Origin of the sequence: Oryzomicrobium sp. (assembly GCF_021287045.1) — a bacterium.
Classification (GTDB): Bacteria; Pseudomonadota; Gammaproteobacteria; order Burkholderiales; family Rhodocyclaceae; genus Oryzomicrobium.
In genome coordinates, this window is sequence record NZ_JAJTBG010000014.1 from 1 (window position 1) to 94,342 (window position 94,342).

Sequence of the window (94,342 nt, forward strand, 5' to 3'; positions counted from 1 at the left end):
TGGAGGCGATGCGCAGGGCGAAGCACTTCTTGCCGAGCAGGGCGTTGCCGCCGTAGCCGGAACCGTAGGACCAGATCTCCCGGGTTTCCGGGTAGTGCACGATGTACTTCACGTCCGGGTTGCAGGGCCAGCGGGAGTCCTTCTGGCCGGCTTCCAGGGGGGCGCCCACGGTATGGACGCAGGGCACGAACTCGCCGTCGCCGCCCAGCACGTCGAACACCGGCTTGCCCATGCGGGTCATGGTGCGCATGTTGACGACCACGTAGGGGGAATCGGTGATCTCGATGCCGATGTGGGCGATGGGGGAACCCAGGGGGCCCATGGAGAAAGGCACCACGTACATGGTGCGGCCCTTCATGCAGCCCTTGAACAGGCCGTTGAGGGTCTCGCGCATCTTGGCCGGGTCTTCCCAGTTGTTAGTGGGGCCGGCGTCTTCCTTCTTGGCGGAACAGATGTAGGTGCGGTCCTCGACCCGGGCCACGTCGGAGGGGTCGGAGAAGGCCAGGTAGGAATTCTTGCGCTTGGCCTCGTTGAGCTTGATCAGGGTGCCGGCCTCGACCATCTGGGCGCACAGGCGGTCGTACTCTTCCTGGGAACCGTCGGCCCAATAGATGGCCTCCGGCTGGGTCAGCTCAGCGATCTGGGCGACCCACTGCTTGAGCCGCTCGTGTTTCACGTAGGCGGGGGCGTTCAGTTGCACCATGGAAATGTCTCCTCGGAAAAGTGCCTGTGGCTATAAGGATGAAAAGAAGAAAGCCGGAAATGCTGGGGGGCAAAATTAATAATTATGGCCATTTCCCCGGGGCTCCGCAGCGATGCCGTTGCGCGGCAGGGCTGGTGCGGAATCGGGAGGGAAGGGCGGGGGTGGGCGTTTATGCCCGGGAGGCGGGGGGCTGCGTCAGGGGCGGCGCGGCCAGAGGTGCAGCAGAAGAGGGGGCGGAACGGCGAGGGGATCGTGCGGGCGGCGGGTATGCCACGGGTCGGTTTTCGGCCTGCTGCCGGAGTCCCGTTTTTTGCCCGGGGCGTCGCGGTGGTCTGTGGCGTGTGCGGCGTGCCCGGTGTGTGTGTCGCGGGGCAGGGGAGGCATGTGGCCGGCACGTTCCACTCCCTCGCTCCCGGCAGCGGGGCGTGGTGAAGCGGACAGTGGTTGCGAGACGACATGCTTTGGGCGAATCTGGACAGTGAGTCCGGCGCCGCTGGCGTGCTGCAGGCGGGTGCCGTCGTCACGGCCGCGCGGAGCGGGAAAGCTCGTAATTATGCCATTCCGGCCGTTTTACCGAAAGACGCCCCGAAAGACATCCGGTGAGGTGCCCTGCGTAGCGGGTGGCCGCGTGGGCGCTTGTTCTGCAATCGTATTGCTATAATCCGGAATGACAATTCATCAGGCGAAATAAAAAGACGGGCCCGGCTAGGGGGAAAACGCCTTTCCCGCCACGAAAGCCCGCCGTTTCGTTTCCACCACACCGCACCAGAGGAACTGGATCATGGATAAGGATCAACTGCGCGACGCCGCCCTGTATTACCACCGCAATCCCAAGCCCGGGAAGATTTCCGTCACGCCGACCAAGCAGCTGACCAACCAGTACGATCTTTCCATGGCCTACTCCCCGGGTGTAGCGGCCGCCTGCGAGGAAATCGTCGCCAACCCGGCCGAAGCGTCCACCGTCACTGCCCGGGCCAACCTGGTCGGGGTCATCACCAACGGCACCGCCGTGCTCGGCCTGGGCAACATCGGCCCCCTGGCCGCCAAACCGGTGATGGAAGGCAAGGGTGTGCTGTTCAAGAAGTTCGCCAACATCGATGTTTTCGACCTGGAAATCGCCCAGAACGACCCGGACCAACTGATCGAGACCATCGCCAGCCTGGAGCCCACCTTCGGCGGCATCAATCTGGAAGACATCAAGGCGCCCGAGTGCTTCTACATCGAGAAGAAGCTGCGCGAGCGGATGAAGATTCCCGTCTTCCACGACGATCAGCATGGCACCGCCATCGTGGTCGGCGCCGCCATCCTCAATGGCCTTACCTACTTGGGCAAGGACCTCAAGCAGATCAAGCTGGTCACCTCCGGCGCTGGCGCCGCCGCCCTGGCCTGCCTGGACCTGCTGGTGATGCTGGGCGTGCCGGTGGAGAACATCTGGGTCACCGACATCAAGGGCGTGGTCTATGAAGGCCGGGTCGAGGAGATGGACGAGATCAAGGCCCGCTACGCCAAGAAGACCGATGCCCGTACCCTGGGCGAGGTCATCGAAGGCGCCGACGTGTTCCTCGGCCTGTCCGCCGGCGGCGTGCTGAAGCAGGAGATGGTGGCCAAGATGGCCAAGAATCCCCTGATCCTGGCCCTGGCCAACCCGACTCCGGAAATCCTGCCGGACCTGGTGAAGGAAGTGCGGGACGACGCCATCATCGCCACCGGCCGTTCCGACTATCCGAACCAGGTCAACAACGTCCTGTGCTTCCCCTTCATCTTCCGCGGCGCCCTGGACGTGGGCGCCACCACCATCACCGAAGAGATGAAGCTGGCCGCCGTGCGAGCCATCGCCGAACTAGCCCGGGCCGAGCAGAGCGAAATCGTTGCCGCCGCCTACGGCGAAAAGGTCTCCGGCTTCGGTCCCGAGTACCTGATTCCCAAGCCCTTCGACCCCCGCCTGATCGTCAAGATCGCCCCGGCGGTGGCCCAGGCGGCTATGGATTCGGGCGTCGCCACCCGGCCGATCCGGGACTTCGACGCCTACGTGCAGAGCCTCAACGAGTTCGTCTGGCATTCCGGCCTGATCATGAAGCCGGTGTTCGCCACCGCCAAGCGCGAGCCCAAGCGCATCGCCTTCTCCGAGGGCGAGGACGAGCGCGTGCTGCGCGCCGTCCAGGTGATCCGCGAAGAGGGCATCGCCCAACCGCTCCTGATCGGCCGCCCGGCGGTGATCAACGCCCGTATCGAGGCCGCCGGCCTGCGCATCCGCGCCGGCGTCGATTTCGACATCCTCGATCCGGACAACAACCCCCGTTACGAAGACTTCTGGCGCGAGTACCACGGCCTGATGGAGCGCAAGGGCGTGTCGGTGGACTACGCCAAGCGCGAGGTGCGCCGCCGCCTGACCCTGGCCGGCTCCCTGGCGGTGCGCCTGGGCATGGCCGACGGCCTGATCTGCGGCACCTTCGGCAAGCCCGACCTGCACCGCTACTACGTCGAGAACATCATCGGCTACGCCCCGGGCGTGCAGCGCTACTCGACCATGAACCTGCTGATCCTGCCGAGCAGCACCGTGTTCATCGCCGACACCTATGTGAACTACGACCCCAGCGCCGAACAGCTCACCGACATGACCCTGCTGGCGGCAGAGGAAATCCGCCGCTTCGGCGTGGCGCCCAAGGTGGCCCTGCTGTCCCATTCCTCCTTCGGCACCGAGGATTCCCCCACCTCGCTGAAGATGCGCGAGACCCTGGGCCGGCTGCGCGAACGCGCCCCGGACCTGGAGGTGGAAGGCGAAATGCACGGCGACGCGGCCCTGGACGAGCAGATCCGCCAGCGGGTGTTCCCCAACTCCCGACTCAAGGGCTCGGCTAACCTGCTGGTGATGCCGACCCTGGACGCCGCCAACATCGCCTTCAACCTGCTCAAGGTGGCGGCCGGCGACAACCTCACGGTGGGTCCCATCATGCTCGGCACCGCCAAGCCGGTGCACATCCTGACCCCCACGGCCACGGTGCGGCGCATCGTCAACATGACCGCCCTGACGGTGGTGGATGCGGGCATGACACGCTGATACGGCGGGGAGACTGACTCAAGAAAGGGGATTAGGTTGATAGCCTATCCCCTTATTTTTCTTGATTTACCGGGTTCGGCTGATAAACTGGCGTAGAATCCTGCGCCAGCTTGTTGCCGTTGTGGCGTAGTGTTGGCGCCGTCGCACCGCACCCCGTTACAACGTACTTTTTCACCCCCGTTTTCACCCTGTTTCGACCCGGGATTGCTTCTAGTCCCGCCCCGGAGAGTACCGATGCCCGCCCCTTCTCTTCGTGCCTGGCTGTGCACCTCCCTGATGGTTTCAGTCGCCGCCCTGGCGACCCCTGCGGCTGTCCTGGCCGCGGCCGCAGATAAGGCCCCCACCCACGCCACCAAGAAAAAGGCCAAGCCGGCGGCCAAGAGCACTGCCGCCGCCAAGCCCAAGGCGGTCAAGGCCAGCGCCAAAGCCCCCGCCGCCAAGCCGGCGGTGCGCAAGCACGTGCATAAGGTTTCGATGGCCGACCCCAACGACTGGGTCGGCTCCACCCGCGCCCTGGGCCTCCAGTCCAGCGCCGCCCTGGTGCAGGACCTGACCACCGGCGAACTGGTATTCGAGAAGAACGCCGGCACGGTGGTGCCGATCGCCTCGATCACCAAGCTGATGACCGCCATGGTGGCCCTGGACGCCCAGCCCAACCTGAATGAAATCCTGACCATCAGCGAAGAGGATGTGGACACCCTCAAGGGCAGCCGTTCCCGCCTTCACGTCGGCACCCAGTTGAGCCGCGAGCAGGCCCTGCTGCTGGCCCTGATGTCCTCGGAAAACCGCGCCGCCCATTCCCTGTCGCGCCACTACCCGGGCGGCACCCCGGCCTTCGTTGCGGCCATGAACCGCAAGGCCCAGGCCCTGGGCATGACCCACACCCGCTTCGAAGATCCCACCGGCCTCACCGCCAACAACGTGTCCACCGCCCGGGATCTGGCCAAGATGGTGTCGGCGGCCCACCACTACCCCCTGATCCGCGAGTTCTCCACCACGCCGGGTTCCACCGTGGAACTGGGCGGGCGGCCCATGGCCTTCAACAACACCAACGCCCTGGTGAAGAGCGACAGCTGGGAAATCGGCCTGTCCAAGACCGGCTTCATCCAGGAAGCGGGCAAGTGCCTGGTGATGCAGGCCCACGTGGCCGGTCGCCCGGTGGCCATCGTGCTGCTCGATTCTTCCGGCAAGCTCACCCGCATCGGCGACGCCAACCGCATCAAGCGCTGGATGGAATCCAGCGCCGGCAAGGCGACCCGGGCCTGACCGGCCCAGGCTCCGGCCACTCCGTTCCAGCGAAGCCGCGGCCTTGTGCCGCGGCTTCGTCATTTCTAGACCAAGAAGGAGACATTCCCCCATGCAACGCCGCGATTTTCTCAAGAAGTCCAGCCTCGGCCTGGCCGCCGGGGCGGCCAGCGTTTCCGCCTCTGCGCCGGTTCTGGCCCAGAGCGCACCCACCATCAAGTGGCGCCTCGCCTCCAGCTACCCGAAGAGCCTGGACACCATCTACGGCGCCGGCGAAATGGTGGCCAACCGGGTGGCCCAGCTCACCGACGGCCGCTTCAAGATCCAGGTCTTCGCCGGCGGCGAGATCGTGCCGGCCTTGCAGGTGCTCGACGCCGTGCAGCAGGGCACCGTGGAGTGCGGCCACACCACCAGCTCCTTCTACGTGGGCAAGAACCGGGCGTTCGCCTTCGACACCGTGGTGCCCTTCGGCCTCACGCCGCGTCAGCAGATGGCCTGGATGTACTACGGCGGCGGGCTGCAACTGATGCGCGAGCTGTTCAAGGACTACGGCGTGGTGAACTTCCCCTGCGGCAACACCGGAGCCCAGATGGGCGGCTGGTTCCGTAAGGAGATTCACTCCCTGGCCGACCTCAAGGGCCTCAAGATGCGCATTCCCGGTCTGGGCGGCGAGGTCCTCTCCCGGCTGGGGGCGGTGCCCCAGAACATTCCGGCCGGCGACGTGTACGCCGCCCTGGAGAAGGGGGCCATCGACGCCACCGAGTGGGTCGGCCCCTACGACGACGAGAAGCTCGGCTTCTACAAGGTGGCCAAGTACTACTACGCCCCGGGCTGGTGGGAACCGTCCGCCCAGGTGACCTTGATCGTCAACGCCAAGGAATGGGAGAAGCTGCCCAAGACCTACCAGTACGCCCTGGACGTGGCCTGCGCCGAAGCCAACATGCACATGCTGGCCGAGTACGACGCCAAGAACCCCCTGGCCCTGGCCAAGCTGCTCAAGGCTGGCGTCCAGCTCAAGCGCTTTTCCACCGAGATCATGGTGGCCGCCCAGAAGGCCGCCTTCGACTTCTACAACGAAGAGGCGGCGCGTAATCCGGCCTTCAAGAAGATCTTCGTCGAGTGGGAAAAATTCCGCCGCAACGAGCAGGCCTGGTTCAGCCTCAACGACGCGGCCATCGAGCAGTTCATGTACAGCCACAACAAGTAGCCGCGCCAGGCCGCAAAAAACGACGGGCGCCCTGGGGCGCCCGTTTCGCATGGTGCTGGCGGCGGCTTACTTGCGCGGCTTGACGTAGCCCAGGGCGTGGGAGATGTCGTCGGCGGTGGTGCGCAGCAGGTCGATCCAGTCGGCGTTGTGGCGCTCGGTGGGGGCCGAGACGGACAGGCCGGCCACCAGGTGGCCTTCGTCGTCGCGCACCGGCACGGCCACGCACTTCAGGCCGACCTCGGCCTCCTCGTTGTCGAACGAGACGGCGTGGCGGCGGATCCAGTCCAGCTCCTTCTCCAGGGCGGGCAGGGAGGTGAGGGAGTGGGCGGTCTTGCCCGGCAGCCCGGTGCGCTTGGCGTAATCCTTGACCTTTTGCAGGCCGTCCTCGGCGAGGAACAGTTTGCCGGCGGAGGTGAGGTGCAGGGGCGCCCGGCCGCCGACCAGGTAAACCACCCGGATCAGGGAACGGCCGCTGGAAGTCCGCTCGATGTAGACGATTTCATCCTCGTGGCGGATGCCCAGGTTGATGCTCTCGCCGACCTGCTCGTGCAGGCTCTGCATGAAGGGCTGGGCCACTTCGCGCAGGTTGAGGCGCGATTTGACCAGGTTGCCCAGTTCGAGCAGGCGGATGCCCAGCCGGTAGGCGCCGGGATCGTGGCGCTCGACGAACCGGGAGCCGGTCATGGCGGCCAGGATGCGGTGGGCGGTGGACGGGTGCAGCCCGGTGGTCTGGGCCAGCTGCTTGAGGCTGACCGCGTCGGGAGAATCGGCCAGGGCGTCGAGGAGCGCCATCATGCGCTCGATCACCTGAATCGAATTCTTCCCTTCCTGCCTTTCGGCCATGGATGTTCTTTCCGTGAAATCTGCGGGGGGTCAAAAAAAGCGTTTGCAAGCACTGGTGCGGCTTTCCGAGGAGAGCGAAACAGTGCGCGCGGAACTATAATCGGTTTTTTGCCAAATCGGCGCGCGGCCTCCCGCTGGGGCAGGCTTGTGCGTCGCAATATTCTACCCCATGCGTGTTGCCCTCTTCGTCACCTGTCTGGTGGACCTGATGCGTCCCCGCATCGGCTTTGCCGCCCTGGACCTGCTCGAAGCCGCCGGCTGCGAGGTGACGGTTCCCGCCGCCCAGACCTGCTGCGGCCAGCCCGCCTTCAACTCCGGCGACCGCGCCCTGGCTACCCAGCTGGCGCAAAAGACCATCGCCGAGTTCGAAGGCTTCGACTACGTGGTCGCACCGTCCGGCTCCTGCGCCGACCAGGTCCGCAGCGAGTACCCGGGGTTGTTTGCCGAAGGCTCCGAGTGGCGCCGCCGCGCCGAGGCCCTGGCGCCGAAGGTGTTCGAGCTGACCGACTTCCTGGCCAACGTCCTCAAGGTCGAGGCCGTGCCCGGCCGCTTCGACGGCAGCGTCACCTATCACGACTCCTGCACCGGCCTGCGCAGCCTCAAGATCAAGTCCCAGCCCCGGGACCTGCTGGCCAAGGTGCCGGGCCTGACCCTCAGCGAAATGGAGGCCTGCGAGGAGTGCTGCGGCTTCGGCGGCACCTTCTCGATCAAGTACGGCGACGTCTCGGCGGCCATCGGCGAGCGCAAGTGCAACAACATCCGCGCCGCCGGCACCGACGCCGTGGTCGGCGGCGACCTGGGCTGCCTGCTGCACATCGAGGGCAAGCTGCGCCGCATGGGCGACGAGACCACCCGGGTGCTGCATGTGGCCGAAGTGCTGGCCGGCACCGGCAACGGCGGGGAGAACTGACCGTGGAAGTGCGCTCCATCGAATTCAAGCAGCGCGCCTCCGAGCGCGCCATCGACGGTTCCCTGCAAGGCAAGCTGAAGACCGCCAAGGGCCTCTTCGTCGGCGGCCGGGCCCGGGCCGTGGCCCGCTTCGACGCCGAGGGCGGCGACTTCGAGGCCCTGCGCGACGTCGGCCGCGGCATCCGCGACGAGGTGCTCGACAACCTGGACGTGTGGCTGGAAACCTTCGAGCGGAACGCCACCGCCCGCGGCGCCACCGTGCTGTGGGCCCGGGACGGCGCCGAGATCAGCCGCCTGGTGGTGGAGATCGCCCAGCGCCACGGGGTGAAGAAGGCCATCAAGTCCAAGTCCATGCTCTCGGAAGAAGCCGGGCTGAACGAGGCCCTGGAGGCCGTGGGCGTCGCCTCGATCGAGACCGACCTGGGCGAGTACATCATCCAGCTGGCCAAGGAGCCGCCCTCCCACATCATCGCCCCGGCCATCCACAAGAATAAGGAAGAGGTCGCCGACCTCTTCGAGCAGCACCACCACAAGCCGCGCAAGACCGAGATCGCCGAGATGACCCGGGAAGCCCGGGAGGTGCTGCGCAGCCACTTCGTCTCCGCCGACATGGGCATTACCGGCGGCAACTTCCTGGTGGCCGAAACCGGCTCGGTGGCCCTGGTGACCAACGAGGGCAACGGCCGCATGGTCACTACCATGCCCAAGGTGCACGTGGCGGTGGTGGGGGTGGAAAAGGTCATTCCCACCCTCAACGACCTGGCCGCCCTGCTGCGCCTGCTGCCCCGCTCGGCCACCGGCCAGACCATCTCCAACTACGTGTCGCTGCTCACCGGGGTCAAGTCCGAGGCCGACCGGGACGGGGCGGAGCACCTCTACTACATCCTGGTGGACAACGGCCGGGTCGGCCTGGTCGGCTCCGAATTCCAGGAGATGCTGCGCTGCATCCGCTGCGGCGCCTGCATGAACCACTGCCCGGTGTACCAGACCATCGGCGGCCACGCCTACGGCTGGGTCTACCCCGGTCCCATGGGCTCGGTGCTGACGCCCTTGTACACCGGCCTCGACAAGGCGCCGGACCTGCCCCACGCCGCCACCTTGTGCAACCAGTGCGGCGTGGTTTGCCCGGTGAAGATTCCCCTGCCCGAGCTGCTGCGCAAGCTGCGCGAAAAGCAGGTGCAGACCGGCGTCGGTACCGCCACGGCCAAGGCCGAGCGGCGCGCCCTCAAACTGTGGGGCTTCGCCGCGCGCAATCCGCGCCTGTACGCCTTCGGCGCCCGGATCGCCACCCGCTACCTGAAGTGGCTGGCCGGCGGCAAGGACCGCATCCAGGTGCTCACCATGGTGCCGGAATGGACCAAGGGCCGCGATTTCCCCGCCCCCGAGGGCAAGACCTTCCGCGAGCTGTACGCCCAGCGCGCTGCCCGCCGCCGCTGATACTCGCCACCGACACGATTCCGATCGACCGCCGCCGGCCCGGCCGGCGCCAACCACAGGCCTTTCGCATGAAGATTTCCTCCGACGCCCCCGCCCTGCCGCTCTGGATCGGCGGACGCGCCTTCCTTACCGTCACCCCCGGCTTCTACGACCTGGCCGACGCCAGCGGCCAGGTGCGCTACCGGGTGCCCCTGGGCGGCGCCGACGAGCTGGCCGAAGCGGCGGCCTCGTCCGCCCGGGCCCTGCCCGGCTGGGCAGCCACTGCGCCGGCGGAGCGGGGCGCCCGCCTCACGGCCCTGGCCGACCAGGTGGCCACCTACGCCGGACATCTGGCCAAGCTGATTGCCGAGGACACCGGTGCCGCTCCGGAGGCTGCCCAGGCCGAAGTGGCCGCCGCCGTCGCCGCCCTGCGCGCCGCGGCCGGCACCCTGGAAACCCAGGCGGAGAGCCAATCTCCAGAGGTGGTGGCCGTACTGGCAGATTCCACGCGGTGTTTCGAGGGGCTGGTGGCAAAGTCCGCGCCAGTATTGGCTTTCGGCGGGGTGGTGATTTTGAAGCCCAGTCCCCGGGGCCCCTCCGCGGCGGTGGCCCTGGCCGAGCTGTCCACCCGGGCCGGCCTGCCCGACGGGGCGGTGAACCTGGTCCACGGCGACGACGCCCTGGTGGCGGCCCTGGCCGCCTCCGGCGCGGTGGGCCGGGTGCTGTTCGCCGGGGAGGAGGCCCTGGCGGTCAAACTTCGGCAAATACTCGGCGACCGTTTGGTGGCAGGATGATTCCGTTGCCCCGGGCCGGCGCGGTGGCCTGGCCGCCCGCCCGATCCGGGGCACGATGCACATGCAGTAGTCCGTCCGTACCCGACTGTTCCCAACGCAAGGAGAAGAACATGCAGATCGATATCGGCATCACCGAGAAGGACCGCAAGAAAATCGCCGAGGGCCTTTCCAAGCTCCTCGCCGACACCTACACGCTCTACCTGAAGACCCACAACTTCCACTGGAACGTCACCGGCCCCATGTTCAACACCCTGCACCTGATGTTCGAGGCGCAGTACAACGAACTGGCTCTGGCCGTGGACCTGGTGGCCGAGCGCATCCGCTCTCTGGGCTTCCCCGCCCCGGGCACCTACTCCGAGTACGCCAAGCTGTCCTCCATCCCCGAGCCCAAGGGCGTGCCCAAGGCCGAGAAGATGATCGAGGAGCTGGTGGCCGGCCAGGAAGCCGTGGTGCGCACTGCCCGGGCGATCTTCCCGGTGGTCGACAAGGCCAGCGACGAAGCCACCGCCGACCTGCTCACCCAGCGCATCCAGCTCCACGAAAAGACCGCGTGGATGCTGCGCAGCCTGCTCGAAAAGTAATCCCGGGCTCGCCGCCATGCACCGCATCGCGTATCTCGAGCGGGAATCGATCCGGGCGGACGTGCGCCGCCCGGCGTTTCCCCACGACTGGGTGGAATATCCCCGCACCGTGCCCGCCGAGCTCGACGCCCGGCTGGCCGGCGTGACCATCGCCATCGTCAACAAGCTGCCGTTCACCGCCGAGTTGGTCGGCCGGCTGCCGGACCTGAAGATGATCGCCGTGGCCGCCACCGGCACCAACAACGTGGACCTGGCCGCCTGCCAGGCCCGCGGCATCGTCGTTTCCAACATCCGCGGCTACGCCCGCCAGACCGTGCCCGAGCACGCCCTGGCTCTGCTCATGGCCCTGTCGCGCAACTTGGTGGCCTACCGGGCCAGCGTGCAGGCCGGGCGCTGGCAGCGTTCCGACCAGTTCTGCTTCTTCGACCACCCGATCCGCGACCTGCACGGCCAGACCCTGGGCGTGATCGGCTCCGGCGACCTGGGCGACGGCTTCGCCCGCCTGGCCGAGGCCCTGGGCATGACCGTGCTCAAGGCCGAGCGCAAGGGCGCCGCCACGGTGCGTCCCGGCTACACCGCCTTCGACCGGGTGATCGCCGAGAGCGACGCCATCTCCCTGCACTGCCCCCTGACGCCGGACACCCGCCACCTGATCGGCGCGGCCGAACTGGCGGCGATGAAGCCCACGGCCCTGCTCATCAACACCGCCCGGGGCGGGTTGGTGGACGAGGCCGCCCTGGCCGCCGCCCTGCGCGCCGGCACCATCGGCGGCGCCGGTTTCGACGTCCTCAGCGAAGAGCCGCCCAAGGACGACAATCCGCTGCTGGCGCCGGACGTCCTGGCCCTGCCCAACTTCATCCTCACCCCCCACGTGGCCTGGGCCAGCGCCCCGGCCATGCAGGCCCTGGCCGATCAGCTGATCGACAACGTCGAGGCCTTCGCCCGGGGCGAGCCACGCAACCGGGTCGCCTGAGCCGAGGGGCCGCCCCGCTTGTTCCGCCTCCGTCACCGATTCTGCCGATTTTGCCTATTTCGCCTGCCGGGCCATTTCCTTTCCGCGATCCTGTCTTCATGAGCCTTACCGATCCCACCGCCCGCGCCGCTGCCCGGGACTCCATCCTTTCCCGCCTGCGCGACACCCTGGGTGCCGATTCCGCCGCCGTGGCCCGCCGCCGCGAGGCGGTCGATGCCCGCCTCGGCAAGGTGGTGGCGCCCACGGCGCCGCCCCTGGCCGATGACACGGCGGGTATGCTGGCCCGCTTCCGCAGCGAGGCCGAGCAGATGGCCTCCACCGTCGTCGAGGTGGACGGCTGGGGCGAGGTGCCGGCCGCCGTGGCAGCCTATCTGGCGGAGAAGGGGCTGGGCACGCGCGGGGTGATCGCCCCCGAACTGGCGGCCCTGCCGTGGAGTACCGCCGGCCTGGCGGTGGAGCCCCGGGAGGCCCGGGACGCCGACCTGCTCGGCATCACCGGCTGCTTCTGCGCCATCGCCGAGACCGGCACCCTGATGCTGCTTTCGGCCCCGGGCTCCCCGGCCACCGTCAGCCTGCTGCCGGAAACCCACGTGGCCCTGGTGCCCGCCTCGCGCCTGGTGCCGACCATGGAGGCCGCCTTTGCCCGCATGGGCGAGCAGGCCCCCGGCGGCCAGCCGCCCCGGGCCGTCAATTTCATTTCCGGCCCGTCCCGCACCGGCGACATCGAGCAGACCCTGGTGCTGGGCGCCCACGGCCCCTACCGGGTGCATCTGGTGCTGATCCGCGGCGCCTGATCCCGCTACCTGATCCCGACGCGGCATGCTTCGGCAGGCCGCCAACGAAAAGCCCCGGCGGGTGGTTGTCCGCCGGGGCTTTTCGTTTCCAGAGGCCGCGCGGCCAGGGTCAGATGATCGTGCCGTTGGCCGGCGCCGGGCAGGTGGTCTGGGCCGGCACCAGGTCCGGCGCCGATCCCGGGTTGAGCAGCATCAGGGCGATCGCCAGGGTGAGGGCCAGGGTGGCGCCGATGGTCAGGGCGGTGCGCAGGGTGAGGTACCAGGCGGGCAACCCCAGGCGGCGGGCCCAGATCAGGTCCACGATGAAGTGTACCCAGAACATCACCACCAGCAGGATCAGGTCGAAGCCGGCGGGCAGCACCAGGGCGACCCAGGCGCACAGGGCGGGCACCACGCTCCACACCAGCAGGCGGGTGCGGGCCTGGGGCTGGTCGGTGGCGGTCAGGGCGAAGGCCCAGTGCAGGGCACCGGCGAAGGTCAGCACCACGGCGCCGTAGCCCACCAGGGCGAACAGCAGGATGCCGCGGAACTGGTCGCCGAGCAGGGCCAGCCCCATCAGCATGGCGAAAAAGGGGAACAGCCCGCCGAATCCCAGCCAGCGCACCGCCGCGGGCATGGGCGCGGCGCTGGGGTAGGGGGCGTGACTGACGAAGGGGGCGGACATGGTCGACTCCACCGGGACGGTACCGGGATAGGGGAGAGCGGATAAAGGGGATGTGCGGTCGGAAATGGGCCGTGGCGTTGGCTTTCGGCTTGCGGCCTTTTCCGATTCTTTCTCCCATTCAGACTGGCCGCCGGAAGACAAGTTCGCCCCGGTTCCGGTTGATCGCCGTTTTTGATCTGGAGCAAATCCCGCATGTCTTTTTCCTGAAACGTCTATGACTTTCAGCTGACCGTGAGATTTGCCATGGTGGCAAATATTAAGGCGGTGCTAAGTTCCAAAACTCTCCTAAAAACAACCAGGTGTCGTCCGTGAATTCGCCGCTCCCCGTTCCCTTGCCCGAAGCGCTGAGCCCTGACGGTGTTCCGTCCGAAGTCGAGGTGCTGCAACAGTTTCGGCTGATCTTCCGCGCCGTGAAGCGCCATTTCCAGAGCGTCGAGGAAGCCTGTGGCGTGTCCGGCGCCCAGTTGTGGGCCCTGGCCCAGATTGCCGGCCAGCCCGGCATCAAGGTCGGCGAGCTGGCCAAGGCCCTGGCGGTGCACCAGACCACCGCCAGCAACCTGGTGGATCGCCTGAGCCGCGCCGGTTTCATCGAGCGGCGCCGTTCCACCCGGGACCAGCGGGTGGTGGAGCTGTACCCGTCCCACGCCGGCACCACCGCCCTGGGCAGGGCCCCCGAGCCGCTGCGCGGCGTGCTGCCCGATGCCCTGGCCGCGCTCACGCCGGCCAAGCGCCTGCAATTGTCCCTGCTGCTGTCCGAACTGACCGGCCTGATGCAGAGCCAGTCGGGCCAGGACCTCACCTCCGCCGTCACATTGGCCGGGAACGGCGACGACCTGTAAGGTCCTGCGCCCTGCATCCCGCCAGGCCGGCCGGTGCCATACCGGGCCGGCCTATTTTTTTGTCATCGTTTTTCACCCCGTCATGGGGGCGCGGCCGGGACTTTGTGTAAAAATCCCGTAAATAGAGGGAGCGCCTCCGTCCGCCGCGGCAGGGGACCGTTCCTCGGGCGCCATGCCCGTCCCGCCCCGTCCTTCCCCAGCGCTTCCCCATGACCATCGTGCCGACGACTCTCGAGATCATCGCCGCCGCCCTGTTCGCGATTGCGGTCATCCATACCTTCTCCACCAAGTTCTTCGAGCGGCTGGCCCACGCCCAGCCGCGCCATGCCGGCATCTGGCACCTGCTCGGCGAGGTGGAGGCGGTGTTCGGCTTCTGGGCCATGGTGCTGGTGGTGGTGCTGGCCTTCCACGAAGGCTGGCACGAGGCGGTGGCCTACCTGGACGGCCAGGACTTCACCGAGCCCCTGTTCGTCTTCGTCATCATGGTGATCGCCGCCAGCCGGCCGATCCTGCGCTTCGCCTCCTGGTGCGTGAAGGTCAACGCCAGCCTGCTGCCCATGCCGCGGCAGATGGCCTTCTATTTCGTGGTGCTGTCCCTGGTGCCGTTGCTCGGCTCCTTCATCACCGAACCGGCGGCCATGACCCTGGCGGCCTTCATGCTGCGTGACCGCTTCTACGCCCAAGGCATCTCCAACCGGCTCAAGTACGCCACCATCGGCGTGCTGTTCGTCAACGTTTCCATCGGCGGCACCCTCACGCCCTACGCTGCGCCGCCGGTGCTGATGGTGGCCTCCAAGTGGAACTGGGACCTGGCCCACATGTTCATTCACTTCGGCTGGAAGGCCTGGCTGGCGGTGGTGGTCAACGCCCTGGCGGCGACCCTGCTGTTCGCCGGCGAACTGCGCAAGGTGGCGGCGCCGGTCCAGAAGGACAGCGACGAGCCGATGCCCCTGGCGATGGTCGTCCTGCACCTCCTGTTCCTCGCCGGCGTGGTGCTGACCGCCCACCACCCCAAGGTGTTCATGGGCCTGTTCCTGTTCTTCCTCGGCATCGCCCAGGCCTACAAGCGCCACCACGACCGGCTGATCCTGCGCGAGGGCCTGATGGTGGCCTTCTTCCTGGCTGGCCTGGTGGCCCTGGGGGGCATGCAGAAGTGGTGGCTCCAGGAAGTGCTTGCCGGACTTTCGCCGGTGGCCCTGTACTACGGCTCCACCGCCCTGACCGCCATCACCGATAACGCCGCCCTGACTTACCTGGGCTCCCTGGTGGATGGGGTGAACGATGCCTACAAGTACGCCCTGGTGGCCGGCGCGGTCACTGGCGGCGGCCTGACCATCATCGCCAACGCGCCCAACCCGGCGGGGTTCTCGATCCTCAAGGGCCACTTCCACGACGAGTCGGTGCACCCCCTCGGCCTGTTCCTGGCCGCGCTGCCGCCGACCCTCGTCGCCATCGTCGCCTTCCAGCTGCTGTAAGGAACGGCGGTGGAAAGCCTGCGCGGCGCCCTGATCCTTCTATCGGTGGGGGTGCTGTTCGTTACCTTCACCCTGCGGCTGCGCTTGCCGCCCCTGCTCGCCTACCTGGCGGCCGGCATCCTGGTCGGCCCCCACGGCCTTGCCCTGATTCCGGAAAACCACCAGATCGACGTGCTGGCCGAGCTGGGGGTGGTGTTCCTGATGTTCTCGATCGGGCTGGAATTCAGCCTGGGCAAGCTCAAGGCCATGCACCGGCTGGTGTTCGGCCTGGGCGGCGGCCAGGTCATCCTGACCCTGGTTGGCACCGTGGCGGTGGCCCGCTTCTTCTACCACCAGGGCTGGCGCGAGGGCGTGGCCGTGGGGGCGGCGGTGGCCATGTCGTCCACCGCCATCGTCAGCAAGCTGCTGTCCGAGCGGCTGGAGCTGCACTCCGACGCCGGCCGCCAGACCATGGCGGTGCTGCTCTTCCAGGACCTGGCGGTGGTGCCCCTGCTGATCACCCTGCCGGCCCTGGCCACCAAGACTTCCGGCCTGATCGCCTCCCTCTCCCTGGCCATGCTCCAGGCCGGGCTGGTGCTGGTGGCGATGATCTTTCTCGGCCAGAAGCTGATGCACCGCTGGTTCGACGCCGTGGTGCGCCAGCGCTCTCCCGAGCTGTTCATGCTCAACGTGCTGTGGATCGTCGTCGGCCTGTCCTTTCTCACCGCCGCCGCCGGCCTGTCCCTGGCCCTGGGCGCCTTCGTCGGTGGCATGCTGATTTCGGAGACCATGTACCGGCACCAGGTGGAAGCCGACATCCGGCCCTTCCGCGACGTGCTGCTCGGCCTGTTCTTCATCACCCTGGGCATGCAGCTCGACCTGGCCTTCGTCGCCCAGTCCATCGGCAGTGTGGTGATCGCCCTGGCCCTGCTGATCCTCGGCAAGGGCGGGGTGGTGCTGCTGCTCTGCGCGACGATGCGCAACTCCACCGATACGGCGGTGCGCACCGCCATTCAGCTCGCCCAGGGCGGCGAGTTCGGCTTCGTGCTGCTCACCCTGGGCCTCGACCTGCACCTGGTGCCCGGCGACGTCTTCCAGGTGACCACGGCGGCCCTGTTGCTCTCCATGTTCCTCGCCCCCTTCCTGATCGCCCGGGCGGGCCGGCTGGGCAAGCGCCTGTCGGCCAAGGACTTCGCCCAGCGCGCCAAGATGGTCCAGGACGTGGCGGCCCGGGCCATGGACGTGGAGAACCACGTCATCGTCTGCGGCTTCGGCCGCAGCGGCCAGACCATCGCCCGCTTCCTTGAGGCCGAGGACATTCCCTTCATCGCCCTGGACGTGGACCCGGTGTGCATCGAGCAGGCCCAGAAGGCCGGCGAGCGGGTGGTGTTCGGCAACGCCGACCGGCTCGAAGTGCTGATGGCCGCCGGCCTGCAACGGGCCCGGGCGGTGGTGATCACCTACAACGACTTGTCCGCCACCGAGAAGGTCCTCTTCCACACCCGGGACGCCCGTCCCGACATGCCGGTGGTGGTGCGCTCCGCCGACGATTCCCACATCGACCACCTGAAGTCCCTGGGGGCCACCGAGGTGATCCCGGAAGTGCTCGAAGGCGGGTTGATGATGGCCGCCCAGACCCTGGCCGAGCTGGGGGTGCCGGTGGAGCGGGCGGTGGGCCAGGTGCGCGCCGCCCGGGCCGAGCGCTACGGCAAGCTGAAGAGCTACTACCGGGGCGAGAAGGACCGCATGAAGCGCTTGGCCGAGGAAAAGAGCGTGTTCGTGGTGGAGGCCGGCAGCGCTACCGTGGGCCGCGCCCTGGGCGAGGTGATGCCCGCCGGCAGCCCGGTGCGGGTCGAGCGGGTCAAGCGCGGCGAGGTGCGCATCGACAACCCGGCCGCCGACCTGGCCCTGGAAGGGGGCGACGTGCTGCTTCTGTCAGGCCCGCCAGAGGCCCTGCTGCGCCTGGAAAAGCAGTTGGCCGCCGGTTGATCGGTAGCTAGCCGCGTTGCGGCTCCGCAGCGGGGTGCAAGCCGGCGGGCGCGTATTCCCTTGCGTAGAATCCGGGGATTGCGCCGAACTTTTCCATCCGCCCTGCCATGCGTCTGACCTTGCACCAACTCCGCCTCTTCGCCGCCGTGGCCCAGGAGGGCAGCATCTCCCGGGCGGCGGAGCGGCTTTGCCTGACCCAGCCCACCCTGTCGGCCCAGCTGCGCCAGCTCACCGACCAGGTGGGGTTGCCCCTCTACGAGGTGATCGGGCGCCGCCTTCATCTCACCGAGGCCGGCGAGGTGCTGCTGGCCAGCGCCGACGAAGTGGCCGGCACCCTGGAGCGCCTGGAAGAAGAGATCGCCGCCCGGCGCGGTTTGACCCAGGGGCGCCTGAAACTGGCGGTGGTGAGTACCGCCGAGTACTTCATGCCACGCCTGCTGGGCGAATTCCGCCAGCGCCACCCCCGGGTGGAAGTGGCATTGGCGGTGCAGAACCGGGCGGCGTTGATCGAGCGCTTGAAGGACAACGCCGACGACCTGTACGTGATGAGTTCGCCCCCGGAGCAGCCGCCGGTGCGGCGCCAGCCTTTCCTGGCCAATCCCCTGGTGGCCCTGGCGCCCCGGGCCCACCCCTGGGTGGGGCGGCGCCTCACCCTGGCCGATCTGGCGGAAGAGGAATTCATCCAGCGCGAGGCCGGCTCCGGCACCCGGCTGGCGGTGGATTCGTTTCTCGCCGAGCGGGGCGTGCGCCTCGACGCCCGGCTCGAACTGGGTAGCAACGAGGCCATCAAGCAGGCGGTGGCCGGCCGCCTGGGGCTGGCCATCCTATCGCGTCACGCCCTGGGCCCCCGGCCGGACGAATCCGGGGTGGCGGTGCTGGACGTGGCGGAACTGCCCATCCCCAGCCGCTGGCACGTGGTCTACCCCGAGGGCAAGCAGCTCTCGCCCCTGGCCCGGGCCTTCCTGGACTTTCTCAACGAACGGGCGCCGGAACTGGCGCGCAGCGTGGAGGCGGCCTGAGTCACACGATGCTTAGGCTGCCGGGCGCAAACCCGGCGCAGGCGGCGTAGACGCAACAAGGGCGCGGGTCTCCCGGGAGGCCCGCGCCCTTTCTCGGCCCGGGTCGGTCAAGCCCGGAAGGCGCCCACCGTCTGGCGCAGGGAACCGGCCAGTTGCCCCAGGGCACTGGCCGAATCTTCGGCGCTCTTCACCATTGCGGCGTTTTCCTCGGCCATCTGGGCGATGGCCTCCACGTTGCGGGCGATCTCGCTGGCGGCGGTGCTCTGCTCGGCCAGGGCCGAGGAAATCTCGCCGATCACTGCCAGCACCCGGTCCGACCCGGCGCGGATCTGGCCGATGGCATCGCCGGCCTGACGGGCTTCCACCACCCCTTCCTCGACCTGGCTGACGCCCACCTCGATGCTGGCCACCGCGTCCCGGGTGCCGTCCTGGATGCGGGTCACGGTGTCGGCGATCTGGCTGGTGGATTGGCTGGTGCGCTCGGCCAGCTTGCGCACTTCGTCGGCCACCACGGCGAAGCCGCGGCCGGCCTCGCCGGCCCGGGCGGCTTCGATGGCGGCGTTCAGGGCCAGCAGGTTGGTCTGGTCGGCGATGTCGCGGATCACCGTCACCACCTGGGACACTTCCTGAGACTGCTCGCCGAGCTGCTGCACGATGGTCGCGGCGTTCTTCACCGTGTCGGCCACGCGCACGATGTCGCCCAAGGCGGCCTCGATCACCTGGCTGCCCTCGTCCGCCAGGCGGCGCGATTCCTCGGCCAGCTCCCGGGCCTCGCCGGCGTTGTCGGCCAGGGTGCGCACGCTCACGGTCATTTCCTCCACCGAGGCGGCGATGGCCGACGAGGCTTCGCTTTGCTTGGCGGCCCCGGTGGACACTTCGCCCGCCGCCAGGGTTACCTGGCCGGCGGCGCCGGTCACCGCGTCGGCATCGCCGTGGATGCGGCCCACCAGTTCGCGCAGCCGTTCCTGCATCACCTTCACCGACGCCAGCAGGCTGGAACGGTCGCCATTGCGCAGGGCCAGGGGCTGGGTCAGGTCGCCGTCGGCGATGCGTCCCACCACCTGGCGCACCTCGGCCGGCTCGGCGCCCAGGTTGGCGAGCAGTTGGCGGATGATCAGGGTGGCGACGGCGGCGGCCACCAGCGCCCCCAGGGCGCTGATGGCCACGAGCACGGCGATCTGGTGCCGGACGGCGGTTTCGGCGTCGCTGCCGAAGCGGGTGGCCTGGGCTTCCTCGTAGTTCACCAGGTCGCGGGTCTTGGCCACGTAGGCCTCCTGAAGGAAGCGGGTTTCCCTGAAGAGCAGGTCGTAGGCTTCCTCGCGCTTGCCGCTGCGGACCAGGCCGAGGTAGCGGCCCTCGGAATCCATATAGGGCTGGCGGGCGGCCTGGAGGGCTGCGAACAGGGTCCGTTCTTCGTCGCTGCCGATGGCCGCTTCCAGCCTGGCGATCTGGCCGGCGGTGGAATCCCGGTATTTCTCGACCTGGGCGATCTCGCTGTCGATTTCTTCTTTTTGCGTGAACACCAGGATCGAACGGGTGTGGCGGGCCCGCTGCAGCAGGTCGGTGATGATCTCGTTGGCGATCGCCGTTTTCACCTGGTACTCACCGACGATGGTGTGGATGTCGTTGGCCAGGGCGCGCATGTTGAGGATGGCGAAGGTGCTGGCGGCGGCCAGCAGCAAGATGATCAGGGAAAAACCGCCGATGAGGCGGGCTTTTACCGAGAGGTTCTGCATTGCGGTTTCCTTGTTGTTTATGGGATGGTGAATCCGTTGGTTCTATTTTTGTTTTTGTCAGGTATCTGACATTGATATTCTATTTTACTCATTTAATAGGTCATTTTTTCTATTTCTACTGATTTAACGATTGCTTTTCATTTGTCGAATTGCATTCATTGCGAATGGTTATTTCAGATGGGTAAACTAAATCTGTTGGCCGTGGCGTGTGCGGGTTTTTTCGCGGACGAAGGGGCGGGAACGCCAGGAGTGGAGGCGGTGCGGGGAATGGCGGTGGTCCGAATGACCTAAAACAGTGGAGAAATGTCTACGCTGATTGATAAACTGGGTTTTCCACCCAACGGAGTAGAACAATGAAAATCGCATTCATCGGTCTGGGCATCATGGGCCGCCCCATGGCACTCAATCTGCTCAAGGCCGGCCACGACGTCACCGTGTGGGCGCGCCGCGCCGAATCCATGGCGCCCCTCGCCGAGGCCGGCGCCAAGATCGCCGCCAGCGCGGCCGAGGCCGTGGGTGGCGCCGAGGTGGCCATCTCGATGGTGGCCGATGCCCCCGACGTGGAACAGGTGATGCTCGGCGAAAACGGCGTCGCCGCCGGGGCCGAGGCCGCCGGACGGCGCGACCTGGTGGCGGTGGACATGAGCACCATCGCCCCTTCCGCTGCCAAGGCCATCGGCGAGAAGCTGGCCGCCCGGGGCGTGGATTTCCTCGATGCGCCGGTGTCCGGCGGCGATGTGGGGGCCATTGCCGGCACCCTGTCGATCATGGTGGGCGGCTCCGAAGCCGGTTTTGCCAAGGCCAGGCCGGCCTTCGAGGCCATGGGCAAGACCGTGGTGCATGTGGGTGCGTCCGGCGCCGGGCAGATCACCAAAGCCTGCAACCAGATACTCACCGGCGTCCACGTCATGGCTACCGCCGAGGCCTTTTCCCTGGCCCGCCGTGCCGGCGTCGATCCCTACAAGGTGCGCGAGGCCCTGATGGGCGGCTCGGCCTACAGCCGGATTCTGGAAAACCACGGCAAGCGCATGCTCGACGGCAATTTCAAGCCCGGCTTCAAGGCCTGGATGCACCAGAAGGACCTGAACATTGTCATGAAGAGCGCCCACGAACTGGGTCTGTGCCTGCCAAGCACCGCCGCTACCGCCCAGATGTTCAACGCCCTGGTGGGGGCCGGTTACGGTGAGGACGATTCGGTGCGTGCCCTGACCCTGCTGGAGACGCTCTCCGGCAGCAACTAACGCCAAAGGAGGCGGGGCGGCCCCGGTCCGCCCCGGACGCCATGCCGAGTTCGGTGGGTGGTGAAGAGGACATCGCCGCACAAGAAACCCGCTCGCGCCGTCTGATCCACGGCACGGCCCTGTTGTTCCTGGCCGTGGTGATGGGCGCCCTGGCGGCCCAGATCCATTTCAACCGGCAGGAACAGGCTCACACCCTGGCGGCGGCCACGGCGGCCAAGGCCCGGGCTTATGAACAGGCCATGGCCCGCCAGGTGGAGCTGTTCGACGCCCAGTTGCAGATACTTCAGCACGAGTGGCAGGACGATCGGGCCGGCTTTCCCGCCAGCATCGCCCGGCTGCGCTACGGCAGCCTGCGCGGCTACGAGGTGAGCGTGGCGGTGGTGGACGCCCATGGCGTGGTGGCGTTCTACGACGCCCCCGGGTTTGCCGCCCGCTCCCGCCAGGCTCCCCTGAATGTCGAGGACCGGGACTACTTCCGCTTCTTCCAGCAGACCCCTGCCAACCTGCTCTACGTCGGCGGCGTCGCCCCCAGCCGCCTGACCGGGCGCATGGTGCTGCCCTTCGCCCGGCCCCTGCTCGACGGCCGGGGCACGCTGCTGGGCGTGATCTGCCTGATCGTCTATCCCGACTACCTGAACAAGCTGGGGGGCTTCGTGGATTTGGACCCGGCGGACCGGCTGGTGGTGCTCGACCGCTACGGGCGGGTGGCCAACGGCAACGCCGGCCAGCCGCCAGGACAGCTTCCGCCCGAGATCATGCGGCCGGCCGCCGGCCGCCCCACCGGCGCCGAGCTGCGGGGCGACGGCGTGTTGGCCTGGCGCACCCTGCGCGACTACCCCTTTACCATCCTGCTGCAAAACGACGGCCACGAACTGCGGCGCCACCAGGGTGCCCTGGAGCGCTCCTACGTCCTCATCGCCGGGCTGCCCCTGCTGGGCATGTTCGCCGGGGTGGGCTTCCTGCTGCGCGACGTGAGGCGCCGTTCCCGGATGCTGCGCGAGCTGGTGCGCAGCGAACTGATGGCCGCCAGCGTGGTGGACGCCATGGCCGAGGGAGTGATGCGCATCGACCCCGCGGGCGTCATCCGCGCCGCCAATGGGGCCGCCTGCCGCATCCTGGCCATGGACGAGGACCGCCTGGTGGGGCTGTCGGCCCTGAGCGAGGACTGGCAGGTGATCCACCCCGACGGCCGCGAGTGCCGCGTGGACGAGCTGCCCACCACCATCGCCCTGCGTACCGGCGCCCCCCAGGCCAACGCCACCCTGGGGTTCGTCCGGGCCGACGGCAGCCGGGTCTGGCTCAACCTGTCCACCCGGCTGCTGCCCCGGGAGGCGGGGGGCGGCGTGCTGGCCTCCTTCGCCGACGTCACCGCCCTCATGGACCGGGCCCTGGAGGCGCGCCTGGGCAGCGCCGTGGTCCAGTCCATGGCCCAGGCGGTGGTGGTCACCAACCAGGTCGGCACCATTGTGCGCATCAACCCGGCCTTCGAGGAGCTCTACGGCTACGGCGAGCGCGACGCCCTGGGGCGGCGCGCCGGCTTCTACCGCTCCGACCGTCACGACCGGGAGTTCTACCGCGCCATGTGGCGCGACCTGGCGGAGCGGGGCCACTGGCAGGGCGAGGTGTGGAACCGGCACCGGGACGGCCGGGCGCTGCTGGTGTGGGCCTCCATCGACGCGGTGCGCGACGAGAACGGCCAAGTGGCCCACTACGTGGCCCTTTACCAGGACATCACCGAGAAGAAGCACGCCGAAAACGAAATGTGGTTCGGCGCCAACCACGACGCCCTGACCCGGCTGCCCAACCGGCGCCTGTTCCAGGACCGCCTGGACAAGGCCCTGGCGGTGGCCGAGCGGAGCGCGGAAAAGGTGGGGCTGCTGTTCGTCGATCTGGACCGGTTCAAGCCAGTCAACGACACCTACGGCCACGCCGTGGGGGATGCCTTGCTGGTCCTGGTGGCACAGCGCCTCAACGCCCTGGTGCGCGGCTCGGATACGGTGGCGCGCCTGGCGGGGGATGAATTCGTCGTGCTGCTGGCCGGGGTGGCCGGGGCGGCGGACGTGCGCCGCGTCGCCGATGGGGTGGTGGCCGAGATTGCGCGTCCCTTCGACGTGAACGGCCTGCACCTGGAAATCTCCGCCAGCGTCGGGGTGGTCTTCTTCCCCGACCACGGCCGGGACGTGGATACCCTGCTGCACATCGCCGACCAGGCCATGTACCGGGCCAAGGCAGCGGGGCGCAACGGCTACGTCGTGGCCGACATCGCGCCGGCCTAGCCTAAGCCGCTCGGCCTCCGCCTAGGCCCGGAGGGGGGATGCAAGCTGGGTCTCCGGAAACGCAGGATGCGGCCTGCCTGCCTACCCCGTTCTCCCTTCACGCCTGCTTGCCGTAGTCGCCGAAGGCAGCCAGGGCCTCGGCCATCGCTTCCGCCCCGAGCAGCACCGGGCCGGCGGCCCCCAGGGCGGCGGCCAGCTGGCAGGCCCGGGCGTACTGCTCGCACAGCACTTCCAGTTCCAGCCCCAGGTCCAGGGCCTGGTCCAGGCTTTCCCCGATCACCGCCATGCCGTGGTTGGCCATCAGGCAACCGCGCCGGCCGGCCATGGCCGCCACCACCCCGTCGGACAGGGCCTGGGTGCCGAAGGTGGCGTAGGGCGCACAGCGCACCGTGTCGCCGCCGAAGCGGGCGATCATGTAATGGAAGGGCGGAATCTCCCGGCGCAGGCAGGCCAGAGCCACCGCCGCGGTGGAGTGGGCGTGCAGCACCGCGTGGGCTTCGGGCCGGGCGGCGTAGAGGTCCCGGTGCAGGCGCCATTCCGAACTGGGCTTGCGCCGGCCGCGCACCGTGCCGTCCAGGCCGACGAAGGGCAGGTCGTCCACCGTCAGCCCCTCGTAGGCCATGCCGGTGGGGGTGATGTAGAAGCCGGGCCGGGGGGCGCTGCCGAGGTCATCCCGCCAGGTGCCGCGCACCGACAGGTTGCCCGAGGTGCCCGGGGTGAGGCGCATCCCGACCAAACGCTGGATGGCGCAAAGCAAGGCGGGGCGCGGGTCTTGGTGGGGCATGGCTGGAAGTCCTTATCTGGCGCGGGGTTTCAGGGTGGCTGCCTGAAGATCCTTTGCTGGCGCGGGGTTCAGCGGGGCAGGGCGCCGGCCCGCTCCGGGTATAGGGCGGCCAGCCCGGCGCCGCTGGCCGGGCAGACGCCCCGCTCGGTGATCAGGGCCGTCACCAGGGCCGCCGGGGTGACGTCGAAGGCCGGGTTGGCCACCGGCCGTTCCGCCGGTAGCTGGCGCACCGTGGCCGGCCGGTCCGCATCGTCCCGGCCCGGCACCTGGCGCAGTTCGTCGCCGGCACGCTCTTCGATGGGGATGGCGCTGCCCGCCGGGCAGGCAAAGTCCAGGGTGGACACCGGGGCGGCGACGAAGAAGGGCACGCCGTGGGCCCGGGCGGCCAGGGCCTTGAGGTAGGTGCCGACCTTGTTGGCCACGTCGCCGTTGGCGGCGATGCGGTCGGCGCCGACGATCACCGCGTCCACCCGGCCCTGCATCATCAACAGGCCGGCGGCGTTGTCGGCGATCACCGTGTGGGGCACGTCCCGCTCGGCCAGTTCCCAGGCGGTGAGCAGGCCCTGGTTGCGCGGCCGGGTTTCCGACACCCAGACGTGCACCGGCACCCCGTCGGCGTGGAGCCGGTAGATGGGGGCCAGGGCGGTGCCGTGGTCCACCGTGGCCAGCCAGCCGGCGTTGCAGTGGGTCATGATGTTGAGGGGGCGGGGCGCTGCCGTGGCGGTAGCGGCGCTGCCGGCCTGGGCCAAGGTCCCCGTCCCTATTGGGTTTCCGGAGGAGGCGTCGATTCCGCTGATTTCAGCGAGCAGCCGGGCCGCGCCGTGGGTGCCGATGGCGGCGCACTGGGCGGCGTCCTCGTGGGCGATGGCCCAGGCTTCCACCCAGGCCGCCTCGGCCCGGGCGGCCGGGGGCAGGGGGCGCAGCAGGGCTTCCAGCCGGGCCAGGGCCCAGGCCAGGTTCACCGCCGTGGGCCGGGTGGCGGCGAGCAGGGCGGTGGAGGCAGCCAGGTTGGCGTCCGAGGCGTCCTCGGCCATCGCCAGGGCCAGGCCGAAGGCGGCCACGGCACCGATCAGGGGCGCCCCCCGGGTCTGCATGGCGGCGATGGCGTGGGCCGCATCGTCGCGGTGGGCCAGGGGAATCCACGCCTTGGCGAAGGGCAGGCGGGTCTGGTCGAGAATCTCCACGGCCCGGCCGGCGGGGGCGGGGCGTAGGGAGGAGAACGTGGCGGGGGCGGCGGTGGCGGGCATCGGTGGCGGGCTGCGAAAACTGGAAAACGGGGCGGGAAAGGGGCAGCGGGTGGCGCAATGAATCAGGGGGGGCGCCGGCGCGTCACGGCAGTGGCCGTGCCGGTGGCTCGGGGCTCGGGGAGGGCGGACAACTGCGCCAGGGCACGGGGACGGCTCGTGCCCCCGTTCCCACCGCAACGGGGAAATGGCGCTGGAATGGCGCCAGGCTCCACGGCGGGACTCCCGGGGGGCGATTGTGGCATAGTCCAAGCCTTCGTCCGTCCTGTGTCGCCGCCGACCACCGACCATGATCGCCACTCCGGTTTCCTTTACCTCCAAGCTGCCCCAGGTGGGCACCACCATCTTCACCGTCATGTCCAAGCTGGCCGCGGACGTGGGGGCCATCAACCTGTCCCAGGGCTTTCCCGACTTCCAGGCCGAGCCGGCCCTGTTCGAGGCGGTGGAGCGGGCCATGCGCGAGGGCCACAACCAGTACCCGCCCATGGCCGGCCTGCCGGCCTTGCGCCAGGCCATCGCCGCCAAGGTCCAGGCCCTCTATGGCCGGGCCTACGATCCGGACAGCGAGATCACCGTCACCGCCGGGGGCACCCAGTCCCTGTTCACCGCCATCGCCGCCTTCGTCAGACCAGGGGACGAGGTGATCGTCTTCGAGCCGGTGTACGACTCCTACGTGCCGGCCATCGAGACCGTGGGCGGCAAGGCCGTGGCCGTGCCCCTGACCTTTCCCGAGTTCAGCTACGACTGGGCGGCGGTGAAGCAGGCGATCACCGCCAAGACCCGCATGATCATCGTCAACTCGCCCCACAACCCCACCGGCTCGCTGATGGGCCCGGCGGACCTGGCCGAGCTGTCGGCCCTGGTGGATGGCAGCGACATCGTGGTGCTGTCCGACGAGGTCTACGAGCACATCACCTTCGACGGCGTGCGCCACGAGAGCCTGGCCCGCCACGACGCCCTGGCGGCGCGCACCCTGATCGTCTCCAGCTTCGGCAAGACCTACCACATCACCGGCTGGAAGATCGCCTACTGCTACGGCCCGGCGGCCCTCATGGCCGAGTTCCGCAAGGTGCACCAGTTCAACGTGTTCACCGTGCACGGCCCGTCCCAGTACGGCATCGCCGAATACATGCAGGAGCCGCGCCGCCACCTGGGGCTGGCCGATTTCTACGAGCAGAAGCGCGACTTCTTCCGCGCCCAGCTCGACGGCAGCCGCTTTGAGCTCTTGCCCTGCCGCGGCACCTACTTCCAGCTGGCCCGCTACGACAAGATCTCCGACCTGCCCGAAGCCCAGTTCGCCGAATGGCTGACCCGGGAGGCCGGGGTGGCGGCGATCCCGGTCTCGGCCTTCTACGCCAACGGCCGCAACGACGGCGTGGTGCGCTTCTGCTTCGCCAAGAAGGAAGAAACCCTGGCCGCGGCCGGGGAGCGGCTGCGCCGGTTGTAGGCGCCCGCCCGGTGGCCGGTGCCGCCGCCAAAGCAAAGAGGCCGCTGGTATTCCCAGCGGCCTCTTTGCTTTTCGCAGCTTCGATCAGCCGCCGCTCAGGCTGCGCGCCACCCAGAAGAGCAGGGCGCCGGCGACGATCAGCATGAACAGGTAGAAGCCCCAGGGCTGCTTCTTTTCGGCGTAGGGGTCGGACAGGCTGCGTTCCGCGCCCTCGGGCAGCTTGGCCAGCTGGGTGAGGGAGGTGCCGAAGGGGATGTTGATCTTGGCCCGGGCGTTCACCGCCCAGCCGTTGGCATCCAGGATCGGCCCCAGGGTGCGGGAGCGCAGCTTGAACCAGGCCAGCAGCACCGCCGGGCCGGAGATGAGCAGGACGATGCCGCCGACGGCCAGGGGCATTTGCCACCACTTGAGGCCGAGGAAGCCGGTGATCACCGTGGCGATGGCCGTGCCCACGGCGCCGATGGCCAGGCCGATGGCGGCGAAGATGCCGGCGAACTTGGCGGCGTCGAAGGCCGGGGGCGGCGGCGGAGCCGGCGGGGCGCCGCCTTCCAGGGTCTTGGTGGTGTTGGCCACGGCGGTGGCGGCCATCTGGTTGTCCCGGGCCTGGGCACGGGTGGCGGCAAATTTCTGGGCGGCGTCGCTGACCGCCTTGGCGGCCTTGCGGTAGGGCTGCCAGAAGGCCTGGCGCAGGCTGATCGGGTGGTCGAGGATCTTTACCACCACGGCGTCCCAGTCCCGGCCCTTGCGGTCGTAGAACACGCCGTTGCGGCCCACCATCAACTGGTCCGAATCCCCCGAGGTGAAGGCGGCGGCGATGGTCATCCTTTCGCCGTTGCGCACGCACTCGCAATAGACCAGGCATAGGCGCGACAGGGTGGCGGTGGCGGCGTGCTTGTCGGCGTTGTCCACCTTGACGCACAGGTCGCAGCTGCGTCCGTCGAGGAACAGGGTGCCGGCCTGGAACACGGCGCGCAGCTGTTTGCCGAGCTGGATGCCCACCCCGTTGCCATTGCCGTTGCCGTTGGCCACTTCGGCGGCCCGTTCGTTGCCGACGGCGGTGTAGAAGTCGCGGAAGGAGACGAAGTTGTGGGCCAGCTTGGCCAGGTCGCGCACGTAGCGCACCAGCCGGTCCACGTCGGCGAAGGCAGCGAATTCGGGGGCCAGGGCCGCGTCGGCGGCGATCAGCTCGGCCAGCTTGTCGCGCAGCCCGCTGTCGCGCAGCTCGGTGAGGCGTTCCCGGCCCAGGGCGGCCACCGGGGTGTCCACCGCCTGGGCGCGCCAGGCGCCGTAGGGGGCGAGCTTGTCCTGGAGGGACTGCCAGTCGCTGGCCGACAGGGCGGTGCGCTGGCCGAGCAGGGGCGCCACCACCTGGGCGGCGAAGGCGGCCAGGCGTTCCGCCCAGGCCGGGTTGAGGGCGGCGGCCAGGGGCAGGGCCGGCTCGGCGGCGCCGGGGGCGGCCACCTTGGCCAGGGGCAGGGCGGCGATGCTTTCGGCCTGGGCGGAAAGGACGGTGGCGGACAGCAGGCGGAAGTCGTCGCCGGAGGGGTTGAGGGCCGTGGCGGCGGCTTCGTCGTAGGCCGCCAGGCGGACCCGGGCGAACCAGTCGTCGATCTTGGCGCGCACCGCTTCCAGGGCGTCCCAGGCGGCCTCGGTGGCGTCCCCCAGGGGGCGCACCGCCGGATCGGCGTCGGCGGTGTGCTGCCAGGCCAGCCAGGCGTCGCTGTCGGCGACGAAACGTTCGAGCAGGTCGGCGGCGACGCCGGGCTCGCCGGACAGGTCCGGGGTGCTGCCGACGCTGCCGATCACTTCGGCGATGAGGGCCTTCAGGGCCTCGTCGTCGGTGGAGGCGGCGGTGACCACGCCGTCGCCGTTGAGGGGGGCGCCGGCCACCAGTTCGGCGTGGCCCTGGGTTTCCTCCAGGCCGATGTCCTCCTGGTCGGCCTTGCCCAGCACCGCCAGGATGCGCCGGGCGGCGGCGGCCAGGGGGGCGCCGGCCGCGTCGTCGCCGATGGCCGCCAGGGGCAACCGGGCGGCGCCCCGGGCGAGCAGTTCCCGGTGGGTGGCGGTGAGGCGCTCGCCGGCCCAGTGCAGGGCGGCGATCAACTCCGGCGCACGCACGTGGCCGTCGTGGTCGGTGTCGATCAGGGCCAGGGTCTTTTCGTCGAACTCCAGGCCCTTGACCGGGCATGAGAGGGCGACCCACAGCTTCTGGTCGAGCTGTTCCAGGTGCAGCAGGTCGGCGGCGGCGTCGAGGCGGACCTGATCGAAGCCGCCGGCGCGGAAGAACTTCCAGGTGTGGGCGTGGGGATGGGCGGGAGCGTTCATGGTTATTGTCGCGGTTTTAATGACGGTTCGATTAGGACGCACAGGGGCGGCAACGGTTCATTGCGCGGCGAAGACATGCTGCCACAGGGCGGTCACGGCGGCGATGTGGCTGGCCACCGAGTCCTTGGCGATGCGTGCCTTGGGGGCGTTGTTGAGGCGCTTGGCGTGTTGCAGGCGGCGGTATTCCCGGTAGGCGCGGCGCGCCCCTTCGGCCAGGTCGGCGGGGATCAGGCCCAGGTCGGCGGATATCTTCAGGAGGGCGATGTTGCCCAGGTTGCCGGTCAGCTCGGCATGGGCATGGGCGTAGCCGAGCACCAGGTACTGGACGATGAATTCCACGTCCACGATGCCGCCGGCGTCGTGCTTGATGTCGAACTCGGTATCTGTGCCGGTGGCCAGGTTGTCGCGCATCTTGTGGCGCATCGCCACCACCTCGTCGCGCAGGGCCTGGAGATCCCGGGGCTGGCGCAGCACTTCGACGCGGATGGCCTCGAAGGCTTCGCCCAGGGCCGGGTCGCCGGCGACGAAGCGGGCCCGGGTGAGGGCCTGGTGCTCCCACACCCAGGCGTGCTTGAGCTGGTAGTCGCGGAAGGCGGCGGTGGAGGTGACGATCAGGCCGGCGTCGCCGTTGGGGCGCAGGCGCAGGTCGGTCTCGAACAGGATGCCGGCCGGGGTGCGCGACGACAGCCAGGTGTTGATGCGCTGGGCGAGGCGGGCGTAGACCTCCTCGGCCTCCTGGGCCGGGTCGTCGTAGAGGAAGACGATGTCCAGGTCCGAGGCGTAGCCCAGTTCCTTGCCCCCCAGCTTGCCGTAGCCGATCACGGCGAAGGCCGGTTTGTCCCGGTGGCGCTGACGCAGGAAGCCCCAGCACAGTTCCAACACCGCCTGGACCAGGATGTCGGCCAGTTGCGAGAGGTTGTCGGAGAGCCGCTCCACCGTGAGCAGGCCGGCCAGATCCTGGGCGAGCAGGCGGAACACCTGGGCATGGTGGGCCTCGCGTAGCAGATCCATCTGCCGCTCGGCGTCGCCGGCGGTGTCGGCCAGATGGCGCGCCAGCTCGGCGCGGAAGGCGGTCCAGTCGGCCTGCCAATCCTCACGCACCTCGGTCAGGCGCGGGTCGAGCAGCACGTCGAGCAGGATCGGGTGGTGGTTCAGGTAGTCCGCCGCCCAGTGGGAGGCGCCGATCAGCTCGGCCACCTTCTGCCGCGCCAGGGGGTATTGCTGCAACAGGGCCAGGTAAGCGCCGCGCCGGCCGATGGTTTCGAGAAAGGCCAGGCAGCGGGCCAGGGTCTCGTCGGCCTCGGCGCCGGTCACCTGGCTGGCCGCCGCCGCCGCGTCGATCAGGCCCGGGGCCAGGGCGTCGAGACGTTCCCGGTTCTGGGTGGGCAGCTGCTGGTAGCGGCTGCCGGCGCGGAAGCGCTGGATCAGCGACAGGGTGTCGGCCGGGCGCCGGTAACCCAGGGCAGTGAGCTTGGCCGCCGCCACCTCGTCGTCCAGGCCGCCCTGCCACAGGGGCGCCGAGCCCTCGCACTCGGGGCGCTTGCCTTCCGGGTCGGCGAACACCGCCTCGAAGTGGCGCGAGACGCGCTGGCGGTGGTCGTCGAGCACGGCGAGGAAATCGTCCCAGCCGGCAAAGCCCATGGAGGCGGCGAGGCGGGCCCGATCCTGGCCGCCGCCGCTCTCGATGCCGGGCAGACGGTGGGTCTGGGCATCCTCGAACCATTGCAGGCGGTGCTCGACCCGGCGCAGGAAGTCGTAGGCCCGGGTCAGCTCGGCCACCGCGTCGGGGCTGAGGAAGTTGCGCTCGGCCAGGCGGGCGAGCACTTCCAGGGTCGGCTTGACCTGCAACTGGGAGTCGCGGCCGCCGCGGATGAGCTGGAACACCTGGGCGATGAACTCGATCTCGCGGATGCCGCCGGGGCCGAGCTTGACGTGATCGGCCATGTCCTTGCGCGCCACCTCGCGGCGGATCTGGGCGTGCAGGTCGCGCATGGCGTTGATGGCGCCGAAGTCCAGGTACTTGCGGAAGACGAAGGGGCGCACCACCTGGGCCAGGGCCTGGGCGTGGCAGGTCTGGCACAGGTCGTTCATCACCCGGCCCTTGATCCAGGCGTAGCGCTCCCACTCCCGCCCCTGGGTGATAAAGTAGTTTTCCAGGGAATCCAGTGAGCACACCAGGGGGCCGGAATCGCCGTTGGGGCGCAGGCGCATGTCCACGCGGAACACCCGGCCGTCGCCGGTGACATCGTCGATGGCGTTGATCAGCCGCTTGCCCAGGCGCGAGAAGAAGTCGTAGTTGTCGAGGCCCTTGTCGGTCTGGCCTTCCTCCGGATAGACGAAGATCAGGTCGATGTCCGACGAGACGTTGAGCTCCCTCCCCCCCAGCTTGCCCATGCCCACCACCGCCAGGGTGAGGGCCTGGCCGTCGGCGCCCCGGGGCTCGCCGTGCTGGGCGGCCAGGCCGGCGTGGAAGAAGGCCAGGGCGGCGTTTACCGTCACCTCGGCCAGGGAGGTCATGGTTTCCACCACCTCGGCCAGGGGCGCCAGGCCGGTCAGGTCGCGCACCGCCAGGTGGGCCATGGCGAAGGCGCGCAGGGCGCGCAGCTCGCGCTTGAGGGCGTCGTCGCCGTCCGCCGCCGCCAGTCGGGGCGCCAGCCATTCGGCCAGGGCGTCCCGGTCGAGGGGTGCCTGCCAGCGGGCGGCCACCGCCTCCTCCAGGCCCGGGCGGGCGCCCAGCAGCCGTTCCAGAAAGCGGCTGTGGGCGACGGCGGTGGCGCGGGCGCTTGCCCAGTCGGTGGGGAGGGGCAACGGAGACGCGGTGGGGAGCGAGGCGGAGACGGGGAGGGGAGTGGGGTTCATGTAAAATGAAGAACTGATCAGGGCGAGGCAGGATGCGGGGTGCGGGGCGCTCGGGGGAACCTTCTCCGGCCGCGACGGGCTGCCGCAGCCGGCGGGGCGGAGAGCGCCATAAGGCGCCCCTGGTCGTGCCGCCGGAGCAAAGCCGCATCCTAGGGCGTGCTCCCCGCAGATTCAAGGCTGTATTGCCGCTGGCCTTGCTGCTGCCTCCCGATCGTTCCGCATCTGCCCTTCATATTCGCCGCCACCGCCTAGCCCGCCCGCTTTTTCCACCGTGACCGATCCCCGCCCCGACACCGACGCTTCCGCGCCCTCGCCGCAGCCGGCCGCCCTGCGCCGCCTGGTCTACCGGCGCACCGCCAGGTTGCGCCGTCCGGCGATGCGCCGTGTGCTGGAGGCCCTGTACTGGGCGGCGATGGGGGCGATCCTGCTGTTCTCGGCGGTGGCCTTGTTCCTGCGCTACTACGCCCTGCCCCGGGTGGAGGAATTCCGCCCCCAGATCGAGCAGGCCCTGTCCGGCGCCCTCAAGCGCCCGGTCACCCTGGGCAAGATCGAAGCCCGCTGGGAGCGGCTGCGCCCCGGCGTGACCTTGTCCGACCTGACCCTGTCCGACGAATCCGGCCGGCCGGTGCTGACCCTGCCCCGGGTCGAGGCGGTGGTGGCCTGGCGTTCCCTGCCCCTGCTTTCCCTGCACCTGCACCGGCTGCTCATCGACGCGCCCGAGCTGCACATCCAGCGCGACCCCGACGGCAAGCTGCTGGTGGCGGGCATGCCCGTGTCCGCCGACAACGACGAGGGCGGCGCCAGCGACTGGGTACTGTCCCAGGATCTGATCGAAATCCGCCAGGCCCGCCTGGTCTGGGAGGACCGGCTGCGCAACGCCCCGGTCCTGGCCCTGGCCGGGGTGGATCTGCGCCTGCAAAACAGCCTGTCGGCCTTCGGACGCCACCGCTTCGGCCTGCGCGCCGATCCGCCGGCCGGGGTGGCGAGCCGCATCGAAGTGCGCGGCGACCTGTCCACCCGGGACCTGACCCGGCCGTCGACCTGGAAGGGCACCCTCTACGCCAACCTGGACGACACCGACCTGGCGGCCTGGAACTTGTGGCTCGACCTGCCCCTGGAACTGCACCGGGGCCGGGGCGGGGTGCGTTTGTGGCTGGACTTCGACCGGGGCACGGTGGCCTCCGCCGCCGCCGACCTGCGCCTGGCGGACGTGGACCTGCGGGTCAGTCCCCGGCTGCCGGCCCTGGACGTGGACGCCCTGGCCGGCCGGATCGGCTACCGGCGCTTGGGGGACGGCCTGCCTTTGCAGGAGGTGCGTGCCCGGGGCCTGACCCTGGCCGCCAGCGCGCCGGATGCCGGGGAGCGCGGCGAGAGCGGCAAGCATGACGCCGCCAAAAGCGCCGCCGGCCGGGTGGTGATCCCGCCCACCGACTTCACCCTGGCCTGGCGTATGGACGACCAGGACACCTATCTGGAAGCCTCGGCCAGCCGCCTGGAACTGGACGGCCTGGCCCGCCTGGCGCGGCGCCTGCCCCTGCCCGACCAGGCCCTGGCCCTGCTCGACGAGGCCCGCCCCCGGGGGCTGCTGCGCGAGGCCCAGGTGCGCCTCGACCGCAAGGGCCAGGCCCCCGCCGACTACAGCTACCGGGTGCGCTTCGAGCAGCTCGGCATGGCGCCCCTGGGGGCCGTGCCCGGCGCCAGCGGGCTGTCCGGCCTGATGGAAGGGCGCCAGGACAGCGGCCGCCTGACCCTGGATTCCCATGGCGCCCACCTGCTGCTGCCCCGGGTCTTCCCCGATCCGGATCTGGCCTTCGACCAGTTGAGCGCGGCCATCGGCTGGACCGTGGAGCGTCGGGCCGGGGCGCCGGCTCAGGTGGGCGTGACCCTGGAAAAAGTGGCCTTCGCCAACGCCGACGCCGCCGGCAGCGCCCGGGGCACCTACCGCTACACCGGCCAGGGCGGCGGCGTCATCGACCTGGGGGCCGAGTTGACCCGGGCCCGGGGCGACGCGGTGTGGCGCTACCTGCCCAACACGGTCGGCGAGGATGCCCGGGTCTGGCTGCGCCGCGCCATCACCGCCGGCCACGCCACCAACGGCCGGCTCGTGCTCAAGGGCGACCTGGACCGCTTCCCCTTCCGCGGCAACGCCGGCGGCCAGTTCCTGGTCACCGGCGACATCCACCAGGCCCGCCTGGAGTACGCCGACGGCTGGCCCGCCATCGACGGCATCGAAGGCAGCCTGCGTTTCGAGGGCGAGCGCATGACCATCCGCGCCAAGGACGGCCACATCCTGGCCGCTCGCCTGCCCCAGGTGGAAGCGACCATCCCCGACCTGGAGGCGCCGGAAGAGCTGCTCGTCATCAAGGGTCGGGCCGAGGGCCCCACCGCCGCCTTCCTCGACTTCGTCGAGCAGAGCCCGGTGGGCAACCGCATCGACCACTTCACCGAGGACATGCGCGCCCAGGGCAACGGCGGCCTGGACCTGGACATCCGCATGCCCCTGCGCAAGGTGACGGACACCACCGTCGCCGGTCAGTACGAATTCCGCGACAACCAGCTCGCCGTGGTGTCCGGCCTGCCGCCCCTGACCCGGGTCAACGGCAAGCTCGCCTTCACCGACCAGGGCATTTCCATCCGCGCCATCACCGGCCAGTTCATGGGCGGCCCGGTGACCGTGGAGGCCCGCTCCGAGGCGGAACGGGTGCGGGTCGGCTTCCGCGGCAGCGCCACCGTGGCCGAGGCGCGGCGGGCGTGGCAGGACGTGCTGCCGGGCCCCTTCTTCGACGCCCTGTCGGGCCAGGCCGCCTACCGGGGCGAGGTGCGGGTGAAAAAGCGCAGCGCCGAGGTGGTGGTGGACAGCGACTTGAAGGGCGTCGCTTCCAGTTTGCCGGCGCCCCTCAACAAATCCGCCGCCGATGTCCTGGCCTTGCACGTGGAGCGCTCCCGGATTCCCGGCACCACGCCCCTGGACCAGTTGAAGATCCAGGTCGGCCGCGTCGCCAGCGTCACCTTGCAGCAGCGCACCGGCCCCGACGCTCCCCTGGAGCGGGGCGTGGTGACCATCGGCGAAGGGGCGGCGGCGACCCTGCCGACCCGGGGGCTGGGGGTGTCGATCGCCGTGCCGCGCTTCGACGTGGCCGAGTGGAAGCGCCTCGCCGACGACGGCAAGGACGGCGGCGCCGGCGGTGCCTCGCTGCCCACGGTGGTCAACCTGCGCACGCCGGAACTGATCCTGTCCGGCCGACGCTTCCACGACGTCACCCTGCGTGCCCAGCCCCAGGCCGGCGGCGTTTCGGGCCGGGGCGACGGGCCGCCGGTCCTCGCCGCCCAGCTGTCGTCGAAGGAGGTGGACGGCCAGCTGTCCTGGGAAGGTCCCGGTGCCAATCTGCCCAACGGCCGTCTGGTGGGGCGCTTCAAGCAGATCACCCTGCCCGAGTCGGAAGTGAAGAGCGCCCTGTCCGGCGAGGGAGATGCCCTGACCCGCCTGCCGGCCCTGGATATTTCCGCCGAGAATTTCGTCTATGAAGGCCGGCGCCTCGGTCGCCTCGACCTGCGTGCCGCCAACGAGGCCCGCAGCGGTTCCGGGGCCGCCGCCGTAGCGCCGCCCTGGCGCATCGACCGGCTGGCCCTGTCTGGCGCCGACGGCCAGATCGCCGCCAGCGGCCGCTGGCGCCCGCCTGCCGGCGCCGACCGGGGCGAGACCCGCCTCGACGTGGCGGTGGAAGCCTCCGACATCGGCAAGTTCCTCGCCCGCCTCGGCCAGCCCGACGCGGTGCGGCGCGGCCAGGGCAAGCTGACCGGCCGCCTGTCCTGGGTCGGCAGCCCCGCTGACCTGGACGTGGCCAGCCTGTCCGGCCAGTTGCACGTGGAGGCGGAGAAGGGCCAGTTCGCCAAGATCGAGCCGGGGGCGGGCAAGCTCCTCGGCCTGCTGTCGCTGCAAGCCCTGCCGCGGCGCGTCACCCTGGATTTCCGCGACATCTTCTCTGAGGGCTTCGCCTTCGAGTCGATCAGCGGCGACGTGACCCTGGACCGGGGCCGGGCGCGCACCAGCGACCTGCTCATCGACGGCCCGGCGGCGCGCATCAAGCTGGGCGGCGAGGTGGATCTGGACAAGGAAACCCAGAATCTCAAGGTGACGGTGCAGCCGTCCCTGACCAACGCCGTGGCCCTGGGGGTGGCGGTGGTCAACCCGGTAATCGGCGCCGCCGCCTACCTGGCGCAGAAGGTGTTGCAGAATCCGATCGAAAAGGTGTTTTCCTTCGACTACCGGGTGACCGGAACCTGGGCCGATCCCAAGGTCGAAAAGGAAGGGCGCCGCCCCGCCGTCTTCCCCGCCCACGATGGCGAGGCGCCGGGCGCCGCCCCTTCCGCCGAAAGCAAGGACAGCAAGGACGCAAAATGACTTCCACCGCTTCTTCCCTCGCGCCGGTGCGCCTGGCCGCCGCGCAGATGGTGTCCGGCCCCCGGGTCGCCGACAACCTGAAAACCGCCGGCCGCCTGGTGGCCGAGGCCGTGGCCCAGGGCGCGACCCTGGTGGCCCTGCCCGAGTACTTCCCGATCATCGGGGCCTCAGACGCCGACAAGGTGGCGGCCCGGGAGAAGGACGCCGAGCAGGGCGGCGGCGGGCCAATCCAGGACTTTCTGGCCGAGACCGCGGCGCGCCACGGCATCTGGCTGATCGGCGGCTCGGTGCCCCTGGAGGCCTCCGCCCCGGACAAGATGCGCAACAGCAGCGTTGCCTACGGTCCGGACGGCAAGCGGGTGGCGCGCTACGACAAGATCCACCTGTTCGGCTTCCAGAAGGGTGCCGAGCGCTATGACGAGGCCGCCACCATCGAGGCCGGCGACACCCCGGTGGCCTTCGATACGCCCTTCGGCCGGGTCGCCCTGTCGATCTGCTACGACCTGCGCTTTCCCGAGCTGTACCGGCGCCTGGCCGGCGGCGTGGATGGCAACGACAAGCCGGTGGACCTGATCGTCATGCCGGCGGCCTTCACCGAGACCACCGGCCGCGCCCACTGGGAAATCCTGCTGCGCGCCCGGGCCATCGAAAATCAGTGCTACCTGCTGGCCGTGGGCCAGGGCGGCCGCCACGAAAGCGGCCGGGAGACCCACGGCAACAGCATGGTGGTGGGCCCCTGGGGCGACATCCTGGACCGCAAGCTGAAAGGCCCGGGGGTGGTGATCGCCGATTTCGACCCCACCTATCTGGCCGAGGTGCGCGCCAGCCTGCCCGCCCTCAAGCACCGGGTGCTGTGAGTCTTTTCCCGCCACGCGGCCGCCTGCCGGGTCGCGCCGTCACATACCGTTGCGCGCCGGCCGCGCCCCTGCGCTAAGCTGTTTCCGGGCCCGATGCAGGATTCTGTATCCGCGATCCCGCCCGAATCGAATCTGGAGTTTCCATGAGCAAGAAAGCCACCGCCACCCGCACCGCCGCTGCCAATCCCCTGGCGGTCGCCGACAGCCTGCTGCTGGCCCCCTTCGACCTGTCCGAATCCACCCTGGACAAGGTGTTCACCCAGCTTAACGCGCCGGGCGTGGACGACGCCGACCTGTACTTCCAGTACACCCGCTCCGAGTCCTGGGCCCTGGAAGAGGGCATCGTCAAATCCGGTAGCTTCAACATCGACCAGGGCGTCGGCGTGCGCGCCGTGTCCGGCGAAAAGACCGCCTTCGCCTACTCCGACGACATCGGCCTGGCGGCCCTCAGCGACGCCGCCGCCGCGGTGCGCTCGATCACCGCCGCCGGCCAGAACAAGCGGGTTGCCGCCGGTCAGCGCCGCCGCAATCTGGTGGACGGCCGCGCCCTGTACGCCGCCCAGGACCCCCTGGCCTCCCTGCCGGCGGAAGCCAAGGTCAAGCTGCTGGAGCGGCTCGAAGCCTTCGCCCGGGCCTGCGATCCCCGGGTCACCCAGGTGATGGCCTCCCTGGCCGGCGAATACGACGTGGTGCTGGTGATGCGCGCCGACGGCCGTCTGGCCGCCGACGTGCGTCCCCTGGTGCGGGTCGGCATCACCGTCATCGTCGAGGACAACGGCAAGCGCGAGCAGGGCCACGCCGGGGGCGGCGGTCGCTTCGACTACGGCTACTTCGACGAGGCCATGCTCGACCGCTACGCCCGGGAGGCGGTGCACCAGGCGGTCACCAACCTGGACGCCCGCCCGGCGCCCGCCGGCCCCATGACCGTGGTGCTCGGCCCGGGGTGGCCCGGCATCCTGCTGCACGAGGCGGTGGGCCACGGCCTGGAGGGCGACTTCAACCGTAAGGGCAGCTCGGCCTTTGCCGGCAAGCTGGGCCAGCGGGTGGCGTCCAAAGGCGTCACCGTGGTGGACGATGGCACCATCCCCGACCGGCGCGGCTCCCTCAACATCGACGACGAGGGCAACCCGACCCAGCGCACCGTGCTGATCGAGGACGGCATCCTCAAGGGCTACATGCAGGACAGCCTCAACGCGCGCCTGATGGGCGTCGCCCCCACCGGCAACGGCCGGCGCGAATCCTTCGCCCACCTGCCCCTGCCGCGCATGACCAACACCTACATGCTGGCCGGCGACAAGTCGCCGGAAGAGATCATCAAGTCGGTGAAGAAGGGCGTCTACGCGGTGAACTTCGGCGGCGGCCAGGTGGACATCACCAACGGCAAGTTCGTCTTCTCGATGAGCGAAGCCTACTGGGTCGAGAACGGCAAGATCATGTACCCGATCAAGGGCGCCACCCTGATCGGCAACGGCGCCGACGCGCTCACCCACGTCAAGATGGTGGGCAACGACATGGCCCTCGATTCCGGCGTCGGCACCTGCGGCAAGGAAGGCCAGAGCGTGCCCGTGGGCGTCGGCATGCCCACCGTGCGCATCGACGGCCTGACCGTGGGCGGCACCGCCTGAGCCATGGCCGATTCCACCCCGCTCAGCAAAACCCCGCGCCAGTCGGGGATCTCCAGAGGGTGTGCCGCGAAAGCCGCGCCCCTGCTGGTTCTTGGCGTGGTCCTGCTGGCGGGCTGCGCCAGTCCTGCCCCTTCGACCCCTGCCTTGCCCCGGGCCGGCACCGAGACGGTGATCGCCCCGGCCCCCCCGCCGGTGCCGCCCAAGCCGCCCATGACCTGGGACGAGGTCAAGCAGCGGGTCAAGGAAAAGAAGAGCGTGGACGAGATCGTCGGCGAGGCCCGGGTGCGCGGCGGCGACCTGGACTTGCCCCCGGCCAAGGTCCTCGAACTGACCCGGCAGGGCCTGCCCGTGGCCGTGCTGGAGGGCATCTACGCCCTGCGCCAGTCGGCCCGGGAGACGGACTGCGCCAGCCGCCTGCTGCAACGCGAGCAGGAGCTGGGCCGGGACGTCCAGCAGCGCGAGGCGCAGATTTTCCAGCAGGGCTACCAGCAAGGCACCCTGGTCTGCCGCGACCCCTTCTACGGCCCCCCCTTCCCGCGCTGGCCCTACCGGCGCTGGTAAGCCGGTCCGTCCGGCCGCTTGCGGAGCGAGCGTGGTGCCATGCCGCGCTTGTCTTCTCGCCTGGGCGTTGAGCTTTTCACGCCCCACCGCTTCCGTTTCGCCTTGATAAGCACGGCCTGGGGGGGGGCTGTGCCTGGCCCGATCGTCGGTACCGCAGGCTTTCCGGGCAATTCTGGGATGGCCGATACGAGCGATGCTCGTCGGCGGTGGAACAGCCTGTCAGTAAAAATTACTCTTTTTGCATAATGTTGCCGGTATATTGGCCCCACGAACCTGCCGACGGGATGGCAGCGTGCCCTCGTCCGGCTGGCTTACCCTGCAAAAGGAGTTGTCATGAGCGCTTTTGCCGACCGTCGTTCCAGTGATGCCGAGTCCCACACGGCTCGGAGACTCCAAGCCGCCGGCCAGGCCGGGGTAGCGCAGTTCGCCCCCTTTGTCCCGGAATCCCCTCAGAGTCTCGCCTTGCAAGCCAGGGCCGATGCCGGCGCCCAGGTCCGCCGCCTCGAACGGCTGGCCGTCGCGCAGCGCCAGGGGGCTGATGAGGATGAGACGCTGCAACCCAAGGCGCTCCCGGCGCAACGGGTGGGCGAAGGCGACGAGGAAGTGCCTCTCCAGAGGCGCTTCACGGCCGAGGGGGCAGTCGGGGGCGAAGTACGCAGTTCCAGCCCCTTGAGCGAGGCGGCCAGCCCCAACCGTACCGGCTTGCCCGACCCCCTCAAGGCCGGCATCGAGGCCCTTTCCGGAATCTCCATGGGCGGCGTGCGGGTGCATTACAACTCCGACAAGCCCGCCCAGCTCAGCGCCCTGGCCTTTGCCCAAGGTTCCGACATCCATGTGGCGCCGGGGCAGGAAAGGCATCTGCCCCACGAGGCGTGGCACGTGGTGCAGCAGGCCCAGGGGCGGGTGAAGCCCACGTTTCAGATGAAGAGCGCTCCGGTGAACGATGATCCGAGCCTGGAGCGGGAGGCGGACGCCATGGGCGACGCCGCAATGGGCGTCGGACAGAGAATGGCTCAAACGCTGGCAGGGGCCGGAACGCATGCCCTGGAGCGCTCGTCGGTCGCCGCCAGGAATTCATTGTGCAAGCCAGACCTTGCCTCGGCGGGGGGCGTCCAGCGCGTCGTCCAGCGGCTCATCATGCCGATACAGAATCTCCTCGTTCCCCTGGCGGGGAATACGCTGGCCAAGTTCAATGAAGTCATGGCGGCAATGAATATGCTGCCCTTGGGCCCCGCCGCAGGCATCGTCGTGCTGGTTCAGGTCGATGACCAGCATACGCCCAACCCGGCAGAGACCGATCTGAGCAACCAGCCGGGCGTGGACATCGAGGTGACGATCAGGAAGTGGTACCTGGACATCACCTCCGTCGGGGAAATCGTCGGCCTGGTCGCCCACGAACTGGGCGTCCACAACCTGGCCGACATGATGATTTCGAGAAGGGCCGGGCGGCGCGAGCGGCGGCGCAATGCCGCGGGCACCGGCTTCCAGGTGAACGTCAATGGCCGGGTCCATGGCGTGACCGGCTGGAATGCCCCCGTTGCCAACAACTGGGATGCCCAGGGCCGGCAGCGCGACCACGTCAATGTGGTGCGGGACCCCGGCGGCGTTGCGGGCAATGCCTCGGCGAGAACGCGGGCCTACGTGGACACCATGCTGAGCCTGGGGGACCAGATCAACGCCGTGCCTGCGGTCGGGCCCGCGGCGATTGCCGCGCGGCAACAGAAGCTGCGGGATCTGGTCCAGACTTTCCTCTTCGACTACGCCCGCATTCTGGTAACGAACGATGGGGGCGCCTGGGCGACGTTCAGGGATGCCGGCTTTATCGCCGACGTCATGAACTGGTACGAGAACGTGCTCGTCGCCCGCCATGCCGCAGCCCATCCATGGCTGCCGTTTCTGGCCGGGAATGCCACGGGCTGGGGCCTGCGCGGCTGGCTGCTGGGCAAGCTGGCCGCCTATTTCGCCAACCGGGCCGGGACCATGGTGCGCCGGGCGGCGAATTGGGTCGGGCGGTCCGTCGCTGGGGCCTGGCGCTGGGCCTTCGGCTGACCCCATCGCCGCTAGCCGCCTGGCCCGGCAACCGGGCTAGACAATCGCTCCAGGCAGCCGGGACAAGCTCAGGCTGCGCGATGCCGCAGCACCAGGCCGATGGCGAGCAGCGCCACGCCGGCCAGGGCGACCCAGGCGGGCTGGGCCTGGGCCGGGGATACGGCCGGGGCCTGGCCCGGGCCGCGCAGGATCAGCCGCCGGTTGGCCTGGACGACTTCCACGTGGCGCAGGAAATTCTGGCCGAGCAGGGCCATGGGCTGGCTGCCGGGCATGACGCCGACCGACAGGGGCAGGGGGCCGATGCCGCCGGCGGACACCTGCTGGCTCGCCACCATGCGGCCGGCCGCCGGCCCGGCGGCGGTCATGAAGGTGGCGCCGCGTCCGGGGCCGAGGTCCAGCTGGTCGGCCAGGGATTGGCTGACCGAGACGACGCTGGCGCCGCTGTCGATGAGAAAGCTGACCGGCCGGCCGTTGATCCGGCCGTCGATGTAGTGGTGCCCGTCCGGGGCGGCGGGAACGGTGATCTCGATCTGCCCGCCGGCCTGGCGCACGGCCGGGCTGCCCAGCCAGAGGAAGAAGGCGAAGAGCAGGGCGCCCAGGCCGAGGACGAAACACAGGGCCGCCAGGGTCGAGGTCCCGGGCGGCCTTCCTGCCCGTGCCCCAGTGTTTGGCGTGTGCGGCGTGTTGCGGGCCAGGGCGCCGCGCACCGTTTGCAGGCGCCGTTCCTTTTCCCCTTCGCTCAGGCGGAAGCGGTTTTGGCTAGCCTCTTGGAGGCGTTCCTGTCCCGATGCTTCCCTGTCGTCGCTCGCCATGGCCGGCCGTACCCCGCGTGATGGTGGGCGGCCATGCTGGCATGAAAGCCGGCCGAGGGGAACCGGTTGGGGCGATGCTCGCGGCATCAGAACAGGGAAAGTTGCGAATCTTCCCCATTCGCCCGGCGGCGCTTGGCGGCGGAACGGGGCGGCACAGCAGCCTGGGCAGGCTGGGGCGGCGGCATGAAGCGGCTGCAATCCAGGGGCGGCGGGCTGGTGAAGCCGAGCCGCCTGCGGGCGAGGCGGAAGCGCTGCCCCATCAGCTCGGCGTAATGGCCCAGGCCGCGTAGGCGGTGGCCGAAGCGCGGGTCGTTGCGCCGGCCGCCGCGCATGTCGTAGAGCACCGCCATCACCCGGGCGGCCTTGCCCGGGGCATGGCGCGCCAGCCAGTCCTCGAGCAGGGGCGCCACCTCATGGGGCAGGCGCAGCACGCCGTAGTGGGCCCAGGCGGCGCCGGCCTGGCGGGCCGCCTCCAGGCCCTTTTCCAGTTCGTGGTCGTTGAGCCCGGGGATCAGGGGGGCGAAGGACACCCCCACCGGTACGCCGGCTTCGGCCAGGGCGCGGATCGCCGCCAGGCGCCGCTGGGGCGAGGCGGCTCGGGGTTCGAGATGGCGCGCCAGTTCGGCCGATAGGCCGGTCAGGGAGACGGCGGCGGTCACCAGGTTTTCCGCCGCCAGGGCGGCGAGCAGGTCGATGTCCCGTTCGATCAGGGCGCTCTTGGTGATGAGGGACACCGGGTGGCGGCAGGCGAGCAGCACCTCCAGGATGCGTCGGGTCAGCCGGGTCTGGCGTTCCACCGGCTGGTAGGCGTCCGTATTGACCCCCAGGGCGATCGGCGCGCAGACGTAGCCGGGCCGGGCCAGCTCGGCGGCGAGCAGTTCCGGGGCGTCCGGCTTGTGGAAAATCTGGGTCTCGAAGTCGAGGCCCGGCGAAAGCCCCAGGTAGTTGTGGCTGGGCCGGGCGTAGCAGTAGATGCAGCCGTGCTCGCAGCCCCGGTAGGGATTGATGGAGCGGTCGAAGGGCAGGTCCGGCGACTCGTTGCGGGCAATCACGGTGCGGGCCGTGTCGATCAGCAGCTGGGTGCGCGGGTCGGGCAGCAGGGGCGCCTCGTCCGGCGCCTGCTCCCAGCCCACCCGATCGGCTTCCACCACCTCGTCCGGCCGGTCCCGCTGCCAGGCGTCGAAACGGCCGGCGACGTTGGCCGCGCTGCCCCGGCCCCGGGGGGCGGGGCGGGCCGGTGCCGCGGGGTCTTGGGCAGGCGGTGGCGGGGGACGGCGGTCGGGGCGATCCATGGAGGCAGTATAGAACCGGGCGGCCGGCGATGCCGGGGGGCTGCCCCGAGGCCGCCCGGCTCCGGTAGAATCGAACGTTTCCCCGCCGTTCGCGCCGCGTCGTTCTCGCTAAGAACGCGCTTTTTTCCGGGATCACCGCCATGTCGCTCCACTCCGCCGCCCTTGCCCACACCTCCGCCGGCAACGCGTCCAAGCCGGTCACCGACGATGTCCGCATCAAGGAGATCAAGGAACTGGTACCGCCGGCCCACGTGTTTCGCGAATACCCCCTGAGCAACCGGGCGGCCCAGATCACCTATCAGGCCCGCCAGGGCATCCACCGCATCCTGCACGGCGCCGACGACCGGCTGGTGGTGGTGGTCGGCCCCTGTTCGATCCACGACACCGACGCCGCCCTGGACTATGCCCGCCGCCTGGAACCCCAGGCCCGCCAGCACCAGGACGACCTCTTGGTGGTGATGCGCGTCTATTTCGAGAAGCCGCGCACCACCGTGGGCTGGAAGGGCCTGATCAACGATCCGCGCATGGACGGCAGCTTCCGCATCAACGAGGGCCTGCGCCTGGCGCGCAAGCTGCTGCTCGACGTCAATGAACTGGGCCTGCCCTGCGCCACCGAGTTCCTCGACACCATCACCCCGCAATACACCGCCGACCTGATCGCCTGGGGCGCCATCGGCGCCCGCACCACCGAATCCCAGGTGCACCGCGAGCTGGCCTCCGGCCTGTCGTGTCCGGTGGGCTTCAAGAACGGCACCGACGGCAACGTCAAGATCGCCGTGGACGCCATCCGCGCCGCCCAGAGCCCGCACCATTTCCTGTCGGTGACCAAGTCCGGCCACACCGCCATCGTCTCCACCCTGGGCAATGAGGACTGCCACGTCATCCTGCGTGGCGGCAAGGCGCCCAACTACGACGCCGCCAGCGTGGACGTGGCCTGCAAGGACATCGCCGCCGCCGGCATGGCCGCCCGGGTGATGGTCGATTTCTCCCACGGCAACAGCAGCAAGCAGTACAAGCGCCAGATGGACGTCAGCACCGACGTGGCCGCCCAGCTGGCCGGCGGCGAGGAGCGCATCATCGGCGTGATGGTCGAGTCGAACATCGTCGAGGGGCGCCAGGACCACGTGCCGGGCCAGGCCCTGACCTACGGCCAGAGCGTCACCGACGCCTGCGTCGGCTGGGACGACAGCGCCGCCATCCTGGAGCAGCTGGCCGCCGCCGTGCGCGCCCGCCGCCTGGTGGAGGCGAGCGCCTGATCTTGCCCCACGGGCTCCGCCGTCCGGCGTTTCGCCCGGCTGGCGGGGCGCAGTACCCCGTAGCACCCCGCATCGCGCTGTATCCCGCAGTTTTCCCGTTCCCCGGCCCGGCCGGGAGCGGCGAGCGCGGACCGGACCGGCCGGACCTGCACCGCAGGCCGCCCCGGTCCGGTTTCGTTTATCCGAATCCTGTCCGAACCCGTTTCTGTCTTCCTCGCCCGTGACCACTCCATTCCGTACCGCCAACCCCCTGGCATCTCCGGCCGTCTGGCTGGGGCTGGTCCTGCTCTACGTATTCCGTGGCTTTTTGTCGTGGAAACTGCCGATCACCGGCGACGAAGCCTATTTCTACTGGTGGGGCGTGCGCCCGGACTGGGGCTTCTACGACCACCCGCCCATGGTCGGCTGGTGGATCGCCCTGCTGCTCAAGATTTCCCACGCGGAGTGGGCCATCCGCCTGCCGGCCCTGCTGCTGCCCATCCCGGTGGCGGCCTGCGCCTGGACCCTGGCCAAGCCGGCGGGGGAGGAGCGGGCCGGCTACGCCGCCCTGTTCACCCTGCTGATGCCGGCCTCGGTGGTGAACGTGCTGATCACCACCGACATCCCCCTGATCTTCTGGTCGGTGCTGTCGGTCACCGCCTACGTCACCGGCCTGCGCCGCCAATGCCTGGCCAGCCATGCTGCCGCCGGCCTGTTCCTCGCCCTGGCCTTCCTCTCCAAATACTTCGCCGTGCTGCTCGGGGTGGCCTACGTGATCCACACCGTGGCGGTGCGCCGCGACGAGAAGCGCTGGGCCGGCCTGTTCCTGCTGGTGCTGTTCGCCCTGCCCGGGCCGATCCTCAACATCTGGTACAACCAGGGCCACGGCTGGGCCAACGTGATGTTCAACGCCTTCAACCGCCACGAGGGCAACAATTCGGGCATCAGCTGGCAGCACCCGGTGACCTATGCGGTGACCCTGCTCTACGTGCTCACCCCCTTCCTGGTGGCCTTCCTGTGGCGCGACACCCGGGCGGTGCTGGAGGCCGGGCGGCGCGACGCCGGGGTGCGCGCCCTGTACTGGCTGGCCCTGATTCCCTTCGTCCTGTTCGGCCTGATGTCGGTGGGCAAGACCATCGGCCTGCACTGGCTGCTGTCCTTCGCCCCCCTGCTCGCCGTGGCCGCCGCCTGCGGCCTGCCCGACGGGCGCCTGCCCCGGCTGTCGCGCTGGCTGGCCGGTTTTGCCCTGGTGCATATGGTGGTGCTGGGGGTGGTGGTGGAGGCGCCGATCAGCTGGTGGAAGTCCACCAAGTGGTACGACGGGGTGGTGCTGACGGTGAAGTCCCAGGAACTGCTGGCCGAGCTCAAGCCCTACGAGGCCGACTACGTCTTCGCCAGCGATGGCTATTCCAACGCCGTGACCCTGGGCTACGACGCCCAGCGCTACTTCATCGTCTTCGGCCCGGGCTCGTCCCACGCCCGCCACGACGACATTTACACCGACTTTCGCGAGCTGGACGGCAAGAACATCCTCACCGTGCGCAAGTCCGAGCCCAACCTGGACGACTACCGCCCCTATTTCCGCCGCGTCGAGCTCAAGCAGTTCGATCTGGACGGGGTGACCTTCTATCTGGTGCTCGGCCAGGGCTTCCGCTACGAGCCCTACCGGGACACGGTGCTGCGCCAGGTCAAGGACCGCTGGTACCGGGTGCCGGCCTATCTGCCGATGAGCGCCTGCTACTTCGCCGACAAGTACTTCCCCGGCGAAACCTGCCGCTGACCGGGCGCCGACCATGTTCCGCCCCTACCTGCAACTGCTGCGCCCCCTGCAATGGGTGAAGAACGGCTTCGTCTTCGTCGGCGTGCTGTTCTCCCACAGCTGGGGCCAGCCGGACCTGCTGCGCGCCGCCCTGCTGGCCTTCGCCGCCTTCTCCCTGGCGGCGTCCAGCATCTACGTGGGCAACGACTACATGGACCGGGAGCAGGACCGGCTTCACCCGCGCAAGCGCCGCCGCCCCCTGGCCGCCGGCACTGTGCAGCCGGGCGCCGCCCTGGCCCTGGGGCTGGCCTGCGCCGTCGCCGGCCTGGCCCTGGCCGCCAGCGTGTCGGGCCCCCTGTTCCTGGTCATCGCCGCCTACCTGGGGCTCAACCTGGGCTATTCCCTGGGCTGGAAGCACGTGCCGGTGCTGGACGTGTCGATCATCGCCGCCGGCTTCATGCTGCGCATCCTGGCCGGCACCAAGGGCATCGGCATCGTGCCGTCCTACTGGCTGCTGCTGTGCGGGCTGATGGTCACCCTGTTCCTCGGCTTCGCCAAGCGCCGGGCCGAGTTGAACGCCCTGGAGGACGAGGCCGGCAGCCACCGCAAGGTGCTCAACGACTACGACACGGTGCTGCTCGACCAGCTCATCGCCATCTGCGCCGCCGCTACCATCGTCAGTTACAGCCTGTACACCGTCAGCGCCGAGACCGTGGCCCTGCACGGCACCCGCTACCTGGTCTACACGGTGCCTTTCGTGGTGTACGGCATCTTCCGCTACCTGTTCCTGCTGCACCGGCGCGGCGGCGGCGGCGACCCGACCACCGAGATCCTCGACCCCCACCTGCTGGTCACCGGCGCCCTGTGGCTGGCGGCGGTGGTCTGGCTGCTGGCGTGAATACGATTCCGGGCTGGCTATGCCGTTCGTCAGGGGTGACTGGCGGGCGACATGTCGAAAGGATAAAATCATGCCCTTTATATCCGGCCCGGCTGCACTCCTGATGCGATGAACGCCGTTCCCCAGCCCCCACCCTCCCCCGACGAGGTCCCCCTGGCCATCGCGCCGGTGGCCGACCCATTGCAGTCCCTGACCGTGCTGCTGGTGGAGGATGATCCGGTGATCCGCGCTTCCCTGGCCCTGCCGCTGGCCAAGCGGGTCGGCGCGGTGATCGAGGCCGGCAACGGGGAAGAGGGGCTGGCCCGCTTCCGCGAGCATCGCCCCCACGTGGTCATCACCGACTTGGTGATGCCCGGCCTGGACGGCCTGGCCCTGACCCGGGCGATCAAGGCCGAAAGCCCGGCCACGCCGGTGGTGATCGCCACCGGCCATTCCGAGGCCGACGCCCTGATCGCGGCCATCGAGATCGGCGTGGACCGCTACGTGTTGAAGCCGGTGCAGGTCGACTGCCTGCTCGGTGTGCTCGGCCCCCTGGCCTATACCGCCGCCCTCGAATCCCGCCAGAAACTGGCCGCCCAGGTGTTCGCCGCCAGCAGCGAGGCGATTCTCATCGCCGATGCCGACCTGACCGTGGTGGACGCCAACGACGCCTTCACCCGCATCAGCGGCTACGAGCGCAGCGAAGTCCTGGGCCTGCACGTGCTCGACCTGGACGGTGCCATCGAGGGCGAAGCCTTTCTCGAAGCCCTGTGGCGCACCGTGCGCGACACCGGCCACTGGCGCGGCGAACTGTGGAGCCGGCGCAAGAGCGGCGAACTGTATCCGGAATGGCGCAGCGTGGACGTGGTGCGCGACGCCGACGGCCGCATCAGCAACTACGTGGTGGCCTGGACCGACATCTCCGAGCGCAAGGAGGCCGAGGCCCGCATCCAGTACCTGGCCCACTACGACGCCCTGACCGACCTGCCCAACCGGGTGCTTTTCTCCGACCGCTTCGAGCAGGCCCTGATCCACGCCCGCCGCGCCGGCGAGACCGTGGGCGTGCTGTTCACGGACCTGGACCGCTTCAAGCTGGTGAACGATTCCCTGGGCCACAAGGTCGGCGACCAGGTGCTCCAGGAAGCGTCGCGGCGCCTCCTGTCCTGCGTGCGCGCCGAGGACACCGTGTCCCGCCTCGGCGGCGACGAGTTCGTCATCCTCCTGCCCGCCCTGCGCACGCCTCAGGATGCCGGCCGGGTGGCGGAAAAGGTGGTGGCCGCCTTGGCCCGCCCGTTCCGCCACAAGGGCGACGACCTGTCCATTTCCGCCAGCGTGGGCATCGCCTGCTTCCCCAACGACGGCGAACTGGCCGACACCCTGCTCACCCACGCCGACCTGGCCATGTACCGGGCCAAGAGCGTGGGGCGCAACAACTTCCAGTTCTTCAGCCCCGAGCTGGAGTCCGGCGCCCTGTCGCGCCTGTCCCTGGAGCACGACATGCGCCAGGGCCTGGAGCGGGGCGAATTCGAACTGCTCTACCAGCCCCAGGTGGACAACCCCACCGGCCGCCTGCTCGGCGTCGAGGCCCTGATCCGCTGGCACCACCCGGAGCGGGGCCTGCTGCTGCCCCGGGACTTCATCCCCCTGGCGGAGGAAAGCGGCTTCATCGTGCCCCTGTCCCTGTGGGTGCTGGCCGAGGCCGCCCGGCAGGTGTCCGTCTGGAGCGGCGCCGGGCTGCCCCCGGTGCGGGTGTCGATCAACCTGTGCGCCGCCCAGCTCAAGCAGCCGGATTTTGCCGCCAACTTCGCCCGCATCCTGGCCGAGGCCGGCGTGTCCGGCGAATACTTCGAGCTGGAATTCACCGAGCAGGTGCTGATGCAGGACGGGGAACGCAACCTGCTGGTGCTCTCCGACCTGAAGAAGCTCGGCGTCGGCATCACCCTGGACGACTTCGGCGTCGGCTATTCCAACCTCAACGTGCTGCGCCGCCTGCCGGTGGACACCCTCAAGATCGACCGTTCCCTGGTCTCCGAGGTCACCGAGAACAAGGACGACGCGGTGATCGTGGACGCCATCATCTCCATGGCCCAGCGCATGGACCTGAAGGTGGTGGCCGAAGGGGTGGAAACCGCCGACCAGGCCGGTTTCTTCCGCGACCGGGCCTGCCAGGAAATCCAGGGCCACTTCTTCAGCAAGCCCCTGGCCGCCGCCGACCTGCCGGGCTACCTGAACAACCTGCCCGGCGTACTGGCCCAAGTCGCCGGCTGAACCTGCCCGGCGCCGGCGTGGTTCGTGCCGAGGCGCGCTAGGCCGTACCAATTGCAGCGGTACTGCCGACGTCGTCGGCTTTCTAGGCGCCCTGGCGGGCGCCTGCTGCTTTCTCCCCTTCTGTTCTTCCGTTCCCCTTACTGCGCCTGGTCCGCCGCGGCCTCCGGCGCCGTGCTGCCTTGCTGGCGCGGTGCGGCTGCTTGTTCGCGCCGTTCCATCTCGGCTAGGAAGTCCCGGGCGACCGGGTTGTTCCCGGCGTCGGCGGCCAGGGTCCGAAGCACCTGGGGCATCCATTTCGGGCGCAGCTCCTCCCGGGCTGTGGCGTAGTCCAGGGTGTCCATGCGGTTGCCGTCGCGGATCACGTAGCGCCTGCCGAAGAGGGGAAAGAAGCGCTCGCCGGTGCTGAAGATCTTGTGCTCCGGCTTGTCCGGGCAATTTTCCGTGGTGAGGATCAGGGCGTAGCCCACGGGCTTGTCCGGCGCCGGGGGCTGGACCACGCCGGTGATGGGCTGCACCTCTTCCCAGTCCCGGGCGAACTCGACCATCACCCCGTCGTAGAGGCAGTGGTCGGCCCACAGCGGCGCCTGCTGCTTCATTCGCACCGCGTAGACCCGCACGCCCTCCTGGAACGGGATGTCGCTGGTGGCATTGGCGACGATGGTCAGGCTCTGGGCGGCGACGGTGGCGCCGAGGTACAGGACGTTGAGGAGTTCGAACAAGGCGGTTTCCTGGGGTGGGAAATTGCCCCCATTCCGGCCGTGCGCGGGAATGGCGGTGCGGGAGTGGCAGGGAGGCAGGGGGGAGGGCGGGCGCAGTGCCGATCCGAACACTTCCCCATGGCCCCACGACGGCGGCGCATTGTACAAACCCCGCGCCCCTATTGGGTTTCCGGATAGGGGGCGTGGAATGCCGCGCCACGCGCCGATCTCCGGCCAGGGGTGCCGGAATGCGAGGATTGGTGCCGCTTTGCGGGGAGTTGCCCTGAGTGTCGGGAAAGCGGGAAGGCTTGGGGATGACGCCGCCGGACGGCGGAGCGCCCCGCTGGTCATGCCGCGCCTCGGCCAGAAGAGACAGAGGCGGCGCCGGCACTCAATGTCCGGTGCAGGCAACGGTGAGGCGGGAAGCAGGAAGCAGGAAGGAAAGCGGGAGGCGGGAGGCGGGAGGCGGGACGCGGAAGTATTCGAGGGGCCCACATGACCTCCATCCAGGGGCACAGCGGGCGTTTCCCGGCGACGCCTCGGGCAGGGAAAATCGGGCGCCGTGCCGCCAGCGAACGGCGCCCAGGGAGCGTCAGCCCTGATGCCCCCGGTTGTGGCGCCACAGCACGTCGCTGCCGCCGGCTTCCTTGTTCAGGCTGCGGCCGAGGATGAAGAGCAGGTCGGAGAGACGGTTCAGGTACTGGCGGGCCTGGTCGGACACCGCTTCGTGGTGGGCCAGGCGGACCACGCTGCGCTCGGCGCGGCGGCACACGGTGCGGGCCAGGTGGGCGTGGGCGGCGGCCAGGGTGCCGCCGGGCAGGATGAATTCCTTGAGCGGGGTGAGGCTGGCGTTGAACTCCTCGGCCCAGGCTTCGAGCTGGGCCACCTGCTCGGTCTTCACGGCGGTGGCGCCGGGGATGCACAGCTCGCCGCCCAGGTCGAACAGGTCGTGCTGGACCACCGACAGCACTTCTTGCACCCGGGCCTCGATGGCGGCGGGCAGGGCGCTGGCGCGCAGCACGCCAACCAGGGAATTGAGCTCGTCCACCTCGCCCAGGGCGTCGATGCGCGGGCTGTCCTTGTCCACCCGGGAGCCATCGCCCAGGCCGGTGGTGCCGGCATCGCCGGTGCGGGTGACGATTTTCGAAAGACGGTTGCCCATGATCTAATCCTGACCTTCGTTGATGGTTGACGAAAACACTCGGGATTATAGCGACTCGCGCCGCCCGGTGCCGCCCGCGGCTGTTGCCGTGCCGGCCGGGGGCGGCGCGGCCGCCCGCTCAGACCACGCCAGCCGCCATGCTCAAGTTCGCCGCCAACCTGACCTTCCTGTTCGCCGACCGGCCCTTTCTCGACCGTTTCGCCGCCGCCGCCCAAGCGGGTTTTGCCGGGGTCGAGTACCTGTTCCCCTACGACGTCGCCGCCGAGGAAATCCGTGCCCGGCTGACGGCCCACGATCTCACCCAGGCCCTCTTCAACCTGCCCGCCGGCGACTGGGCCGGCGGCGAGCGGGGCCTGGCGGCCCTGCCCGGGCGGGAGGCGGATTTTCGCGCCGGCCTGGACCTGGCCCGGCGCTACGCCGCAGCCCTCGGCTGCACCCGGCTCCACGCCATGGCCGGCATTCCTCCGGCCGGCGCCGATCCGGCGGCGGTGCGCGCCACCTACCTGGCCAACATCCGCCACGCCGCCCGCGTCCTGGCGGCGGACGGCATCACCCTGATGATCGAGCCGATCAACAGCCGCATCGACATGCCCGGCTACTGGCTCGACTCGCCCCGGGCCGCCTTCGCCCTGCTCGACGCGATCGGCGAGGCCAACGTCCGCGTCCAGTACGACCTGTACCACGCCCAGATCATGGAGGGCGACCTGGCCCGCACGCTGGAATATGGCCTGGCCCGCACCCTGGAATACGGCCTGGCCGGCGCCGCGCCGCGCATCGGCCACCTGCAAGTGGCCGACAACCCGGGCCGGGGCGAGCCGGGCAGCGGCGAGATCGCCTATCCCTTCCTCTTCGCCACCCTGGAGCGCCTCGGTTACAACGGCTGGATCGGCTGCGAATACAAGCCGGCTGCCAGCACCGAGGCCGGCCTGGGCTGGTTCGCCCCCTACCGCCGTCGGGATCGACCGCCGCTGCCGGCGTAAAGGCGGCGCAGATGAGTGAAGGGGATGGATGAATTCCCCGCACGTTCCGCCCTCCAACCGGATGCCTCCCGGCGCCGCCACCGACCCGATTTTCCGGAGCCTTGCCATGACCTCTCCCCGCGACTTGCTGCGCGAGCTGTTCGACGCCGCCGTGGCCGCCGCCGACCCGGCGGTGGTGCTGCCGCCCTTCCTCGATCGCTTCCTGCCCGATCCCACCGCCCTGGCCCACGCCTCGGGGCGGCTGGTGGTGGTGGGCGCGGGCAAGGCCGCCGCCGCCATGGCCGCCGCCGTCGAAGCCTGGGCGGAAAAGCACTGGCACGGCGATCTGTCCGGCCTCTCCGGCATGGTGGTGACCCGCTACGGCCACGGCGCGCCGACCCGCCGCATCCGCGTGGTGGAAGCCGCCCACCCGGTGCCGGACGCCGCCGGCGAAGCCGCCGCCGCCGAGATGCTGGCCCTGGTGCGGACCCTCACCCCGAACGACCGGCTGCTGGTGCTGCTTTCCGGCGGCGGTTCGGCCCTGCTGGCGGCGCCCCTGCCGGGCATCGACCTGGCCACCAAGCGGGCCCTCACCAAGGAACTGCTCGCCTGCGGCGCCGCCATCGACGAGATCAACTGCGTGCGCAAGCACCTTTCGGCGGTCAAGGGCGGCCGGCTGGCCGCCGCATCGCTGGCGCCGGGGCTGACCCTGGCCATTTCCGACGTGGTCGGCGACGACCCCTCGGTGATCGCCTCCGGCCCCACGGTGCCGGACCCCTCCACCTGCGCCGATGCCCTGGCCATCCTGTGCCGCTACGAGATCGACGTGCCCGACGCGGTGCGCGCCCTGCTCGAATCCGGCGAGGGCGAGTCGGAGTCAGTCAAGCCCGGCGACCCCCGCCTGGCCCGCCACGACTACCACCTGGTGGCGGCGCCCATGCTGAGTCTGCACGCCGCCGCCAACGTGGCCCGGGCCGCCGGGGTCACGCCGCTGATCCTGGGCGACGCCATTGCCGGCGAATCCCGGGAGGTGGCCCGGGCCTTCGCCGGCCTGGCCGTCTCCAGCCGTCTGCACGGCCTGCCGGCCCAGCCGCCCTGCGTGCTGCTGTCCGGCGGCGAGACCACCGTCACCCTCAAGAATCCCAACGGACGGGGCGGGCGCAATACCGAGTTCCTGCTCGGCCTGGCCCTGGCCCTGCAAGGCGCCGAGGGCATCTGGGCCCTGGCCGGCGATACGGACGGCATCGACGGTTCCGAGGACAACGCCGGCGCCGTCGTCACCCCGGACACCCTGGCCCGTGCCCGGGACCGGGGCGTGGACGCCCTGGTCAAGCAGGACGAAAACGACGCCTGGGGCTTCTTCCACGAAACCGGCGACCTGCTCGTCACCGGCCCGACCCGTACCAACGTCAACGACTTCCGCGCCATCCTGGTGCTCTGACCTGGGCTGGCCGGGGCGCGCCTGAAGGCGTCTGGACGTATCAGGGAATGCCTAGACGCGCTCGGACTGATCTGGCCTCGACGCGTCACGGCCGGCGGGCGGCATCGGCCGTGCCGGCCGGGCCATGTATTAATAAAATTAATACATCGGGCCGATGAAAAAAAAAGGTCCGCGCCAGTATTGGACCTTGGCGATCTTGCTGCTGCAATACATGAAGAAAATTCAAGTATCGCCAGCGGCGTCCCGGTGCGCGGCCACCTGCTGCGGCCGCTCGCTTTGCGTTACCTCAAACGCTACGGCGGCACCTGAATTATCATGATTTCCTAATGTAATGATTTTCCCGGCCCGGCCGGGACGAGGTGGAGCATGGACTGGTGGGGATTGCTGGAAACCCTGGGCGAGCGCCCGGTGGCCGTGGCCGGGGGCGCCTGCATCGGGGTGCTGTTCGGCGCTCTGGCCCAGCGGTCCCGCTTCTGCCTGCGCGCCGCCACCGTGGCGGTGGCCCGGGGCGAATGGCTGGCGCCGGGCAGCGAGGGCGCGCGCCGGGTGGCGGTGTGGCTGCTCACCTTCGCCACCGCCGTGGTGGCCGCCCAGGCCCTGATCCTGGCCGGCTGGCTCGACGTCTCCGGCGCGCGCCAGCTGGCCGCCCGGGGCAGCCTGTCCGGCGCCCTGATCGGCGGGCTGCTGTTCGGCGCCGGCATGATCCTGGCCCGGGGCTGCGCCAGCCGCCAGCTGGTGGTGGCCGCCACCGGCAACCTGCGCGCCCTGCTCACCGGCCTGGTCTTCGCCGTGGCCGCCCAGGCCTCCCTGTCCGGCCTCCTGGCTCCCCTGCGCAACGCCCTGGCCGGCTGGTGGACCGTGGACGGCGGCGCCCGGGACCTGCTCGCCCTGGCCTCCCTGGGCCACGGCGGCGGCCTGGCGGTGGGGCTGTTGTGGCTGGGCACCGCCGGGGTGGCGCTGCGCCGCGCCCGGCTGTCCGTGCCGATGAGCCTGGCGGCGGTGGGGGTGGGGGCGGTGGTGGCCGCCGCCTGGTGGTTCACCGCCACCCTGGCCGGCCAGAGCTTCGAACCCCTGCCGGTGCAGAGCCTGTCGTTCACCGGCCCCTCGGCGGACATGCTGATGCAGGTGCTGGCCCCCCTGACCAAGCCCCTGGGCTTCGACACCGGGCTGGTGCCCGGGGTGGTGCTGGGCGCCTTCCTGGCCGCCTGGCGCGGCGGCGAACTCAAGCTCGAAGGCTTCCAGGGCGGCGAGATGATGCGCCGCTACATCGCCGGGGCGGTGCTGATGGGCTTCGGCGGTATGCTCGCCGGCGGCTGCGCCGTGGGGGCGGGTATCTCCGGCGCGGCCATCTTCGCCCTCACGTCCTGGCTCACCCTGGTGGCCATGTGGCTCGGCGCGGTGTTGGCCGACTACTGGATCGACCAGCCCCGGGGGCGCCTGGCGCCCCAGGCCGGCTGATCCGGCGCCGCTCATGATGTAGCTCCCGCACCCCAGCGGTTGGGTTGCTGCGGTTGCGCCGGTCCCCGGTGGGCCCGTGGGGCGGCTGGGGCTGCCCATCCGTGGCCGGGCGCGGGGCTTGGCCCTGGCCTTTTTGGTGTTTACGTAATCGTAAGTACGTGCTGAAATGAGCAACTTGTCAGACAAGTTGCTCATCCATGGCCGTCGCCGTTCCCGATCCCCTTTCCGCTCCCGAATCCGCCGGCACCCGCCGCTCCGAGGCGGTGCACCTGGCCCTGGCCGGGCGCATCCGTAGCGGCGACCTGGCCCCCGGGGCCCGTCTGCCCACCGAGAAGGACCTGTGCGCCGAGTTCGGTGTCTCCCGTCCCATGGTGCGGGAGGCCGTGGCCCGCCTGAAGGCCGACGGGCTGGTGATTTCCCGCCAGGGGGCCGGCGTGTTCGTGGCCGACACCCCGAGCCGGCTGGCCTTCGACGTGCCCGCCGACCAGGACCGGCGTGGCGCCCGGGAGCGTCTTGCCCACATCTTCGAATTGCGCACCCTGGTGGAGATCGGCGTCGCCGAACTGGCCGCCCGGCGGCGGCGCCCCAAGGACCTGAAGGCCATGGCCGCCGCCCTGGGGCGCATGGCCGGCGCGGTGGCGGCCCACGGCGACGGGGGGCGGGACGACGACGCCTTCCACGGCGCGGTGGCGGCCGCCACCGGCAACCCCATGATGCGCGACCTGGTGGGCTTCCTGTCCAAACAGTTCTCCGAATCCCGGCGCCTCTCCTGGGCCCCGGAACAGCATGCCCTGGGCCGCACCCAGGCCTTGCAGGACGAGCACCGGGCCATCTATGACGCCATCGCCACCGGCGACCCGGCGGCGGCCCGGGCGGCCAGTTTCCAGCACCTGTCGGCCACCGCCGCCCGCCTCGACATCGCCCTGGGCGAGGACATCGCCAGCGACCTGGCCGCGGCGTGCCTGCGCCAGGAGCCCGGACCATGACGCCGCTTGCCGGAGCCAGGCCCGCTTGAATCCATGACGACACGAATCCGGAGGAGACATCCATGAGCCACGACAACGCGCCGCCCCCGCTGCGGCCGGCCCCCGACTACGCCGGCGCCGACCGGGACTTCGCCCGGGACGCGGCGGCCCGCGCCGCCCTATTCGCCCGCCTGGGCGCCGCCCTGCCCGAGGGCAGCCTGATGGTGGAGGCCGAGGATTTGCGCCCCTACGAGTGCGACGGCTTGTCGGCCTACCGCCAGGTGCCCATGGCGGTGGCCCTGCCCGCCGACGAGGCCCAGGTGGCGGCGGTGCTGGCCATCTGCCACGAGCTGGAGGTGCCGGTGGTGGCCCGGGGCGCCGGCACCGGCCTGTCCGGCGGCGCCTTGCCCCACGCCCACGGCGTGGTGCTGTCCCTGGCGCGCATGAAGCAGATCCTGTCCATGGATGCCACATCCCGCACCGCCGTGGTCCAACCCGGGGTGCGCAACCTGGCCATCTCGGAAGCCGCCGCCAGCCTGGGGCTGTACTACGCCCCGGACCCCTCGTCCCAGATCGCCTGCACCATCGGCGGCAACGTGGCCGAGAACTCCGGCGGGGTGCACTGCCTCAAGTACGGCCTGACGGTGCACAACGTGCTCAAGGTGCGCGGCGTGACCATCAGCGGCGAGGTCGTCGAATTCGGCTCGGCGGCCCTGGATGCCCCGGGCTACGACCTGCTGGCCCTGATGATCGGCTCCGAGGGCATGCTGGCGGTGGTCACCGAGGTCACCGTGCGCCTCACCCCCAAGCCCCAGCTGGCCCAGGTGGTGATGGCCTCCTTCGACGACGTGAACAAGGCCGGCGACGCGGTGGCGGCGATCATCGCCGCCGGCATCATCCCGGCCGGCCTGGAGATGATGGACAAGCCCGCCACCCTGGCGGTGGAACCCTTCGTCAACGCCGGCTACGACCTGGAGGCCGAGGCCATCCTGCTGTGCGAATCCGATGGCACCCCGGAAGAGGTGGCCGAGGAGATCGCCCGGGTCAAGACCGTGCTCGACCGCTGCGGCGCCCGGGCCATGGCCGTGTCGCGCAGCGAGGAGGAACGGCTCAAGTTCTGGGCTGGGCGCAAGGCCGCCTTTCCCGCCGTGGGGCGCATTTCCCCCGACTACTACTGCATGGACGGCACCATTCCGCGGAAGCGCCTGGCCGAGATGCTCACGGCCATCGCCGCCCTGTCGCAGAAGTACGGCCTGCGCTGCGCCAACGTCTTCCACGCCGGCGACGGCAACCTGCACCCCCTGATCATGTTCGACGCCAACGAGCCGGGGGAACTGGAGCGGGCCGAGGCCTTCGGCGCCGAGATATTGGAGAAGTCGGTGGAATTCGGCGGCTCGATCACCGGCGAGCACGGGGTGGGGGCCGAGAAGATCAACCAGATGTGCGTCCAGTTCAACCGCGACGAGCGGGACTTCTTCTTCGCCGTGAAGCGGGCCTTCGACAAGCGCGGCCTGCTCAACCCGGGCAAGGCCATCCCGACCCTGCACCGCTGCGCCGAGTACGGCCGCATGCGCGTCTCCTTCGGCCAGATGCCCTTCCCCGACCTGCCGCGCTTCTGATGCCGCCGACCGACCCGATTCCGGACACGACCATGGCCATTACCGCTACTCCAGCTACTCCATCCGCGCCCCCGTCCGCGGCCTACGACGCCATCCTCGAAGGCTTCGCCGCACGCATCCGCCAGGCCGCCGAGGCGGGTACGCCGTTGCGCATCGAAGGCGGCGGCAGCAAGAACTTCTACGGCGGCCCGCTGCACGGCGAGGTGTTGTCCACCGCCGCCTACCGCGGCGTGATCGCCTACGAACCCACCGAGCTGGTGATCACCGCCCGGGCCGGCACGCCCCTGGCCGAGATCGAGACGGTACTGGCGGAACGGCAGCAGATGCTGGCCTTCGAGCCGCCGCGCTTTTCGCCCACCTCCACCATCGGCGGCGTGGTCGCCGCCGGCCTGTCCGGGCCGCGCCGCCTCCAGGCCGGCGCGGTGCGCGACTTCGTGCTCGGCACCCGCATCATCGACGGCCAGGGGCGCATCCTCACCTTCGGCGGCCAGGTGATGAAGAACGTGGCCGGCTACGACGTCTCCCGGGTGATGGCCGGCAGCCTGGGCACCCTGGGGCTGATCGCCGAGGTGTCCCTGAAGGTGCTGCCGGTGCCGGTGGCCGAGGCCACCCTGCGCTTTGCCTGCGACCCGGCCGAGGGCATCGTCCGGGTCAATCGCTGGGGCGGCCAGCCCCTGCCCATCTCGGCCACCGCCTGGCACGGCGGCGCCCTGTGGGTGCGCCTCTCCGGCGCCGAGGCGGCGGTGGCCGCCGCCCGGGCCGTGCTCGGCGGCGAGGCGGTGGACGACGGGGCCGGGCGCGCCCTGTGGCAGGCCCTACGCGATCAGACTCACGCCTTCTTCGCGTCGGCCGACGCGGCCGGCACCCCCCTGTGGCGCCTGTCGGTGCCCTCCACGGCCCAGCCCCTGGACCTACCCGGGGAAACCCTGGTGGAGTGGGGCGGAGCCCTGCGTTGGCTGGCCGCCGACCTGCCTGCCGACAAGGTGCGCACCACCGTCCTGGCCGCCGGGGGGCACGCCACCCTGTACCGGGCCGGCGACGAGGCCAAGGTCCGCGCCGGCGGGGCCTTCCAGCCCCTGTCCCCGGCCATGGCGGCGCTCAACCGCAACCTCAAGCGCGAGTTCGACCCCAAGGGCGTCTTCGGCCCGGGGCGCCTCTACCCCGACTTCTAAGCCCGCGCCCGACGACCCGAACGCCCTGACGAGACATCCGCCATGCAGACCCAACTCGCCGATTTCATCCGCGACACCCCGGAAGGCCGGGAGGCCGACACCATCCTGCGCAAGTGCGTGCACTGCGGCTTTTGCACCGCCACCTGCCCCACCTACCAACTCCTCGGCGATGAGCTGGACGGGCCCCGGGGGCGCATCTACCTGATCAAGCAGGTGCTCGAAGGCCAGGAGGTGACGGAAAAGACCCGCCTGCACCTGGACCGCTGCCTGACCTGCCGTTCCTGCGAAACCACCTGCCCCTCCGGGGTCCAGTACCACCGGCTGCTCGACATCGGCCGCGGCGTGGTCGAAGCCCGGGTGCCGCGCCCCGCCGGCCAGCGCCTGCTCTACCGGGCGCTGCGCACCGTGCTGCCCAACCGGGCGGCCTTCGAGGCGGTGCTCAAGGCCGGCCGGCTGGCCCGGCCCTTCCTGCCCGTGGCCCTGGCCGAGAAGCTGCGCCCCCCGGCACCGGCCAAGGCCCGCCCGGCGCCGGAGTGCCATGCCCGCCGGGTGATCCTGCTCGAAGGCTGCGTCCAGCCCGGCCTGGCCCCCAACATCAACGCCGCCGCTGCCCGGGTGCTCGACCGGGTGGGTATCGCCATCGTCCGCGAGGGCGAGAAGAAGGCCGGTTGCTGCGGCGCCTTGCGCTACCACCTGAACGACCAGGACGGCGGCCTGGACGACATGCGCGCCAACATCGACGCCTGGTGGCCGGCGGTGGAGGCCGGCGCCGAGGCCATTCTGGTGACGGCCTCGGCCTGTAGCGCCCAGGTCAAGGAATACGGGCACCTGCTGCGCCACGACCCGGCCTACGCCGAGCGGGCCGCCCGGGTCAGCGCCCTGGCCCGGGACGTGGCCGAAGTGGTGGCCGGCGAGGAGGCGGCCATTGCCGCCGCCCTGGCCAAGGCGCACGGCGGGGACGCGGGGAGCGCTGCCGCGGCCCCGGCCAGAGTGGCCTTCCATTCCCCCTGTACCCTCCAGCACGGGCAGAAGATTCGCGGCGTGGTGGAACGGCTGCTCGCCGCCGCCGGCTACGCCCTCACCCCGGTGGCCGACGGCCACCTGTGCTGCGGTTCCGCCGGCACCTATTCCCTGACCCAACCGGAACTGTCCCTCCAGCTGCGCAGCAACAAGTTGGCGGCCCTGGAGGCGGGCAATCCGGGAGTGATCGTCACCGCCAACATCGGCTGCCTCAACCACCTGGCGGCCGGCACCGCCACCCCGGTGCGGCACTGGATCGAACTGCTCGACGAGCGCCTGGGCGAGGTATGACCGGCGCAGGCTGACGGCCGGGAAGGCGGCGGTACGCCCCCGCCGCCCGGGAAAACATGCCGGGCGGAATCCGGGGGATGGCCGGAAAACCAATACTGGCGCGGAGTTTCGCCCCGGGGCGGGGTAGGGGGAAGCGGGCGGGAAGCGGGGGAGGGGCGGCGGCGAAGCGTGCTATGCTAGTCAGAAATCGGTCACAAACCTTCTTCCTTCCTCCGCCTTCCTCTCCTTCGCGCCGACCATGCCCTTGCAGTTAGACGTCTGCGTCTCCCAGCACATCGGCGACCGCCACGAGCAGCAGGACCGGGTGGCCCTGGTGCCCCATCCGCGCCTGCGCGGGGTGGTCCTGGCGGTGGTGGCCGACGGCATGGGCGGGCACGAGGGCGGCGCCCTGGCCGCCGAGCAGGTGGTGCACACCGCCCGCCAGTGCCTGGAGGGCTACGCCCCCAGCGAAGAGACGCCCGAGGAATTGCTGCGCACCATCCTCGACGAGGCCCACACCCTGATCCGGGCCGGCCGCTTCATCAACGAGAAGGACCCCCACAGTACCGGGGTGCTGCTGTTGCTCGAACCGACCCGGGCCACCTGGGCCCATTGCGGCGATTCCCGCCTCTACTGGTTCAGCGGCAGCGAGCTGCGCCAGCGCACCGACGACCATTCCTACGTGGGCCGGCTGGTGCGGGACGGCACCATCAGCGAGGAAGAAGCCTCCTTCCACCCCAACCGCAACGTGCTGCTCACCGCCCTGGGGGGCCGCGAGGCGCCCATGGTGGACGTGGGCAGTTGCGAATCCCTGGCGGCGGGGGACGCCTTCCTGATCTGTTCCGACGGCCTGTGGGGCTACTTCGGCGAGGCCGAGATGGGCGGCATCATCGCTGCCCAGTCGGCCCGGGACGCGGCGGGCGAGTTGATGCGCCGGGCGCGCAGCCGCGGCCGTGGCGAGGGCGACAACCTGTCCCTGGCCCTGGTGCGGCTGGAGGAAATGCCCGCCGTCAAGCCCGTGCCGCCGCCGGTGCGCCGGCCGCTGGGCAATGCGCCGGTCACCCCGGCCTGAGCGGGCCGGCGGGCGGGGCGGTCACTAGGCGAGACAAGTGGGACAAGCAGGACAGCGTCGGGCCGCGCCATAGAAAAAGCCGGGAGGCATGCTCCCGGCTTTTTTGTTGGCAGTGGGTCGGGCGCCGAAGCGCTGATGGCGCCTGCTGGTGTCAATGGAGCGTCGTCTGACGTCCCGCCGGGGCGTGTTCCTGGGGAGAATCGGCCGGCGGGCGGAACGCCTCGACCCAGGCGGGAAATTCTTCGGCGGGCATCGGCCGGGCGATGAAGTAGCCCTGGGCGTAGTCGCAGCCCAGTCGGGCCAGCTGGTCCCAGCTTTCCCGCGTTTCGATGCCTTCGGCCACGGCCTTGCGGCCCAGGTCGTGGACCATGTCGATGGTGGACCGGACGATGCAGGCGCAGTCCTTGCTGTCCATGCCGCGCACGAAGGACTGGTCGATCTTGATGTAGTCCACCGGCAGTTTCTGCAAGTAGGCGAGGGACGAATAGCCGGTGCCGAAGTCGTCGATGTACAGGGGAATGCCGGTGTCGCGCAGGCCGTGCAGTACCCGCAGGGCGAACTCGGCGTCCTCCATCACCGTGCTCTCGGTGAGCTCCATCTCGAACAGGCCCGGGGCCACGCCCAAGTCGGCCTGGAGACGGCGTATCCGTTCCAGCAGGTTGTCGTCGCGCAGGTTGCGGGCCGACAGGTTGACCGCGATGGGCAGGGCGCAACCCTGGCCCTGCCAGTCCCGCAGCAGCAGCATGGCGGTTTCGATCACCCATTCGGTCAGGGGGCGGATCAGGCCCGTGTTCTCGGCCAGCCCGATGAATTCTCCCGGGGGGATCAGGCCGCGCTGGGCATGTTGCCAGCGCACCAGCCCCTCGGCGCCGCTGATCCGGCCGGTGGCCATGTCCACCTTGGGGTGCAGGTAGAGGCGCAGGTCGCCGCCCTCGATGGCGCGGCGCAGCTCGCTGGCGATGGTGAGGCGGCGGGAGCGCTCGGGCGAGGGTTCGGGGATGAATACCCGGTGGGGCACGCCATCCTTCTTGGCCTGGTGCACCGCGATGTCCATGTTGCGGTACAGGTCGTGGGTGCTGGTTCCGTGCTCCGGGTAGAGGACGATGCCGATCTGGGTGGTGATCTCCAGCCCGATGTCGGCGATGCGGAAGGGGCGGGCCAGGGCCTCTTCCAGGCGCAACACCATGGCCAGGGCTTCCCCGGCGCCGGCGTCGGGGAGCAGGGCGGAAAATTCGTCGCCGCGCAGGCGGGCCACGGTGTTGGGCTGGGGGACCGCGGTCCGCAGCCTGCTGGCGAATTCGCACAGCAGCTGGTCGCCCTGGGCGAAGCCGAGGGCGTCGTTGATCTCGCTCAGCCGCTCGATGTTGGCCTGGAACATGGCGAAGGGGCGTTGCAGGCGCTGGCCGGTGTCCAGGGCGGCATTGAGGGCTTCGGAAAAGTGGGTTTCGTTGGGCAGGCCGGTGAGGGTGTCGTAGTGGCTCAGGCGATGCACCGTCTCCTGGTTCTGCTGCTGCTCCACCCGCGCCCGCAGGGTGGCGATGCCGAAGGCCAGGTCGTCGGCCGACTCGCCGAGCAGCTGGATTTCGTCCGGGCCGAAGGCATCCACTTCGGTGTCGTAGATGGCCAGGGCGCCGATCACCTGATGGCCGACCCGCAGGGGGCAGGCCAGGGTCGAGGCATAGCGGCTGAGGTGCTCCTGCCAGGGGGCATAGCCCGGATCGGCGGGAATGTTGCCCACGTGCCGGGATGTGCCGCTGCGCACGGCGGTGGCGACGGCGCCGTGGCCATAGTCGTCGTCGGCCCAGGTGCTGCCGAGGCCGTCCAGGGCGGTCAGGCCGCCGGGGTAGCCGCTCTGGGCCATGGGGAGCAGGGATTTGGCCATGTCGTCGAGGCAGTACCAGACCACCGCCGTGTCGTAGCCGCCGGCATCGACGATGGCGGCGCACATGCTGTCGAGTAGGGCCTGCTCGTCGGTAGCCCGCAGCATGGCCCGGTTGCCGGCGCTCAGGGTGCGCAGGGCCCGGCTGACGTGTTCCAGCTGGTGCACGTGGCGGGCCAGTTCGGTGTTCAGGTCCTGGATCACGGCTTCGGCCTGCTTGCGCTCGGTGATGTCGGTGCCGAGCACGTAATAGCCGACCACCTGCCCCTGGGCGTCGCGCTGGGGAGCGTAGTTGATCACCTGCCAGATGCCCGGGAAGGGCTCCCAGTCGTAGGTCTGGGAGTGGCCCTGGAGGGCCAGTTCGATGCGGGGGGCGGCCGTGGCGTAGCGCTCCCCGAGGATGTCGCGCACCGTGCGGCCGGTGATGTCGGTGTGCTCGGGGGCAAAGTTCTGCCGGTACTGGTTGTTTACATAGACGTAGCGCTGCTGGGTGTCGACGAAGGCGATCAGGGCGGGGACGTTGTTGATCACGTTGCGCAGCCGGTCCTCGCTTTCGTTGAGCTGTTCGGTGCGCTCGCGCACCCGCTGTTCGAGCAGCACGTTCTGCTCCTGGATCATGAACTGGGCCCGGCGTTCCGTGGTTTCATCGCGGAACACCAGCACCACGCCGTGGATTTTGCCGTCCCCGTCCCGGATCGGGGCGGCGCTGTCGGCGATGGGGCATTCCCGGCCGTCCCGGGCGATCAGGGCGGTGTGGCTGGCCAGCCCTCGCACCTCGCCGCTGGCCAGCACCTGGATCACCGGTATCTCGGCGGGCTCCCGGGTCCGTTCGTGGATGATGCGGAAGACCTCCTCCACCTTGCGCCCAAGGGCCTCGGCCAGGCGCCAGCCGGTGAGCCGTTCGGCAACCGGATTCATGCGCGTGATGCGGCCTTGCGCGTCGGTGGCCAGGACCGCATCGCCGATCGAATGCAGGGTTGTGGCCAGGCTCTGCTCGCTCTCGGCCAAGGCCTGCCGCTGGCTCTCAGCAAGCTGGAGCTGAAGGCGGATCAGCATGTAGCTGCCGGCCAGCAGGATGAAAAGGGCGATGGCGGTGAGGGCGCCGATGGTGGTCAGGAAGGTGCCGGTACGCAGGCGGGTCGCGTCGCGCTGGGCGAGGAGCCGATTTTCCTCGTCCGCCATGGCGGCGATGAGCTGGTACATGCGCTCCCGGGTTTCCTTCAGGGGCGCCTGGGCCGCGTAGGTGTTGGCGGCTTCGGTGTCGTCCCGCTGGCGCAGGATTTCGATCTGCCGGGAAATCGCCAGGCGCTGCTCCACCACTTCGTTCAGGGCGCGCCAGCGTTCCTGCTGGAGGGGGTTGTCGGCCGTTCCCCGGTGAATCTGCTCCAGGGCCTCCTTGCGCTTGGCGATGGCGTCGTTGCGTTCGGCCAGATGGAGCGGATTGCCGGTGATCCGGAAATTCTGGGTGCTGAGTTCGATGGCCAGGGATTCGGCCCGGATTTCCGCCAGGGCACTGCGGATTTCCTGGGTGTGTTCCACCCAGCGCACGGCATCGCGGGCGTCGTAGGCGAGTTTCCAGTCCGCCAGACACAGGGCGGCGACGACCAGGGTCGCCGCGCTGAAGGCGGTCAACACCTTGGCATGAAAGCTGGTACGTGGAGTCACGACAGGGTTTCCGGAGGCTGGTATGCGAACGATGCCGGTTTGGCTCGGGATTTCCTTTGCTCGATCCGATGCCGATGCCTCATGGCATTGGCGTTGTCGTTTTGTGTTAACCCATTGTCAGGCAGTAAGTTCTGCCCGAAGTTCTTTATTTTTTATGTCATTAAGATGGCGGGTTTTGCGCTTCTGGTTCGGCCTAGCCTCATTTCTGGCACGCCGGGATGTGTGGGCCGCGAGGTATTTCCGGGGCGGCCAAAAAGCAAAAACCCGTCCGAAGACGGGTTTTGCTGGGGAGGCGCCGAGAGGGGGCGTCAGGCCTTGCGCCCCAGGCCGCCGAGGAGGGCGGCCACCGGGCGGCGCGGCTTGCGCAGGTCCGGTTTCTGCCCCTGGGGCTGGCCGTGGTCGTCGGTGACGTGGCCCTCGTTGGGCACGTGGGGAATGGCGGCCTTGGCCTCGTAGGGCTTGTTGAAGTCGAAGCCGTCGGCGGCGACGGTGCCCAGACGCGTTGCCGGGGCCGGGCGGCGCTCGCGCCGTTCGCCGCGGTCGGGACGTTCGCTCCGTTCGCCGTGATGGCTGCGTTCCCGGCTGTCGCTTCGGCCATGGCTGTCGCGACGGCCTTCGGACTCCCGCGGGGGGCGGGGATCGGTGCGCGATTCGCTGCGCCGCTTCTTGCCGGTGGGCGGGTATTCCCAGTCGGCGTCGGGCTCGAAGCCGGGGACGATGATCTGTTCGACCGGGCGCTTGATCAGCTTTTCGATTTCCACCAAGTAGCCGGCTTCGTCGGTGCTCACCAGGGAGATGGCGTTGCCCTGCTTGCCGGCCCGGCCGGTGCGGCCGATGCGGTGCACGTAGTCCTCGGGCACGTGGGGCAGCTCGTAGTTGACCACGAAGGGCAGGTCTTCGATGTCGATGCCCCGGGCGGCCACGTCGGTGGCCACCAGGGCCTGGATCTCGCCGGCCTTGAAGGCGTCCAGGGCCTTGATGCGCTCGGACTGGCTCTTGTCGCCGTGGATCGATTCGGCCTTGAGGCCGGCCCGCACCAGTTCCCGAGCCAGCCGGGAGCACATCAGCTTGGTGCGGGTGAAGACGATGGCCTGGGTGACCTCGCCGTTCTTGAGCAGGCGGGTGAGCAGCGCCAGTTTGCGGTATTCGCCCACCGGGTAGACCCGGTGGGTGATGGTGTCGGACACCGCGTTGCGCTTGGCGACTTCGACCATCACCGGGTTGCGCAGCATGGTGTCGGCCAGCTTCTGGATCTCGGTGCTGAAGGTGGCCGAGAAGAGCAGGCCCTGGCGGGTCTTGGGCAGCAGGTTGATGATGCGCTGCACGTCCGGGATGAAGCCCATGTCGAGCATGCGGTCGGCTTCGTCGAGGACCAGGGCTTCGACGGCGTGCAGGCTGACGGCCTTCTGCTCCACCAGGTCGAGGAAGCGGCCCGGGGTGGCGACGAGGAACTCGATGCCGGTGCGCAGGGCGGCGATCTGGGGCTTGATGTCGGTGCCGCCGTACACGCACAGGGTGCGGAAGTGGGTGTGCTTGGCGTAGCCGGTCAGGTTCTCATGGACCTGGATGGCCAGTTCCCGGGTCGGGGCCAGGATCAGGGCGCGCACCGGGTGCCGCGCCGGGGAGGCGCTCGGGCTGGAGTGGTGCAGCAGGCGCTGCAGCAGCGGCAGGGTGAACGCGGCGGTCTTGCCGGTGCCGGTCTGGGCGCAGGCCTTGAGATCCTTGCCCTGGATCACCAGGGGGATGGCCTCGGCCTGAATCGGGGTGGGGTTCTCGTAGCCTTGCTCGGCAACGGCTTTCAGCAGTTCGGGGGCCAGGCCCAGCTCGTCAAAGCGCATGGGCGGGACTCCGGAAATCGAATGGGATCAGAAACATAGGGCGACTATTATACATGCCCCGCCGGGCCGCTGCGGCGATTTTCCGTTTTGTCAATGCCCGTCCGGGGCCGCCTGGGCCGGCAGGCGGGTGACCAGGAGTTGGTCGATGCGGTAGTTGTCGATGTCCACCACTTCGAACTTGAAGCCGGCGTGGGTCACCGTGTCGGTGCGGCGGGGAATCTTGCGCAGGGTGTACATCATGAACCCGGCGATGGTCTCGTAGTGCTCGGTGTCCGGAAACTCGTCGATGCCCAGGGCGCGCATCACGTCGTCCACCGGGGCGATGCCGTCGATCAGCCAGGAATCGGCGTCGCGGCGCACGATCTGCTCCTCGTCCAGGGGGCTGATCAGGTCCCCCATGACCGTGCTGATCACGTCCTCCAGGGTGATCAGGCCCACCACCAGGGCGTACTCGTTCACGATCAGGGCGAAGTCCTCGCCGGCGGCCTTGAAGCGCTTGAGCACCTCGGACAGGGTCAGGGTGTCGGGGATGATCAGCACGGTCTTGAGCAGGGGCTCGCTCTTCAAGGCCAGGGGCTGGCCGTTGAGGGCGCGCACCAGCAGGTCCTTGCCGTCCACGTAGCCAATCACCCGGTCGATGCCACCGTCGCACACCGGGTACTTGCCGTGGGGGTGGGCGGCGATCTTCTCGCGCACGCTGGCTTCCGATTCCTGCAAGGTGAAGAACGCCACGCTCTCCCGGGGCGTCATGGACGACGGCACGGTGCGCGATTCCAGTTCGAAGACGTTCTCGATCAGGGCGTGCTCCTCCTTGTCCAGCACCCCGGCCTGGGCACCGGCGGAGGCCAGGGCGACGATGTCGTCTGGGGTGATGTCGTCGCGGCGGGCGGCGGGTAGGTTGAAGACGCGGAAGAGCAGGGCGGCCAGGCCGCCGAACAGCCACACCAGGGGGCGGAACAGGGCGAGGAAGAAGCCCATGGGCCCGACGATGCGCAGGGCCACCGTCTCCGGGGCGATCATCGCCAGGCGCTTGGGCACCAGGTCGGCGAACAGGATGAAGAGGGAGGTGACCAGGGCGAAGGACAGCACGAAGCCGGCGGTGGCCGCCTGCTCCGCCGGCAGCACCCAGGCCAGGGCCTGGGCGAAGGCCGGGGAAAAGGCTCCCTCGCCGACGATGCCGCCCAGGATGGCCACCGCGTTCACGCCGATCTGCACCACGGTGAAGAAGTAGCCCGGCTCGGCCTGCAACTGCAACACCCGGGCTGCCCGCTCGCCCTGGGGGCCCGGGACGTCCACCAGCTGTTGCAGCTTGAGGCGGCGGGAGGCGGCCAGGGCGATCTCCGCCATGGAGAAGAAGGCGCTGGCGGCGATCAGGGCGAAGATGACGAGCAGGTGGTCGAGCATGGGCGGGGGATTGGCGATGGGGGCGGGGGCGAGGCGGTTCAGCCCTTGCGCCGCGGCGCGGCGGCGCGGGGTTTGCCGGCGCCCTGGCGGGGGGCGGCGGGTTTCGAACCCGGTTTCGGGGCGGATCGGGGTGCCGGCTTGCCCGCGGGTTTGGCCGCCGATCTGGCGGCGGATTTTGCGGTGGACTGCGTGGTGGGCTTGGCGGCGGGCTTTGCCCCGGGCCGGGCCGGGGATTTGCCGGCGGCGGGGCGGGATGGAGCCTTGCCCGCCGGGCCGGGACGGCCGGCCTTGGACTTGGCGGCCGGGGCGGCGCCGCTGCGGGGCGGCTTGCCGCTACCTTTGCTGCCGGCCGGGCGGCCTGGAGTGAAAGCAGAGAATTCGCCCAGGGCGTCGAAGGCGCTGTCGTCGGCGTCGCTGAAGTAGTTGCGGGCCCGGGGGGCGGCGGCGCCCTTGCCGGCGCTCTGGCCGGCGGACTTGCCCGCCTTGGCGGCGCGCGGGGCGGCGGAGAAGGCCGCGTAGTCGGCGGCTGCCGGGGCGGCCTCGGGGGCGCGGGCCGGGTGTTCGGCCCTGGCCTTGGCCGGCTTCTTCTCCGCTTTCTTTTCCGGCTTTTTCTCCGCCGGGCGGATGCCGCCGACGGGGGGCTCGGCGCGCACGAAGACGGTCACTTCCTCACGGTCGTGATAGAGCTGCCGAGCCGCCAGGGTGTAGGTGAAGCCGGCCTCGTCGAGGCGGGTCTCGATCAGGGCGCGGCAGGTTTCCAGCTCGTCGTAGCGGCGCTTCATCGGCAGCTTGAGGTTGAACACGGCGGCGGCGGCCTTGCCCTCGGCCAGCCAGTCGGCGATCACCCGGGCGATGCGCGACGGGCTTTCCACCATGTCGCACACCAGCCAGTCCACCGGACGCTTGGGCCGGTACTTGAGGCCGTCCTCGCGCAGGTGCTCGACCATCTCGAAGCCGAGCAGGGCCTTGTCCATGGGGCCGTTGTCCACGGCGGTGACGTGGATGCCGCGGCGCACCAGCTGGTAGGTCCAGCCTCCCGGCGCGGCGCCCAGGTCCACCGCGGTCTGGCCGGGGCGCAGCTGGTCCTCCAGATCGAAGGCGAGGAAGGCTTCGGCAAGCTTGAGGGTGGAGCGGGACGGGGCGTCCTTGGGCATGCGCAGGCGCGGGATGCCCAGGTGCCAGTCGGAGCGGTTGCCGGCGTCGGAGATGGCGCAGATGGCCGCCGACGACGAGAGGAAGAAAACGTGCAGCCGGACGCCGCGCTGGCCGGCGCCTTCGGGGCGGGGCAACGGGGAAGGCGCGTCGGCCGTGAATTTCATGGCCGGACCTTCGTAGATCGGCTCCCGGCGCGGCGTTTCGGAGGCATTGCCCGGAAACCCTTTACTGGCGCGGGGTTTGGCCGGGGCCTCGTCGCCGTCGCCGAGCAGGCCGCAGTCGCGCAGGGCCTTGGCGAAGGGCTTTTCGAACTTGTGCAGGAAGGTGGAGAGTTCCTTGGCCTCGTTGGTGTCGGCGGTTTCCAGCAGCAGGTCGGAAAAGCGCGGCGCCAGCACGCTGGCGGCGGCGGTGAGCGGCCCGGCCCGGTCGGTCACCGGCAGGTCGGTGACGATCTCGCCGGCGAACAGCAGCTGGCGGGGAAAGACCAGGTCGGCAAAGCGCAGGCCGCGGCGCAGCACGCGCATGTCGGCCGGGTCGGCAGGGACGAACAGCACGTAGCCGGAATCGGGCTTGGCCCGGCAGTAGCCGGCCACGTTGAGGCCGGCGGCGGCGTCGCTGATCTCGGCGGCGCACTCGTTCTCGAAGCCGGGGCGGCAGTAGAGCAGCAGCTGGGCGAACTGGGGGGTGAAGGCGGCGCCGGCCCCGTGGGGGCGCCCGGCTGGGCCGGAGGAAGCAGGGGAAGCGGTGAATTCGGTCATCCGGCTAGGATAGCGTATTGTTTCGGGCGGCATGGTGACGGCCCTTGATCGCCGGCCTTTGGCCCGCCGTCGCGCCGCCTTGCCCCGACAAGAACGAGAGCATTAGGAGTATTCCCCATGAGCGTTTCCCCCATGGCCTACCGCCGCCTCGGCACCAGCGACCTGAACGTGTCCGCCGTGTGCCTGGGCACCATGACCTTCGGCCAGCAGAACAGCGAGGCCGACGGCCACGCCCAGCTCGACCGGGCCCTGGCCGCCGGCATCAACTTCATCGACACCGCCGAGATGTACGCGGTGCCGCCCCGGGCCGAGACCTACGGCGCCACCGAGACCATCGTCGGCAACTGGCTCAAGCGCCAGGACCGCAGCAAGATCGTGCTGGCCACCAAGGCCGCCGGCCCGGGCCGCACCCTGGAATGGATCCGGGGCGGCCCCAAGGGCTTCGGCAAGGCCGACCTGAATGTGGCCGTGGACGGTTCCCTGAAGCGCCTGCAAACCGACTATATCGACCTCTACCAGCTGCACTGGCCGGCCCGCCGCCAGCCCATGTTCGGTGGCTGGCAGTACGCCCCGGCGGACGAAGGCGACGGCATCATCACCCCCATCGCCGAAACCCTGGAGGCCCTGGCCGAACTGGTCAAGGCGGGCAAGATCCGCCACGTCGGCGTGTCCAACGAGCACCCCTGGGGCGTCATGGAATTCACCCGGCTGGCCAGGGAGTCGGGCTTGCCGCGCATCGTCTCGATCCAGAACGCCTACAGCCTGGTCAACCGCACCTACGACCTGACCCTGGCCGAGGTCTGCCACCGGGAGAGCGTGGGGCTGCTGGCCTATTCGCCCCTGGCCTTCGGCCATCTGTCCGGCAAGTACCTGGCCAACCCCCAGGCCGAAGGCCGGATCACCCGCTTTGCCGGCTTCGGGCAGCGCTACAGCAAGCCCGGCCTTGAGGCGGCGGTGGCCGAGTACGCCGCCCTGGCCCGGGACGCCGGCGTCACCCCGGCCCAGCTGGCCCTGGCCTGGTGTTACCGGCGCTGGTCGGTGGCCAGCACCATCATCGGCGCCACCACCCTGGCCCAGCTCGACGAGAACCTGTCGGCCTGGAATATCGACCTGGCACCCGAGGTGCTGGACAAGATCGACGCCATCCACCTGCGCCACCCTAATCCGGCACCTTAATCCGGCTCCCTGGCTCCCTGATCGGGTCTTGTTCGGCCTTGTTCGGCCTTGTTCGGGCCGCCCTGGTCCGTGGCGCCGCTCCACCGGAAACGAAACGGCCCGGCCGGACGTGAGTCCGCCGGGCCGTTTTTCGTGGGCCGTTGGGCGTGGGCTTACTTGGCCGCGTCGGCCGGGGCGTCCGCTGCTTTGGTGCTATCGGCGCCGTCGCTGTCCACCGGCGGCTTGGGTTTTTTCTTCTTCTTGCGCGGGTCTTCCGGCGCCGGGGCCGGAGGCAGTTCGGGGCTCACTGTCTGGAGCTGGTTTTCGCGCATGTAGGCGTCCATCTCGCGCCAGCCGGTATAGACCGCCGCCTTGGGCACCCACTGGTAGAGGGAGTAGCAGTCCTCGATCGCCCGGCCGGACTGACGGCAGGCGCCGCCAATGGCCTTGCCCTCGTTCTCGATCCGCGTCGCCTTGGCGGCGGCGTCCTCGATGCCGAGCTTGCTTTGCACCTCGTCGCAGCCGGTGAGCAGCAGGGGGGCGGCAAGGAAGATGGCGAGGGCGGTGGCGCGGACGGGGGCGGAGTTGGCCATGATGGGCGGCGAATTCGATGGATTCGATGGATTCGATGGGCGGTGGCGCAGATTAAACCACATTCCCGCCGGGGGCCGGACGCGCGCTACGGGGCAGGTGGGAGCAGGGCCGCCGGGGCGAGGTCGATCCGGTCGGTGAACAGGGCGTCGATGCCGGCGGCAAACAGGGCGGCCATGGCGGTCGGCTCGTTCACCGTGTAGGCCGCCAGCACCAGCCCTGGGGCGGCGGCGCGCAGGGCGGCCAGGGCGCCTGTTTCCAGCCGGGCCGCGTCCAGGTGCAGGGCGGCGCAGCCCAGGGCGTCCACCCGGTCGCGCCAGTCCGGTGGCAGACGTTCCGCCAGCAGGGCCCGGGGAGCGGCGGGCAGGCGCCGGGCGATCTCGGCCAGGGCGACGGTGGAAAAGGACGAGATCACCAGGGGCGGCAGGGCATGGGCAGCCTCGGGCGCTGCCAGGACCGGCCAGCGGGCCGCCAGGTGGTCGGCCACCGCCTGGGCGGTGGCGGCGTCCCGGCCCGGGGTGGGCTTGATTTCCAGGTTGAGCCACAGGCCCAGGGCCTGGCAGTGGTCGAGGGCGGCGGTGAGCCGGGGCAGTCTTTCGCCGGCGAAGGCCGGGCCGCGCCAGGCGCCGGCGTCGAGGTCTTCGAGCCGCGCCGCCGGGGTGCCGGCCACCGGGCCGCGGCCGTCGGTGGTGCGCTCCAGGGTGTCGTCGTGATGCAGAAAGGCCACGCCGTCGGCGGACAGCATGACGTCCACCTCCACGCCCCGGTAGCCGGCGGCGTGGGCCGCCGTCAGTCCGGCCAAGGTGTTTTCCGGCGCGGTGCCACGATGGCCGGCGCCGCCGCCCCGGTGGGCGATCAGGCGGGGGTAGGGAAAGGGGGATGTGGGAAAAGCGAGGGTGGCGCCGCGGGCGCTTGCACCGGGTGGGTCCGGCTGGCGCGGACCATTGTCCGCAGCAGCCTGACCGGCGGCGGCCCGTTGCGGTGCCGCCGCCCGGGGGGCGCCGGGAGAAGAGGCGTCCCCGTTCATGGCCGTGTTACTTGAGCAGCATGGCCAGCTTGCCCTTGGGCAGGCCGTGTACCACCGCGTTGGCCCGGGCCACGGCGGTGTCCAGGGCTTCCTTCGGGGTCTTCAGTTCCTTCCACACCGCTTCCAGCTCTTCTTCCACGATCAGGCGCACCTGGGGATGGAAGGAGATGCGGGCCGGGATGGCGGACTTGTCGGTGCGGGCGGCCAGGGTGGCGTGGGCCACTTCCTGGTTCACCAGGTCGTCCTTGAGCAGCTTGCTGCGGGCGGCGCGCCAGGCGGTGTCGGACAGGGGCAGGAAGCCGCCGGCCTTGGCCAGCTCGATCTGCATGTCCGGGGCGGTGATGAAGCTGATGAACTTGGCCGCGCCCTTGTATTCGACGGGCTTCTTGCCGGAACCGATCCACAGGGAACCGCCGCCGGCCAGGGTGCGCTGGGGCGCGCCGTAGGCATCGTCGAAGTAGGGCATGGGGGCCACGCCCACGTCCACCTTGCCGCCGGACTTGATGGCGGCGTAGATGTCGGAGCCGGAGGTGAGCATGCCGCACTCGCCGGCGGCGAACTTGGCGTCGGCCTCGTCGCGGCGGCCGAAGTAGGAGAAGTACTTGCTCTTGTACCAGGTGGTGAGCAGGGCGATCTGCTTGACCTGGGCCAGGCCGTTGAAGGCGAAGGTGCCGGAGGCGGTGGCGGCCGGGGCGCCGTTGCGGGCGCTGGCGTTCTCGATCAGCACCCAGGCCGGCCAGGAGGTGGTGTAGGCGCAGGAGGCGCCGGCATCGACCAGCTTGCCGGCGGCGTTCTGCACTTCCCACCAGGTCTTGGGCGGGTTCTCGGGGTCCAGGCCGGCCTTCTTGAAGGCGGCCTTGTTGTAGTACAGCACCGGGGTGGCGAAGGCCACGGGCAGGGCCATCAGCTTGTTGCCTTCGGTGAGGGGGCCCCGGTAGTCGGCCAGGAAGCTGCTGGTGTCCATGCGCTCCTTGGCTTCCTTCATCACGTCCACGATGGGGCGGAAGCTGCCGCGGTTGGCGGAGAACAGGGAGATGTCCTCGGATACGGCCAGGTTGAGCACCGTCGGGGCGTCGCTATCGCCGCGGCGTACGGTGACCACGTGGTAGTCCTTCTGGCTGGCGTTGAAGCGGTCCACCACTTCCTGGAGGCGGCTGGCGCGGGCCTCGTCGAGCTGGTGGGAGAGGGGAATGTCGGTGACGGCGAGGGCCGGGGCGGCGAGGCAGCCCAGCAGGGCGGCGGCGGCCAGGGTACGGCTAAAGTGCGGCATGACGGACTCACGGCTGAGAGGGAGCGGCGATTCTAACGCCGCCGGCCGCCGAGGGGGGAGGCGCTTGCCGCCCTGTGCCGATGCGGGTGCCGCGGACCGGTGCCGGGGGCTACCAGGCGACGGTTTCGACCCGGCCCAGGCTGCGGCCGAGGAAGCGCTCGCCGATGGTGGTGAAGCGCAGCGGCACGTCGGTGACGAAGTAGCGGTAGGAGGCCGGGCTGGCCGGATCGCCCGGGTTGGCCAGGCCCATGTCCTGGAGCAGCCGGGCGGCCTGCTCGGCGGTGGTCACCGCCGAATCCACCAGGGCAACGTCCGGGCCGGCCACGTCGGCCAGCAGGGGTTTGAGCAGCGGGTAGTGGGTGCAGCCCAGCACCAGGGTGTCCACGTTCTCGGCCAGCACCGGCTTCAGGTATTCCTGGGCGGTGAGGCGGGTGACCGGGTGGTCGAGCCAGCCTTCTTCCACCAGGGGCACGAACAGGGGGCAGGCCTGGGAATAGACGCGCAGCCCCGGGTTGAGGGCGTGCAGGTGGCGGGCGTAGGCGTTGCTGTTGACCGTGGTCGGGGTGCCGATCACCCCCACCGCGTTGTCGCGGGTGGCGGCGGCCGCCGCCCGGGCGCCGGCCTCGATCACGTCGAGCACCGGCAGGTGGCCGGCGGCTTCGGCCCGGGCCCGCACCACGTGGGAGGCCACTGCCGCCATGGTGTTGCAGGCTACGATCAGCATCTTCACTTCGTGCTTGAGGAGGAAGTCGACGATCTGGCCGGTGAACTGCTCGATGGTGGCCACCGACTTGACCCCGTAGGGCACCCGGGCGGTGTCGCCGAAATAGACGATGTTTTCCAGGGGCAGCCGCTCCATCAGCGCCCGCACCACGGTCAGGCCGCCGATGCCGGAGTCGAACACGCCGATCGGGCAGCGCCGCGCCACCTCGGCCACTTCCGGGGGAATGAGGGAGGGCAGGGGGCTGGAGCGGTGGGCGGTGGGGGAGGCCATGGCGGACGACGGGGGCGGCGGGACGGCTTCGCAACGCGGCTCCGCAAACGGGGCCGGCGGGGAGCCGAAGCGGGCGTAAACCCTGGGAAAAAGCGATAAAAAGGCCGCCATGATACCCCCGTTTGGTAATATTCCGCCTTTAGCCAATCCGCCCAATTTTGCCCGTCCGGCCGTTGCCGGGCGCGGCGACGGAAGTTTCCGACTACCATGAATACCGCCGAAATCCGCCGCAAGTACCTGGAATTCTTTGCGAGCAAGGGCCACCAGATCGTGGCCTCCTCGTCCCTGGTTCCCCATGAGGACCCGACCCTGCTGTTCACCAACGCGGGGATGAACCAGTTCAAGGACGTCTTCCTCGGCTTCGACAAGCGCCCCTATACCCGGGCCACCACGGCGCAGAAATGCGTGCGCGCCGGCGGCAAGCACAACGATCTAGAGAACGTCGGCTACACCGCCCGGCACCACACCTTCTTCGAGATGCTGGGCAACTTTTCCTTCGGCGACTACTTCAAGCGCGACGCCATCAGCTACGCCTGGGAACTGCTCACCCAGGTGTTCAAGCTGCCCACCGAGAAGCTGTGGGTGACGGTGTACGCCGAGGACGACGAAGCCTACGACATCTGGACCAAGGAAGTGGGCGTGCCGGCCGAGCGGGTGATCCGCATCGGCGACAACAAGGGCGCCCGCTACGCCTCCGACAACTTCTGGATGATGGGCGATACCGGCCCCTGCGGCCCCTGCACCGAGATCTTCTACGACCACGGCGAGCACATCTGGGGCGGCCCCCCGGGAAGCCCGGAGGAAGACGGCGACCGCTACATCGAGATCTGGAACAACGTCTTCATGCAGTACAACCGGGACGAAGCCGGCGTCATGCACAAGCTGCCCAAGCCCTCGGTAGACACCGGCATGGGCCTGGAGCGCATCTCCGCCGTGCTCCAGGGCGTGCATAGCAACTACGAGATCGACCTGTTCCAGAAGCTGATCGCCGCCGCCGCCCGGGAAACCTCCGGCGCCGACCTGGACAGCCCGTCCCTCAAGGTGCTGGCCGACCACATCCGCGCCTGTTCCTTCCTCGTCTCCGACGGCGTCATCCCGGGCAACGAGGGCCGCGGCTACGTCCTGCGCCGCATCATCCGCCGCGCCATCCGCCACGGCTACAAGCTGGGCGCCCGGGCCGCCTTCTTCCACAAGATGGTGCCGGACCTGGTGGCCGAGATGGGCGAAGCCTACCCGGACCTGAAGGCTAACCAGGCCCGCGTCATGGAGGTGCTCAAGCAGGAAGAGGAGCGCTTCTTCACCACCATCGAGCACGGCATGGCCATTCTGGAGGCCGACCTGGCCGCCATGGACGCCGCCGGCACCAAGGTGTTCGACGGCGAGACCGCCTTCAAGCTGCACGACACCTACGGCTTCCCCCTGGACCTGACCGCCGACGTCTGCCGCGAGCGCGGCGTGACCGTGGACGAGGCCGCCTTCGACGCCGCCATGACCCGGCAGAAGGAGCAGGCCCGGGCCGCCGGCAAGTTCAAGATGGCCGCCAACCTGGAATACGAAGGCGCCCCCACCACCTTCCACGGCTACGACAGCCTGGAAGCCAAGGGCACCGTGCTGGCCCTGTACAAGGACGGCGCCCCGGTCGGCGAACTGTACGAGGGCGACCTGGGTGTGGTGGTGCTCGACCACACCCCGTTCTACGCCGAGTCTGGCGGCCAGGTGGGCGACCGGGGCGAGATCAAGGGCGCCGGCCTGTTCGCCGTGGAAGACACCCAGAAGATCCAGGCCACCGTGTTCGGCCACCACGGCGTGGTCACCACCGGCACCCTCAAGGTCGGCGATGCCGTCACCGCCCGGGTCGATACCGTGGCCCGCGCCCGCACCGTGCGCAACCACTCCGCCACCCACCTGATGCACAAGGCCCTGCGCGAAGTGCTGGGCGACCACGTGCAGCAGAAGGGTTCCCAGGTCGATCCGGACAAGACCCGCTTCGACTTCGTGCACAACGCGCCGATGACCGCCGAGGAAATCCGTCGCGTCGAAGCCATCGTCAACGCCGAGATCCTGGCCAACGCCGCCACCGACGCCTCGGTGATGGCCATCGAGGACGCCCAGAAGACCGGCGCCATGATGCTCTTCGGCGAGAAGTACGGCGACGAGGTGCGGGTGCTGACCATCGGCTCCTCCAAGGAACTGTGCGGTGGCACCCACGTTACCCGCACCGGCGACATCGGCCTGTTCAAGATCGTCTCCGAATCCGGCGTGGCTGCTGGGGTGCGCCGCGTCGAAGCCGTCACCGGCGACAACGCCCTGGCCCTGGTGCAGCAGCAGCAGGCCCTCATCAGCGAAGCCGCCGGCGCCTTCAAGGCCCCCGCTTCTGAACTGCCGGCCAAGATCGCCCAGGTACTCGACAACGTTAAGGCCCTGGAAAAGGAACTGGCCAAGCTCAAGTCCAAGCTCGCTTCCAGCCAGGGCGACGATCTGGCGGACCAGGCGGCCGATGTCAAGGGTGCCAAGGTGCTGGCCGCCACCCTGGACGGGGCCGACGTCACCGCCCTGCGCGAGACCATGGACAAGCTCAAGGACAAGCTCAAGTCCGCCGCCATCGTCCTGGCCTCCGTGGCCGACGGCAAGGTCACCCTGATCGCCGGCGTCACCGCCGACCTCACCGGCAAGGTCAAGGCCGGTGAGCTGGTCAATCAGGTGGCCCAGCAGGTGGGCGGCAAGGGCGGCGGCCGGCCGGACATGGCCCAGGCCGGCGGCACCCAGCCGGAAAACCTGCCGGCGGCCCTGGCTTCCGTGGCCGCCTGGGTCGAAGGCAAGCTGTGATGCGCCTTTCCAAGGTCCTTGCCCTGGGCGCCGCGCTGGTCGCGGCGTTCTCGGCCCATGCCGCGGAAAGCGGCGCCAGTGCTAGTGCTCCGGCCAAGGCCCTGGACCGAACCCCCATCGAGGCCACCACCGCCGCCGGCGACCCGGTGCGCCTGCTGCCCAACGGCCGCTGGGAATACGTGGATGCGGACAAGGCCAAGGTCGCCAAGACGGTGGCCGACCAGTTCCCGGAAAACCACACCCGGCCGGTGGCGGCCCAGGGCGGCGTGTTCGGCGTCGGCCGCACCATCATGCCCGGCGATCCGGACTACAACCGGGGCAGCCTGGGGCGCAAGTAAGCCAGTAAGGAAGTCATGAAAAACCGGCCTTCAAGGCCGGTTTTTCATGACGGGGACCGCCCGGGCGCGGGCGGGGCGGCCCAGGCGCTGGCCCAGCAGGCCAAATAACTCGAACAGGTGCGGGCCGATGCCGAGGATGACCAGCCGGCGCCGTTCGACCCGGGCGTGGTGGAGCAGCAGGAGCAGGAACTGGACGCCGGCGGGGTCGATGGGCTCGACCTGGCGCAAGTCCAGCTCAACGTTGGCGGCCGAGCACAGCGTGTGGAGCCGCAGCCGGTCGATCCTGGAGTTGCTGTGAAACTCCCCATGGCACGTCAGCCGGGTCACACCGCCTTCGCTTTCCGAGGTTTGGTAGAAGATGACCATGATGCTCTCTTTTTCGGGGGCCACTCCGATCCGGGTGGCTGCACACCCATTACAGCCAAAGTGCGCATCCCTCGCCGTCGGCGATGGCTGAATGTCGACGGTGCGGCGGCTGATCTTGTCGTCGGGAAGCGCTTACACGGGCTGTGCGGAAACGTCCGAGGGCGCGTGGCCTTCGGCGTATCGCCCGATGCGCGGGGGGCAGTGGGCCAAGATGAACGGGTACGCCAGCCGGGGTGGCTGCCGAACGGTCGCTTCGGCTTTATCGGGTCAGGGGTGGCCCATGGTGTAGCGAGGTGGCGGCGGGCGTGCGGCAAGAAGGCCACCCCCTGGCCGTGGTGTGTGCGGCGCGTTGCTCAAGCATGGTGGCGGCGCTTGCGCCGAGGCCCTATGCTGTGGCCTTTCGTCTTCGCTCCCGCCGCGCCATGTCCCAGCCTGCCGCCAATCCTTCCCTGCCGCTTGCCGTTCTCGATCCCCTGCACCGCTATTGCCCGCGCTGTCGGGCGCCCCTGGCCAGCGCCGAGATCGGCGGTCACGAGCGGGCGGTATGCACCGCCTGCGACTATGTGTTCTGGGGCAACCCGGTGCCGGTGGTGGCGGCCCTGGTGGAGTGGCAGGGGCAGATCGTCCTGGCGCGCAACCAGGCCTGGCCCGAGGGCAAATTCGGCCTGATCACCGGCTTTCTCGAACGGGACGAAGCGCCCCACGACGCGGTGTGCCGGGAGGTGGCGGAAGAGTTGTCCTTGACCGCCACCGGGGCCGAACTGATCGGCCTCTACCCGTTTTCGCGCAAGAACGAACTGCTGATCGCCTATTACGTGCCGGCGGAGGGAGAGATCGCGCTCAACGAGGAACTGGCGGAAATCCGCCTGGTGCCGCCGAACCGTCTGCAACCTTGGGAATTCGGCACCGGCCTGGCGGTGGCCGACTGGCTGCGTCGCCGCACCGGCTGAGGGAAGAGAGCGCGGGGAAGGGCTGGCCGCGACAGGCCGGGACTCAACCTGCCGGCAGGCGGCGTTCTTCCTCGTCCCCGGCGGGGAATAGATTGAGCAGGCCGCCCCGGGCCTCGTCTTCCTGGCGGGCCTCGCGGATCACCGCGGTGGCCAGGCGGGCGGCGATGGCCACGTATTCCCGGCATTGGGCATGGCCACCGTCCTGGGCCCAGGCGTGGCGGCCGGCGGGGGTGGAAAGGTCGAAGCCGTTCAGTTCGCTGCACCGGCACCCGCCGCAGGCGCTGGTGAATTCCCGGGTGAGGCGTTGCACTGCGTGGAAGTTGGCGGAAACCGATTCGCTGGGCAGGTCCCGGCCGCAGGCCAGGTTGACGGCCAGCACGCCGCCGGACAAGGCGCCGCAAGTATTCCAGGTCTGGGCCATGCCGGTGCAGAAGCCGGTGGCCAGCCGGGCCAGCCCCGGCTCGTCCAGCCCGGTGGCCCGGGCAGTGGCGAGCAGCACGCTCTCGGCGCAGAAATAGCCGGCGTCGAACAGGGCGGTGGCCTCACCGGCGGGGGAGATGCCCTCGGGCTGGAGCAGGGGCTGGTGCAGCACCACCGCGTCGTCGTCGTGCAGGCCGTATTCGCTCAGGGCTTGGTTCAGTACCGGATGCAGGGCGGGGTGGCCGGCTTCCGGGGCCACGTTGAAGCCCAGGGCTTGGAAGTAGGAGCTGCCGGCGCTGGCGGTGGCGTAGAGATGGCTGAGGCGGCGTCGGCCGGCTTCGTCGAGCAGGCGCTGGTAGAGCTTGCGCGCCAGACGCTGCTTGCGAAAGCCCGGGCGCACGGCCAAGCCGTAGATCCAGCCGTGGTGCGGGTCCAGGGGGCGGAAACAGGCGGCGGCGGCGATATGGGCGCCGTGGGTGGCGACCAGCAGCAGATCGTCGGCCCGGGGCGGGACGCGGGCGGCCAGGCTGCAGCAAAGGTCGAAGAGGGCGGCGATGGACGCGGCCTCATCCTCCCGGGCAGGGCGAAGCTCCCACATGATGGTCTCCTCGTTCTTGCCTCCCCGATCTCCGCCGGCAGGGGCGGAGGCGACGGCCGGTCTGCGCCGGCGCGTGGGGGAGTTATACCGTGGCCGGCAGGCTACGGCAAGGGCAGGGGAGGAGGGGCCGGGCGGCCGGACCGTCGCAACGGCCGGCGGCGCCTGGGGCGCCCTAGACTTCCTGGGCCAGGCTGTTGGCCCAGCCCAGGGCTTCGGCCAGGCAGGCGTTGAGCACGGTCAGGGGCAGGCCGGCGACGTGGGCCAGGGCCTCGGGTTCGGGCGGGGTTTCCCGGCCGGCGCTGCGCTCCATGGCTTCGGCCAGGCCGAGCAGGCGGCCCAGGTCGCCCTTGCCTTCGAGCAGGGCCTGGCGCACGTCCGGGGCCAGGGGCAAGGGGGCGATCAGCTCGTCCATGGGCATACCCAGGGCGGCCGGCAGCAGGGACAGGATGCCGGTCATGAAGGCCCGGTCGGCGGCGTCGCGCAGGCGCGGGGCGAGGCGCAGCTGGATCAGTTCGAGCAGGCGCCCCCGGGTGGCGGCGGTGAGCAGCAGGGGCGAGGGCGGGGCGTCGGGCCCGCCGTGCTGGCAGTAGAGCAGCAGTTGCAGCCAGCGCAGCAGCTTGTGCCGGCCCATCAGGGTGATGGCGTGGCGCACCGAACCGACCCGCACCGCCAGCCCGCTGGCCACCGAGTTCACCAGGCGCAGCAGGTTGAGGGTGAGGCCGGGTTCCTGCTTGAAGGTGGTTTCCAGGGCCGCGGTTTCGGCGTCTTCCATGAGCAGGCCGATCAGCTTGACCAGGGCCAGGGTGGAGCGCTCCAGCTTCTTGCCGGCGATCAGGGTGGGGCGGGCGAAGTAGTAGCCCTGAAACAGGGTGAAGCCCAGGTCCAGGCAATGCTCGAACTGCTCCACATCCTCGATTTTTTCCGCCAGCAGTTCCCGGCCCAGGGGCTTGAGGTGGCAGAACAGGACGAACAGTTCCCGGTTGTTGAGCTGCTGGTGGTCCACCTTGAGGATGTCCACCTCCTTGAGCAGGGGCAGCCGTTCCGGGTCCAGGCTGGCCACGTTGCCGGCGGCCAGGGTGAAGCCCTTGGCCTTGAGGGCGCGGCAGCGGGCGATCAGGTCGGCGTCGGGCAGGGCGTCGGCGGGCAGCTCCAGCACCACCTTGGGGCCGGGCAGGAACTCCAGGGGTTCCTGCATCAGGAAATCCGCCGCCACGTTGATGTAGGCCTTGTAGGGCCCCACCACGTCGCCCAGGCTCAGTTCGCCGAAGGCGTTGGCCAGCACCGTGGCGGTGGCCTGGCCGCCATCGTCGAAGGTGGCCTGGTTAGTCTCGCTGGTACGGAACAGCAGCTCGTAGGCCTGGACCTGCTGGTTCCGGTCCAGGATCGGCTGGCGGGCGAGATAGAACGAGTGGGTGCTCATGGGCGGCGTGGGGTGGTCGGGCGGCGTTGCGCGAGTGTAACCCTCAAAAGGGCAGAACCAGGCCGGGCCATGCGGCGGCGAGGGCGGCGCGGAACTCGTCCTGGATGCGCGCCAGGGCGGCCGGAGTGTCGGCCTCGAAGCGCAGCACCACCACAGGGGTGGTGTTGGAGGCCCGGGCCAGGCCGAAGCCGTCGGCGTATTCGACCCGCACCCCGTCGATGCCCACCACCTCGCGGGCGGCCGGAAAGACCGCGCCGGCCTGGAGCTTTTCCACCAGGGCGAAGGGCTCGCCTTCGGCCATCTTGATGTTCAGTTCCGGGGTGGCGGTGCTGTTGGGCAGGGCCTTGAGCACGGCGTTGGCGTCCGGGCTGCGGGAGACGATCTCGAGCAGCCGGGCGCCGGCGTAGAGGCCGTCGTCGAAGCCGTACCAGCGCTCCTTGAAGAAGATGTGGCCGCTCATCTCGCCGGCCAGGGGGGCACCGGTCTCCTTGAGCTTGGCCTTGACCAGGGCGTGGCCGGTCTTCCACATCAGGGGGCGGCCGCCCTTGGCGCGGATGTGGTCGGCGAGCAGGCGCGAGCACTTCACGTCGTAGATGATCTCGCCGCCCGGCACCCGGGCCAGCACGTCCTCGGCGAACAGCATCATCTGCCGGTCGGCGAAGATCACCTCGCCGTCCTTGGTCACCACGCCGAGGCGGTCGCCGTCGCCGTCGAAGGCCAGGCCGATCTCGGCGTCGGTGTCGCGCAGGGCGCGCTTCACGTCTTCCAGATTCTCCGGCTTGGACGGGTCCGGATGGTGGTTGGGGAAGGTGCCGTCCACCTCGCAGAAGAGCGGCACGATCTGGCAGCCCAGGCCGGTGAACAGCTCGGGGGCCACCGCGCCGGCCACGCCGTTGCCGCAATCGACCACCACCTTCATCGGCCGGGCCAGCTTCACGTCGCCGAGGATGCGCGCCAGGTAGGCGGGCAGCACGTTCTCGGTGCGGAAGGGGCCGGGGGCGACAGCGTTGGCGACGCGGCGGTCCACCAGGCGCTGGCGCAGGGCCTGGATGGCGTCGGTGGCCAGGGTCTCGCCGGCGATCACCATCTTCAGGCCGTTGTACTCGGGCGGGTTGTGGGAGCCGGTGATCGACACGCAGGAACCGCAGCCCAGGTGCTGGGCGGCGAAATAGGTGACCGGGGTGGGCACGCAGCCCACGTCCACCACGCCGGCGCCCGTGCTGCGGATGCCGTCGGCCAGGGCGGCGGCGAATTCCGGGCCGGACAGGCGGCCGTCGCGGCCGATGGCGATAGTCGCCCCGGGGCCGGATTTCTCCAGGGCCAACGTGCCCAGGCCCTGGCCGATGGCGCGGACGATGGCCGGGGTGAGGGTCGTGCCGACGATGCCGCGGATGTCGTAGGCCTTGAAGATTTCGGGGGGCAGGGCGGTGGTGGTCATGTCGGTCATGGCGATTGTCGTGATTCTTGCGGTCAGGATTGGTGTTCGTCGAAGAAGTGCAGCAGGCGCCGGGGCAGCCAGTCCAGGCGCCCCGGCGGGGACCCGGTGACGAAGCCGACGTGGCCGCCTTCGGCCGGTTGTTCCAAGCGCACGGCGGCGGACACCTGGTGGCGGCTGGGCAGGGCGGCGGCGGGCAGGAAGGGGTCGTTCGCCGGGTTGATGAGCAGGGTCGGCAGCCGGACCCGGTCGAGCAGGGGTTTGGCCGAGGCCCGGGTCCAGTAGTCGAGGGCGCCCTGGAAACCGTGCAGGGGTGCGGTCACCACCTCGTCGAAATCGTACAGGTTGCGCGCCTGGCGCACCTTGCCCGGGTCGAACAGCCCCGGGTGGCGCTTCAGCTTGGCCAGGGCGCTTGCCTTGAGGGTGCCGAGGAAGTGGCGGGTGTAGACCAAATTGAAGCCCCGGCCCAGGTTGAAGCCGGCGGCGGCCAGGTCCAGGGGCGGGCAGATGCTGGCGGCGCAGCGGATCAGGCGGCCGGCGGCCTCTTCCTGCTCGCCGAGCCACTTGAGCAGGGCGTTGCCCCCTAGGGACACCCCTGCTACGTGCAGGGGGCGGCCGGGAAAGCGCTGCGCCAGGCGGGCGAGGACCCAGCCGATCTCGGCGGAGTCGCCGGAATGGTAGGCCCGGGGCAGCCGGTTGGCCTCTCCCGAGCAGCCGCGGAAGTGGGGCACCACGAAGCCCCAGCCCCGGGCCTGGCAGGCCAGGGCGAGGGAGACGGCGTAATGGCTGCGGGAGCTGCCTTCCAGGCCGTGGAAGAGGATGACCAGCGGGGCCGTAGGCGCCGGTTCGGCGGCGTTCGCGGCGCTATCCGTGCTGCCGGTAGCGGCGTCGAGGAAGTCGGCGTCGATGAAATCCCCGTCCGGGGTGTCCCAGCGCTCGCGCCGGTAGGCCGGCGGCGCGGGCTTGATGAGCAGGGGCCAGAGCGTCTGGGCGTGGCCGCCGGGCAGCCAGCGCGGCGCCCGGTATGGCGGTACGGCGGTGCGGTCGCCGTCGGTCAATGGAGCACCCGGGGGGTGTCCGTGGCGCCCGGGGTGTCGTCCGTGTCCGGGCCCAGGCCGGCGTGGTGGGCCACCAGGCGCCAACCGTCGGCGCCGCGCACGAACACGTTGGTGGCGAAGACCGGCTCCTGGGCGTTGGGGTCGTCGGCCAGGGTGGGGACCTCGACCACGTTATGCACCGCCATCAGGCCGCTCTGCCAACGGGCCCGCTGGGCGATGCGCAGGCGGAAGCGGGGGCCGTCGAAGATTGCCTGCCAGGCACTGCGCACCGCCGCCAGACCGACCAGGCGCGGCCCGCCGGGGTGGATGCAGACGATTTCCTCGTCCTCGCACCACACCGCCATCAGGGCCTCCAGGTCGCCCCGCTCAATGGCGTCGTAGAAGGCGGCCTCGGCATCTTCCGGGGTGGGGAAGTGGGCGCGGGGGCGGTGGCGGGTCTGCTCGCTCATGGGGTGCCTCCGGTCATGGGGACGATGGAAATGGTGTGGGCGCCGGGGTGGGGATCGGTCAGCCCGGCGGGCAGGGCCTGCCACACCTGCTCGGGCAGGAGCTTGTTGAGGCAGTCCAGGTGGCCCAGGGGGCATTCGCGCTTGTAGCACGGACTGCATGACAGTTTGAGGGACACCACCGTGGCCCGGTCCGACAGCGGCGGGGTGAAGCCGGGGGAGGACGAACCGTACACCGCCACCAGGGGGCGGTCCAGGGCGGCGGCCACGTGCATCAGGCCCGAATCGTTGCACACCACCGCGTCGGCCAGGGCCAGCAGGTCGATGGCCGCGTCCAGGGCGGTGGCGCCGCACAGGTTGCGGCAGGCCTCGGTGGCAAGGCCGGCCAGGGCGACGATTTCCTCGCCGATGGCCTTGTCCTTGGGGGAGCCGAGAATCCACACCGCCACGCCGGCGTGGTGCAGCCAGCGGGCCAGTTCGGCGAAGTGCACCGCCGGCCAGCGCTTGGCCGGGCCGTACTCGGCGCCGGGGCAGAAGGCCACCAGCTTTTCCGGGCGCTTTACGCCCAGCTGGGCCAGGGTGCGGGCCTGGTCTTCCGGGGAGGAGGCCAGGCGCGGCCGGGGCAGGGGCTCGGCCGGCAGGTGGCCGGCGCGTTCGGCCAGCTGGGCGAAGCGGGCCACCATCAGGGGCGTCCTCTGCTTGTCTAGCCGGTGCCGGACGTTGACCAGGCCGTAGCGGGATTCGCCGGTGAAGCCGACCCGGTGCGGGATGCGGGCGAAGAACGGTACCAGGGCCGACTTGAGGGAGTTGGGCAGTATCCACACCGCGTCGTAGCCGGCGGCGCGCAATTCCCGCCCCTGGGCCAGGCGGCCCTTGAGGTTGAGGACGCCGTGGGCGAAGGGGTTGGGCAGTACGGCGTGGATTTCCGGCATGCGCGCCAGCACCGGGGCCACCCAGGAGGGCGCCATGGCGTCCAGCACCAGCCCGGGGTGGCGCTCATGCAGGCGCATGAACAGGGGCTGGGCCATGACCGCGTCGCCGACCCAGCTGGGGGCGACGATCAGGCCGCGGCGGGGCGCGAAGTGAGCGGACATCGGGGCGGGGGGCGGGAGATCGGGCGTGGATGGAACGACGGGAAGCGCAGAGAAAGGTCCCCGGGCTTCCCGTCGTTGTTCAGCGGCGCGGCGCAGGCGTCAGTGATGACCCTTGGGCAGCTCGCCGGTGAGGACGTAGTGGGCGCTGCAATAGGGGCAGGTCACTTCGCCGGTCTTGGTCACATCGAGAAACACCCGGGGATGCCGCGCCCACAGCGGAGCGCCGGGCTGGGGGCAGTGCAGCGGCAGGTCGCCGGCGGTGATTTCGATGGTGCGGCTTTCGGGGGCCTGGACGTCTTTCGCCTCGCTCATGGCGTGCCTCGTGAAATGAAAGGGTGAGGTGGGAAGGTGGCCGGGTCAGCTCAGCACACCGTCAGCCATTCGGCGTGCTTGACCGAGCGGCCCTGCACCACGTCGAAGAACTGGGCTTGCAGCTTGGCGGTGATCGGGCCGCGCTTGCCCTCGCCGATCTGACGGCCGTCGAGTTCGCGGATCGGGGTCACTTCGGCGGCGGTGCCGGTGAAGAAGGCCTCGTCGGCGCAATACACCTCGTCGCGGGTGATGCGCTTTTCGATCACCTGGAGGGCGTTTTCCTCGGCCAGCTGGATCACCGTGGCGCGGGTGATGCCTTCCAGGCAGGAGGTCAGGTCCGGGGTGTACAGCTTGCCGTTCTTGACGATGAAGATGTTCTCGCCGGAGCCTTCGGCCACGTAGCCGTCCACGTCGAGCAGCAGGGCCTCGTCGTAGCCGTCGTTGGCGGCTTCCTGGTGGGAGAGAATGGAGTTGGCGTAGGTGGACACCGACTTCGCCCGGCACATGTTGATGTTGACGTGGTGGCGGGTGAAGGACGAGGTCTTGACGCGGATGCCGCGCTCCATGCCGTCGGCGCCCAGGTAGGCGCCCCACGGCCAGGCGGCGATGGCGACGTGCACCGACAGGGTCTTGGCGGCGATGCCCATGGCTTCGGAACCGTAGAAGACGATCGGGCGGATGTAGCAGGAATCGAGCTTGTTGGCCCGCACCACCTCGCGCTGGGCGTCCATGATGGTCGCTTTGTCGTAGGGCATCTTCATCTGGAAGATGTGGGCGGAACCGAACAGGCGGTCGGTGTGTTCCTTGAGGCGGAAGATGGCCGCGCCCTTGTCGGTGGCGTAGGCGCGCACCCCTTCGAAACAGCCCATGCCGTAGTGCAGGGTGTGGGTCAGGACGTGGGTGGTGGCATCGCGCCAGGGCACCAGCTTGCCGTCGTACCAGATGAATCCGTCGCGATCCGCCATCGACATGGTGTGTTCTCCGTTACCGCTTGAAAAATACGAAAGCGAAAATTGTAACGGAAAACCCCCGCCCCCGGCCATGCTGCGCTGCCGCGAACGGGGCGGCGAAGGGTAAAATCCCGGCTTTCGATCGAACAACGACGCGAGCAACGACGATGAACGCGAGGATCTGGAAGCCCAACGTGACGGTGGCCGCCGTGGTGGAGCGGGACGGCCGCTTCCTGCTGGTGGAAGAGGAAACCGACCAGGGGCTGCGCTTCAACCAGCCGGCCGGGCACCTGGACGAGGGTGAATCCCTGGTCAACGCCTGCATCCGCGAGGCCCTGGAAGAGACCGCCCACCACGTGCGCCCCACCGCCCTGGTGGGGGTGTACCAGTGGCCGCGGCCGGCCCGGGACATCACCTACCTGCGCTTCGCCTTCGCCTGCGAAGTCACCGGCGAGGAAATCGGCCGGGCCCTGGATACGGGCATCGTCGCCGCGCGCTGGCTGACCATCGACGACGTGCGCGCCACCCGGGAACGGCACCGCAGCCCCCTGATCCTCCAGTGCATCGAGGATTACCTGGCCGGGCGGCGCTTCCCCCTGGACCTGATCCGGCACTACGACTGACCGGCCCATGCCCGCGCTGCGCCTGCCGCGTCCTCTGTCTGCGCTGCTTGCGCTGTTTGTGCGTTTCCGCCCGGGGCGAACCCCGGGCCGGGGGCGGCAAGGGGGGCAAAGCTCCGGCTGGAGCGTGGCGCTGCTCCTGTGCCTGGCGCCCCTCACCGGCTGGTGCGGCGAGACGGTGGACATCTGCTACAACTGGAGCTGCGCCAACGAGGCCCCGGTGTCGTTTACCGACCCGGTCCTGGCGGGAGTGGCCCTGCTGCTGCGGGATGCCACCAGCGCCGCCGACGAGCGGGAGCGCATCGCCCTGGCGGTGGGGCGCCTGTACGCCGAGGCGGCCCGGCAGAGCCCGATCGGCGCCGACCGGCCGGGCAACGGCGCCGACGCCGAGAGCGACGGGCGCATGGACTGCATCGACCATTCCACCTCCACCACCCGCCTGCTGCGGATGATGGAGGCCCGGGGCTGGCTGCGCTGGCATAAGGTGCTGGAACCGGCGCGGCGCGCGCCCTTCCTGGTCAACCAGCACTACGCCGCCCTGCTCGAAGAAACCGACGGCCCGCCGCCCGCGGCGTTGGCCCCGGCCCCGCCCCGGCGCGCCCCGGCGGTGCCCGATTACATTCCGGCGATGCTGGCCCTGTGCGACTGCCAGGCCGTGCTTGCCGACCTGCCGGCGCCACCGCCGCCCCCGGTGCAGCCCGAGCGCCATCCCGGAGGGCGTTACGTGGTGGATAGCTGGTTTGTTTTACCCGGGGCGGCGCCGCTGGTGCTGCCTCTTGCGAATTGGTTGAAGGGAGAAGGACCCGATGTCGACTGAAACTGTGGTGGTGGGCCTGTCCGGCGGCGTGGACTCGTCGGTGGCGGCCCTGCTGCTCAAGCGCCAGGGCTACAAGGTGGTGGGCCTGTTCATGAAGAACTGGGAGGACGACGACACCGAGGAATACTGCTCGTCCCGCCAGGACCTGATCGACGTGATGAGCGTGGCCGACGTGATCGGCATCGACGTCGAGGTGGTCAACTTCGCCGCCGAGTACAAGGATCGGGTGTTTGCCGAATTCCTGCGCGAGTACCAGGCCGGCCGCACCCCCAACCCGGACGTGCTGTGCAACGCCGAAATCAAGTTCAAGGCCTTCCTCGACCATGCCATGACCCTGGGCGCCGACAAGATCGCCACCGGCCACTACGCCGGGGTGCGCGAGTTCCAGGGCAAGTTCCAGCTGCTCAAGGCCGAGGACGGCACCAAGGACCAGAGCTACTTCCTGCACCGCCTCAACCAGGCCCAGCTGGCCAAGACCCTGTTCCCCCTGGCCGACCACTACAAGCGCGACGTGCGCAAGATCGCCGAGGAGGCGGGGCTGCACGTGGCCACCAAGAAGGACTCCACCGGCATCTGCTTCATTGGCGAGCGACCCTTCAACGAATTCCTGAGCCGCTACCTGCCGCGCCAGCCGGGGGAAATCCGGGTGCTGGACGACGACCGGGTGATCGGCGAGCACGAGGGCCTGATGTACCACACCCTGGGTCAGCGCAAGGGCCTCAAGATCGGCGGCCAGAAGGGCGGTGGCGGCGACCACGACGCCTGGTTCGTGGCCAAAAAGGACATGGCGCGCAACATCCTCTACGTGGTCCAGGGGCACGACCACCCGGCCCTGGTGACCGACACCCTGGTGGCCGGCGACCTGTCCTGGGTGGCCGGCGAGGCGCCCAGGACCCACTGGGTGTACACCGCCAAGCCGCGCTACCGCACCCCGGATGCGCCCTGCGAGATCGACAGCTTCGATGCGGCCGCCGGCACCGCCACCCTCAAGTTCGCCGAACCCCAGTGGGCGGTGACCCCGGGCCAGTCGGTGGTGGTGTACGAAAGCCGGGTCTGCCTGGGCGGCGGCATCATCCAGTAAGCGCTTTGCCACGGGGGGGCGCCCTCTCGATTCCCCAGTTGCGGCCGAACGCCGCCCGGATTTTCCGGGCGGCGTTTTGCTTGATGCGGCAGCAGAGGGGGCTTCCCTGCCGGCCGGCCTGTTTGGTTCGGACGAGTATCCGCGCTAGGGCCGTGGCATCGCACCGAAGGGCGGCAATGGCGGGAACGTCGGGGCCGGTTTTGCCTTAGGAGCGGCCGAGGTGCGGCAATGCCATCGTCAACGGCGATGGCACTTTTTGGCGCACCGCCAAACCCCGCGCCAGTCGCGGAGTTCCAGAGGGGGCGAAAAACAGCCATCGCGGTTGACGATGGCTGGGGCGGGCATGATGTGCCGAGCGGTCCATGGGATAGGGCGTGGGGAGGGTGCTGGCTCTGCCTGTCGCGGTCATCGCTGGGCTTGTCCTCGCACCCGGGAAATCCGCCGCAATTTGCCGCAGTTCACCCTGATTGGCTGGCATCGGCCGGAGCGCCTTGCCTTGCTCTGGTCAGGTTCATCGGCGGGCGTGAATATGCGATTCCTATGAAATAATCGCCACCCACGACAACGACAAAGGAGACGCCATGACCTTCGCCAAACCTTTCCTTCGAGGCTGTGCCCTGCTCGCTGGCCTGGCCTACGCCGCCCTGGGCCTGGCCCAGCAGGCCGCGCCGGAGCGCCTGCGCCTGGTGGGCCAGGAAACCGAATTCGTGGTCCAGACGGCCCAGGGCAAGATCGCCATCACCCGGGTGCTGACCCCCAGCGCCAAGGTCAAGGGCTGGCTGCAACCCCTGGTGCCGGTGCCCGGGGTGGTGCCGATCGGCGAGGTGGAACTGCTTGGCTTCTACAACGACCCGGAGGCGGTGCTGGTGGATATGCGCGAGCCGGAGTGGTACGTGAAGGCCACCATCCCCGGGGCAGTGAACATCCCCTACACCGAGGTGGCCACCCGCCTCGGCGAACTGGGGTGCGCCAAGGCCGGCAAGGGCTGGGACTGCGCCAAGGCCCGTAAGGTGGTGGCTTTCTGCAACGGGCCGATGTGCCCCCAGAGCCCGACGGCCATTGCCGCCATGGTGCGGGAGGGCTTTCCCGCCGGGCGCATCCACTACTACCGGGGCGGCATGCTCGATTGGGAGGCCCTGGGGCTGACCACGGTGGAAGGGGAGCTGTAAGCCGCACCCCCAGCTCCGGCCGGCAGCTTTCCGGTTATTTTCGGCATTGAATGAAAACGCCCCGCAGCGCTGCCGCTGCGGGGCGTTTTGTGTTGGGGCCTGCGGGCTTACATGTGGGCTTACATGTGGGCTTACATGTGGGCTTACATGTGGGCTTACATGCGGGCTTACATGCGGGCGATCATGGCCTCGCCGAACTCGGAGCAGGAAACCTCCTTGGCGCCGTCCATGAGGCGGGCAAAGTCGTAGGTCACCACCTTGTCGCCGATGGCCGCTTCCATGGACTTGATGATCAGGTCCGCCGCTTCCTTCCAGCCCAGGTGGCGCAGCATCATCTCGGCGGACAGGATCAGGGAGCCCGGGTTCACCTTGTCCAGGCCGGCGTACTTGGGGGCCGTGCCGTGGGTGGCCTCGAAGCAGGCGTACTGGTCGGAGATGTTGGCCCCCGGGGCGATGCCGATGCCGCCCACCTGGGCCGCCAGGGCGTCGGAGATGTAGTCGCCGTTGAGGTTGGTGGTGGCGATCACGTCGTATTCGGCCGGGCGCAGCAGGATCTGTTGTAGGAAGGCGTCGGCGATGGCGTCCTTGACGACGATGCCGTTGGGGAGTTTGAGCCACGGCCCGCCGTCGATCTCCACGCCGCCGAACTCGCGCTTGGCCAGGGCGTAGGCCGTGTCGCGGAAGTTGCCCTCCGTGAACTTCATGATGTTGCCCTTGTGCACGATGGTCACCGACTTGCGGCCGTTGTCGATGGCGTACTTGATGGCGGCGCGCACCAGGCGTTCGGTGCCTTCCACGGAGATGGGCTTGATGCCGATGCCGGAGGTTTCGGGGAAGCGGATCTTCTTCACCCCCATCTCCTCCTGGAGGAACTTGATCACCTTCCTCACCTGCTCGCTGCCGTTGGCCCACTCGATGCCGGCGTAGATGTCCTCGGTGTTCTCGCGGAAGATCACCATGTCGGTCAGTTCCGGCTGTTTCAGGGGCGAGGGCACGCCCTTGAAGTAGCGCACCGGGCGCACGCACTGGTACAGGTCCAGCTCCTGGCGCAGGGCCACGTTGAGGGAGCGGATGCCGCCGCCCACGGGCGTGGTCATGGGGCCCTTGATGGAGACCGAGTATTCCTTGAGGGCGTCGAAGGTCTCCTTGGGCAGCCACTGGTCGGAACCGTATAGCCGGGTGGATTTTTCGCCGGCATAGACCTCCATCCAGTGGATTTTCTTCCTGCCGCCGTAGGCCTTGGCCACCGCCGCGTCCACCACCCTGATCATCACCGGGGTGATGTCCACGCCGATGCCGTCGCCTTCGATGAAGGGAATGATCGGCTGGTCGGGGATCGGCTGGCCCGCAACGATCTTCTGGCCGCCTTGGGGAACCTTGATGTGAGAACTCATTTCCATCTCCTCGCGAGTAGAGGCTTTGTAATGGAATGCCAGGACATTGCGCTGAGATCCTGGCGGATGCGGCTCCGCACTCCGGGCGATGATTCGACGTTCCGACGTTCCGACGTTTTGACGCTCCGCCTTCTGCGTCTGCCCCGATTGCGAACCCGCATGCGCTTGCCGGCGGGGGCGTGCCCAGCGCCGGCTGCGAGGCATTATGGATGAAAAATCCGGGGCTTGGCGGCACCGCCATGCTGCGCCGCGGCGGGCGGCGGGCAAAGAAAAAGGCCCTGGCGGGCGGAGCCTGCCAGGGCCGGATGCTGCGCTGCGTGGTACTTAGATGGCGCTTAGGCCAGGGCGGCTTGCAGCGCGGCGTTGAAGGTGGCGCTGGGGCGCATCACCGCGTCGCGCTTGGCCGGGTCGGCCAGGTAGTAGCCGCCGATGTCCACCGGCTTGCCCTGGACGGCCTTGAACTCGCCGACGATCTTTTCCTCGTTCTCGGCCAGGGTCTTGGCCAGGGGGGCGAACTTGGCGGCCAGCTCCTTGTCCTCGGACTGGGCGGCCAAGGCCTGGGCCCAGTACAGGGACAGGTAGAACTGGCTGCCCCGGTTGTCCAACTCGCCGGTGCGGCGGGACGGGGACTTGTTCTCGTCCAGCAGCTTGCCGGTGGCTTCGTCCAGGGTCTTGGCCAGCAGCTTGGCGCGGGTGTTGCCGGTCTTGATGCCCAGGTCTTCCAGGGACACGGCCAGGGCCAGGAACTCGCCCAGGGAATCCCAGCGCAGGTGGTTTTCTTCCACCAGCTGCTGCACGTGCTTGGGGGCGGAGCCGCCGGCACCGGTTTCGTACATGCCGCCGCCGGCCATCAGGGGAACGATGGACAGCATCTTGGCCGAGGTGCCCAGTTCCATGATGGGGAACAGGTCGGTCAGGTAGTCGCGCAGGATGTTGCCGGTGACGGAGATGGTGTCCAGACCGCGGGCGACACGTTCCAGGGTGAAACGCATGGCGCGCACCTGGGACATGATGTGGATTTCCAGGCCGCTGGTGTCGTGATCCTTCAGGTAGGTTTCCACCTTCTTGATCAGCTCGGCTTCGTGGGGACGGTAGGGGTCCAGCCAGAAGACGGCGGGCATGCCGGAGTTGCGGGCGCGGGTGACGGCCAGCTTGACCCAGTCGCGGATGGGGGCGTCCTTCACCTGGCACATGCGCCAGATGTCGCCCTGTTCCACGTTCTGGGTCAGCAGCACTTCGCCGGTGGCCAGATCGACAATGTTGGCGACGCCGTCTTCGGCGATCTCGAAGGTCTTGTCGTGGGAGCCGTATTCCTCGGCCTTCTGGGCCATCAGGCCGA

The 94,342-nt window shown here is 69.6% G+C and carries 71 protein-coding genes and 1 pseudogene; 41 read left to right on the top strand and 31 right to left on the bottom strand.

All coding sequences use genetic code 11. The features are described 5' to 3' along the window. Positions 1-703: pseudogene (locus tag LWW89_RS14510) on the bottom strand (phosphoenolpyruvate carboxykinase); the annotation flags it as partial. A 781-nt stretch (positions 704-1,484) separates the two neighbouring features. On the opposite strand from LWW89_RS14510, the gene LWW89_RS14515 reads away from it, so the two are divergent. From LWW89_RS14515 to LWW89_RS14525, 3 genes are all read left to right on the top strand, one after another. Next, the gene (locus LWW89_RS14515) at positions 1,485-3,761 is read left to right on the top strand and encodes an NADP-dependent malic enzyme (protein WP_293265397.1); all 2,277 of its coding nucleotides are present in this window, start codon (positions 1,485-1,487) and stop codon (positions 3,759-3,761) included. Positions 3,762-3,995: 234 nt separating this feature from the next. Beyond that, positions 3,996-5,027: a D-alanyl-D-alanine endopeptidase gene (gene pbpG / locus LWW89_RS14520; RefSeq protein ID WP_293265399.1), complete on the top strand. Its 1,032-nt coding sequence runs from the start codon at positions 3,996-3,998 to the stop codon at positions 5,025-5,027. A gap of 91 nt (positions 5,028-5,118) precedes the next feature. Further along, the gene (locus LWW89_RS14525) at positions 5,119-6,213 is read left to right on the top strand and encodes a TRAP transporter substrate-binding protein (protein WP_293265401.1); all 1,095 of its coding nucleotides are present in this window, start codon (positions 5,119-5,121) and stop codon (positions 6,211-6,213) included. A gap of 66 nt (positions 6,214-6,279) precedes the next feature. Here the strand turns inward: LWW89_RS14525 and LWW89_RS14530 are convergent, their stop codons facing one another. Continuing rightward, positions 6,280-7,056 carry an IclR family transcriptional regulator gene (locus tag LWW89_RS14530; protein WP_293265403.1) on the bottom strand — a complete coding sequence of 259 codons (777 nt, stop codon included), beginning with the start codon at positions 7,054-7,056 and terminating at the stop codon, positions 6,280-6,282. 169 nt (positions 7,057-7,225) lie between these two features. Between LWW89_RS14530 and LWW89_RS14535 the strand changes: the two genes are divergently transcribed. The 6 genes from LWW89_RS14535 (at position 7,226) to LWW89_RS14560 (ending at position 12,523) form a co-directional block, all read left to right on the top strand. Beyond that, positions 7,226-7,966 (top strand): (Fe-S)-binding protein, encoded by a 741-nt coding sequence (locus tag LWW89_RS14535; RefSeq protein ID WP_293265405.1) that lies wholly within the window; start codon positions 7,226-7,228, stop codon positions 7,964-7,966. 2 nt (positions 7,967-7,968) lie between these two features. Then, entirely contained in the window at positions 7,969-9,402 is a 1,434-nt protein-coding gene (locus tag LWW89_RS14540) for a LutB/LldF family L-lactate oxidation iron-sulfur protein (protein WP_293265407.1), read from the top strand. 68 nt (positions 9,403-9,470) lie between these two features. After that, the gene (locus LWW89_RS14545) at positions 9,471-10,175 is read left to right on the top strand and encodes an aldehyde dehydrogenase family protein (protein WP_293265409.1); all 705 of its coding nucleotides are present in this window, start codon (positions 9,471-9,473) and stop codon (positions 10,173-10,175) included. A gap of 110 nt (positions 10,176-10,285) precedes the next feature. Then, positions 10,286-10,756, top strand: a complete 471-nt coding sequence (locus tag LWW89_RS14550) for a Dps family protein (RefSeq protein ID WP_293265411.1) — start codon at positions 10,286-10,288, stop codon at positions 10,754-10,756. 16 nt (positions 10,757-10,772) lie between these two features. Then, positions 10,773-11,729, top strand: a complete 957-nt coding sequence (locus LWW89_RS14555; protein WP_293265413.1) for a D-2-hydroxyacid dehydrogenase — start codon at positions 10,773-10,775, stop codon at positions 11,727-11,729. 98 nt (positions 11,730-11,827) lie between these two features. Next, positions 11,828-12,523 (top strand): lactate utilization protein, encoded by a 696-nt coding sequence (locus LWW89_RS14560; RefSeq protein ID WP_293265415.1) that lies wholly within the window; start codon positions 11,828-11,830, stop codon positions 12,521-12,523. 109 nt (positions 12,524-12,632) lie between these two features. On the opposite strand, the gene LWW89_RS14565 is transcribed toward LWW89_RS14560, so the two are convergent. Beyond that, positions 12,633-13,187 (bottom strand): DUF3429 domain-containing protein, encoded by a 555-nt coding sequence (locus LWW89_RS14565; RefSeq protein ID WP_293265417.1) that lies wholly within the window; start codon positions 13,185-13,187, stop codon positions 12,633-12,635. A 308-nt stretch (positions 13,188-13,495) separates the two neighbouring features. On the opposite strand from LWW89_RS14565, the gene LWW89_RS14570 reads away from it, so the two are divergent. From LWW89_RS14570 to LWW89_RS14585, 4 genes are all read left to right on the top strand, one after another. Beyond that, complete coding sequence (locus LWW89_RS14570) at positions 13,496-14,026, top strand: MarR family transcriptional regulator (protein ID WP_293265419.1); 531 nt, start codon at positions 13,496-13,498, stop codon at positions 14,024-14,026. A gap of 209 nt (positions 14,027-14,235) precedes the next feature. Further along, the gene (locus LWW89_RS14575) at positions 14,236-15,501 is read left to right on the top strand and encodes a putative Na+/H+ antiporter (protein ID WP_293265421.1); all 1,266 of its coding nucleotides are present in this window, start codon (positions 14,236-14,238) and stop codon (positions 15,499-15,501) included. A 9-nt stretch (positions 15,502-15,510) separates the two neighbouring features. Beyond that, positions 15,511-17,469 (top strand): cation:proton antiporter, encoded by a 1,959-nt coding sequence (locus tag LWW89_RS14580; RefSeq protein ID WP_293265423.1) that lies wholly within the window; start codon positions 15,511-15,513, stop codon positions 17,467-17,469. A gap of 107 nt (positions 17,470-17,576) precedes the next feature. Next, a complete protein-coding gene (locus LWW89_RS14585; RefSeq protein WP_293265425.1) occupies positions 17,577-18,488 on the top strand; it encodes a LysR family transcriptional regulator in 912 nt (303 codons plus the stop codon). 107 nt (positions 18,489-18,595) lie between these two features. On the opposite strand, the gene LWW89_RS14590 is transcribed toward LWW89_RS14585, so the two are convergent. Then, a complete protein-coding gene (locus LWW89_RS14590; protein WP_293265427.1) occupies positions 18,596-20,224 on the bottom strand; it encodes a methyl-accepting chemotaxis protein in 1,629 nt (542 codons plus the stop codon). 353 nt (positions 20,225-20,577) lie between these two features. Between LWW89_RS14590 and LWW89_RS14595 the strand changes: the two genes are divergently transcribed. Both LWW89_RS14595 and LWW89_RS14600 read left to right on the top strand, forming a co-directional pair. After that, positions 20,578-21,465 carry an NAD(P)-dependent oxidoreductase gene (locus LWW89_RS14595; RefSeq protein WP_293265429.1) on the top strand — a complete coding sequence of 296 codons (888 nt, stop codon included), beginning with the start codon at positions 20,578-20,580 and terminating at the stop codon, positions 21,463-21,465. Positions 21,466-21,506: 41 nt separating this feature from the next. Further along, positions 21,507-23,741: a diguanylate cyclase gene (locus LWW89_RS14600; protein WP_293265431.1), complete on the top strand. Its 2,235-nt coding sequence runs from the start codon at positions 21,507-21,509 to the stop codon at positions 23,739-23,741. A 97-nt stretch (positions 23,742-23,838) separates the two neighbouring features. Here the strand turns inward: LWW89_RS14600 and LWW89_RS14605 are convergent, their stop codons facing one another. Both LWW89_RS14605 and mtnA read right to left on the bottom strand, forming a co-directional pair. Continuing rightward, on the bottom strand, positions 23,839-24,525 hold the full coding sequence (locus LWW89_RS14605) for a class II aldolase/adducin family protein (RefSeq protein ID WP_293265433.1): 687 nt from the start codon (positions 24,523-24,525) through the stop codon (positions 23,839-23,841). A 68-nt stretch (positions 24,526-24,593) separates the two neighbouring features. After that, positions 24,594-25,772, bottom strand: coding sequence for an S-methyl-5-thioribose-1-phosphate isomerase (gene mtnA, locus LWW89_RS14610; RefSeq protein WP_293265435.1), 1,179 nt, complete (start codon positions 25,770-25,772; stop codon positions 24,594-24,596). 286 nt (positions 25,773-26,058) lie between these two features. On the opposite strand from mtnA, the gene LWW89_RS14615 reads away from it, so the two are divergent. Continuing rightward, positions 26,059-27,216, top strand: a complete 1,158-nt coding sequence (locus tag LWW89_RS14615) for a pyridoxal phosphate-dependent aminotransferase (RefSeq protein ID WP_293265437.1) — start codon at positions 26,059-26,061, stop codon at positions 27,214-27,216. An 84-nt stretch (positions 27,217-27,300) separates the two neighbouring features. On the opposite strand, the gene LWW89_RS14620 is transcribed toward LWW89_RS14615, so the two are convergent. Together LWW89_RS14620 and glnE are read right to left on the bottom strand one after the other, a co-directional pair. Next, positions 27,301-29,541 (bottom strand): hypothetical protein, encoded by a 2,241-nt coding sequence (locus tag LWW89_RS14620; RefSeq protein ID WP_293265439.1) that lies wholly within the window; start codon positions 29,539-29,541, stop codon positions 27,301-27,303. Positions 29,542-29,598: 57 nt separating this feature from the next. Next, positions 29,599-32,349, bottom strand: coding sequence for a bifunctional [glutamate--ammonia ligase]-adenylyl-L-tyrosine phosphorylase/[glutamate--ammonia-ligase] adenylyltransferase (gene glnE / locus LWW89_RS14625; protein ID WP_293265441.1), 2,751 nt, complete (start codon positions 32,347-32,349; stop codon positions 29,599-29,601). 322 nt (positions 32,350-32,671) lie between these two features. On the opposite strand from glnE, the gene LWW89_RS14630 reads away from it, so the two are divergent. The 5 genes from LWW89_RS14630 (at position 32,672) to LWW89_RS14650 (ending at position 41,894) form a co-directional block, all read left to right on the top strand. Beyond that, positions 32,672-36,802, top strand: a complete 4,131-nt coding sequence (locus LWW89_RS14630; RefSeq protein WP_293265443.1) for a YhdP family protein — start codon at positions 32,672-32,674, stop codon at positions 36,800-36,802. Further along, a complete protein-coding gene (locus tag LWW89_RS14635) occupies positions 36,799-37,659 on the top strand; it encodes a carbon-nitrogen hydrolase family protein (RefSeq protein ID WP_293265444.1) in 861 nt (286 codons plus the stop codon). Before LWW89_RS14630 ends, LWW89_RS14635 begins: the two co-directional genes overlap by 4 nt. A gap of 143 nt (positions 37,660-37,802) precedes the next feature. Then, positions 37,803-39,284, top strand: coding sequence for a metalloprotease TldD (gene tldD, locus LWW89_RS14640; protein WP_293265445.1), 1,482 nt, complete (start codon positions 37,803-37,805; stop codon positions 39,282-39,284). 3 nt (positions 39,285-39,287) lie between these two features. Further along, positions 39,288-39,845 (top strand): hypothetical protein, encoded by a 558-nt coding sequence (locus LWW89_RS14645; protein WP_293265446.1) that lies wholly within the window; start codon positions 39,288-39,290, stop codon positions 39,843-39,845. Positions 39,846-40,178: 333 nt separating this feature from the next. Beyond that, complete coding sequence (locus LWW89_RS14650; protein WP_293265447.1) at positions 40,179-41,894, top strand: DUF4157 domain-containing protein; 1,716 nt, start codon at positions 40,179-40,181, stop codon at positions 41,892-41,894. Between the two features lie 68 nt (positions 41,895-41,962). On the opposite strand, the gene LWW89_RS14655 is transcribed toward LWW89_RS14650, so the two are convergent. After that, complete coding sequence (locus LWW89_RS14655; protein WP_293265448.1) at positions 41,963-42,706, bottom strand: retropepsin-like aspartic protease; 744 nt, start codon at positions 42,704-42,706, stop codon at positions 41,963-41,965. 86 nt (positions 42,707-42,792) lie between these two features. Continuing rightward, a complete protein-coding gene (locus LWW89_RS14660; RefSeq protein WP_293265449.1) occupies positions 42,793-43,998 on the bottom strand; it encodes a PA0069 family radical SAM protein in 1,206 nt (401 codons plus the stop codon). 140 nt (positions 43,999-44,138) lie between these two features. Between LWW89_RS14660 and aroG the strand changes: the two genes are divergently transcribed. The 4 genes from aroG to LWW89_RS14680 all read left to right on the top strand — a co-directional run bounded on the left by aroG (position 44,139) and on the right by LWW89_RS14680 (position 50,137). Next, the gene (gene aroG, locus LWW89_RS14665) at positions 44,139-45,254 is read left to right on the top strand and encodes a 3-deoxy-7-phosphoheptulonate synthase AroG (RefSeq protein ID WP_293265450.1); all 1,116 of its coding nucleotides are present in this window, start codon (positions 44,139-44,141) and stop codon (positions 45,252-45,254) included. A 220-nt stretch (positions 45,255-45,474) separates the two neighbouring features. Then, a complete protein-coding gene (locus LWW89_RS14670; RefSeq protein ID WP_293265452.1) occupies positions 45,475-47,013 on the top strand; it encodes a glycosyltransferase family 39 protein in 1,539 nt (512 codons plus the stop codon). Between the two features lie 13 nt (positions 47,014-47,026). Continuing rightward, positions 47,027-47,890, top strand: coding sequence for a decaprenyl-phosphate phosphoribosyltransferase (locus LWW89_RS14675; protein ID WP_293265454.1), 864 nt, complete (start codon positions 47,027-47,029; stop codon positions 47,888-47,890). 108 nt (positions 47,891-47,998) lie between these two features. Next, a complete protein-coding gene (locus LWW89_RS14680; protein WP_293265456.1) occupies positions 47,999-50,137 on the top strand; it encodes an EAL domain-containing protein in 2,139 nt (712 codons plus the stop codon). A gap of 137 nt (positions 50,138-50,274) precedes the next feature. Here the strand turns inward: LWW89_RS14680 and LWW89_RS14685 are convergent, their stop codons facing one another. Further along, positions 50,275-50,856: a hypothetical protein gene (locus LWW89_RS14685; RefSeq protein ID WP_293265458.1), complete on the bottom strand. Its 582-nt coding sequence runs from the start codon at positions 50,854-50,856 to the stop codon at positions 50,275-50,277. Between the two features lie 571 nt (positions 50,857-51,427). Beyond that, positions 51,428-51,997 (bottom strand): cob(I)yrinic acid a,c-diamide adenosyltransferase, encoded by a 570-nt coding sequence (locus tag LWW89_RS14690; RefSeq protein ID WP_293265460.1) that lies wholly within the window; start codon positions 51,995-51,997, stop codon positions 51,428-51,430. Positions 51,998-52,134: 137 nt separating this feature from the next. On the opposite strand from LWW89_RS14690, the gene otnI reads away from it, so the two are divergent. The 8 genes from otnI (at position 52,135) to LWW89_RS14730 (ending at position 61,973) form a co-directional block, all read left to right on the top strand. Further along, positions 52,135-52,977, top strand: a complete 843-nt coding sequence (gene otnI, locus LWW89_RS14695; protein WP_293265462.1) for a 2-oxo-tetronate isomerase — start codon at positions 52,135-52,137, stop codon at positions 52,975-52,977. A 106-nt stretch (positions 52,978-53,083) separates the two neighbouring features. After that, the gene (locus tag LWW89_RS14700; protein ID WP_293265464.1) at positions 53,084-54,397 is read left to right on the top strand and encodes a glycerate kinase; all 1,314 of its coding nucleotides are present in this window, start codon (positions 53,084-53,086) and stop codon (positions 54,395-54,397) included. Between the two features lie 366 nt (positions 54,398-54,763). Continuing rightward, positions 54,764-55,855 (top strand): YeeE/YedE family protein, encoded by a 1,092-nt coding sequence (locus LWW89_RS14705; protein WP_293265466.1) that lies wholly within the window; start codon positions 54,764-54,766, stop codon positions 55,853-55,855. 197 nt (positions 55,856-56,052) lie between these two features. Next, positions 56,053-56,841 (top strand): FadR/GntR family transcriptional regulator, encoded by a 789-nt coding sequence (locus LWW89_RS14710; protein WP_293265468.1) that lies wholly within the window; start codon positions 56,053-56,055, stop codon positions 56,839-56,841. Positions 56,842-56,903: 62 nt separating this feature from the next. Then, entirely contained in the window at positions 56,904-58,439 is a 1,536-nt protein-coding gene (locus LWW89_RS14715; protein ID WP_293265470.1) for an FAD-linked oxidase C-terminal domain-containing protein, read from the top strand. A 32-nt stretch (positions 58,440-58,471) separates the two neighbouring features. Continuing rightward, on the top strand, positions 58,472-59,611 hold the full coding sequence (glcE, locus tag LWW89_RS14720; RefSeq protein ID WP_293265472.1) for a glycolate oxidase subunit GlcE: 1,140 nt from the start codon (positions 58,472-58,474) through the stop codon (positions 59,609-59,611). 42 nt (positions 59,612-59,653) lie between these two features. After that, positions 59,654-60,922 carry a glycolate oxidase subunit GlcF gene (gene glcF, locus LWW89_RS14725; RefSeq protein ID WP_293265474.1) on the top strand — a complete coding sequence of 423 codons (1,269 nt, stop codon included), beginning with the start codon at positions 59,654-59,656 and terminating at the stop codon, positions 60,920-60,922. A gap of 238 nt (positions 60,923-61,160) precedes the next feature. Further along, a complete protein-coding gene (locus LWW89_RS14730) occupies positions 61,161-61,973 on the top strand; it encodes a protein phosphatase 2C domain-containing protein (protein ID WP_293265476.1) in 813 nt (270 codons plus the stop codon). Between the two features lie 151 nt (positions 61,974-62,124). On the opposite strand, the gene LWW89_RS14735 is transcribed toward LWW89_RS14730, so the two are convergent. The 4 genes from LWW89_RS14735 to rlmM form a co-directional block, all read right to left on the bottom strand. Beyond that, positions 62,125-65,517, bottom strand: a complete 3,393-nt coding sequence (locus LWW89_RS14735; protein WP_293265478.1) for an EAL domain-containing protein — start codon at positions 65,515-65,517, stop codon at positions 62,125-62,127. Positions 65,518-65,825: 308 nt separating this feature from the next. Further along, on the bottom strand, positions 65,826-67,355 hold the full coding sequence (locus LWW89_RS14740; protein ID WP_293265480.1) for a DEAD/DEAH box helicase: 1,530 nt from the start codon (positions 67,353-67,355) through the stop codon (positions 65,826-65,828). A 90-nt stretch (positions 67,356-67,445) separates the two neighbouring features. After that, positions 67,446-68,759 (bottom strand): hemolysin family protein, encoded by a 1,314-nt coding sequence (locus tag LWW89_RS14745; RefSeq protein WP_293265482.1) that lies wholly within the window; start codon positions 68,757-68,759, stop codon positions 67,446-67,448. Positions 68,760-68,797: 38 nt separating this feature from the next. Beyond that, positions 68,798-70,672 carry a 23S rRNA (cytidine(2498)-2'-O)-methyltransferase RlmM gene (gene rlmM, locus LWW89_RS14750; RefSeq protein ID WP_293265484.1) on the bottom strand — a complete coding sequence of 625 codons (1,875 nt, stop codon included), beginning with the start codon at positions 70,670-70,672 and terminating at the stop codon, positions 68,798-68,800. Between the two features lie 132 nt (positions 70,673-70,804). Here rlmM and LWW89_RS14755 point away from each other — a divergent pair, with 132 nt between their 5' ends. After that, positions 70,805-71,848 (top strand): aldo/keto reductase, encoded by a 1,044-nt coding sequence (locus LWW89_RS14755; RefSeq protein ID WP_293265529.1) that lies wholly within the window; start codon positions 70,805-70,807, stop codon positions 71,846-71,848. A gap of 152 nt (positions 71,849-72,000) precedes the next feature. On the opposite strand, the gene LWW89_RS14760 is transcribed toward LWW89_RS14755, so the two are convergent. From LWW89_RS14760 to murI, 4 genes are all read right to left on the bottom strand, one after another. Continuing rightward, positions 72,001-72,420 carry a hypothetical protein gene (locus LWW89_RS14760; RefSeq protein WP_293265486.1) on the bottom strand — a complete coding sequence of 140 codons (420 nt, stop codon included), beginning with the start codon at positions 72,418-72,420 and terminating at the stop codon, positions 72,001-72,003. Between the two features lie 86 nt (positions 72,421-72,506). After that, the gene (ugpQ, locus tag LWW89_RS14765) at positions 72,507-73,445 is read right to left on the bottom strand and encodes a glycerophosphodiester phosphodiesterase (RefSeq protein ID WP_293265488.1); all 939 of its coding nucleotides are present in this window, start codon (positions 73,443-73,445) and stop codon (positions 72,507-72,509) included. Between the two features lie 7 nt (positions 73,446-73,452). Then, positions 73,453-74,715: an extracellular solute-binding protein gene (locus LWW89_RS14770; protein WP_293265490.1), complete on the bottom strand. Its 1,263-nt coding sequence runs from the start codon at positions 74,713-74,715 to the stop codon at positions 73,453-73,455. A 109-nt stretch (positions 74,716-74,824) separates the two neighbouring features. After that, positions 74,825-75,709, bottom strand: a complete 885-nt coding sequence (murI, locus tag LWW89_RS14775) for a glutamate racemase (protein WP_293265492.1) — start codon at positions 75,707-75,709, stop codon at positions 74,825-74,827. 207 nt (positions 75,710-75,916) lie between these two features. Here murI and alaS point away from each other — a divergent pair, with 207 nt between their 5' ends. Beyond that, positions 75,917-78,535 (top strand): alanine--tRNA ligase, encoded by a 2,619-nt coding sequence (alaS, locus tag LWW89_RS14780; RefSeq protein WP_293265494.1) that lies wholly within the window; start codon positions 75,917-75,919, stop codon positions 78,533-78,535. After that, a complete protein-coding gene (locus LWW89_RS14785; RefSeq protein ID WP_293265496.1) occupies positions 78,535-78,873 on the top strand; it encodes a hypothetical protein in 339 nt (112 codons plus the stop codon). Before alaS ends, LWW89_RS14785 begins: the two co-directional genes overlap by 1 nt. 30 nt (positions 78,874-78,903) lie before the next feature. On the opposite strand, the gene LWW89_RS14790 is transcribed toward LWW89_RS14785, so the two are convergent. Continuing rightward, positions 78,904-79,239: an STAS domain-containing protein gene (locus tag LWW89_RS14790; RefSeq protein WP_293265498.1), complete on the bottom strand. Its 336-nt coding sequence runs from the start codon at positions 79,237-79,239 to the stop codon at positions 78,904-78,906. Positions 79,240-79,661: 422 nt separating this feature from the next. Here LWW89_RS14790 and LWW89_RS14795 point away from each other — a divergent pair, with 422 nt between their 5' ends. Beyond that, positions 79,662-80,189, top strand: coding sequence for an NUDIX domain-containing protein (locus LWW89_RS14795; protein ID WP_293265500.1), 528 nt, complete (start codon positions 79,662-79,664; stop codon positions 80,187-80,189). Between the two features lie 43 nt (positions 80,190-80,232). Here LWW89_RS14795 and LWW89_RS14800 read toward each other — a convergent pair whose 3' ends face one another. The 8 genes from LWW89_RS14800 to LWW89_RS14835 form a co-directional block, all read right to left on the bottom strand. Continuing rightward, positions 80,233-81,207, bottom strand: a complete 975-nt coding sequence (locus LWW89_RS14800) for a C-GCAxxG-C-C family (seleno)protein (protein WP_293265502.1) — start codon at positions 81,205-81,207, stop codon at positions 80,233-80,235. 172 nt (positions 81,208-81,379) lie between these two features. Further along, the gene (locus LWW89_RS14805) at positions 81,380-82,627 is read right to left on the bottom strand and encodes an EAL domain-containing protein (protein ID WP_293265504.1); all 1,248 of its coding nucleotides are present in this window, start codon (positions 82,625-82,627) and stop codon (positions 81,380-81,382) included. Between the two features lie 43 nt (positions 82,628-82,670). Then, positions 82,671-84,065, bottom strand: coding sequence for a phosphomannomutase/phosphoglucomutase (locus LWW89_RS14810; protein WP_293265531.1), 1,395 nt, complete (start codon positions 84,063-84,065; stop codon positions 82,671-82,673). Between the two features lie 32 nt (positions 84,066-84,097). After that, entirely contained in the window at positions 84,098-85,120 is a 1,023-nt protein-coding gene (locus LWW89_RS14815) for an alpha/beta fold hydrolase (protein ID WP_293265506.1), read from the bottom strand. Then, on the bottom strand, positions 85,117-85,569 hold the full coding sequence (locus LWW89_RS14820; protein ID WP_293265509.1) for a nuclear transport factor 2 family protein: 453 nt from the start codon (positions 85,567-85,569) through the stop codon (positions 85,117-85,119). The genes LWW89_RS14815 and LWW89_RS14820 overlap by 4 nt, the downstream gene beginning before the upstream one ends. Continuing rightward, positions 85,566-86,660 (bottom strand): lipopolysaccharide heptosyltransferase II, encoded by a 1,095-nt coding sequence (gene waaF / locus LWW89_RS14825; RefSeq protein WP_293265511.1) that lies wholly within the window; start codon positions 86,658-86,660, stop codon positions 85,566-85,568. The genes LWW89_RS14820 and waaF overlap by 4 nt, the downstream gene beginning before the upstream one ends. A 99-nt stretch (positions 86,661-86,759) precedes the next feature. Then, entirely contained in the window at positions 86,760-86,972 is a 213-nt protein-coding gene (locus LWW89_RS14830; protein WP_293265513.1) for a zinc-finger domain-containing protein, read from the bottom strand. A 50-nt stretch (positions 86,973-87,022) separates the two neighbouring features. Then, on the bottom strand, positions 87,023-87,943 hold the full coding sequence (locus LWW89_RS14835) for a branched-chain amino acid transaminase (protein ID WP_293265515.1): 921 nt from the start codon (positions 87,941-87,943) through the stop codon (positions 87,023-87,025). A gap of 146 nt (positions 87,944-88,089) precedes the next feature. On the opposite strand from LWW89_RS14835, the gene LWW89_RS14840 reads away from it, so the two are divergent. From LWW89_RS14840 to LWW89_RS14855, 4 genes are all read left to right on the top strand, one after another. Beyond that, positions 88,090-88,545 carry an NUDIX hydrolase gene (locus LWW89_RS14840; protein WP_293265517.1) on the top strand — a complete coding sequence of 152 codons (456 nt, stop codon included), beginning with the start codon at positions 88,090-88,092 and terminating at the stop codon, positions 88,543-88,545. A gap of 124 nt (positions 88,546-88,669) precedes the next feature. Then, entirely contained in the window at positions 88,670-89,359 is a 690-nt protein-coding gene (locus tag LWW89_RS14845; RefSeq protein ID WP_293265519.1) for a hypothetical protein, read from the top strand. Next, on the top strand, positions 89,349-90,440 hold the full coding sequence (mnmA, locus tag LWW89_RS14850) for a tRNA 2-thiouridine(34) synthase MnmA (protein ID WP_293265521.1): 1,092 nt from the start codon (positions 89,349-89,351) through the stop codon (positions 90,438-90,440). Before LWW89_RS14845 ends, mnmA begins: the two co-directional genes overlap by 11 nt. A 581-nt stretch (positions 90,441-91,021) precedes the next feature. Next, a complete protein-coding gene (locus LWW89_RS14855; protein WP_293265523.1) occupies positions 91,022-91,609 on the top strand; it encodes a rhodanese-like domain-containing protein in 588 nt (195 codons plus the stop codon). A 167-nt stretch (positions 91,610-91,776) separates the two neighbouring features. On the opposite strand, the gene icd is transcribed toward LWW89_RS14855, so the two are convergent. Both icd and LWW89_RS14865 read right to left on the bottom strand, forming a co-directional pair. Next, positions 91,777-93,003, bottom strand: coding sequence for an NADP-dependent isocitrate dehydrogenase (icd, locus tag LWW89_RS14860; RefSeq protein ID WP_293265525.1), 1,227 nt, complete (start codon positions 93,001-93,003; stop codon positions 91,777-91,779). Positions 93,004-93,338: 335 nt separating this feature from the next. Further along, positions 93,339-94,342, bottom strand: a 1,004-nt coding sequence (locus LWW89_RS14865; protein ID WP_293265527.1) for an NADP-dependent isocitrate dehydrogenase, incomplete at its 5' end; no start/stop codon positions are given.

What these genes read in the sequence shown, in the direction of transcription:
- LWW89_RS14820 (WP_293265509.1), bottom strand. Translation starts at nt 85,569, where the DNA reads ATGAGCGAGCAGACCCGCCACCGCCCCCGCGCCCACTTCCCCACCCCG.
- LWW89_RS14700 (WP_293265464.1), top strand. Translation starts at nt 53,084, where the DNA reads ATGACCTCTCCCCGCGACTTGCTGCGCGAGCTGTTCGACGCCGCCGTG.
- icd (WP_293265525.1), bottom strand. Translation starts at nt 93,003, where the DNA reads ATGAGTTCTCACATCAAGGTTCCCCAAGGCGGCCAGAAGATCGTTGCG.
- murI (WP_293265492.1), bottom strand. Translation starts at nt 75,709, where the DNA reads ATGGCCTCCCCCACCGCCCACCGCTCCAGCCCCCTGCCCTCCCTCATT.
- LWW89_RS14675 (WP_293265454.1), top strand. Translation starts at nt 47,027, where the DNA reads ATGTTCCGCCCCTACCTGCAACTGCTGCGCCCCCTGCAATGGGTGAAG.
- LWW89_RS14530 (WP_293265403.1), bottom strand. Translation starts at nt 7,056, where the DNA reads ATGGCCGAAAGGCAGGAAGGGAAGAATTCGATTCAGGTGATCGAGCGC.
- LWW89_RS14790 (WP_293265498.1), bottom strand. Translation starts at nt 79,239, where the DNA reads ATGGTCATCTTCTACCAAACCTCGGAAAGCGAAGGCGGTGTGACCCGG.
- LWW89_RS14830 (WP_293265513.1), bottom strand. Translation starts at nt 86,972, where the DNA reads ATGAGCGAGGCGAAAGACGTCCAGGCCCCCGAAAGCCGCACCATCGAA.
- LWW89_RS14805 (WP_293265504.1), bottom strand. Translation starts at nt 82,627, where the DNA reads ATGAGCACCCACTCGTTCTATCTCGCCCGCCAGCCGATCCTGGACCGG.
- LWW89_RS14550 (WP_293265411.1), top strand. Translation starts at nt 10,286, where the DNA reads ATGCAGATCGATATCGGCATCACCGAGAAGGACCGCAAGAAAATCGCC.
- LWW89_RS14770 (WP_293265490.1), bottom strand. Translation starts at nt 74,715, where the DNA reads ATGCCGCACTTTAGCCGTACCCTGGCCGCCGCCGCCCTGCTGGGCTGC.
- LWW89_RS14535 (WP_293265405.1), top strand. Translation starts at nt 7,226, where the DNA reads ATGCGTGTTGCCCTCTTCGTCACCTGTCTGGTGGACCTGATGCGTCCC.
- aroG (WP_293265450.1), top strand. Translation starts at nt 44,139, where the DNA reads ATGTCGCTCCACTCCGCCGCCCTTGCCCACACCTCCGCCGGCAACGCG.
- LWW89_RS14545 (WP_293265409.1), top strand. Translation starts at nt 9,471, where the DNA reads ATGAAGATTTCCTCCGACGCCCCCGCCCTGCCGCTCTGGATCGGCGGA.
- pbpG (WP_293265399.1), top strand. Translation starts at nt 3,996, where the DNA reads ATGCCCGCCCCTTCTCTTCGTGCCTGGCTGTGCACCTCCCTGATGGTT.
- LWW89_RS14705 (WP_293265466.1), top strand. Translation starts at nt 54,764, where the DNA reads ATGGACTGGTGGGGATTGCTGGAAACCCTGGGCGAGCGCCCGGTGGCC.
- LWW89_RS14755 (WP_293265529.1), top strand. Translation starts at nt 70,805, where the DNA reads ATGGCCTACCGCCGCCTCGGCACCAGCGACCTGAACGTGTCCGCCGTG.
- LWW89_RS14590 (WP_293265427.1), bottom strand. Translation starts at nt 20,224, where the DNA reads ATGCAGAACCTCTCGGTAAAAGCCCGCCTCATCGGCGGTTTTTCCCTG.
- LWW89_RS14650 (WP_293265447.1), top strand. Translation starts at nt 40,179, where the DNA reads ATGAGCGCTTTTGCCGACCGTCGTTCCAGTGATGCCGAGTCCCACACG.
- LWW89_RS14795 (WP_293265500.1), top strand. Translation starts at nt 79,662, where the DNA reads ATGTCCCAGCCTGCCGCCAATCCTTCCCTGCCGCTTGCCGTTCTCGAT.
- glcF (WP_293265474.1), top strand. Translation starts at nt 59,654, where the DNA reads ATGCAGACCCAACTCGCCGATTTCATCCGCGACACCCCGGAAGGCCGG.
- glcE (WP_293265472.1), top strand. Translation starts at nt 58,472, where the DNA reads ATGGCCATTACCGCTACTCCAGCTACTCCATCCGCGCCCCCGTCCGCG.
- waaF (WP_293265511.1), bottom strand. Translation starts at nt 86,660, where the DNA reads ATGTCCGCTCACTTCGCGCCCCGCCGCGGCCTGATCGTCGCCCCCAGC.
- otnI (WP_293265462.1), top strand. Translation starts at nt 52,135, where the DNA reads ATGCTCAAGTTCGCCGCCAACCTGACCTTCCTGTTCGCCGACCGGCCC.
- LWW89_RS14730 (WP_293265476.1), top strand. Translation starts at nt 61,161, where the DNA reads ATGCCCTTGCAGTTAGACGTCTGCGTCTCCCAGCACATCGGCGACCGC.
- LWW89_RS14660 (WP_293265449.1), bottom strand. Translation starts at nt 43,998, where the DNA reads ATGGATCGCCCCGACCGCCGTCCCCCGCCACCGCCTGCCCAAGACCCC.
- LWW89_RS14835 (WP_293265515.1), bottom strand. Translation starts at nt 87,943, where the DNA reads ATGTCGATGGCGGATCGCGACGGATTCATCTGGTACGACGGCAAGCTG.
- LWW89_RS14635 (WP_293265444.1), top strand. Translation starts at nt 36,799, where the DNA reads ATGACTTCCACCGCTTCTTCCCTCGCGCCGGTGCGCCTGGCCGCCGCG.
- LWW89_RS14810 (WP_293265531.1), bottom strand. Translation starts at nt 84,065, where the DNA reads ATGACCACCACCGCCCTGCCCCCCGAAATCTTCAAGGCCTACGACATC.
- LWW89_RS14525 (WP_293265401.1), top strand. Translation starts at nt 5,119, where the DNA reads ATGCAACGCCGCGATTTTCTCAAGAAGTCCAGCCTCGGCCTGGCCGCC.
- mnmA (WP_293265521.1), top strand. Translation starts at nt 89,349, where the DNA reads ATGTCGACTGAAACTGTGGTGGTGGGCCTGTCCGGCGGCGTGGACTCG.
- mtnA (WP_293265435.1), bottom strand. Translation starts at nt 25,772, where the DNA reads ATGCCCGCCACCGCCGCCCCCGCCACGTTCTCCTCCCTACGCCCCGCC.
- LWW89_RS14655 (WP_293265448.1), bottom strand. Translation starts at nt 42,706, where the DNA reads ATGGCGAGCGACGACAGGGAAGCATCGGGACAGGAACGCCTCCAAGAG.
- LWW89_RS14745 (WP_293265482.1), bottom strand. Translation starts at nt 68,759, where the DNA reads ATGCTCGACCACCTGCTCGTCATCTTCGCCCTGATCGCCGCCAGCGCC.
- LWW89_RS14565 (WP_293265417.1), bottom strand. Translation starts at nt 13,187, where the DNA reads ATGTCCGCCCCCTTCGTCAGTCACGCCCCCTACCCCAGCGCCGCGCCC.
- LWW89_RS14620 (WP_293265439.1), bottom strand. Translation starts at nt 29,541, where the DNA reads ATGAACGCTCCCGCCCATCCCCACGCCCACACCTGGAAGTTCTTCCGC.
- LWW89_RS14605 (WP_293265433.1), bottom strand. Translation starts at nt 24,525, where the DNA reads ATGCCCCACCAAGACCCGCGCCCCGCCTTGCTTTGCGCCATCCAGCGT.
- LWW89_RS14690 (WP_293265460.1), bottom strand. Translation starts at nt 51,997, where the DNA reads ATGGGCAACCGTCTTTCGAAAATCGTCACCCGCACCGGCGATGCCGGC.
- tldD (WP_293265445.1), top strand. Translation starts at nt 37,803, where the DNA reads ATGAGCAAGAAAGCCACCGCCACCCGCACCGCCGCTGCCAATCCCCTG.
- LWW89_RS14855 (WP_293265523.1), top strand. Translation starts at nt 91,022, where the DNA reads ATGACCTTCGCCAAACCTTTCCTTCGAGGCTGTGCCCTGCTCGCTGGC.
- LWW89_RS14760 (WP_293265486.1), bottom strand. Translation starts at nt 72,420, where the DNA reads ATGGCCAACTCCGCCCCCGTCCGCGCCACCGCCCTCGCCATCTTCCTT.
- LWW89_RS14740 (WP_293265480.1), bottom strand. Translation starts at nt 67,355, where the DNA reads ATGCGCTTTGACGAGCTGGGCCTGGCCCCCGAACTGCTGAAAGCCGTT.
- LWW89_RS14615 (WP_293265437.1), top strand. Translation starts at nt 26,059, where the DNA reads ATGATCGCCACTCCGGTTTCCTTTACCTCCAAGCTGCCCCAGGTGGGC.
- rlmM (WP_293265484.1), bottom strand. Translation starts at nt 70,672, where the DNA reads ATGACCGAATTCACCGCTTCCCCTGCTTCCTCCGGCCCAGCCGGGCGC.
- LWW89_RS14680 (WP_293265456.1), top strand. Translation starts at nt 47,999, where the DNA reads ATGAACGCCGTTCCCCAGCCCCCACCCTCCCCCGACGAGGTCCCCCTG.
- LWW89_RS14800 (WP_293265502.1), bottom strand. Translation starts at nt 81,207, where the DNA reads ATGTGGGAGCTTCGCCCTGCCCGGGAGGATGAGGCCGCGTCCATCGCC.
- LWW89_RS14600 (WP_293265431.1), top strand. Translation starts at nt 21,507, where the DNA reads ATGCCGAGTTCGGTGGGTGGTGAAGAGGACATCGCCGCACAAGAAACC.
- LWW89_RS14645 (WP_293265446.1), top strand. Translation starts at nt 39,288, where the DNA reads ATGGCCGATTCCACCCCGCTCAGCAAAACCCCGCGCCAGTCGGGGATC.
- LWW89_RS14710 (WP_293265468.1), top strand. Translation starts at nt 56,053, where the DNA reads ATGGCCGTCGCCGTTCCCGATCCCCTTTCCGCTCCCGAATCCGCCGGC.
- LWW89_RS14555 (WP_293265413.1), top strand. Translation starts at nt 10,773, where the DNA reads ATGCACCGCATCGCGTATCTCGAGCGGGAATCGATCCGGGCGGACGTG.
- LWW89_RS14515 (WP_293265397.1), top strand. Translation starts at nt 1,485, where the DNA reads ATGGATAAGGATCAACTGCGCGACGCCGCCCTGTATTACCACCGCAAT.
- LWW89_RS14575 (WP_293265421.1), top strand. Translation starts at nt 14,236, where the DNA reads ATGACCATCGTGCCGACGACTCTCGAGATCATCGCCGCCGCCCTGTTC.
- LWW89_RS14840 (WP_293265517.1), top strand. Translation starts at nt 88,090, where the DNA reads ATGAACGCGAGGATCTGGAAGCCCAACGTGACGGTGGCCGCCGTGGTG.
- LWW89_RS14715 (WP_293265470.1), top strand. Translation starts at nt 56,904, where the DNA reads ATGAGCCACGACAACGCGCCGCCCCCGCTGCGGCCGGCCCCCGACTAC.
- LWW89_RS14585 (WP_293265425.1), top strand. Translation starts at nt 17,577, where the DNA reads ATGCGTCTGACCTTGCACCAACTCCGCCTCTTCGCCGCCGTGGCCCAG.
- LWW89_RS14560 (WP_293265415.1), top strand. Translation starts at nt 11,828, where the DNA reads ATGAGCCTTACCGATCCCACCGCCCGCGCCGCTGCCCGGGACTCCATC.
- ugpQ (WP_293265488.1), bottom strand. Translation starts at nt 73,445, where the DNA reads ATGAACGGGGACGCCTCTTCTCCCGGCGCCCCCCGGGCGGCGGCACCG.
- alaS (WP_293265494.1), top strand. Translation starts at nt 75,917, where the DNA reads ATGAATACCGCCGAAATCCGCCGCAAGTACCTGGAATTCTTTGCGAGC.
- LWW89_RS14595 (WP_293265429.1), top strand. Translation starts at nt 20,578, where the DNA reads ATGAAAATCGCATTCATCGGTCTGGGCATCATGGGCCGCCCCATGGCA.
- LWW89_RS14785 (WP_293265496.1), top strand. Translation starts at nt 78,535, where the DNA reads ATGCGCCTTTCCAAGGTCCTTGCCCTGGGCGCCGCGCTGGTCGCGGCG.